Origin of the sequence: Mesorhizobium sp. M0563 (assembly GCF_040321065.1) — a bacterium.
Classification (GTDB): Bacteria; Pseudomonadota; Alphaproteobacteria; order Rhizobiales; family Rhizobiaceae; genus Mesorhizobium.
The window spans coordinates 57,672-168,080 of record NZ_JAMYQV010000013.1; the positions used below are offsets into that span (position 1 = coordinate 57,672).

A 110,409-nucleotide genomic window follows, 5' to 3' on the forward strand; every position below is an offset into this window, starting at 1 on the left:
GTAGCATGGATGCATCCCGCATCGGGAAAGGAAGGATTTCGTATCGCCGAAATCCTTCCTTGAGACTGCAAGACCTTGCTGCGTGTCAGACCGCGATCTTGCCACCACCTTGCCTGGTGATGGCAACGACCGCCGGCCGCACCGGCATGTCCGGCTTGAAGTCGGGCCAGCGGGTCGACAAATCCTCATAGTAGGACGGACGGCCGAAAGCCTCCCAGTCCTCGCCACCGTCGCCTGGATGCTGGACGGCAACGAAAGCGGTCTGGTCGTCCGGCGCAAACAGGGGACCACACATTTCGGCGCCGATCGGCACGCGGAAGAACAGTTTTGAGGTCGCCCGCGCCGGCCCTTCCGTATCGACCGCCCACAGACCGTCGGTGCGGCCAGTGGCCTTCGGACCCTGACCGTCGGTGGCGACCCAGAGGCGGCCGGTCGAATCAACCGCGCAATTGTCCGGCATGCCGAACCAGCCATTGGCCGTGGTTGCGGTCGAGAAGGTGGCGCCGACTGCCGCAACCGAGGGATCACCGCATTTCAAGAGCACCTCCCACTTGCCCTTGGTGGCGGCAAAATCGCCACCGTCCTCGACGATCTCGATGATGTGGCCAAAGGCATTTTCGGCACGCGGGTTGGCGGCGTCGACCTGATCGGCCTTGCGCTTCGAATTGTTGGTCAGCATGACATAGACCTTGCCGTTGGCGGCATTGGGCTGGATGTCTTCAGGGCGGTCCATCTTGGTGGCGCCGAGCAGGTCGGCGGCGCGGCGCGTCTCGATCAGCACGTCGGCCTGGCTGGCAAAGCCGTTCTCCGCCGTCAGCGGCCCTTGGCCGAAGACGATCGGCAGCCATTCGACCGAACCGTCGTCGGCAAACTTGGCGACATGCAAGGTGCCGTCGTCGAGCAAATCCATATTGGCGGCGCGGTCGTCCGGATTGAACTTGCCTGTGGTGACGAACTTATAGACATAGTCGAAGCGCTCGTCGTCGCCGAGGTAGAAGACGACACGGCCATCCTTGGCGACGATCGATTCGGCGCCCTCATGCTTGAAGCGGCCCATTGCGGTGCGCTTCTTCGGCACCGAAGTCGGATCCTGGACGTCGACCTCGACGATCCAGCCAAAGCGGTTCGGCTCGTTCGGCTCTTTGCCGATGTCGAAACGGTCGTAATGCGCTGCCCATTCATAAGCACCTTCGGGAATGCCGAGCCGCTTGTAATTGGCCGCTTCCTTGTGGCCTTGCGGCAGCTCGCCCGAGAAATAGCCGTGGATGTTCTCCTCGGCCATGACATAGGTGCCCCACGGCGTGACGCCGCCGGCACAATTGTTGACGGTGCCGACAACTTTCGTGCCGGTCGGGTCGGCGCTGGTCTTGACGCGGTCGTGGCCGGCGACGGGGCCGGACAGCGCGATCTCGGTGTTGGAGGTGATGCGGCGGTTGAGCTTGCCGTCGCGAACGACCTGCCATTTGCCGGCTTCCTTGCGGATCTCGACAATGGTGCCGCCATGCGCGGCCATCTCGACGTCGACTTGTTCCTTGCTGAGAGGCGCCTGCTTGGCTTTGCCATCGACGATGGTGACGAGGCCCGGAAACATCAGGTGCGGATTGGTGTATTCGTGGTTGACCACCAGCAGGCCGTGCTCGGCCGAGCCGTCGATCGGGATATAACCGACATAGTCATTGTTGTAGCCGAATTGTCTGGCCTGGGCTTCCGCCGACTGTTTTGTCGGATCGAATTCCGGCGAATCGGCGAACAGCGGATCGCCCCAGCGCAGCAGCACGTCGGCGTCATAACCGGGTGCAACGTGATGCTTGTCGTCGATGCCGGCCTCGAGCTCGTCGAAAGCGAAGGCGGAGCCTTCGGCGGCGCGGGCGTTGTCGGCGGTGATCAGCGCCAGCGGGCTGACGGTAGCGGCTATGGCCGAGACGGCAAGCGAGCCCTTGAGGAAGCCGCGGCGCGAGAACCGCGCGGCGATGATCTCACCCATGGTGCGGTTGTCGCTGGGATTGGCTCCTGGCCCATCGTTTTCCTCGAGCAGGCTGGTGCGGAAATGGGCGTCAGGGGTGCGATGTTCGGTCATAGGGGCCTGCCTCTGGCTGGATAGATTGCTGGAGCGTGTTGCCTGGCCAATCCGGTATCGCCGGCAGGTCACAGTTTGATGACATGCCGGCTAATTGCCATCTGCGATTTCGTGCCCAACATCAGCCCCGCTTGACCGCGACCGGCGCTTCGGAAACAAGAGCTGCGGCAGGCGCGCAAGGACCGCATCGGGAGGAGCAAAAAGTGAGTTTCTGGGGACTTGGGCAGCTCTGCATTTCGACAGTGATCTTCCTGCTTGCGGCGACGGCGGCGAAGCAATGGGGACTGGCGCCGAGCTTTGGCAAGATCGTGCTGACGTTGGCGCTCTATTCGCTCGGCAATCTGATCATGCTGAGGCTGATCCGTGAATTCGGCATGTCGGTGTCGTTCAGCCTGTCAGCGGTGATCCAGCTGGTGTCGGTGAATGTGGTGGCGCTGGTCTTCTTCGGCGAGCGCGTCAATGCCTTGCAGGCGACCGGCATCGTGCTTGCCATCGCAGCTGTGGCGCTGATCACGCTCGGACCCTATCTGCAAAGGCTGTAACTGCGATCGGGCCGATGAAGAAGACCGCAAGCAGACTGCGCAACTGGCTGGAGTTCCCGGTTCTGCTGGCCGGGCTGATCATTGCCGGCGGGCTGTGGGGGTTCGAGGAGCTAATGGAGATGGCGCGGGCCACTACGCCGCATGCCTTCGATACCGAAATCCTGCTTGCCTTCCGCAAGGCCGGCCAACCCGACAATCCGATCGGACCGGCGTGGCTGGAAGGAGCGATGCGCGACATCACCAGCCTCGGCAGCGCCAGCGTGTTGATGCTGATCACGGCAGCAATGATCGTCTATCTGCTCCTCATCCGCAGGCCAGGCGCGGCGCTTCTCATGTTCATCGCGGTAGCGGGCGGCCAGGTCCTGTCAAGCGTGCTCAAGTTCGATATAGATCGGCCGCGCCCCGATCTGGTCTCGCATCTCGCCGACGTGGCATCACTTTCGTTTCCGAGCGGCCACGCCATGCTGTCGGCGGTGACATATTTGACGCTGGGCAGCATGGCGGCGCGGTTTTTGCCCGGGCGGACAACGAAGATCTATGTGCTCGGTCTGGCGGTGCTGACGACGGTGGTGGTCGGCATCAGCCGCATCTATCTCGGCGTCCACTGGCCCTCCGACGTATTGGCCGGCTGGTGCGCCGGCTTTGCCTGGGCGATGCTGTGCTGGCTTGCGGCCCGGTTCCTGCAGCGATGGCTCGGGCGGGCCGGCGGCACCTGACTCATGTCAGTCGATTTGCGGTCAAATCAGCCTGTTGATCAGGCCATGACCGCAGCCTGCCAGCAGGAAAACCATCGACAGCAAGGCTGTCGAGGTCGCCAACGCATTGAATATCTTCACCTGCTCATCCTTTTTGAGTCGTTGCCTGTGAAATCGGGATCGCAATGGATGTCCCGCCAAACGATGCCGAAATTGTAGCATGCTAGCGCATCGGCTGGCAAAGAGTGCTGCATGTTTCACATATGCAAGATGATGCTTGAACCATCATAATGAAGGTATTACACGTGATATCGCAGACTCAGACGGGGGTTATGGCCGATGATCACTGCCGCGCAGATGCGTGCCGCGAGGGCGCTGGCCGGCATCGATCAGAAGACGCTCGCCGAGCGCGCCGGGGTTTCGCTTCCAACCATTCAGCGCATGGAAGCGAGCGACGGCGTGGTCCGGGGCGTGGTCGATACGCTGATGAAGGTCATCCAGGCCCTTGAAGAGGCCGGGGTCGAGCTGATCGGCGACAACCAGGCGAGCGAGCGTGGCGGCAGGGGCGTTCGCCTCAAGCCTGTCACGCCGCAGAACCCGCAAGGCTGACGGTACTGCCGCATCGCCGAAAATCGAAATCGATTTTCGGATAGTCCAATGCGCGGTTCAAAAGTGTTGGAGCGTACCTGTGCGTCGATTTGGACGCACGCCGCTCCAAGTCGCGACGGCGACCGCCGACAGTCCTGCCGACGATCCCGCCGCCTCCTTGGTTTCATGGGGAAGGCACTCGATGGATCAGACCCGGCGGGCAGTGCATCAACCGGCACGGCCGACATTTTCCGAACTGTTCACGCCGAAGCTGGTGACGGTGCTGCGCGAGGGCTATACGCTCGCGCACTTCAAGGCGGATGCCATCGCCGGGCTGACTGTCGCCATCGTGGCGCTGCCGCTGTCGATGGCAATTGCCATTGCTTCAGGCGTGACGCCGGAGCGCGGGCTCTACACCTCGATCATTGGCGGCTTCCTGGTCTCGGCGCTTGGCGGCAGCCGTTTCCAGATCGGCGGCCCGGCCGGCGCCTTCATTGTGCTGGTGGCTGCGACGGTGGCGCGAGTTGGCGTCGACGGCTTGCTGCTGGCGACGATGATGGCCGGCCTGTTCCTGCTTGCCATCGGCTATCTCGGGCTTGGCACCTACATCAAGTTCATCCCGTATCCGGTGACCGTCGGCTTCACCGCCGGCATCGCCGTCATCATCTTCTCCGGCCAGATCGTCGAACTCTTCGGGCTGAAGCTCGCCGGCAAGGAACCGGGGCCGCTGGTGCCCAAGCTGATGGCCATCGGCGAGGCGGCCGGAACGATCAACCTCGCCGCAACCGCGGTGGCGGCACTGACCATCATCACCATTGCGCTGTTGAAGCGGTTTCGGCCGAAGTGGCCGGCCATGCTGATTGCCATCGGGCTGGCATCACTCGTCGTGGCATTGCTCGCCATGCCGGCCGAAACGATCGGCACGCGCTTCGGCGGCATCCCGCGCAGCCTGCAATGGCCGGCCTTCCCGCCGCTCAGCCTCGACAGGATAATCGACGTGCTGCCGGACGCCATCGCCTTTGCGCTGCTCGGGGCGATCGAATCGCTGCTGTCGGCCGTCGTCGCTGACGGCATGACCGGAAGGCGGCATCGCTCCAATTGCGAGTTGGTGGCGCAGGGCTTCGCCAATATCGCCTCCGCCTTGTTCGGCGGTATCTGCACCACCGGCACCATTGCCCGCACCGCGACCAATGTACGGGCCGGCGCGCATGGACCGGTCTCAGGCATGATGCACTCGGCCATCCTGCTTGCCCTGATGCTGGTGGCGGCACCGCTGGCCAGCTATATCCCGCTTGCAGCACTTGCCGGCGTGCTGGCGGTGGTGTGCTGGAACATGTTCGAGAAACAGGCCTTCGCCACCTTGCTGCGCGCCTCGCGCGGCGATGCGCTGGTACTGATGGCGACGTTCCTGATCGTCATCTTCCGCGACCTGACTGAAGGCATCGTCGTCGGTTTTGCGCTGGGCTCAATCCTGTTCATCGACCGCATGGCCAAGAGCATCGCGGTGGAGGCGGACCATCAATCCTTGGTGCAGGAAGACGTCGCCGACCGCGCCAGCGCTTATGATTCCAGCGAGGCGAGCGATGCCGATACTGTCGTCTACCGGATATCGGGCGCCTTCTTCTTCGGCGCCGCCTCGACCGTCGGCACGGTGCTGGACCGCATCGCCGACCAGCGCAGGAACTTCATCCTCGATTGTTCGGCGGTGCCGTTCTTCGATTCGACGGCGGCCAATGTCATCGAGGGCGCGGCCCACAAGGCCAGCCGCGCCGGCGTTCGCTTCATTATATTAGGCGCTTCACCGCAGATACGCCGCATGCTGATCAACCACGGCGTCAAGCGGCCGCTGGTGACTTATGCCGCCTCGATCACGGATGCGCGGGCGCAGCTGAAGAAAGCCGCGCCCGCCGCCTGAGCCGATGGCTGGCTTAGTCGAGGCCTAATGCCGCGATCTCGCCGTCGTTCATCAGCGGCACGAAGATTGTCGACTTGCCGTCGGTGCCGATGTCGGCGCTGCCCGGCTTGAACGTCGCAACCGCTTGCGGCGTGCCGCCGGCTTTGTAGCTGTAGAGCGTGCCGGTCATATACGCGGTGGCGTAAACGCTGCCGCCGATGGCGACGACGCCATCGAGGTTAGCGAACTTTTCTGCGCCGGGCAGTGACGCAATTGCCTTGGTGGCGAGATCGACCGAGAGCAGGCCGCCCGGCTCCGCGGTGCTGAAATCGGGCTTGATGCCCTTGCCCCAGGAAGCGACGATCAGCCGGCCGCCATCGGCGAAGATGCCATTCGGCGAAGCAAGCGCCGCATCCCTGACGAACAGTTCGGGCCGGTCGCCGTCGATGCGATAGATCGTATCGGCAAGCATATCTGTGACGTAGACCTTGCCGGACGCGTCGGCGGTCACGTCGTTGAGGAAGACCGCGTTCGGCAAGTCGATCGTCGATGTTAGCTTGCCGCTTGCGAGATCGACGACGCGCACATGGGTGAGGTCGGCGACGTAGAGTTTGCCGTCGGCAATCGCCATGCCCTTGGGCGCGTCCATGCCGTCGGTCCAATGTTGCGTAACCATCTTGCCGTCCACAGACAGGACCGACAGGTATCCATTGCCGTCGGCGTCGCCGGGATTGCCAACGATATTGGAGATGATGATGCGTTTGCCGGCGGCATCGAACAGCGCCGATTCCGGTTGCTCAAGCCCGGTAGCGCGCCAGAGTTCGGCCGCCTGAACTGCCGGCGCGGCGGCGATGCCGACCAGAGCGAGAAGTATCGAGGTGAAGAGGCTCTTCATGGCTAGTCTCCTGTAATGGAATGGGGGAGAGCTAGGCTTTTCGATACTTTTCGGGAAGATGTATCGGGACTAGTACCGAAGGCTGATACCAAATCGCGTAAAAGAGGTGCATCCCATGAACGGCCCGATCTTCGAAGCGCTGAAGCGGACGCTTAAGGCCAAGGGCGTGACCTACCGTGTCCTTGCCGAGCGGATGGGCGTTTCCGAGCCGACGGTGAAGCGCATCTTCCATGAGCGCAACTGCAAGCTCGACCGGCTGATCGAGATCTGCGATGCCGCCGGCGTGGAGTTGGAGAACGTGCTCGGCTCGATGAACAGGGGACCGGGACCTGCCAACCGGATCGCGCCGGAGATCGAGCGCAGGCTCGCCGGGCGGCCGGCACTGCTGTTCGTATTCGTCATGCTTTCCGAGAAATTCACGCCAGAAGGCATCATGCGCTCACAAGGGTTGAGCGAGGCTTCGATGTTCCTCTATCTGCGCGACCTCGAGGAACTCGGCCTAGTCGCGCTTGGTGGCGGCCTGTCGGCAAGGCTGCTGGTCGAGGCGCCGATCCAGTGGAATTTCGACGGGCCATTGCGGCCGCTGTTCGAGATGACCAACAAGAATTTCATCGGCTGGGCCATCACCCATCTTGAGCGCGAGGCGACATTCGTCAGCTTCTCCAGGCGGATGCGGCCGGAAACGGCGGAAATGGTCAGGCGCGAGGCGGAGGAATTGGCGGAGCGCGCCAAATTGCTTGCTCATCACGACCAGCACACGACGCCCGAAGACGGGCTGGTCGGCTACAAATGGACGTTTGCGTTCGGCGCAACGCCGTTCCCGGTGATCATGCCGATCGGGCCACATCCGCGCGACGCAGGCGCGCGGACGGACAATCGAGTTGCGGCCGCCGCAAACGGACGACGTCTGCCGGCCTAGGTCAAATCACGGAACGACTGAGGTCGGATTCTTGGGTTTAGGCTGCTGTCCTCCACAGACGCCTTGTAAGCCGCGAACACTAGGCAAGCGGCGCCTATAAATTGGGTGACCGTGTGCCGATGTGCATGGACATCGGCTTGCGTAGGGTGAGCCTGTGATTATCCAGGCTGCTTTGCAGTCCGGGGCCGGCGTCAGGAGGTGCGCACGGGACACCGGCCAGTAATTTATGCATCGCTTCGCAGGTTACGGGAGCACGTCGCGAAGCCGTCGCATTCGTTGACCGCAATGCAAACCTGAACGCTCTTTCGTGGCGTTGTTTCTTCATCACGGCGGTGTCTCCCAAATTGATGGCGCTGCCGATCAAGGAGGTCGTGACCATGAGCGCGCTCTTAAGGGCATGCTTGCCTTGCGTCCTAAGCGTGATCCTGGCGGCGACACTTGCCGCGTCCGCGGACGAGCCGGAGCTTAGAGGACCCAATGCCGATCCAGGCTCAGGATTGCCGCCGTTGGTCCTGCCTTATATCGAATTGCTCAGCGCACCCGGTGTAGTAGCATCAGCGACGCTTGCCGCGCCCGCGGGCGACTCGGAGCTTATGGGACCCGATCCCGCCCGGCCCGGCATCCAATTGCCCGGCGCACCTGGTGCTCTTGCTCCCATGAAGATGTCTGACCGCTCGCAGCCGGCCGCGCTAATGGCAATAGCGGTATGGCTTTCGTCTGAACTCGGCCTTCCGTCGATCGAAGAGCCCCCGGCGGTAAGCTTCGTACCTGCGCGCAGGATGGCAGGTTTGCGGTTTCGCGACGTGGCGGCGGATCGCTGGAACAGCAGCCCCAATTTTGCCAGTCCGGACAATGTTGGCAAGCAGCCCACTGTTATTGCTATCTACGATGACGAAGCACGGACTATCTTCTTGCCGGAGGGCTGGACAGGCGGCACCCCGGCGGAGCTGTCGGTACTTGTGCATGAGTTGGTCCATCACGTCCAAACCGTGGCCGGGCTGAAGTTTGCATGCGCGGAAGAACGCGAGAAGGCGGCCTTTGAGGCGCAAGAGCGGTGGCTTGCCTTGTTCGGCAGCGACCTTCTGAAGGAATTTGAGCTCGATCCTTTCACGCTGTTGGTTCGCACGAACTGCCTGTATTGATGCTGAAGCCGCTTCGGGGGCAGCCAGTCTGACTGAGCTTCTTACCCCAGAGTATCGGCCGCAAAACCGGTTCTCGGAGGCCCCATGCTCAAACCACAAGATCGAGCGGCTATCCGGCGGTCTTCGTCTCCGGAGCGGCCGCGACCGCCTTGTCATCCCAGACCATCTGCCGGTAGTCGAAGCCGTATTCCAGCGTCGGCTTGACGATGCGGAAATAGGGCGACAGGTCGAAGTCGCGCGGCGTGTAGAGCGAGTGATGGCGGATGTGCAGGATTTCCTTGCGCGAATAGCTCGACTGGGCCGAGGCACGGCCGGGCGCGCGGGTAATCTCGGGTAGGATCGGGTAGCGGATCTGGCCGTAAGCCTCGGCGATCAGCGACGAGCAGATGGCGCGCGTCGGGTCGCCGGAACCGAAAGCCAGCATGCGGCGGCGCCAGCGCACCGGCACCGGCGGCGTCGGCAAGAAGTAGCGCAGCATGTCGAATATGTTCTTGAGATCGTATCTGAGACCCAGCCTGCCGATCATGAAGGCGACGACCGCTTCGCGATCGTCGGGAGCCAGGCCGCTCGCCCGGCAGATGCGGGTGTTGTAGCTGCGGTAGCGCGACAGCGGCACGGCGATGCAGCCATCGCCGAGCGTGACCTCGATCAGGCGCCGCCGTTCCGACCCGTCCTCGGGCTCCGGCAATGCATCGCCGACATAAAAGGCGGCATGCGACCAGGTCGACTGGGTGAGGTATTTGATCGCCGCCGAGATCTTCTGGTTGCCTTCGATGAGCAGGATGTCGCCGGGCTCGAGCGTGCGGCGTAGCGTTTCGGCGTCCGACGGCGTGTAAGGCTCGTAGCCGGACGATTCCTCCTGCAGCCGGCCGGCAAGCCAGCGGCCAAGTCGGTCCAGAAGCGTGTCGCCGGGCTCGGTCATGCCAGACGGCGATTACCACAGGGCGACAAATTAGACCATGATCAGCCCACGCCAGGCGCGCCGGCGTCTTCGTGCGGTACCGCTATGAGATCCTCGCGCACCTTACGGGCGAGCTTCCTCGTCGAGCGCTTCGGACTGTCGCCGAAAAGCTCGGCCGCCTCGGCGAGGCAGGTTTTTTTCAGGCCCTTTTCCGAGCGCTTCAGCAGCTTGCCAAGCAACCGCGTCTCCTCAGCGGGGCCAAGCGGCTGGTCCTCGGCATCGAGAAGCGCGCGCATGACGAGCACATCGTGCAGTTCGCCGAGCCGCTCGCCCAGTTCGTCGACGGCCTTGCGCCGCGTCTTGATCGGCGTCGGCCACAGCCTGCCGAGCAGCGACAGATGCATGCCATGCGTCTTGGCCGCCTTGCGCAGATCGTGAAAATCATCGGCCGCGCCGCGCGAAGCGGCCTTGTCCAGCGCTTTCCTGGCGCGGCGCAAAGTGATGCGCGCGCCTTCGGCGAGCACGTCGGCAGCCTGCTCCGGCTGGTCGGGCAAAGCGAGCTTGTCGATGCGGACGACACCTTCCTCGCAAGCGGCAACCGCCGCGCCTATCGCAGCGTCGAGGCCCGCTCCGACATGCAGCTCATGCTGGCGCGCGACGAGCCTGTCGCGGACGGCACCGAGACCGCCGCCGGCACTTTGCTCGGGAAAGCTTGCCGCCAGCCGGTCGACTGTTTCGACCAGCGCAGTCGCCTCACGCGGACCGGCAAGCAGGGCCGCCACCTGGCGGTAGCACTGATTCTCGGTCACGCAGAATGTTTCGTCCCCGGAACGAACTAGGCGAAGTAAAGCGCGGACGTTTTTCAACCGCTTGCGGCACTTGTGCAGCGCCTGTTCGGGCCTGTCATGCGCCGCGTCCAGATGAACGAGCGCCCTGCCGATCTCCTCGGCGAGGATGCGCCTGACCTCGCCGGTCAGCGACATGCGCGGATCGATACGAAAGCTCATGCGACGATCTCCGGAATCCCCCCAAGGGCGAGCGACGCGTTGTAAAATCTCGGCTCGCCGGTGACTTCGCGGCCGAGCCAATCTGGCAGCATTTCGTCCGGTACATCCTCCTGCGTCTCGAGCTCGGCGATCACCAACCCCGCAAGCGTCCCGCCGAAGACATCGACTTCGTAGAGATAGCCGCGGTGTCTAACATGGTGGCGTGTCTTCTCGATGACACGTCCGATGGCAAAGGCCTGCATCTCTTGCGCCTCCGCCAAAGGCACCGGATATTCGAATTCATCGCGCTCGCGGGCCTGGCTGCCGAACTTGAGCGTCAGCTTGGCAGCGGCATCATTGCTGATGCGCACACGCACCGTGCGGGTAGGCTCGGCGACAAGATAGAATTGACGGATATGAATGTCCGCCTTGACCATTCCCCGCCATTCCTCACCTGAGACCAGGAATTTACGCTCGATTTCCTTGCCCATGGCGAGGCACTAAAGCGCGCACGGCCAGAGTTGGCAAGCCGCTTGACCGCAGTTGACTTTAATCATTCGATTGATTAACGTATAGACCATGATCAAATCGCCCAGTGCCAGCGGCGTTCCTCATGAAGCGCCCAAGACTGCCGCGGATATGACGCGGACGGCCCTCGTGCGCGCGGCGCTGAAGCTGTTCGGACGCCAGGGTTTCGACGGCACGTCGACGCGCCAGATCGCGGCTGAGGCCAAGGCCAATATCGGCTCGATCGCCTATCATTTCGGCGGCAAGGAAGGGCTCCGCAACGCGGCGGCCGACTACATCGTAGACACCATCCAGACCATTGCGGGCCAGGCGATCGGCAATCTGCAAGCGCCGCCCGCGGCATTGGCGGACACCGAGGCCGCGCGGGCACATTTAGCCGTCGCACTGGAGCGGATGGTCGCCTTCATCGCGGCAAGGCCGGAAGCCGGCGAGATTGTACAGTTCGTCCTGCGTGAGCTGTCGCATCCAACCGCCGCGCTCGACCGTATCTATGACGGCGTGTTCGAACCGGCGCATCACCGGCTCTGCCTGATCTGGGAACAGTCGACGGGCGAGCCGGCCGAGAGCGAGCGCACTAAACTCACCGTATTCACGCTGATTGGCCAGGTCGTCTATTTCCGCATCGGCCGCGAGGCGGTTATGCGCCGGATGGGCTGGCGCGAGATCGGCGATGACGAGGCCGGCAAGATCGCGGCAACAGTAACCGACAATCTCAGCGCGATTTTAGCTCGGCGCGATTTGGCTGTCCGGAAGGATCGTGGATCATGAGCCTGCTCTGTTCTTTGCCGCTTGCCGCCCAGCTTTTCAGCGCCTGCGCGCCGGCAGCACCGCTCGCCGTCGGCTACGTCGAGGGCGATTATGTGCTGCTGGCGCCGATCGAGGTGGCCCAGGTCGAGACGATTGCGGTCAAGCGCGGCGACCGCGTAGCGCCCGGCACGCCGGTGGTGACGCTGGAAAACGCCGACGCCAAGATCGCCATCGCGCAGGCCGAGGCGGCCCTCGCGCAGGCCCAGGCGCAACTTGCCGACCTGCAGGTCGGCAAGCGGCCGGAAGAGATTGCAGTGCTCAGGGCGCAGGTCGACATGGCCAAAGCGCAGGCCGCCGACGCCAAACGCAGATACAGCCGCGCCAGCGATCTGTTCAAACGCGGCACCGGCACGCAGGCCGATTATGATACGGCTTCCGCGGCGCTGGAGACGGCCAACGCGCAGGTCGGCCAGGCGGAAGCCAATCTCGCTGTCGGCGGCCTGCCGGCACGGCCGGAGACGATCAAGGCCGCCGACAATCAGGTCAGGCAGGCGCAATCGGCGCTGGAGCAAGCGCAATGGCGACTGTCGAAGCGTGTGCTCACGGCGCCCTCGCCCGGCAGGGTCAACGATGTCATCCGCTATCCCGGCGATACAGCCGGGCCGACCGCGCCGGTCATCTCCATACTGCCGGACGGCGCAGTGAAGCTCAGCGTCTATGTGCCGGAAAGCGCGTTCTCCTCGGTCGAGGTCGGCACGCTGCTCAACGTCCATTGCGATGGTTGCGGATCGGGCGTGAAGGCACGCGTCAGCTATGTGTCGCCGGATCCGGAATTCACGCCGCCGGTGATCTACTCGCTCGAGACCCGGCAAAAGCTGGTCTATCTGGTCGAAGCGCGGCCGGAAGGCGACGCCAGCGCATTGCAGCCCGGGCAGATCGTCGACGTCGATCTGGCGGACATCGGAAAATGAACGTCATCGACGTGCACGGCCTGGTCAAACGCTTCGGCGACAAGACTGTCGTCGACCATGTGACGATGACCGTGGCCGAGGGCGAGATCGTCGGCTTCCTCGGGCCGAACGGCTCGGGCAAAACGACGACCATCCGCATCATGTGCGGCTTGCTGACGCCCGATGAGGGTGAAGGCACGGTTCTGGGCTTCAACATCCGCACCGACAGCCTGCGGATCAAGCGCGAAGTCGGCTACATGACGCAGAGATTCTCGTTCTACGAAGACCTCACCATCGGCGAGAATCTCGAATTCGTGGCACGGCTCTACCGGCTGAAGCCGCTCGACGAACATGTGGCCAAGACGCTTGAGGAGCTCGGCCTGACATCACGCAGAAACCAACTGGCCGGCACCTTGTCCGGCGGCTGGAAGCAGCGGCTGGCGCTGGCCGCCTGCATCATGCACAAGCCGAAACTGCTGCTGCTCGACGAACCGACGGCTGGCGTCGACCCGAAGGCGCGGCGCGAATTCTGGGACGAGATCCACCGGCTGGCGAGCGGCGGGCTGACCGTGCTGGTCTCCACCCATTACATGGACGAGGCCGAGCGCTGCCACCGCATCAGCTACATCTCCTATGGCAAGATGCTGGCCACCGGCACGGTTGAGGACGTGGTGAGGAATGCCGGGCTGACCACCTTCGTCCTGCAAGGGCCGCGGCTCGATCAGGTCGCTGCCGCACTTCATGGCCGCCCAGGCGTCGACCAGGTGGCGCCGTTCGGCGCGACGCTGCATGTAGTCGGCTCCGACAGGACGGCGCTTCAAGCAGCGCTCGCCGACGTCGAGAAAGACCACAAGGGCGTCAGGGTCTCGCCCGGCGAGACCAGCCTGGAGGATGTGTTCATCCAGTTCATGTCCGGTTCGAAGGACAATATGGGATGAAGAACGGGATAAACAGCGTCTTTTCCTTCGCCAGGCTCGGTGCGCTGCTGATCAAGGAGTTCATCCAGATGCGGCGCGACCGCATCACCTTCGCCATGATGCTGGGCGTGCCGCTGATGCAGCTGGTGCTGTTCGGCTATGCCATCAACAACGATCCGAAGAGCCTGCCGGCAGCGCTGGTGGCGATGAGCAGCGATCCTTACACGCGAGCCATGGTTTCGGCGCTGCAGACCACCGGCTATTACCGCTTCGACCATGTCGCGCAAAGTGCCGCCGAAGCCGAATTCCTGATGGCGCGCGGCGACGTTGCCTTCGTCGTCACCATTCCCGCCGATTTCGCCCGACGGGTCGAGCGTGGCGACAGCCCGCAGATCCTGATCGAGGCGGATGCGACCGACCCGGCCGTCGCCAGCGGCGCCATCTCGACGCTCGGCACCGTTGCCAACCAGGCGCTGCTCAGGGCGCGCGGCATGCAGGAGACAGCGGCCGAAGCTGCCCGGGGCCAGCTCCAGGTCGTAGTGCACCGGCGCTACAATCCGGAAGCCGTATCGCAATACAACATCGTGCCCGGCCTGCTCGGCGTCATCCTGCAGATGACGATGGTAATGATGACCTCGATCGCGCTGACGCGTGAGACCGAGCGCGGCACGATGGAGAACCTTCTGGCGATGCCGTCCAGCCCGCTCGAGATCATGCTGGGTAAGGTGCTGCCGTATCTGGCGGTCGGCGCCGTGCAGGTGCTGGTGGTGCTGGCGGCATCGAAGCTTCTGTTCGCCATCCCCTTCACCGGATCGATGTCGCTGCTGTTGACGGCCGTCCTGATCTTCGTGCTGGCGCTGGTGCTGCTCGGCTATACGATCTCGACGATTGCCCGCACGCAGATGCAGGCACTGCAGCTCACCTTCTTCTTCTTCCTGCCGTCGATCATGCTGTCCGGTTTCATGTTCCCCTATCGCGGCATGCCGGACTGGGCGCAGATTTTCGGCGAGGTGCTGCCGCTGACGCATTTCCTGCGCATCATCCGCGCGGTGATGCTGAAGGGCGCCGAGCTGCCGGCGGTGGCAACGGAGATCGGCTGGCTGGTGGTGTTCGTGGCGCTGTTCGCCGGCGTGGCGCTGGTGCGGTTCCGCCGGACGTTGGATTAGGGTCGAACTCGATCCGCTTGTGCAAATGACCGAGATTCACACCGGCTTGGCCTGACCCGGGACCGGCGCCAATTCAGGCGCATTGAGCCCTTCGAAGGGATCGCGCCAGGCGTCGATTTCTTCAAGCTGCCGATACCAGCGACCGACAGAAGGATAATCATCGAGCGGCAATCGGGCGACGTCATTGAAGGGCAGAAACGTCGCCATTCGAAAGTCGGCATAGGAAACCGAACTTCCGACCAGCCAATCTCGCTCGGAAAGCTCGGCATCAAGTATTGCGGCGGCGGTGCTGAAGTCGCTCAGGCCCTCGTCAACCCGCGCCTGATCGATCGGGCCGAGCCCATAGCGCTGTTTGGTCCCGCGTTCGAAATGCACGACGTCGCAGGCTCTTGCGAAGTTCTCTTTGCCCCAACTCAGCCATCGGATCATCTCGGGCTCGTCGTCGCCGGTGCGCCAGAAATGCGAATGCGTGTCGCGTGAAAACCGGCAGGCTATGGCGTCGGCCTCCCAGAGGCTTTTTCCCAAGCCCACAAGGATAGGCAATGAAAGATTTGGATTGAGCGGCCGAAAGCGCTCGGCCTGCCCCGGAGCGAAGGGAGAGGCGAATTCGAACTCGACCTTGGCTTTGAGATACCGTGCCACCGCGACCGCGAGGCGAGGATTGGGATTGCGGCTGAAGAACAGTTTCATTGATCTCAGTCTTTGAAGGGTACCGGTTCGACCGGGCGCAACGGACGCTCAAGCACCTCGAATCGGCACATGACCTGGAACTGGTTGCTATCCTAGCCGGCAGCAATGATCTCGGCATAGGTGCTGAGATCGACATTGCCACCGGAGAGCACCACGGCAATGCATTTCCCGGCAAGGTCGATCTCGCCTGACGACAGCGCGGCCAAGCCGACGCAACCGCCAGGTTCGACGACCAGCTTCAGGCAAGCCATGGCATCGCGCATCGCCTGTGCCACCGCCTTGTCGGAAACGGTGATGGCGCCGGCGAGATTCTTGCGGTTGATCTCGAAAGTGATCGCGCCCGGCTCGGCGACGAGAAGGGCATCGCAGATCGAGGTGTGGCCGGGCGCGTTCGACACCCTGGCGCCTTTGATCAGCGAGCGGCGTGTGTCATCGAAATGCTCGGGTTCCACGGCCCAGACGGCGGTGCCCGGTGAGGCGTCCTTGACCGCGATCGAAATGCCGCTGCTCAAGCCGCCACCGCCGCAGGGAACGACTACCGCATCCAGGCTGACGCCAAGCGCGCTTGCTTGGCGCATCAATTCGAGGCCGATCGTGCCCTGGCCGGCGATGATGGCCGGATCGTCGTAGGGCGGCACCAGGACCATGCCCCTTTCCACGTAAGAACGGACGACGGCAGTGCGATCGTCGCGGACCCGGTCGAAGGTGATCACTTCCGCGCCCATCTTCCTGACATTGCCGACTTTCATCGCCGGCGCATCGGTGGGCATGGCGATGACGGCCTTGACGCCGAACATCGCCGCTGCGGCGGCAACGCCTTGCGCGTGATTACCCGACGAGAAGGCGACGACGCCGCCAGCGCGTTCTTCCGCCGAGAGCGAGGAGAGCTTGTTGTATGCACCGCGGAACTTGAAGGAGCCGGTGCGCTGCAACGTCTCGGGCTTGAACAGGATCCTGGCGCCGAAGCGCTTGTTCAGCTCCGGCGATTCGATCAGCGGCGTTTCGACGATCAGGCCGGACAATCGCGCTGCTGCGCTGCGGATATCGGCGATGCCGGGAGGGGTGGTCATGGCGAGGTCCTGCAAGAAATGAGACCGCCTATGGTGCACGGAAAGGGAGGCCGCGCACCAATGAAAAAATGTGACGGTTACAATTCGTCTTGCAGGCAGGAGAGGAGCGTGCCTGCCACCTGCCGCCTCCTCGTCTCTCCGCCATGCGGTCGTCGCTTCAATCGACAAATCGTTGCCGATTGACCGGCTTGGCCGCCGCTCCTCACCCCAACAGCGTCTTTTGCCGTTTGGGACCGCCCATCTTACGCCAGGTGTTGAAGCGGTGGGTGGCGGCGGCGAAGGAGATCTTCATCTGCTGGGCGACCGAATAGCGCGACTTGCCCTCGTCGAACAGGCGATAGCAGCACTCGACACCCTCCTCAGTCAACTTGCCATCGGGAGCCTTGTTGTGCGGATTGGCGGGATCGAATTTTTCGACCTGCTGCTCGACCAGGCCTTTCAGGCGCTGCAGATCCGCCTCGATGTTGGCGATCAGGTCGAGGACTGGTTTGGGATCAAACGGCTGCTGTTTTTCCGGCATCTGCGGGTTCCTTTCTCTTGGTTCAGATTCGGTTATATAAGTGAACGTTCACCGATAGCAAACGACGACCTGCTCGAGGTTTCGAAATCTGTAGCTTTTGAGCATGAGTGGAGCACGCACGATTGACCGGCGACGTGCAAGGTCATAGTTTAGAACTGTTCTAAACTAGGGTGAATTTCTCATGCTTTCCCGCGTTTTCGGCCTCGGCCGCCGTTCCTTTGAATCGCTCTCGGAACAGGAGATCCTGGCGCTCGCCATCTCCTCCGAGGAGGATGACGGGCGCATCTATCGCGCCTATGCCGACGGGCTGGCGGAAAGCTTTCCGCAATCGGCCAAAGTGTTCGAAGAGATGGCGGAGGAAGAGGACGGCCATCGCGATTCACTGATCGAGCTTTACCGCAAGCGTTTCGGCGAGCGGATACCGCTGATCCGGCGCGAACATGTGAAGGGTTATTACGAGCGCAAACCGGACTGGCTGGTGAGGCCGCTCGGCGTCGATCATGTGCGCAGCCAAGCCGAGGCCATGGAGCGGCAGGCCTACCTGTTCTATGTCGAGGCGGCCAAGCGCACAGGCGATGCGTCGACGCGAAAGCTGCTCGACGATCTGGCGATCGCAGAACAGGGCCACGAGACACTGGCGCAGCGGCTCGAACAAAAGCATGTGCCGGGCGCGGTCAAGGACGAAGAGGCGGCGGCCGAGCAGCGCCAGTTCATCCTGACCTACGTACAACCGGGGCTGGCGGGGCTGATGGATGGGTCGGTGTCAACACTGGCGCCGATCTTTGCCGCCGCCTTTGCCACGCACGACACATTCCAGACCTTTCTGGTCGGGCTTGCTGCCTCGATCGGCGCCGGCATCTCGATGGGTTTCACCGAAGTGGCCTCCGACGACGGTAAGTTGTCGGGCCGCGGCTCGCCGGCAAAACGCGGTCTGACCGTCGGCGTCATGACAACGCTGGGCGGGCTCGGCCATGCGCTGCCCTATCTCATCCCGCTTTTCTGGACGGCGACCATTGTCGCCGCCGTGGTGGTTTTCTTCGAGCTGTGGGCGATCGCCTTCGTGCAGAACCGCTATATGCAGACGCCATTCTGGCGCGCCGCCTTCCAGGTGGTGCTGGGTGGCGCGCTGGTGTTTGCGGCAGGGGTGCTGATCGGGAATGCATAGCAGCCCCTATCCGTTCACCACCCGGCTGTCTGCTGGCGCCTCGGCGCGTTCGGTCAGGCCGTAGTCGCGCACGACGTGGGCGATGCGCAAACGATAGTCGGCAAAGATACCGCCGCGCCCGGCTTTCTGGGCCTGCCGATGTTCCTGCGTGTTGCGCCAGGCCTTCACCGCTTCCTCGTCGCGCCAGAAGGACAGCGACAGGATGCGGTTCGGATCGGCAAGGCTCTGGAAGCGCTCGATCGACAGGAAACCGTCGATGCCGTCGAGCAGCGGCCGCAGGTCGGCGGCGATGCCGAGGTAGGCTTCGCGCTTGCCCGCCGCCGGCTCGACCTCGAAGATGACGGCGATCATGGCTTCACCAAAGGACCATGCGGCGCGGAGGCCAGCTTGAGGAAGATGCGATCCTCCTTCAGGATGAATTTTTCCCGCCGGGCGAACTCGTAATTCGCCTTGCCGGCGGGATCGGCGGCGAGCCGGGCGCGGTAGACTTCGTAGGCCGCAAGACTGTCGATGTTGTAGGCGGCATAAGCCGTGGTGGCCGAGCCTTCGTGCGGCGCGAAATAGCTGATCAGATCGGCGCCGCAGCGCGGGATCGCCTGCCCCCAATTGCGGGCATATTCCTCGAACGCCGCCTTGCCGAACGGATCAATCTCGTAGCGGATGAAGCAGGTAATGGTCATTTTCGCCTCCTTGGCGGGTGGATGTTTCTTGCGACCACAGTTCGAGCCGGGTCGAAACGTTCCGAAGATCGATATGCTAGGCAATCCCTCGCTGATCATGCCTGCCAGAAGGATTTCGCGTATTCGCGACGGACGTCTTCGGGTGTCATGCCAAGGTCACGCAGCAGATGATCGTCGATTTCGGCGAGATCGAGGCGCTGCGAATGACGGTCGTACCACCGCTTCAGGAGCCACAGCCGCAAGCGGCGCAAGACAATTAACGGGAACGGCCGGCGAGCAGGCGCGGCGCTGAGAATGGTCCTTGCAGGCATCGTCGTCTCCTTGATTTGCATCGAGATTAATGCTTGTCTGACGAGGATGCTTCGATGAGGAACGAACTATGCGCGAAGGCCCTGACATAGCCCGCATTGCCAGCCTGGTCGGCGATCCGGCGCGGGCAAACATGCTGTCCGCACTGATGGGCGGCACAGCACTGACGGCGAGCGAACTGGCACTCGAAGCCGGCGTGTCGCTTCCGACAGCGAGCTCCCATCTATCGAAGCTGATGGAAGGCGGGCTGCTGACGCTGGCGAGCCAGGGACGGCACCGCTATTACGGCCTCGCCGGCCCGCAGGTGGCAGGAATGATCGAAGCCATCACCGGCGTCGCTGCTGCTGTCGGGCCGCAGAGGGTGCGACCCGGCCCTCGCGACGCGGCCATGCGCGTGGCGCGGGTCTGCTACGACCACCTCGCCGGCGAGCAGGCGGTGGCGATGCTGGACCGTCTTGTCGCTCGACAAGTGCTCCTGCGCGACGACAAGGAGATCCAGCTTGGGCCGTCGGCCGCCTCGCATTTCGCCGCGATCGGCATCGACATCCATACCAAGCGCGGCGACCGGTGTGCCGGGCGTGCCTCGACTGGAGCGTGCGGCGTTCGCACCTTGCCGGCACGCTGGGCGCCGCCATTCTCGACAAGATCCTCGCCGAGAAATGGGCGCGGCGCGAGAAGGACAGCCGTGCGGTGATCTTTTCACCGGCAGGCAAGCAGGCCTTCGAGAACACGTTTCTCGCCTGACAGATCGCTTCGACGCGCTAGTACGCATTCGTCGTTTCACGGAAACGCCGAACCGCTCTGTCTTTTTGTTTTGACGCAATTCCGGACGGAAAACCTTTTCATACTTTTCCTGGAATTGCTTTAAAGCGCGTCGCGTTCGACCGGCCTCATGCGATGCGCTTTAGGTCCTTGTTTTGATGCATGTCGTTATCGCAAAACCGCTGCACACTTTTGCGCGACATGCACTAGTCGCGCTTGAGCAGCTTGGCCTGCTTGAAAAAATCCGCCCAGGGCTCGGCTTGCCCGAGCCGCTTCAGCGTCGTCTTGTCGCCGATCGGAAAGGCGTTGGGCGGCAATCCGGCCTCGATCTCCGCCCAGGTCACCGGCATCGATACCGTGGCGCCCTTTTTGGCGCGCGACGAATAGGGGGCGACGGTGGTGGCGCCGCGGCCGTTGCGCAGATAATCGACGAAAATCCTGCCCGTGCGTGCCTTCTTCGACAGCGTCGCCGTGTAGCGGTCGGGTGCGGCCTGTTCGAGCGCTCGGGCGAACTCATGGGCGAAGCCCTTGACCTCGTCCCAATCCGCCGACGGCTTCAGCGGCACGACGACGTGGTAGCCCTTGCCGCCCGAGGTCTTGACGAAATTCGGCAGGGACAGTTCGTCGAGCCGGCCGCGGATGTCGAGTGCCGCCGCGCGCACCGCCTTCACGTCGACGCCCTCGTCGGGATCGAGATCGAAGATGATCTGGTCGGGCTTTTCCAGCTCGTCGGTGGTCGAGCCCCAAATATGGATCTCGACGACGCCCAGTTGCACCAGTGCCACGAGACCGTCGAAATCGCGGATGAACAATATCTCCTCGCCGTCGGTCGGATCCTTCATCACGGCGATCTTGTCGTGCATGCCGGCCGAGGCATGCTTCTGGAAGAAGCGTTGGCCGCCGACGCCGTCCGGCGCCCGCACGAGGCTGAGCGGCCGATTGATGACGAACTGCTTCATGCGCGGCCAGACCAGCGCGTAGTGATCGACCAGATCCTGCTTCGATACGTTCTCCTCGGGCCACAGAAGCTTGTCAGGGCGGGACAGCGTAACCGAGGTTTTCGCCGCGCCTGCGGTTTTGGTGGGCTTTGGCTTCGGCTCTGCCGTGGCTGAGCGTGCTTTCGGTTTCTCCTGCACGACTTCCTCCGCCGGCTTGTCCTCGCGCAATCCCTGGAAGGACGCGTGGCGTATTATACGGTCCGACGTCCAACTGCGAAACTCCACTTCGCCGACAAGTTCGGGCTTGACCCAGACCAGCCCCTTGCCCCTTGGCACCGCGCTGTCGAAGGGCGAGGTTGTCGTCTTCAGCGCATCAAGCCTTTTCTTCAGCTCGTTGGTGCTTTTGGCCGTGAAGCCGGTGCCGACGCGGCCGGCATAGCGCAGCTTGCCGCCCTCGTGATAGCCGACCAGCAGCGAGCGCAGGCCACGCCCGGTCTTGTCCGACGGCATGTAGCCGCCGATGACGAATTCCTGGCGCGCCGTGCATTTCGACTTCACCCACGAGGGAACACGCCCGCTGCGGTAGGGCGCATCGGCACGCTTGGAGACGACGCCTTCGAGGCCCAGGCGGCAAGCATGCTCCAGCATGATCTTGCCGGGCTCGGCAAAGTGGTCGCTGAAGCGCACGGCCTGCTCTTCGGTCTGTCCGGCGAGCAGGCTGCGCAGCCTTTCCTTGCGCTCGACCAGCGGCTCGGAACGGATGTCTTGACCATTGAGCTGCAACAGGTCGAAGACATAGTAGATGAAACGGTCCGTACGGCCCGCCGACAGATCTTGCTGAAGCAGCGAAAAGGACGACACGCCATTATCCGCCAGCACGACGATTTCGCCGTCGATGACGGCATCGGTACATTTCAGGCCGCCAAGTGCCGCGATAATTGAGCCACCAAATTTGTGGGTCCAGTCGAGGCCGGTGCGTGTCAAAAGCCGCACCTCGGTACCGGCAAGCTGCGCCTGCATGCGATAGCCGTCGAACTTCACCTCATGCAGCCAGTCCTTACCGGGCGGGGCGTCCCGCTCCAGCGTGGCGAGCGCCGGCTCGACGAATTCGAGCCGCCTTGCCGCGACAGCCTTCGCTTTGCCGGCGGCCGGCCTGTCGGACTGCCAGACGCTTGGCTTCTTGCCGTCGGCGGTCTTGCCTTCGCCGACCTCCTCGATGGTCAGGCCGGATTTCACCGATTGCGGCGCCTCCTGCAAAATGTCCTCACCGGGACGCGCGGCGGCATCGTCGGACTTGATCAGCAGCCAGTTGTCGCGTTTTTCGCCGGGCCGCGGCTTCAGCCGCACCAGATGCCAGGCGCCATGCAATTTGTGGCCATGCAGTTCGAAATTGATATGGCCTTTCTTCATCCCTTTGGCAGGGTCGCCTTCGGGGACCCACGTGCCTTCGTCCCAGACAATGACCGAGCCGCCGCCATATTGGCCCTTGGGGATGGTGCCTTCGAACGGCGCATAGTCGATCGGGTGGTCCTCGACATGCACGGCGAGCCGCTTCTCATGCGGGTCGAGGCTCGGGCCTCGCGTCACCGCCCAGCTCCACAGCACGCCGCCATGCTCAAGGCGAAGGTCATAGTGAAGCCTGGTGGCGGCATGCTTGTGGACGACGAAGATGCCACCCGGCACGGCTTTCTTGCCGCGCGCGAGCTTACCGGCCGGTTCGGCGGTCTTCTTGAAATCGCGCTTGGCGTGATATTGCTCGAGGCCGGCCATGGTCTGATCCTAAGCCGATTTGCGCCGGGCGGCTTTGGACTTGGCGCCTTTTGCCGGGCGTCTGGCCTTTGCCGGCGGGCTGGCCTCCGACGAAAGGCTCTTCTTCAGTGCATCGAAGAGATTGACGACGTTGGAGGGTCGCGGTTCTGCCTTGGTCTTCGGTGCCTTCTTGCCGGCCTTCTTGGCGCGGACCAACTCGATCAGCGCGTTTTCGTATTTGTCCTCGAATTCGGAAGGATCGAACTTCGCCTGTTTCTCATCGACAATGTGTTCGGCCAGCCTGATCATCTCGGCGTCGGTCGTCACCGGCTTAATGTCGCCGAACACCATCTCCGGCCTGCGCACCGTATCGCCATAGCGCAGCGTCGTCAGCAGCAGGCCCTTGCCCAGCGGCTCGATGACCACCGGACGCTCGCGGCGGTAGAGCACGATGCGGGCAAGGCCCGCCGTCTTCTTGGCGGCCATGGCGTCGCGGATGACGGCAAAAGCCTCTTCCGAGACATCGTCCGCAGGCGTCACATAATAGGGCGTGTCGAGATAGATCTGCTGGATCGAAGATTTTTCGATGAACCCGTCGAGGCTCATCGTATGCGAGGATTCGATCTGGACGGCTTCGATCTCCTCCTCCTCGATTTGGACGAAGTCGCCGTCGCCGATCTCGTAGCCCTTGATCTCGTCGCCTTCATCGAGCGGCTTGCCGCTTGCCGAATCGACATAGACGCGCCTGACAGTGTTGCCAGTCTTGCGGTTGAGCACGCGGAACGAAACTTTTTCGGCCTGGGTGACGCCATTGGTCACTTCGACCGCGCAGGTGACCAGCGAAAGCTTGAGATACCCTCTCCAGGCGGGGCGCGGCGCCATGACAAACTCCCTGCGCGACAACGTTCAACCGAGAACGGGCAAAGTCCGTTCCGGTTCCGGCGGCGCAAAAGGCAAGTCCGGGCTTTCGGCCCAGCCTTGCCTGAACTCCATTCTCGATCGCGGCCCTACTCGGCGGCTTGCAGGTTGATCTTGCTTTCCGCCATCTCGGTAAGCTTGCGGTCGGTTGCCTGTTCCTCCTTGAGGTTGTTGGCCAACACATTGGCGCAGTCGCTGCGGCCCAGTTGCTTGGCCCAGGCAATCAAGGTGCCGTAACGGGTCATCTCATAATGCTCGACCGCCTGGGCGGACGCGATCAGTGCAGCGTCGAGGACCTCCTTGTCGGCGATGTCGCCGCTGACCTCATCGGCCTCTTCGAGAATGCCATCGATGGCCGGGCAGTCGACTTCCTTGGCCTTCACGCCGTGCAGCTCGAACACCTGCTCGACACGCTGAATATGACCCTTGGTCTGGGCGAGATGCTTCTCAAAGCCGGCTTTCAACTGCGGATCACTCGCCTTGTCGATCATCTTCGGCAGCGATTTCTCGATCTGTTTCTCGGCGTAATAAATGTCGCGCAGCGTGTGCACGAAGAGATCGTCGAGTGTTTTGATGTCCTTCGAAAAGAAGCCCATGGCCTTTGCCTTTCCATTGCTCTTGCTGTTTCGGATTTTTGGCTGCGGCTCCAGCCGGAAGCTGCAGCCCGCGCAGCCGGTTCGTCCCGGCACTGGGAAATCAACGTGCGGCTGACGGGCGGGTTCCTGGTTTTTCGACCACGTGCACGGAAATTTCGCCGTGGCAGCAAAAGTGAAACAAACGCGCGCCTCGGCGACATTCAGGCGAAACATATGTGATGCAAAAGTCACACTGGGCGAAATGCCGACGGACAGCACGGAAACACCGCGAATCAGCCGCATTGCAGCCATGAACAAAGGCATTTTCGACCAGAGATTAACATCGCGTTCACCGACTATTCACGCCTGGACGCTATGATCCCCGCAATTCGGAAGGGACATCCGAAACGGGACAGGGACCGAGTAAAATGAGCTTCTGGAATCAAATCGCCGGCTATGCCGCCGCCATTCGCGAATTCGTCGCGCCGACCTATCGGCCCGAGCGCTATTACATGCGCGGCCCAGGCCCCGCCTGCGCGCGCCGTGGCAACACGCTTGGGATCAGCGTGCACTGATGATGACCAGGGAAAGCCGTCACGACAGCCGTATCTGCCGGCCCGACGCCGACAACCGGTCAACGACCTATCGCGCCGAGCGCCCTGCGCTGACCGACAGACGTCGGGCGACAACGCCAAGCCTCTAACATTCCGGGCTTGATCCAGCCGCCGGCAGGCCTAGTGTCGCCTGATACCAGCTGCCGGGCGCCACGTGATCGTCAAGCCGAACCATTCTCCTGAGCCGCCAGAATTCGAATCAAGTCGCCCGTTGATCGTGTTCGACGGCGTCTGCGTGTTGTGCTCGGGTTTTGTGCGGACGGTGGTAAAGCTCGACCGCAAGGGCCACTTCCATTTCCTAACGGCGCAATCGCCGCTCGGCGAGATGCTGTTCAAGAAATACGGGCTGCAGACGGATCGCTACGAGACCAATCTCGTCATCATCGATGGCGCGGCTTTCACACGCCTGGACAGCTTCGTTGCCGTCATGGCCGAACTCGCCTGGCCATGGCGAGCGGCGCGGATCCTGCTGTTGTTGCCGCGCCCGCTTCGCGACTGGCTCTACGATCGCATCGCAAAGAACCGCTACGCCCTGTTCGGCAAGAAGGACAATTGTGAAATCCCTTCCGCCGAGGTGAGGGCAAGATTGATCGGCTAGGCTCATCGCCGTGGCCGGGAGCGGCGCGGGGCATTTTGGGGGAACTGCGGATGAAGGTTCTTGTCGTCGGCGGTTATGGCACCTTTGGCGGTCGCACCGTCGAGCTTTTGGAGGGCGAGCCCCATCTGATCCTGTTCGTCGCCGGGCGCTCGCTCGCCAAGGCTGACGCGTATTGCAAGAAGCGCGCTCCGACGGCAGCGCAACTGCTGCCGGCACTGTTCGACCGTGACGGCGATCTCGCCGTGCAACTCGCTGCATTTGAGCCTGATATTGTGGTCGACGCGAGCGGTCCGTTCCAGGCCTATGGCGAGGGACGCTATGGCCTGATCGAGGCATGCATCGCCCGGCGCGTCAACTATCTCGATCTTGCCGACGGCTCGGATTTCGTCGCCGGTGTCTCTGCGTTCGACGAGGCGGCGCGAAACGCCGGCGTCTTCGTGCTATCCGGAGTCTCGAGCTTTCCGGTGCTGACGGCGGCGGTTGTGCGCCGCCTGTCTTCGGACCTGACGCGGGTCGACGGAATTCGCGGCCGCATCGCGCCGTCGCCCTTCGCCGGTGTCGGCGGAAACGTCATTCGCGCTATCGCCGGTTACACCGGTCAGCCGGTGCGCCTTGTTCGTAATGGCCGTCCCGAACAAGGCTGTCCGTTTACCGAGCAGCTGCGCTATACTATCGCGCCGCCGGGCCAGCTGCCGCTTCGAAACACGCTGTTCTCGTTGGTCGACGTTCCGGACCTGCGTGCTCTGGCCGAGCTTTGGCCGGAGGCGAGGACCATCTGGATGGGAGCCGGGCCGGTACCCGAGGTGCTGCACCGCGCCCTGATCGGCCTCGCCTGGCTGGTGCGCGCCGGGTTGATCGGTTCGCTTTCGCCGCTGGCGCCGCTGATGCATCAGGCGACGAACCGGCTGCGCTGGGGCGAGCATCGCGGCGGCATGTTCGTCGAGGTGGAGGGATCGGACCGCGCGGGCGCCACCGGCAAGCGCTCGTGGCATCTCTTGGCCGAGGGCAACGATGGGCCGCTGATCCCGTCGATGGCGGTTGAAGCGCTGGTCCGCAAAGTGCTGGCCGGACATCAGCCCGCGCCGGGCGCACGGGCGGCGGTACGCGATTTAGAGCTCCGGGACTATGAGGCCCTGTTCGCCGGGCGGACGATCTACACCGGCTTCAGGAACGGGGCCGCGGACGAGGACAAGCCGCTCTATACCGAGCTGCTCGGTGCCGCCTGGCAAGGCCTTCCCGAGGCAATTCGGTCAATGCATGACCGTACGATCACGGCCGCAGGCCGCGCTAGCGTAGAACGCGGGCACAATGTTCTTGGCCGGCTAATGGCCTGGATGGTCGGCTTCCCCGGAGCAAGCGAGGACATCCCGGTTCATGTCCGCTTCGACACCGACAAGGACGGCGAGACCTGGACGCGGACATTCGGCAAGCACAGTTTTTCGAGCCTACAGTTCGCAGGCCGGGGTCGATCGCAGCGCCTGCTGTGCGAACGCTTCGGCCCGCTGACCTTCGCGATGGCACTGGTTGCCGAGGACGGCCGGCTGGCACTGGTCTTGCGCCGCTGGAGCTTTTTTGGCTTGCCGCTGCCGATCTGGCTCGGTCCACGCTCGACTTCCTACGAAACGGTGGAGGATGGCCGCTTCCGCTTCCATGTCGATATCTCGCATCCGCTTGCCGGCATGATCGCCCGCTACCGTGGCTGGCTAGAGCCTTCCGACCCGCACGGCTCCAGCGAGATCGTGTCGCCTGCCACCTTGCCAAATTCGCGGCAGTCCTGAGCCGTGCACAGCGTCCAGCCTTGACCCGTGGCGCCCGAGGCGGCGAGCACCAGGCGCCGCTGTGGCCCGACCCGGGGCGCATAGACCCACCAGCCGTCGCGCAGCGCCGAGCCTTGCGGCGGCTCCATGCCGGCGCCCGAGCCCTTGATTCGTGCCTCGACGAGTTGCAGGCCGGACGGCAGCACCTTCCAGTCTTCCTGCCACTGGGTCTTCTCCACAGAATGCGTCCAGGAGAGCGTGAAGGCGGCGACCGCGAGCGTCATCGTCTTGCCGGCCGCGACGATGCAGAGGCTCATGCCGAATTGGCCAGTGACGCCTGCCGCGCGCGCCAGCAGTGCCACCCGATCCAGGCAAGAGACAGCGCCCAGCCCGCCTCGTCGGTGAGCGGCAGCGCCGCAACCAGCAGCACGCCAGCGGCGAAGGCGACGAGGCGTTCCCACCAGGCCATGCGCCGGGCGAGAAAGCCGACGGCAGCGGCGCCCCACAGGACGATGCCCATGCAGGCTTTGATGACGATGTAGGCGACCTCGACGGGATAGCCGAACTGGGCGGCGATCGGGCCGGAGTCCTGCAGCATCAGCGCCGGGGTATAGACCGCCATGAACGGCACCACGAAGCCAGCAATGGCAAGCTTGGTGGCCTGGATGCCGATCTTGAGGCCGCTTTCCTTGGCCATGGGTGCGGCGGCGAAGGCGGCCAGCGCCACGGGCGGGGTGAGATCAGCCATGATGCCGAAATAGAAGACGAACATATGGCTGACCACCAGCGGCACGCCGAGCGACAGAAGCGCCGGCCCGGCTAGCGACGAGGTGATGATGTAATTGGGAATGGTCGGGATGCCCATGCCGAGCACCAGGCAGGTGAGCATGGTCAAAAGCAGCGACAGGAACAGATTGTTCTCGCCGATCGAGATGATCCAGCCGATGAAGGTCGAGGCGATGCCGGTGAGCGTCAGCGTGCCGATGACGATGCCGACGATGGCGCAGGCAATGCCGACCGGCAGCGCGTTCTTTGCTCCCTCGGCAAGGGAATCGACGCATATGCGCAGTGTCTCGCGCCCGCCCTTGAAGGTGAGGCAGGCGACGACCAGCACGGCGATGACCAGGCCGAGGATGTTGACGCCGAACTTCATGAAGGAAGCGGCGGCAAGCCCGAGCGCCAGCCAGAAGACGACGCGGAAGGCGAGCGGCCCGATCGATGCCGCCAGCGGCGTGCCGAGGATAAGCACAATGGTCAACGCCAGGCCCATGGTGCCGGCGAAGACCGGTGTGTAGCCGGCAAACAGCAGATAGATCAGTGCTGCGAGCGGCAGTACCAGCGGCCAGTGTTGTCTCACCGCATCCCACGGATTGGGCAGGTCGGCCTTGGCCATGCCGTGCAGGCCGGCCTTGCCGGCCTCCAAATGCACCTGCCAGAAACAGGCGCCAAAATAGAGCAGCGCCGGAATGATCGCCGCCTTGACCACCGCGGCATAGGGAATGTTCAGCGTCTCGGCCATGATGAAGGCAACCGCACCCATCACCGGAGGCATGATCTGGCCGCCCATCGACGAGGTCGCCTCGACGGCTCCGGCGAAGGCCGAGCGGAAGCCAAAGCGCTTCATCAGCGGGATGGTGAACTGGCCGCTGGCCACCACATTGGCGACGCCGGAGCCGGAAATGGTGCCCATCAGCGCCGAGGACAGCACGCAGACCTGCGCCGGGCCGCCGCGCCATGAGCCGACCAGGCCAAGTGCAAAATCGTTGAACAGCGCGATCATGCCGGCGCGTTCGAGAAAGGCGGCGAAGACGACGAAGATGAAGATGTAGGCGGCCGAGACATAGATCGGCGTGCCGTAGATGCCTTCGGTGCCATAGGCGAAGGTGTCGACGAGCTGGGCGAAATCATAGCCGCGATGGATGAAAGGCGGTGGCAGATGATTGCCGGCAAATGCGTAGGCGAGAAAGATGAACGCAATAACGGCAAGCGGCAGTCCCATCAACCGCCGCGCCGCCTCGAAGACCAGCACGACCAGCACCGCGCCGACGATCAAATCAGGCGTGGTGAGGAAGCCAGAGCGGCGGATGAGGTCGGCATAGAATACCCAGTTGTACAGACCGGTGGCGAAGCCGAGCACGCCGAGAGTCCAGAAGACTGCTTTCGCCGGGACGCTTTTGGCACGCAGATTGGCGATCAGGGCAAAGCCGAGCAGCAGCAGGAAGCCGACATGCATGGCGCGGACGACCTGGCTCGGCAGGCTGCCGTAGGCGGCGATGTAGATCTGGAAGATGGAGAAGGCGACGGCGATAAAAAAAGCCGCCTTGCCGGCGATGCCTTCGCCGAAGCCGGGTGGCAGGCCTTCGACAGGGATTTCGGCTGTGGTGGAAAGAACGGTCGGGGTTTCGGTCATTGGCGGGGTTCCTGGGGGGCGTCCCTCTCCCTTGAGGGGAGGGTGGACAGCCGCCGAAGGCGGATGGACGGGTGGGGTAACCTCAACTGCCTCGACCTTTGCCTGAACGATGGAGCGCGTCGCCGAGGACCCCTCCCGGCCCTGCGGGCCACCCTCCCCTCAAGGGGGAGGGATGGCGCCTTACTTCACCAATCCCTTTTCCTTGTAATACCTCTCGGCGCCTGGATGCAGCGGCACCGGCATGCCGTCGAGCGCCTTGGCCGGGTCGATCGCCTTGGCGGCGGCATGGGCAGCGGTGAGCTGGTCGAGATGCTCGAACAGCAGCTTGGTCATCTGGTAGGCGGTCTCGTCGGAGACATCGGCGCTGGTGATCAGGAAATTACCGACGGCGGCGGTCGCGACATCATCGGTCTGGCCCTCATAGGTGCCTTTCGGGATGACCACGGAAAGATAGGGCGAGCCGATCTTGGCGACGTCCTCCGCCGGCACGGCAACGATGTTGACCGGGACCGAGGTGGCGAGGTCGCGGATCGAGGCAACGCCCAGGCCAGCCGATTGCAGCGTGGCGTCGAGCTGGCGGTTCTTGATCAGCTCCACCGATTCGGCGAAGGGCAGATATTCGATCCGCCCGAGGTCTTCGTATTTCAGCCCGGCAGCGGCGAAGATCGTGCGGGCGTTGAGCTCGGTGCCCGAGGCCGGCGCGCCGACCGACAGGCTCTTGCCCTTGAGGTCGGCGAGCGTCTTGATGCCGGACTCCTTGCTGGCGACGATCTGGATGTAGTTGGGATAGATGGCGGCAATGCCGCGCAGCTTGTCGAGCTTGCCTGGGAAGCCGGCTTCGGTATTGCCCTCGGCGGCCAGCTTGACGGAATCGCCGAGCGCAAAGGCGATCTCGCCCTTGCCCTGTTGCAGCAGGTTGAGGTTTTCGACCGACGCTTTCGTCGCCTGCACCTGGGTACGCGCGCCTTCGATGCCCTTGCCATAGATCTCCGACAGCGCTACGCCGAGCGGATAGTAGACGCCCGACGTGCCGCCGGTCAGCACGTTGATGAATTCCTGTGCCTTGACCGATACCGCGCCAAGGCCAAGCGACAGCGCCAGCGCGCCGGCTGCAACAAATTTCGTCCTGAAATTGAGCATGCGATTTCCTCCCTGAAAATGCGCCGCCGTGCCCTCCTCTGCGGCACGAAGCGAAGCGAGTTTAGACAGCGGGCGGGAAATGCCAACCCGCAATAGCAGCGATTAGACGAACGGCTAGGCGATGCCGTAACACATCGGCGCTTGCGCGAGATCGCATCGCGGCCGAAAGATTTTTCCAGCGCCTGTCGAAATCGGGCAGGGCCGCGCGACATACGTCCGGCTCGCAACGATGCGGCCTTCGAGAAACGGGAGAAGACCATGCGATATATGCTTTTGATCTACGGAAACGAAGCGGGGATGGCGGCCGCGCCGGCAGATGCGGTGACACAGATGTCGAGCGCCTATGTCGCCTACACCGAAGCGCTGAAGAAATCGGGCGCCTGGCTCGCCGGCGACCGGCTGAAGCCGACGCAATCCGCTACCTCGGTGCGGATGGCCAATGGCAAGACCAACGTGCTTGACGGCCCCTATGCCGACACCAAGGAGCAGCTTGCCGGTTTCTATATGATCGAAGCGGAGGACGTCGACGCGGCTATTGCCTGGGCCGCGCGCTGCCCGGGCGCCAGCACCGGCACGGTAGAGGTGCGGCCGATCTGGGAACTCACCATGTGATGCCTGAACTGCCCGACACCGCACGGGCGGCGGCGGAAGCGGCCGCCCGGCAAAGCTACGGCAAGCTGGTCGCCTATCTCGCCGCACGCACGCGCGACGTGGCCGCTGCCGAGGACGCCTTGGCCGATGCCTTTGCAGCGGCGCTCGAGCGTTGGCCACAGGCGGGCGTGCCCAACAAGCCGGAAGCCTGGCTGCTGGCGGTGGCGCGCCGGCGCCGCGTCGACGCGCTCAGACGGCGGCTGACAAGCGAGGCGGGCCGCGACCACCTCAGGCTGATCGCGGAGGAGATGGAGGCACGCATGGCCGACGAAGACCTGCCGGACGAGCGGCTCAGGCTGATGTTTGCTTGCGCTCATCCGGCGATCGAGGCCGGTATCCGCGCGCCGATGATCCTGCAGACGGTTCTGGGCTTCGACGCAGCGACCATCGCCTCGGCCTTTCTTGTCTCGCCGGCCACGATGAGCCAGCGCCTGGTGCGCGCCAAGGCCCGCATCCGCGAGACCGGCATTCCATTCCGCGTGCCGGAGCGGGCCGAACTCGGCGAGCGGCTGGGCACCGTTCTGGAAGCGATCTACGCGGCGTTTGCCGAAGGCTGGTCCGACCCCGCCGGCACCGAAGCGCAGCGGCGCAATCTCGCGACCGAAGGCATCTGGCTCGGCCGGCTGGTCGCCTCGCTGATGCCGGATGAGCCGGAAGCACTCGGCCTGCTGGCGCTGATGCTGTTCGCCGAAGCGCGGCGCGCAGCGCGGCGCAATGCGGCAGGCGACTATGTGCCGCTAGCGCAGCAGGATCTTGCACTGTGGGACGATACAATGATCGACGAAGCGGAGATGCTGCTCGGGCGCGCCGCTGCCAAGGGCGTGGTCGGCCGCTACCAGCTCGAGGCCGCCGTGCAGTCAGCCCATGCGACAAGGCGGCTGACCGGCGGCACCGACTGGGTCGCGATCAAGGAGCTCTACGACGCGCTGTCGGTGATTGCCGGCTCGCCAGTGGTGTCGATCAACCGTGCGGTGGCGATTGCCGAGGCCGAAGGTGCTTCGGCAGGATTGGGCGCCCTTGATCAACTCAGCGGCGACAAGCGGCTGTATGACTATCAACCTTACTGGGCCGCCCGAGCGGGCCTGCTGGCAAGACTCGGCAGAGTTCCGCAAGCGAGCGAGGCCTATGACCGGGCTATCGGCCTCGAACGCCATCCGGCCGTGCGCCGGTTCCTGCAGGAACGACGGGCAGGTCTCGACCGCGCGGAAAGACACTGAGACAAGGCGGAGTGCTTAGGCCGGCCACATGTCGTGGGAAGCATTCAGTCTCTTTATCACCCGATGTTCCCGCAAATTGGCCCACAGGCGTTCGATGTTCGGCCAAGCGGTTGGAATCTTCGCGACCTCGGGATGCCAAGCCACCAACATGACGAGATAGATGTCGGCCAGCGAGAGCCGGTCGCCGACCAGCCAGTCGCGGCCTTCGAGGGCGGCATCGAGAATGGCGAAGCCGCGATCCATTTCCGAGACCGCCGCCTGTTTGACGGCTTCCACGCCGCCGGGATCTGTCGTGTAGCGATGAGCGTAGAAGAACCGCAGGTCAGCCGAATAGATGACGGAGGACATGAAAAACATCCAGCGCAGGAAGTCGGCACGGTCAGGTGTGTTCGCTGCCGGCGCTAGAGCTGCTTCCGGATAGCGTTCGGCGAGCAGGATGCAGATTGCCGCCGACTCGGTCATCGAATGCCCGTCCGGCAAGACCAGGACCGGGACCTGGTTCAAGGGATTGATGTCGAGGAAGGCCTGGTTGGGTCGGCCTTTTGGAACATCGATCTGGTCGAAAGGCACTCCCGCTAAAGCAAGCGCCGCCTCGACGACAAAGCCGCCGGTATTGGCACGCGTATAGAGCTTGTACATGAAGTCCATCCACCTGCCGGTGCAGCGACGATTTGATATGGAAGTGACTCGCCGCTCAAGCGAACGACGCTCGCCACAGGTGGTTTTTCAGCAGTCCACGCCGAAGCGTCGAAACAGAACTTTTTATGCCGGAGGGGCAGCGCGAAGGATCGCTACGAACCGGCCAAAAACTCCTGTCCAGACTCTAAGCGCCCAATCCCTCGAACAGGATCGTCGAGAGATAGCGCTCGGCGAAGGAGGGGATGACGACGACGAGGTTCTTGCCCTTGTTCTCCGGCCGCGAGCCGACGACGATCGCCGCCTGCAGGGCGGCACCCGACGAGATGCCGACCGGTACACCTTCGAGACGGGCGACGAGCCGTGCATTGGCGACCGAATCCTCGTTCGAGACCTTGACGATCTCGTCGTAAATCGTCGTGTCGAGGATTTTTGGTGCGAAGCCGGCGCCAATGCCCTGGATCTTGTGCGGGCCGGGTTGGCCGCCGGACAGTACCGGCGAGGCCTCCGGCTCGACGGCGACGACATGCACCGAGGGCTTGCGCTTCTTCAGCACCTGGCCGACGCCGGTGATGGTGCCGCCGGTTCCAATGCCGGCAACGAAGATATCGACTTCGCCATGGGTGTCGTTCCAGATTTCCTCGGCTGTGGTGCGGCGATGGATTTCCGGATTGGCCGGGTTCTCGAATTGTTGCGGAATGACGGCATCGGGCAGCGTCGCGGCCAGCTCGTCGGCCTTGGCGATGGCGCCCTTCATGCCTTTCGGCCCTTCGGTCAGCACCAGCTCGGCGCCGAGCAGCGCCAGCATTTTGCGGCGCTCGACCGACATGGTTTCCGGCATCGTCAGGATCAGCTTGTAGCCTTTGGCGGCGGCGGCAAAGGCGAGCGCGATGCCGGTATTGCCCGAGGTCGGCTCGATAAGCGTGGTCTTGCCGGGCGTAATCCTCCCAGAAGCCTCCAGTGCCTCGATCATCGACACGCCGATGCGGTCCTTGACCGAGGCGATCGGGTTGAAGAATTCGAGCTTGGCCAGCAGATTGGCGACGACACCCTTCTCCCTGGCGAATTTGTCGAGCCGCACCAACGGCGTGTCGCCGATCGTCTCGGTGATCGAATTGTAGATGCGGCCGCGGCCGGGCACGTGTGTGGGGGTGGCGGGCTTGTTCATTGATTTTCCTCCCAGAGGTCAAGCGGCAAGAGTCGGGCGGGCATAAGATAGAGCCATCCGCCGCGCAAGATAGGCTGTCGATCGAAAATATCCGAGTGAAGTTCGTGCCGAATGCCCTCGCCTTGGAAAGGCGTGACAATTCCTGGCCGGCTTGGCGAAAGAGGTCTATTGGCGGGCGGCGATAGCTGCCGCCGCCCCGATCATGAAACCGGCGGCGGTGCGGTTGAGTGCCCTCAGCGCCCGCGGCGACTTCAGGAACCAGCGCGCTTTGGCCGCGAGCGCCAGATAAGGCACCAGCACCACAAGCAGGACGACGATCGTGAGCGCGACTAGGATGCCGTAATCGGCCAGCGTGATCGTCTTCAGATCGACGATGGTCGGGGTGATGGCTAGATAGAAGATCATCGTCTTCGGATTGCCGAGCGTGACGGCGAGACCGGCTACAAAGCTGGATGCCAAGCCGCCCTTGCCTTTCTTCGCCTCCACCGTCTCGGGCGTGATGCCGTTCGTCCAGAAACGCCAGCCAAGAAAAGCGAGGTAGGCGACGCCCAGCCATTTGATGACCAGAAAGATCATGCCAAAGGTCTGTGCGACGAAAGCGAGGCCGAGCACCACGGCCGTGAGATACGTCAGGTCGCCGAGCATCAGCCCGAAGGACATGGCCAGCGACGAGCGGAAGCCGGAACCCAGCGCACGCGCAACGAGTGCGGTGACGCCGGGGCCGGGGATGGCTGCGGCGATGCCGAGGGCAGCACTATAGGCGAGGAACCCGGTGAGCGTCATGATTCGCTCTTGTCGCACAATGTGGAAGTTGGGTGAATTCCCTCGGCCCGGATTCGATTGCGCCAGCGCAGCAGGCGACACCGCCGTTCAAGAGCGGCCGTCTTCGTAGGTAACGCGCCAGATGGTGCCGTTGCCGTCCTCGGTGACGATCAGCGAGCCGTCCTTGGCCATCGCGACACCGACCGGGCGGCCCCAGACGGCGTCGTTCGAGATAACGAAGCCGGTCATGAAGTCCTCATATTCGCCGGTCGGCTTGCCATCCCTGAATTTGAGCCTCACCACCTTGTAGCCGGTCCTGGCGCCACGATTCCACGAACCATGCATGGTGACGAAGGCGTCACCCTGATAATCCGCCGGGAAGTTGTTGCCGTCGTAGAAGGCTATATTCATCGGCGCCGAATGCGCCTGCATCAGTACGTCCGGGACAGTGGCCTTGCCGGCTAGGTCGGGCCGCTCGCCCTGATGGCGCGGATCCTCGTGATTGCCGATGTAGTACCAAGGCCAACCATAGAATCCGCCGTCCTTGACTACAGTTGCAAATTCGAACGGCACATTGTCGCCGAGTTCGTCGCGCTCATTGACGACGCACCACAATGCGCCGGTGGCGGGCTGCACGGTCATGCCCGTACAGTTGCGCAGGCCGGTGGCGACAGTTCGGGGATTTTTCCCATCCGGATCGAAGGCGAGCACATCGGCACGGCCGTCCTCGGAGCCCCAGGCCGCCCCGAGCGGCTTTGATTTGGCCCAGGCGTCGAGGCCGCTATCCGGCTCCTTGCCTATGTCCTCGGCGACGTTCGAGGCGGAGCCAACCGACAGATAAAGCGTCTTGCCGTCCGGCGAGAAGGCGATGTCGCGGGTCGTGTGACCGCCCGACGGGATTTTGGCGACAATGGTTTCTGGTTTACCGGATGCCTTCAGGTCACCGTCGCGATAAGGAAAGCGGACGATGCTGTCGCTGTTTGCGACATAGACCCATTGCGGCTTGTCTCCTGGCGGATAGAAGGCGATGCCGTAGGGATAACTGAGCCGCTTGGCGAAGATCGCTTTCTCGATGGGCTTGGCGCTGCCCTCGGCGAGACGATAGACACGTATCTGGTCGGCATGGCTGTTGGCAACGAACAGGTCGCCATTCGGAGCGACGCGCACGACGCGCGGATTGACGATGCCGGATGCGATCAGTTCGGCCGAAAAGCCCGGCGGCAAATCTGGCTTGGCGCTTTCGGGCAGTTCCGCCACGCCGGCGCCGTTCGACGCGGATTGGGCGGGATCGGCTGGCGGCATGTCTTGCGGCCCGATCAGGCGGCGGGTGCCAGGCCTGTCGGCGTGCCAATCGCCAAAAGCGGCTTCGCCTTTGAGCACCTTCTGATCCGCCTGCTGGGCGGCTGCCGGTGTCGCAACAAGGAGAGCAGCGGCAATGGCCGCAAAGCCGCCAGATCGGATCATCAACGTCCTCCGGGATTCGCCTCGAAAAGGGCAAACGGGATGAGGCATTGGTCGTTCCAAGCGGCCGTCCAGCACACGAGGATTTGAAGCCGAACCCCGATTCACTTGCCGGCGGCGTAGAAATCGTCGTCGAGGCGCTTTTCCAGCGCGACCAGATCGGCCGGCAGCGGCAAGCCCATGGCCCGCATCTCTTGCAGCTTCTCGCGCAACTGCTCTTGCACCTCGTGCTGATCCTCTGGCTGGTTGATCATTTCTTCGAGCAGCAGGCTGATCTGGGCCTTGAACGATTCCAGCGCCATTCTTTTTCTCCTTGCGGCAGGCCGCGGCGGCTCCTAGCGCAGCATGCGCGAAATCAGCTGCGCGGTATAGTCGACCATCGGTACTATGCGCGCATAATTCAGCCGCGTCGGCCCGATGACGCCGAGCGCACCGACGACGCGGGCGTCCTTGTCGCGATAGGGTGCCACCACCAGTGATGAGCCCGACAGAGAAAACAGCTTGTTTTCCGAACCGATGAAGATGCGCACGCCCGGGCCCTCCTCGGCGAGGTCGAGGAGCTGGATCAGTCCGTCCTGGGTTTCGAGATCCTCGAAGAGATGCCGCAGCAATTCGATGTCGGCCTGGGCAGTGACGTTTTCCAGGAGATTGGCGCGGCCGCGCACGATAAGCCGCCCAGGCACCCCGCTTTCGGCGCCTGCCCAGACCGCCAGGCCCTTCTCGACCAGATCCTGTGAAAGCGTATCGAGGGCTGCCCTGGTCTCTTCCTTGATGCGGGCGATCTCGACCCGCGCTTCGGCCAGGGTGCGGCCGCGAATATGGGCGTTGAGGAAATTGGAGGCTTCGTGCAATTGCGAGACGGTGATGCCGGCGGGCAGATCGACGACGCGATTTTCGACGTCGCCGTTCTGCGAGACCAGCACGGCCAACGCCTTGGTCGGCTCGAGCTGGATGAATTCGATGTGCTTCAGCGCCACCTCGTTCTTGGCGGCGAGCACGAGGCCGGCGCCGCGCGACATGCCGGACAGCATCTGGCTGGCCTCGGTCAGCATATGCTCCAGCGTCGCGCCCGAGCCGGAGGCGCGCACCTGCGCCTCGATGGTGCGGCGCTCCTCGTCGGAGAGGTCACCGAGTTCCATGAACGCATCGACGAAGAAGCGCAGGCCAGCCTGGGTCGGCAGACGGCCGGCCGAAATATGCGGCGCATAGATCAGGCCGAGATGCTCGAGGTCGCTCATCACGTTGCGGATGGTGGCCGGCGATAGCGACGACGGCAGGATGCGCGACAGGCTGCGCGAGCCGACCGGCTCGCCATCCCTCAGATAAGAATCGACGATGCGCCGGAAGATGTCGCGCGAACGCATGTCGAGCGATTGAAGCGCGGGCGATTGCAGCGCGTGCGACGGGAGCACGTGCGATTGCGAACCGGGATCGACTGCCTTGGTCATTTCGAGCCAAAAACCTCCGGCCCGAAGATATAGACTTCCGCGACGTCGGCGCAACCGGTCCATTTTCCTTTGCGCCTCACGCCCCGTGCGGCTACAAGCCGGCCAAGATCCCGAAGAAAGAAAGAAAGAAGCCTGAATGCGCCCTTCCAAACGCCAGTTCGACGAAATGCGCCCCATCTCCTTCGAGCGCGGCGTCTCCAAGCATGCGGAAGGCTCGTGCCTGGTGAAGTTCGGCGACACGCATGTGTTGTGCACGGCCAGCCTGGAGGAAAAGGTGCCGGGTTGGATGCGCAACTCCGGTAAGGGCTGGGTGACGGCGGAATACGGCATGCTGCCGCGTTCGACCGGCGAGCGCATGCGCCGCGAGGCTTCGGCCGGCAAACAAGGCGGCCGCACGCTGGAGATCCAGCGGCTGATCGGCCGCTCCCTGCGCGCCGTGGTCGATCTGCAGGCGCTCGGCGAGCAGCAGATCACCGTCGACTGTGATGTGATCCAGGCCGATGGCGGCACGCGCACCGCTTCGATCACCGGCGGCTGGGTGGCGCTTTACGATTGCCTGCGCTGGATGGAAGCCCGCCAAATGGCGAGCCTGGGCAAGGTGCTGAAGGATCACGTTGCGGCGATCTCCTGCGGCATCCATGATGGTCAGCCGGTCATCGACCTTGACTATATCGAGGATTCCTCGGCCGGAACCGACGCCAATTTCGTCATGACCGGCAAGGGCGGCATCGTCGAGATCCAGGGCACGGCCGAGGGCGAACCGTTCTCGGAAGAGCAGTTCGCGGCCTTGATGGGGCTGGCCAAGAAAGGCATTCAGCGCCTGGTCAGCCTGCAGCAGATGGCGGTGGACTGATCTTCAGGTTATGACGATGAGGGTGACGATCCTGTGACTCCTTCCGCAATCCTGGAATCAGCACTCTACGTGACGGATCTCGCTGCCGCGGAACGGTTCTATTCGGGCGTCCTCGGGCTCGATCCGCTCGGCAAGGTCGAGGGCAGGCATCTCTTCTTCCGCTGCGGCGACGGCGTGCTGCTTATCTTCAATGCCGAGGCGACGAAAGTGCCGCCGCCGGCCGACGCCAGGCTGCCAGTGCCGCCGCATGGCGCGGTCGGCGAGGGCCATCTCTGTTTCGCCGCAAGCGCCGACGAGATCGTGCGCTGGAAAGCGCACCTGGAAGCAAAGAGCATCGCCATCGAAAGCGAGTTCGAGTGGCCGCAAGGCGGCCGCTCGATCTATATTCGCGACCCCTCGGGCAATTCGATCGAATTCGCCGAGCCAAGAATTTGGGGCATCTGATGCATTCGCCAACTGTTCATTCGCTTGATGGGCATAAGATCGTCGTCGCAAGCCACAATGCCGGCAAATTGCGCGAATTCGCCGATCTGATGGCGCCGTTCGGCATAGAAGCGAAGTCGGCCAAGGAGTACGGCCTGCCGGAACCGGACGAGACCGGCACCACTTTCGAGGAGAACGCGCTCATAAAAGCCTTGGCCGCTGCCAAGGCCACTGGATTGCCGGCGCTGTCGGACGATTCCGGCCTATGTGTCGATGCGCTCGACGGCGCACCCGGCGTCTACACTGCCAACTGGGCCGAGACGCCGGACGGCCCCCGCGACTTCGGCATGGCCATGCAGCGCACGGAAGTGGCCTTGCAGGAAGTTGGCGCGATCGCGCCTGCTCAGCGCAAGGGCCGCTTTGTCGCGGTCATCTGCCTGGCCTTTCCCGACGGCCAAGCTGAATATTTTCGCGGCGAGGTCGAGGGTACGCTGGTATGGCCGCCGCGCGGCGAACTCGGCTTCGGCTACGACCCGGTGTTCTTGCCCAATGGGTTCGAAAAGACCTTCGGCGAGATGAGCGCGGAGGAAAAACATGGCTGGAAGCCCGGCCAGCCGACAGCATTGTCGCACCGCGCCCGCGCCTTCCAGAAATTCGCGCAAGCCCGATTGGCCGCCGCATGACCATGCTGCTCGACCGCAGCCCGGGTTTTGGCGTCTACATCCACTGGCCGTTCTGCGCGGCCAAGTGCCCCTATTGCGACTTCAACAGCCATGTCCGCCACCAGCCGGTCGACCAGGAGCGTTTTGCGCGCGCCTTCGAGGCCGAGCTGGCGACCATGCGCGGCCGCACCGGGCCGCGCGAGGTGACAAGCATCTTTCTCGGTGGCGGTACGCCGTCGCTGATGAAGCCGCAGACCGTGGCGGCGGTGCTGGATGCCGTGGCGAAGAACTGGACGGTACCAGATGGCATCGAGGTGACGCTGGAGGCCAATCCTTCCTCGGTCGAGGCCGAGCGCTTTCGCGGCTATCGCGCGGCGGGCGTCAACCGGGTGTCGCTTGGCGTGCAGGCGCTGAACGACAAGGATCTGCGCTTTCTCGGCCGTTTGCACAATGTCGATGAGGCCCTGCATGCGATCGGCCTGGCGCGCGAGATTTTCCCACGGTTGTCGTTCGACCTGATCTACGCGCGGCCGGACCAGACGCCTGAAGCGTGGCAGACGGAACTCGAGCAGGCGATCGGCCACGCCGCCGACCATCTGTCGCTGTACCAGCTGACCATAGAGGAAGGCACGCCGTTCCATGCACTGCATGCGGCAAGGAAATTCATCATTCCAGACAATGATGTTGCCGCCGATCTCTATGCGTTGACGCAGGAGATCACCGCCGCGCACGGACTGCCGGCCTACGAGATTTCCAACCACGCTAGGCCCGGCGCCGAAAGCCGGCACAATCTCACCTACTGGCGCTATGGCGAATATGTCGGCGTCGGTCCCGGCGCGCATGGCCGTTTCGTCGAGAGCGGGCGGCGCGTGGTGACAATCGCCGAGAAAATGCCGGAGACCTGGGCCAATCTGGTCGAGGCCAAGGGCCATGGCGTCACCGGCGGCGAGATCCTGACGCGATCGGAAGAAGCCGACGAGTTCCTGCTGATGGGGCTGAGGCTGGCGGAAGGCATCGACCTTTCCCGCTACGAGGCGTTTTCAGGGCGCGGCCTGTCGACGGCACGGCTGTCGGTGCTGCAGGACGAAGGCTTGGTGGCGCCGATCGGCAATGCCCGCCTGCGCGCCACGCCGGCCGGCATGATCGTGCTCGATGCGGTCGTGGCGGATTTGGCCAGATAGTACCGGTGAAGAACGTTCTCTTCGTCTGCAGCCAGAATCGCTTGCGCAGCCCGACGGCGGAGCAGGTGTTTTCCGGTCGCAGGGACATCGAGGTCGCTTCAGCCGGCACCAATCACGATGCCGACACTCCGTTGACGCACGAACTCATCGCCTGGGCCGATATCATCTTCGTGATGGAAAAGGCGCACCGCGGCAAACTGCAGCGGAAATTCAGGGCCAGTCTAAGGAAGGCTCGCGTGATCTGCCTCGATATTCCCGACGACTATGAATTCATGGACCAGGAACTGGTCCGGTTGCTGGCGGTGAAGGTGTCGCGATATCTCTGAAGGCTGCGCTACCCGCGCCTTCGTCATGCTCGGGCTTGACCCGAGGATCCATGCCGCTACCCTTGTCGAAGAATGCTGCGGTAGAATTCTGAACTGTCGAAACGCTTGAATGTTACGGCATGGATCCTGGGGTCTGCGCCGCGTCGCTGCGCTCCTTGCTCCGCCCCAGGATGACGAAAAGGGGATCAAGCGTCGTGCTTGAAACGACGCTTGCCGCGGTCCTTCTCGGCATGCGCTTCTCCGGAGCGGGTCTGCTTGATCTCGCTCTTGTCGCGCGGGGCACGGTGCTGGTCGCCTGTGGGATGTGATGCTGCGCCATCGCGGGCGCTTTTTGTTTCGAGACGGGTGATGAAAATATCGAAGCGATTGGGCATCGTCCGGTCAGTGCTCCGTCGTGCTGTCGGTTTCGGTTACGCGCTTGCTCTCTGCCAATGGCTGGCGCGCGAGCGGTTTCCTGGCCTCGCCATCCGCGTTGCCACGCAGGCTCTTGTCGCCTGGCGCGGCGAAGCGCTTGCGGCCGGCATAATAGGGTTCGAAAACGTCCTGTATCGTCAGGCTGTCCATCCTGCTCCTCCCGAGATCAGGGTTAAAATTCGCCGGCAACGGTTTCGTTCCCTACTATGGCAAAGGCATGGCGGCCGGTTCACGTCGGGACCCCGTTTGGAACCGGGCGTTTGCAACTCAGGCTTTTGCAACCAGGCATGAGCCGTGCCAAACAGGGTCGAACGGAGTTGTGCAGGTGACCGGCGAATTGGCCAAACGCAGTTATGTGGTCGGGCAGACCGAGATCGCCACCCGGCCGCTCGAGCCGGCGCTCTATCTGGTGGCTACGCCGATCGGCAATCTCGCCGACATCACGCTGCGCGCGCTGGAAACGCTCGCCGCCGCAGATATCGTCGCCTGCGAGGACACGCGTGTTTCGCGCGTCCTGCTCGACCGCTACGGCATCCGCCGCCGCACCACCGCCTATCACGAGCACAATGCCGCCGAGGCCGGGCCGAAGCTGGTCGCGGCACTGCTGGCCGGGCAGAGCGTAGCGCTGATCTCTGATGCCGGCACGCCGCTCATCTCCGATCCCGGCTACCGGCTGGTTGGCGAGGCGCTGGAACGCGGCATTCGTGTCGTGCCGATCCCCGGACCGTCGGCGCCACTTGCCGCTCTGACGGCATCCGGCCTGCCTTCGGACGCCTTTCTGTTTGCCGGCTTCCTGCCGGTGAAGACCGGCCAGCGGCTGACGCGGCTGGAAGCGCTGAAGGCGGTGCCGGCAACGTTGATCTTCTTCGAATCGCCGCGCCGGCTGGCCGAGACGCTCAGTGCCATGGTCGAGGTGCTGGGCGGCGCCCGCAAGGCGGCGATCGGCCGCGAGCTGACCAAGACTTTCGAGGAGATGCGGACCGGCACCCTGCAGTCACTCGCCGGCCATTACGCGGCAGCCGATACGCCTAAGGGCGAAATCGTCATCTGCGTCGGCCCGGCCGATGCGGTCGCTGATGAGCCTGAAGACATCGACCGGCTGCTGCTTTCGCTGGCCGCCGAGATGCCGGCCTCCAAGGCGGCGGCGGAAGCCGCCAAGATGACGGGTGGCCAAAAACAGACGCTCTACCGACGGCTGCTCGACCTCAGGAATGCCGGAAGAGACGGGGCCGGCGGAGACGGCGATGGCTGAACGGCCGAGCGCCAGCCGGCAAAAGGCCTACCGGCGCGGCCATCACGGTGAATGGCTGGCGGCGGCGGCGCTGATGCTGAAGGGCTACCGGATTCTTGCCCGCCGCCACCGTACCAGGTTTGGCGAGATCGACCTGATCGCGCGGCGTGGCGATTTGGTGCTGATCGTCGAGGTCAAGGCACGCCGTACGCTGATCGAGGCGATGGAGGCCGTCGGCCGCGAATCGGAGCGCCGCATCGAAGGCGCGGCCGATTTCTGGCTGTCGCGCCAATCCGACTACGGAAAATTATCGGTGCGCTTCGACATGGTGGCGGTATTGCCGTGGCGCTGGCCGGTGCATGTCGAGAACGTTTTTTACGGGGGGAACTAGGTCATTCCCGAGGTGGGGTCGGTTTTGCCGCGATCTCCGGTTCAGATTCGATTGCCTGTCGTCTCGTCGATGGGAACAAGCAAGTAGCGCCATTTGCTGCCTGGATCATGTGCCGACGCTCATCTGGATTCGCTCAATCGATCGGTTTGTCGACCTGGTCGCCGCCCAGCACTGACTGGAACAAAAGCGTTCCTGCGTTGTTCTCCAACCGTCCTGATGTTCGACGGGCTGGTTCAAATGCCGATCAGGGCAGTCCTCGTGGCAGCATGCGAGGACAAGGGATGGCGAGGCAAATGGATCCCGACGATCTCAACCAGGAACGGATCGTCACCGTGTTCGGCGGAACTGGCTTTCTCGGGCGCAGGATCGTGACGCGGCTCCTGGAAAGGGGTTTCACGGTGCGCGCCGCATCTCGCCATCCGGCTCGCGTGGCCCTGGTCTTTTCCTCGATTACAAGGATGCCCGAAGCAGTCGAGGCGGATATATTGGATGCGTCCTCGATCGGGTCGGCCATTACCGGATCACAGGCGGTCGTGAATGCTGTCAGTCTTTACGTCGAGCAGGGCGTCCAGACCTTTGAACGCGTCCATGTGAAAGCCGCGGCGGATCTCGCTGCCGTGTCGCGCAAGGTCGAGATCGATCAGTTCGTCCAGATTTCAGGGATCGGCTCCGATCCTCAATCGGATTCGAATTATATAAGGGCACGTGGGCGCGGAGAAGTTGCCGTGGGAAACGCATTTCCCGGCGCTTTCATTGTGCGTCCCGCCGTCATGACAGGACCTGACGACGCTTTCCTCACGACCATTGTGAGGCTGATACGCCTCCTGCCGGTCTATCCGCTGTTCGGCGATGGTGGCACACGGCTTCAGCCGGTCTATGTGGCCGACGTCGCGGAAGCAGTGAGCCGGCTGATCGACGGGCGAAGCCACAAGGGTTCATCCATATTCGAATTCGGGGGCCCGCGTATCTATACCTATAAGGAATTGCTTCGGGAGATCGCCCGACAGCTCGATACGCACGTAAAGCTGATGCCGGTGCCGTTTGCTGTATGGAACGCCTTGGCTGGCGTCGCGGAACTCCTCCCGGCTGCCCCCATAACGCGCAACCAGATCGATCTTATGCGTCAGGATAATGTGGCAGCAATCGACGCGCCGGGCCTGAAGGAACTCGACATCGAGCCGCGGGATATCGACGAGGTGATCCGCGTGATCGAACAGCGCCGTGGCGTAGGCTCGCGCTCGTCTCCGCCTTAGGACGGCCCTCTGATCCTGGCGGGAACCTATCGCCGCGCGACAGGTTGGTCGAGCTTGAAGCCAATGAAAGAAGGAAAAGAACCATGGCCAGATGCGATCAATGCGGGAATGACTACGACAAGGCTTTCAAAGTGACGATGGCCGAGGAGACCTACACATTCGACAGCTTCGAATGCGCGGTCCAGAAACTTGCTCCGACGTGTCCGCATTGCGGATGCCGGATCATCGGACATGGCGTCGAACAGGATGACATCATCTACTGCTGCGCACATTGCGCCGCTGAGGAAGGTGCGAGCGCGCTGACCGATCGCGCGCCTTGATGCACCTCCTTTGGCGTCTCCAGGGCGACCATTCCGAATGACTGCGCCGGCTCACACCCATATGGCCAGTGCTGTCAGCCCGACGACGCCAGCCGAGGTCAAGACGCGCCGAGGTCAAGGCCGCCGCACCTGGACAAGTCGCTCCACAATGCCGGCCGCCTCCTCTGGAATAGCCGGTATGGTGCCCGATTTCCGTGTCGACCCGAAATCGAGGCCGGCGAAAAAGAGGCCAGGAATAGCGCCGACCCCGTCCTCGTGGATGGGCTGGCCGGCTGCATCGAGGGCGCCAGGAAGCCGAACCCATGAGAAATCGCCGGTGAAGCCCGTGCACCAGATCACTGATGTGATACCGCTTGCCGTCCAGTCGATGGAGCGGATCGGCGGATCAGGCAAGCGCGGTTCAATCGTCTCGCCTGGATCGTCCTCGGCCAGGGGCACATCAAGGCCGGCGCGCTCGATATACTCGTCAACCAGGCGCTTGGCATTCGCCGAAACCTCGTCGGCAAATCGCATATGGTCGTCGAGCTCGTCGCCGAAGACGAGGTTGCCATTCTCCATGCCGTTGAAGCGGCCGAGCAGCACCACGCCCTGTGCACTCAGCGATTGCAGGCTGATCGTATGGGTCGCGCCGACCAGCGCGCGGGCCTGCAGCTTGCCGGAGGGGAGGACGAGTTCCTTGCGCGGAACGTCGAGAAAACCGGACAGCGTCAGCCATTTAAGTATGTTGCCCCCGCGGTAGCGCCGCACCCAACGGCCGTTGCGACTGGTCGCCAAAAAGACCGCACGTCCGGCCAACGCCAGATCCTCGGCGATCTGGCCGCCCGACTGGCCGCTGCCGACCACCAGCACCGCGCCATTCTCGAACTCGGCCGGGTTGCGATAAGCCGAAGAATCGACTTGGCGTACTGCCGCCGGCAAGTCCGCCGACCCTGGTGGCCGGACCTGTCGGTTCTGGTCGCCGGTGGCGATCACCACATTGCGCGCCAGAAGCACGCCACGAGCCGCCGTAGTGACGCGAAAGATCCCGTCGTCTCTCGTCAGCTCTTGAACCGGAGTTTGGGTGCTTACCGGCAGGCGGTGCCGCTCGGCATAGCCTTCGAGATACGCGACAAATTCGTGGTGGGTTATCGCGCCCCAGGGCTCGGGCCCCTCGTAGGAATCACCGGGTAAGATGGAGCGAATGGTCGGCGAATTCAGTCGAAACGAGTTCCATCGCTGCGTTCGCCACGTTTCGCCGATCCGGCCTCGATCGAGCACAAGGTGGTCACAGCCCTGCCGTTTCAAGAAATAGCTGACGCCGAGCCCCGCCGGCCCGGCGCCAACAACGAGGGCGTCAAGAACTTCGCTCATGCATTCCCCCTGCCAACCATACGTCCACAAGATCGTATGGCTCGGCTTGGGGCAAGAATAGAGTTCCGGCTGGAATTGCGCTATCCGCGCCGCTCACCCCCAGATTGCCAGCCCCGTCAGGCCGACGATGCCCACGACCAGCCGCCACCAGCCGAACAGCGCATAGCCGTGGCGCGAAACGTAGTCGAGCAGGAAGCGCACGACGATCAATGCCGTGACGAAGGCGGCAACGAAGCCGACGGCGATGATGGGCAGGTCGGCACTGCTCAGCACATTGCGGTTCTTGAACAGGTCGAAGGCGAAGGCACCGACCATGGTCGGTATGGCAAGGAAGAAGGAGAATTCTGCCGCCGCCCGTTTGTCAACCCCGAGCAGCAGCGCGCCGACGATGGTCGAACCCGAGCGCGATGTGCCGGGGATCAGCGACAAGCACTGGAACAGCCCGATCTGCAGATAGAGCCTGGTCGGGAACCGTTCGACATCGTGGTAATATGGCTTCGGCTTCATGCGATCGACCAGCAGCAGGATGACGCCGCCGATGATGAGCATGATGCAGATCAGCCGCGGCGATTCGAACAGCACCGTCTTGATGAAATCATGCGCCAGCGCGCCGACGACGGCCGCCGGCAGGAACGCGATGAGAATGCCAAGGACGAAATGCCGCGTCAGCCGATCGTATGGCAGTTCGAGCAGCATCTTCCAGAGCCGGCGGAAATAGACGCTGAGGATCGCCAATATGGCGCCGAGCTGGATCAGGATCTCGAAGGCCTTGCCGGTCGAATGAAAGCCGAGGAAATGGCCGGCGAGCAGGATATGACCGGTCGAAGACACCGGAATAAACTCGGTCAGGCCCTCGAGCATGCCGAGCAGCAGCGCTTCGACGACGGTCTGGCTTTCCATGGCAACCTCGGCGTTGGAGGGAGGGCTTGAGAAAACGGCTTGCTTGTCACGGCGCGGAACTCCCCCTATAGGTCGCAGCACCCTGACAGCCCCTGAATCGGGCGGCCAAGACTTACCGGCGCAGCCGGCGATTTGCCAGTGCGCTCTATTATCGCGGGACCATGCTGACGCTTTTCCACCATCCGATGTTCGCCAGCTGCCGCTTCGTCCGCCTCGCCTTTGGCGAGTATGGCGAGGAACTGGCACTGATCGAAGAGAAGCCGTGGACGCGGCGCAAGGAGTTCCTGGCGCTGAACCCGGCCGGCACGCTGCCGATCCTGCTCGCCGAAGGCGACGTGCCGATCGTCGGCGCAGTGGTCATTGCCGAATATCTCGACGAGACGCGCGGCGTACTCAAGCGCGACAAGCGGCTATTCGCCGAGGATCCGATGGAGCGCGCCGAAATCCGCCGGCTGACCGACTGGTACCTCAACAAGGCGGAAAGCGAGGTTACCCGGCACCTGGTGCGCGAGCGCGTTCTGAAGCCGGTCATGCCGGAAACGGCGGGCGGCGGCTCGCCCGATTCGGCGGCGATCCGCGCCGCCCGCGCCAATATCCGCCAGCACATGAAATACACCAACTGGCTGGCCGGCACCCGTCATTGGCTGGCCGGCAACAAGGTCACCTATGCCGATCTCGCGGCGGCGGCGGCACTGTCGGTGCTCGACTATCTCGGCGAGATCGACTGGCGCGAACACAGCGCTGCGCGCGAATGGTATACTAGGGTGAAATCACGGCCTTCGTTCCGGCCGCTTCTGTCCGACCGGGTGCGCGGCCTGTCGCCGGTGTCACATTATGCGGACCTCGATTTCTGACGCGGCAAAGCTGCGCGCGCTGATCGACCGCGAGGCGCGGAACGCCGGCTTTGACGCCGTCGCCGTCACGACGCCCGATGCGATCCCGCAGGCGCCGGCCCGGCTAGCCGAATTCGTTGCCGACGGCTTTCACGGATCGATGGACTGGATTGCCGAAACGCTCGAGCGGCGAGGCAAACCGACGGCGCTTTGGCCGGAGGTCCGCTCGATCATCGTGCTGGCGATGAATTACGGCCCCGACCACGACCCACGCGACATCCTGGCAAAACGCGATCGCGGCGCGATCTCCGCCTATGCGCAGAACCGCGATTATCATGACGTCATGAAAGGCCGGCTGAAGGCGATCGCCGGCAAGCTTGTGGCGCGCGCCGGCGGCGACGTCAAAGTGTTTGTCGACACCGCGCCGGTGATGGAAAAGCCGCTGGCCGAGGCGGCCGGCCTCGGTTGGCAAGGCAAGCACACCAACCTGGTCAGCCGCGCCCATGGTTCCTGGCTGTTCCTCGGCACCATCTTCACGACGGCCGAGCTGGTGCCGGACGCGCCTGAGGACGATCATTGCGGCTCCTGCCGCGCCTGTCTCGACGCCTGCCCGACGGACGCCTTTCCGGCGCCTTACCGGCTCGATGCGCGGCGCTGCATTTCATACCTCACCATCGAGAACAAAGGACCGATCCCACATGAGTTCCGGGAAAAGATCGGCAATCGCATCTATGGCTGCGACGACTGCCTGGCCGCCTGTCCGTGGAACAAGTTCGCCCAAGCTGCCTCCGAGGCTAAGCTTGCCGCCCGCGCGGACTTGCGCGAACCGCCGCTCGCCGAGCTGCTTTGCCTGAACGACGCTGCCTTCCGCGCGCTTTTTTCGGGCTCGCCGGTCAAGCGCATCGGCCGCGACCGTTTTATCCGCAACGTGCTGATCGCGGCCGGCAATTCCCAGGACTTGTCGCTGGCCGGCGCCGTCCGCGCGCTGCTCGACGATGCCTCGCCGCTGGTTCGCGGCGCCGCGGTATGGGCGCTGTCGCGGCTAGTGCCGGGTCAGGAATTTGCCGAACGTGCCGCAGCCGCTTTGCAAGTAGAAGGTGACGAGGCGGTAAGAGGCGAATGGCTTCTGGCCCTGCCAAAGCCGATCGAGGCCCATCCATGACAAAAAAGCAGATTTTCATCTTCGGCGCCGGTTATTCGGGCAGGGCCTTCGCCGGCGCCAACAGGGATGCCGACACAACGATCTTCGGTACAACACGGTCGCTGGAAAAATTCGCGGCGCTGCGGCAAGCCGGTATCGTGCCGCTGCGTTTCGATGGCACGCTGACTTCCGAAATCGGCGATGCGCTTGGGAAGACAACCCATCTCGTCCTCTCGGTCGCGCCGGACGAGGCCGGCGACCCGGTGCTGGGCGCGGCACGCGAGGTGATCGTGGCCAACATGCCGGAGCTCGAATGGATCGCCTATCTCTCCACCGTCGGCGTCTATGGCGACCATGGCGGCAACTGGGTGGACGAGGCCGCCGAATGCCGGCCGTTGTCGAAGCGGTCGGTGATGCGTGTCGCAGCCGAGCAGGATTGGCTGCAACTGGGCCACGACATCCATCGGCCGGTGGCGATCCTGCGGCTTTCCGGCATTTATGGGCCGGGCCGCAACGCCCTGGTCAATCTCGAAAACGGCACCGCCCGGCGACTGGTCAAGCCGGGCCAGGTGTTCAACCGCATCCATTGCGACGATATTGCCGGCGCTCTCTGGCATCTAGCCGAAGGCGATCGCGGCGGCATCGTCAACGTCACCGACGACCTGCCGGCGCCGCCGCAGGACGTCGTCGCCTATGCCGCCAGGTTGATGGGCATCGAGCCGCCGCCCGAAATTCCGTTCGAGACCGCCCAACTTTCGCCCATGGCGCGGTCCTTCTATGGCGAGAACAAGCGTGTCGCCAACGCGGCGATCAAGGCGGCCGGCTATGGCTTTCGCTTTCCCGACTACCGCTCGGCTCTCGACGCCATGTGGGCGAGCGGCGACTGGCGCGACGGCGAGGCGCGCAGTCCGATGAAACGGTCGTGATCGATACGTTGCGCGGGGCGTGGTATGATGCGGTTCAAATCGCGGAGGGGTCCAGCTTGGGGAAGACGTTAAAGCGAGCCTTGCCGGGAAAAACACTGCTGCTGACGGCAGCACTGGCCGTCGCCGGCCTAACGCTTGCCGCGCAAACGGCGAGCGCCGAGCAACGGGCAAAAGAGCTGTTCGGCGCCAAAAAGCTGCCGGCACTCGCAGCAGCGCAATCGATCGGCTTTTATTCCAAAGGCTGTTTTTCCGGCGGCGTCGCGCTGCCCATGGACGGCCGGCACTGGGAGGTGATGCGACCGTCGCGCAACCGCCGTTGGGGCCATCCGGCGATGATCGCGATGATCGAGAAACTATCGCGCGATGCCGCGGCCGACGGCTGGCCGGGCCTGTTGATCGGCGACATCTCGCAACCGCGCGGCGGGCCGATGCTGAGCGGCCATGCCTCGCACCAGATCGGCCTCGACGCCGACATCTGGCTAACGCCGATGCCCGACCGCAAGCTTTCGACCGAAGAGCGCGAAAACATCAGCGCTACCTTGATGGTCGATGAAAAGACCCATCTGGTAAAGGATGGCCTGTGGACGCCGATGCACACGCGGCTGTTGAGGCGCGCCGCGAGCTATCCCGAAGTCGAGCGCATCCTGGTCAATCCAGGGATCAAGAAGAAGCTCTGCGACACGGTCAAAGGCGACCGCAGCTGGTTGCGCAAGGTCAGGCCGTTCTGGGGCCACGATTACCACTTCCACATTCGTATCGGCTGCCAGCCTGGGTCACCCGACTGCAAGGCGCAGGAAGCGACGGCGCCAGGCGATGGCTGCGACCAGGCGCTGGCCTGGTGGTTCACCGAGGAGCCGTGGCGCCCCAACAAGAATCCGGACAAGCCAAAGGCACGCGACGTGATGACGATGGCGAACCTGCCCAGGCAATGCCAGTTCGTGCTCGACGCGCCGGCTCCGGCCTCGGCGGAAGCAGTCACCTATTATGGCGACGGCGTGCCGATCGCGGCCGTACCCGCTCCCGCGGCAGAGCCTTCGCCGCCGCCGACGGTCGCAGCCGGCGCGGCAGCGCTTCCGGCCTCGGCGAACGCCTTTGTGGCGACCCCCGAGATCCGCATTCCGCTGCCGCGGCCACGACCGGGGCACTGATGGGCAGCGTGTTCGCTGTCTGCATCCGTGCATCTCCACTTCGAAAACCGATTTCCCTTTTTGCGGTCATGCGCTAGTCAACGAGAGAACGGCGATACGCGTCGGGAACGGACGAGAGCATGCCAGGCGTAAGCGACGACGACACTCTGTTGCGGTTTCCGATTCTGATCGGCGACATAGGCGGCACCAATGCGCGCTTCTCGATCGTGCTTGACGCGAATTCCGAAGCCGGCGAGCCGACGATCGTCCAGACCGCCAACTTCAATACGATCGACGAGGCGATCCAGTCGGCCGTGCTCGACCGCTCGTCGGTCCGGCCGAATTCAGCTGTGCTGGCGGTAGCCGGTCCTGTCGAAAGCGACGAGATCCCGCTTACCAATTGCCCATGGATCGTCAAGCCGAGACAGATGTTCGCCAGTCTCGGTCTCAGCGACGTCGTGGTGCTCAACGACTTCGAGGCGCAGGCGCTGGCCGTCGTCGCGCTCGGCGAAGAGCATATGGAAAAGATCGGCGGTGACGCGCCGGAACCGAATTCCGGGCGGGTAGTGCTCGGCCCGGGAACCGGGCTCGGCGTCGCCGGGCTGGTCTATGCGCTGCATCACTGGATACCGGTGCCCGGCGAGGGCGGCCATATGGATATCGGCCCGCGCTCGCCGCGCGATTTCCAGGTGTTTCCGCATATCGAGAAGCTCGAGGGCCGCATCTCCGGCGAACAGATCCTGTCCGGGCGCGGCCTGGTCAATGCCTACCGGGCGGTGGCCAAGGCGGACGGCAAGCCGTCGCCCTTTACCACGCCCGCCGAGATCACCGCCGCGGCGCTGGCAAAGAACGATCCGGTGGCCGAAGAGGCGCTGTCGATCTTCGTCACCTGCCTGGGACGCACCGCCGGTGACCTCGCTCTGGTGTTCATGAGCCGCGGCGGCGTGTTTCTCACCGGCGGCATCGCGCAAAAAATCCTGCCGGCGCTGCGGACCGGCAATTTCCGCGCCGCCTTCGAGGACAAGGCGCCGCACAGTGCCCTGATGCGCAGCATGCCGGTCTATGTCATCACCCATCCGCTGGCGGCGCTTTTAGGGCTGGCCGCCTATGCCAGAAATCCGTCGCTGTTCGGCGTGCAGACGGCGGGGCGGCGCTGGCGGGTCTAGGACACAAGCTGCGCCGCGACGAAGTTTCGCCGTCCCCGGCCATAGGCAAGCCGCCATTGGGGCGTTAAGAGGTTGCCGAATTGCAGCCCGGCCGAACCGAAACCACAAAGCGCTCCAACTTGACACTTCCAGCACCAACCAAAGGGAAAGTCCGTCCCAGCGAGATCGTGGCGGTGATCCGCCGCATCATCGCCGAGAACAGCCGCGACTATCGCTGGTACTATGCTCTTGCCGTGCTGTGCCTGGTGACGATCGCGGCGACGACCGCCTTCACAGCCTGGATCATGAAGGATGTCATCGATCAGATCTTCTACCAACAGCGCGGCGATCTTATCGCGCTGATCAGCGTGTCGATCCTGGCCGCCTTCATGCTGCGCGGGCTGGCCAGCTACGGCCAGGCAGTGACGCTGGCCAAAATCGGCAACAATCTGGTGGCGCGTTATCAGCGCCGCATCTTCGACCATCTGATGAAGCTCGGCGTCAGCTTCTTCAACGACACCCGCTCGGGCCGGCTCGCCGCGCAGATCAACGAGAACGTCAACGGCATCCGCGATCTCCTGTCGATGACGCTGACATCGCTGGCGCGCGATGCCGTGTCGCTTGTCGCGCTGGTCGGCGTCATGATCTGGCAGGACCCGATGCTCTCGGCGATGTCGCTGCTGATCGGCCCGCCTTTGATCTACAGTGTCACCTATCTGATGCGCCGGGTGCGTCGCATCACCCGTGAATCGGTGCAGATCAACTCGCGGCTGATCGGCGCGATGCAGGAAGCGACGCAAGGCATCGCTATCGTCAAGGCCTTCACTCTGGAAGACGAGCTGTCGCGCCGCATCGGCGGCCTCGTCGCGGGCGCCGAGCAGCGGGCAAACAAGATCGCCCGCGTCTCGGAACGGCTGACGCCGATCTCCGAAATGCTGGCCGGCTTCGCCGTCGCCGGCGTCATCGCCTATTCCGGCTACCGGGCGACTGTCGGCGGCCAACCGCCGGGCGCGGTGTTTGCCTTCATCACCGCCCTGCTGCTTGCCTATGACCCCGCCAGGCGGCTGGCGCGTATGCAGGTCGGCATGGAAAAGTCGCTGGTCAATGCGCGCATGATCTACGAGCTTCTCGACCTCGAGCCGCAGCAGGGTGACGTGCCGGGAGCCGCCGAGGCGAAATTCACCTCTGGCGAAGTGCGCTTCAACAATGTGTCCTTCCGCTATGTCGAAGAGGCGCCGGTCCTGCAGGATCTGAGCTTTGTCGCCGCTGCCGGCAAGGTGACTGCCATCGTCGGAGCTTCGGGCGCCGGCAAGACGACGCTGGTTGCGCTGCTGCAGCGCTTCTACGACGTCGAATCGGGCAGCATCGATATCGATGGCCAGGACATTTCAAAGGTCACCAAGCATTCGCTGCGCGGCTCGATCGCCTATGTTTCGCAGCAGCCTTATCTGTTCGAAGGCACCATCCGCGACAACATCCGCTACGGCAGGCTGAGCGCCACCGACGCCGAGATTGAACGCGCTGCCCAACAGGCCGCGGCCGACGATTTCATTCGCCAGCAGCCGCAAGGCTACGACACGCCCGTCGGCGAGAACGGCGTGACGCTGTCGGGCGGCCAGCGCCAGCGCGTATCGATTGCCCGCGCCATCGTTCGGCAGGCGCCGATCCTGCTGCTCGACGAAGCCACCTCGGCGCTCGACAACGAGGCCGAGGCCCGCGTCCAGGAAGCGCTGACCCATGTCATGGAAGGGCGCACCACCATTGTCATCGCGCACCGGCTGTCGACGGTGGTCAATGCCGACCATATCATCGTGCTGGAGCAGGGCCGGCTGGTCGAACAGGGCACGCACGCCTCGCTGATGGCCGACCCGCACAGCGTCTATGCGCGGTTTCACCGGGTGCAAGGCAGGAAAGGGCTGGGGCTTGTCGATGACGGCAAGCCAATCCAGAGTGCGGCGCAAAATGCCCGCGCGAAAAAGGTGGTCGGGAGACATTCATGAGTGACATGCCGACCGCGAGTGAAATGGGCCTGGTGGTGGTCGGCGCTGCCGGCCGCATGGGCCAGGCGCTGATCCGCGCCATCCACACCATACCGGGCGCGCGTGTCGCCGGCGCCATCGCGCCGGCCGGATCGCCCCATATCGGCAAGGATGCCGGCGAGCTGGCCGGCGTCGGCCGGCTCGGCGTGGCGATCGGGGACGATCCGCTGCCGGTCTTCGCCAAGGCCGACGGCGTACTCGATTTCACCACCCCGGAAGCGACCGTCGAATTCGCCGGCTACGCGGCGCAGGCGCGCATCGCCCACATCATCGGCACCACCGGCTGTTCGGCCGAAGACAACGCCAGGATCGCGGCCGCCGCGCGGCACGCGACGATCGTCAAGTCAGGCAATATGAGCCTCGGCGTCAATCTGCTGGCGGTGCTGGTGGAGCAGGCGGCGCGCGCGCTCGATGCCGACGATTTCGACATCGAGATCCTGGAAATGCATCACCGGCACAAGGTCGACGCGCCGTCGGGAACGGCGCTGCTGCTCGGCGAAGCCGCCGCTAATGGGCGCGGCATCGACCTTGACGGGAACAGCGTGCGGTCGCGCGACGGTCATACCGGCGTGCGCAAGGCAGGCTCGATCGGTTTCGCCAGCTTGCGCGGCGGCTCGGTCGTCGGCGACCACAGTGTGGTGCTGGCCGGTACCGGCGAGCGCATCACGCTCGCCCACCATGCCGAGGACCGGGCGATCTTTGCCCGCGGCGCAGTCAAGGCAGCCCTGTGGGCGCGCGGCCGCAAGCCGGGCCTCTATTCGATGCGGGACGTGCTCGGCCTGACCAGTTGATCCATAAAAATTTGAAGGAGCAAATATGTCGAGAACTCTCGTGCTCGTGCGCCACGGCCAGAGCGAGTGGAACCTGAAGAACCTTTTTACCGGCTGGCGCGACGTCGACCTGACCGAACTAGGCCATACCGAAGCCAAGGCGGCCGGCGCCAAGCTCAGGGCGCGCGGCATGAAATTCGACATCGCCTTCACGTCGTCGCTGATCCGGGCGCAGAAGACCTGTCAGCACATTCTAGACGCTGTCGGCCAGAGCGGGCTCGAGACCATCCGCGACCAGGCGCTGAACGAGCGCGACTATGGCGATCTCTCCGGCCTCAACAAGGATGATGCGCGCAAGAAATGGGGCGAGGAGCAGGTGCATGTCTGGCGCCGCTCCTATGACGTGCCGCCGCCCGGCGGGGAAAGCCTGAAGGATACCGGCGCGCGCGTCTGGCCCTATTACCTGCACGATCTGCAGCCGCATGTGCTGCGCGGCGGCACCGTGCTGGTGGCGGCGCACGGCAATTCGCTGCGCGCGCTGATCATGGCGCTGGACGGCAAGTCGGGCGAGGAGATCGTCAAGCTCGAGCTCGGCACCGGTGTGCCGATCATCTATACGCTCAACGCCGATTCCACGGTAGCGTCGAAGGAAGTGCTGGAGCATTGAGCCGGAGAAGGAACGCGGCTTTCAAAAAAGCGCGTTGACACTCATCCTTTGCCCGCTTAATGAGCGCGCACCAGCCCAGATGGCGGAATTGGTAGACGCGCACGGTTCAGGTCCGTGTTCCGCAAGGAGTGGAGGTTCGAGTCCTCTTCTGGGCACCAAATTCCCGTTTCGAACTTTTGATAAGGTTCAGGAACCCCAAGAAAAAGCCCCGGTTTTGCCGGGCCTTTTTCTTGGCCGGATGTCCTCTGTCGCCCATGGTACCCCATAAGTATCCAATAATTATCCGTCCGGGTTAGGCAGCGATCTGTCGTTGCGGCAGCGCACCAGCGGAAGGATTTCGCCGGAGATCACTCTGGTGATCTTTTGCTGCTTGGCGTTGGTTACGACGTTCATGCACGCGCATCCGTAGCCGTGGCCGGAACCAGGCACATTGGTCTCGACGAATTGCCGCTCATCAAAGGCCGGCACATTGTCGATGCCTTTGGGATCCGGTCGCCCCTGCATCTGCATCCACCAATCCCCGTCACTGTCGGTCAGGACGAGGTTGCCGGGTGTCGGGCTGGAGTACCAGCCACAACGGCGCTCGGCGTAGGCGGCGGCAGGCAAGGACATGATGGCCAGGCAGAAACAGGTAGCGAATAATGGGCGCATGAGAACCTTTACCTCCTTAAGTAAAGCAGGTCATGCCGCCGATAATCTGCGTTGACGCAGGTAACGACGCGGCATGATTTTGTAGGCCTTATGGCCTCAACTTCGTGTCCACATTTTCTTCGATCAATCCGCAATGAAGCGTCACAGGCTTCCTTTGGACATCGCTTAGTGGACCGTCGATGAAATCGCAGCTGAGCAGATTGTCCGGACTGCTCTTGCGTGCGGATGCAACGTTGACGTTGACCTCGGGAGGGCCGGCGAGCCAGTCGAGACGCTTCGTGTCGACCTTTGTGCCGCTGATGTGGGCGTGGCCCGCTGTGCCCGCTATCTCGACCTCTTCGTCCTGCGGCGTGAGATCGATCTGGCCGACTTCGTTGGCGTGCTTCTCGGCGCTCCGCTTCGGGTCACCGTAATAGGAAGCGAGGACAACGATCCCTTCCTTTTTAGCCGCGAGCCTGGCGGCTGCCTTTTTGGACAGCGTGACGTTGACGTCGAAGCCGAGGTCGCCATGGGCTGTTGCCGACGCAACACATGCCAACAGCGCAGATGCTGCAATCGTCACTGCGGGCAGTGATCTATAGCGTTTCACAATCCACCTCCTTTAAGGCCCCTCACGCAATGCCGATACCCCCGCATCCTTTCGTGTCTGGCGCCGGCATCGCGCTCGCCGCCGGCTTCACCGTGAAACAACATTCAGACCAACGCGCGACAGTTGAGGATCTGCTGGAGGCAGATTCAAACGCTTCAATCTGTCGGCGGTTTCCTGCTCTATGTGCATCCCCCAATCGGAGAAGAACTGGGTCAGGTCCTGATTTGCGACCGTACTGGCACGCAGGATGAAGGTTCGTACCTTGACCGCATCTTGCTTATTGGCATCGTCCAGTGGATGCTCGCGGTAATATCGGTGAAGCTTCGGATAGAAGTCCTCGCCGAGACCCCGGCGCAATTGATCGAACATGACCAGCCGCACCCAAAGCTCATCGTCGTCATCCGCGCTGGCACGTATTTGTTTTTCATTGTCGAAATCGCGCGTCTTCCGCGCCAGATATCGCGCCGCCAGATCCAGCGGCGTCTTGCCGGTAGAGTCATCGCGCTCTTTCAAGCGGGACGGATGGCCAAAATGTGCCTGGGCATTGAGGGAATAGATATTGACCGTAGTTTCTACGATCTCGCCCCAGGTCCAATCCTCCTGCTGGTACATATGGCCGGTTTCATGCCAGATCGACCACGCTTGCCGCAGCTTATTCACGTCCAGCAAATCACCCATGTTGCTGCCGGGGACACCCATAAAATAGTTGCCTGCGTACATGTATATGCCGTCGTCGAAGACCTTCGCCGGTGTCACCGTGTCCTGCTGATAGTGCATGCGCAAACGGGATGCCCGATGAAGTTTGGGGGAACCGTCGAGACCGGATAGTGCATCGTACCAGCCTAGAATTTGCTCGAGGGTGTCGAGAATTTCCGCAGGGTCGCCCTGAGGCGCCCTCATATAGACTTTGCGGGTCGCGGTAATGGCAACACGCTCGCTTATCATCTCGACGAATGGCGCACCGGGCATGTCGGTGAGCATTTTACGCCAGTCTTCGAAGCTTGTTTTTCCCTTGACGTAGAGGGGGATCGAACTGCCGCCGCGCACGATTGCCACGTCGATCGGAGGCAGAGCCGCACTGAAGCCGCTGTAGGCGTAGCGGAAATGGATCAGCCCGTCGCGCTTCGCCGTGAAGTCGGTGCGCCCTTCCTTGGCAATGACCAATTGCGGGTCATCCTGGGGTCTTTCGTCATAGAAGCTGTTCATCGGGCCGATCATGATCATCAAGCCGTCGGGGGAAGGCGGCAGGCCTTCGGCCGTAACCGATACTGCCTCTCCCTTTCTCACGAACACACCGCTTGGCTGATCGTCCATCAGCTTCGTGCGTCTCAGCCTATTGGCCTCGGGTGTGGCTGCAGGCATCGGAGCGAGGCGATAGCGCTTGTTCAGATTGTCGAATTCCGACACCGCTGCCGACGCCGCTGCCGGTCGGTCTCCATTGCCGGCCGGATAAAGCAACCACTGGGCGTTATCGTCCAGGCTGGCGTCATAGACGATGATCTGAGCGTCGTCCGCACGTTCATCGGCCCTGACGTTGAGCGTCGTGCCGCTGTCATCCAGCTCGATGCCATAGCTGTTCAGATGCGGCTTGAAGCGCCATGCCTGCCCCTCAGCGGACTGCTCGTCCTTGAGGACGACACTCGTATTCCCGTTTTCGTCTTCGTCGCCCCCAGCAAGATACGTTCCGTATCGTCGAGACCGGATCTGATAGGTTGCGCCGTTCGTTTCCCCGGTCGCCCTGGTGATGGTCCACAGCTGCGCGGGACCATCCTTGGGTTTGCGAGCGGACTGACCAAGCACGATCTCGCCATGCCTGCCTTCAAAGGCGGTGAGCGCTTTGTAGGAATGCTTCGCGACGATGTAATAGTCCCCTTCGGGGATCTCAGCGGCACTTGCGACCGTAACAACTGCCGCCAGCAACAGCCCAGCTATCAAGTGCACTGCAGATACGATGAAGGTCTTCATCCCGGCACCGAGGTGTCAATTCGCGGCCGGAACGGGACAACTCATCGGATCGCCCTGCTTGCCGCATTTCAGGTAACCCTCGAAGGCTTTGACCCGGGATTGCGCCAGGCTGTCCATGCACTGCGCGGTGAGCATCGGCATTACGCTTCCTCCGGCCGCTCCTGAAGTCTGGAAACTGCACTCGGCGTCGCGAAATTTGTCCCAATCCCGTTGAGCTTGGACAAGAAGCTTCCTGGTATCCGCATCGTCCTTCAGGCGGGCTTCGATCTGCTTGTAAAGCTCATTGAGCTTCTTGTCGGATTTCTTGAACGCCGCATCGGCGCACGCATTCAGCGAGGCCTGATCCTTGGCGGCGGCGTAGCACTTGTCCTGGGCAAAGGTGAACGTCGGCATGGCCAGAACCATGGCAGCAGTCAGAATTGCGGTTTTCATCGATTTCCCTTTCCTATTATCTGGTTTTCATTGGATCCGCTTTGCCACCTTCGGCGACCGTGACGCTGCCGACCTTTCCCGAACCGGTTAGCCTGCCGCCTTCCTTGACCGTGACTTTGCCGGAGACTTCCCCGTCAACGGCAAGGAGTCCCGAGACGGAAACGTCGCCGGTCAAGGACCCGGTCACGCGCAACTGCGCCCCTGACGCGACTTCCGTCACGCCTGAATAGGTGTTCTTGCCGCTCAGCGTCAGCTTGCCGCCGGCGACAACGAGGCCGCCGCTCATGCCGCCGGCGTCATCAAAGTCCGCTATGGTTCCATCAAATTGCCCGTTGGCTTCTGTCAGGATCAGTCTGCCCGCACCCAGATAGACCTCGCCTTTTCCGTTCAGGTTGCGAATGGCCGTATCGTTCAGGGAGTGCGCCACTCCCCAGGACTTCAGGTGGTTTCCTTTCTGGTCGAGGTTGAGCACACCGTCGACCGTGACGCGCGAGGAATGCTCGACGCTGCCCGGCCCGGCCAGAGTAAGGTACCCATCGGCCGCGACATGGGTTGTGCCGGTGTAGGTATTGCCCCCGGTCATGCGCACGTCCGCGTCCTTCTCGATCGTGAAGTCGCCGGTGCCGGAGACGATGCCGGCCAGTCCGAGCCATCCTTTGCTTCCAGCATCGCTGGTCGCGCGATTCAGCTGAACTTGATCCTTGGCAGCCGCGTCAGTCGTAAAGTTGCCAGCGCTGACAAAATAGGGTGAATATGCGGTCGTCTTGTTTTCCAGATCATACATTACGGAATTGGACTGAAAGAAGGGTAAGCCGATAGTAATTCCATTGCCGTCAACCTCATCACTTTGGCGATCGATAACGACATCGCTGTATTCCTTGTTGTTAAAGCTATCGTCAAATCCAAAAAACTTTAAGTCCATTATATCAGAACTATATTCCTTGAGTTGAAATCCTCTCGATCGAAGCTTATTTAAAACACCCTCTGAGGTTATGGAGACAAAAGTCGCCGTTCCTGTATCCAACAACACGGGCCCATTGAAATCAACCGAACGTTTCTTTCCCATATAGTCAAAAGAAATTGTATAACGGTAAGAGCCTTCGTTCACATTGGATGCGTTCGCGCCTGTTTGCGGGAATCTCTTCTGGTAATGTTCGTAAAGCTGAGAACCCAGTTCGCCCCAAGGCATCAGGGCCGTAAACTGGGATCTCAAACTGGGGGACAAATTCAGCGCCAGGCAGGGACCGCAACCCGGTGTGGTCTTCTTTTTTCCAAGATTTGCATTGGCAGAGACCACATAGCCGCTTTGGGTTTGACTGCCGGGGGCAGTGGTCTGATCTCCCGCAAAGATAAAATCGGCGGCTCCAAAGACGCCGTAAAACGTCGTCGAATCACCGGGTTCGCCGTTCTGCATGCTCTTGCGCGCATTAAGATCCGCATAGACCGGCGTATCGCCGTGGTGGCCCACGGGCTTTTGCGTCAATTTCACATCCTCGAGGTCGCCGAAACCCTTTGTGTAGACGTAATCCACCACCCGACCAGCGGCGAAGTCGCCATCGAGGGTTACGACAGGCTTTGAGCGATCATCCGGATCGTAATAGGACAGGCTGTCGAAACGGACCTGTTGTACCCAATCTCCATAGGTGCCGTCTCCATACGGGTACATTTCAGGCTTGCTGCCGGGCACCGGCTTTATGCCGGGGACACTCGAATCGATCTCCGCGTTGAACTCATCCGACCCGGTGTCGAATTCGTACAAACGAGGCTTGGCACCATTGATGCCCACCACGATCCCGAGTTTGTGATAGATGACTTCATCACTGTCGAGTCCGTATTCCCTGACATGTTGCAATGGAATGGATATCGGGCCGGTAGCCTGGGCAAGGCCGGTCCGGCCGTTCTCATCGGCCACAGGGGATACGGCAGGTGATGTGTTCGCTGCCGGAACGCGGCAGCTCGGATCGCCTTCCTGGCACTTCAGGTAACCCTCGAAGTCCTTGACCCGGGATTGCGTCAGGCTGTCCATGCACTGCGCGATGAGCATTGGCGTCATGCTTCCTTCGACCGATCCTGCGGTCTGGAAACTGCACTCCGCGTCGCGAAATTTGACCCAACCCCGCTGTGCTTGAACAAGAAGCGTCTTGGTATCCGCATCGTCGTTCAGGCGGGCTTCGATCTGCTTGTAAAGCTCGTTCAGCTTCTTGTCGGATTCCTTGAATGCAGCGTCGGCGCATTCGTTCGTGGTGGCCTGGTTCTTGGCGGCGTCATAGCACTTGTCCTGGGCAAATACGGACGCTGGCGTGGCCAAGATCATGGCAGAGGTCAGGATCGAGGTTTTCATCGACTGTGCTCTGTTTAGAACCGCAGGCCCGGACGACCGCTAGTTGGAATCGTCATCGTCCGATCCATTACTGTCGTCGCTACTGTCATCCGACGCATCGCCATCCGTGCTGTCATCGTCGGTGTCAGTGCTGTTTTGGTCATCGTCACCGCTCGCTGAGTCTTCATCGTCGTTCTGATCGCCAGAATTGTCCTGGTCATCGGAACTATTGTTGTCGGTATTGTCATCCGAGCTATCGTCGTCGGTGTTGTCGTCATCACTATCGTCCGACTGCTGTTCATCGTCATTCTGATCGCTTGAATCGTCCTGATCATTGGAACTGTCATCGGTGCTCTCGTCCGAGGTATCGCCATCGGTGTCTGCGCTGCTATCGTTGGAATCGTCGTCAGCATCGGCAGAAGTCGCGTTAGCGTCTGGACTGGCGTCGCCGGGCAGGGAGTCGTCTTCGCGATAGCTTGTGTCTTCGAGGCTTGTCTCCATCTCGTCGTCGTACTGATCGACGATCTGCGTCCACTCCTCATGGTTATCGACGCTCGTCCATTGCGAGATATTGTTGACCGAGATGTTGGTATTGAAGTTGTTGACGGTGATGTTGGTATTGACCTCGACGACATCTGCGACTTCTGTTCCGCGGTTCACGCCAAACAGAAAACTGGTAGCGCTCACGGCAAGAGCGGCCCATACGAGTCGGTCGACATCGGTCGGCGTCGAAATCGGTTGATGCCGCACTGTGGCAAGCACGTCACCCGGCCGGATGCCTTGCCGCGCGGCAACGCCATGGGGTGCAACGGCCAAGACATACACCCCGCGAAGCTTGGGCGGGATCTGGTAGCGGTGCCGAGAGGCGTGGTTGATGGGTATCAAAACCGCGTTAAGAGCCCGGGAAACATAGGGTTTCGGCAGATCATATTTGCTGGCATACGCAACATTGATCGTGTGCGGGACGGCTACACTCACAACAGCCGTCATTTTCACTGAAGTTGCCAATGCACGGGCGAACTGCATTATCAGTCTGGACTTTCGAACAGTTTGCATTTTGCACATCCTGCAGCTGATCATTGGAACCGATCTCAGAGGCCCGGCGTCCCGGAGCGCTCACCAATCATTCTCCCCCTGCACCAACGGTCAGCGGCAATTTCCAGCGATCATCACCGTCATTCCGTAACTTCCTCGGCAAAACACTTTGCCAGATCTTGCGGCGCTCCGAGCTTCTTCGCCCAGGATACCAGTTCAGGTTTTTCCGACGGGTCGGCATAGCCGCCCCACACGTCGCGAAATTGCTTTTTTCCGTCGACCGTCTGGAAGAACATCACGCCGTCGTCGCTCACCGGCGTGGAGACGTAGGCGGCGCTCCAGTTGCCGTTCTCCATGATCGTGATGAACTTCACCCGAGCAGGCTTGACCTTGTTGTCCAACGCCGAGGCAACGAGGGGGGCATATTCCTGCTTGCGCGCCTTCGTCACATCGACCTTTACGCCGTCGCAGGCACCATTCGCGGCGAAAGCGAAGGTCAGCGTCATTCCCAACCCCATGAGACCGATCATCACGATTTTGGCACATCGCAGGATAAGACCGTTGGATTCAAACATGAGGGCATCCTCTTCGTTCGTATTGGAGGGTCCACTAATCGGAATCGTCGTCGTCCGATGAGTTGTCATCGTCCGGTGTATCGACCTCGCAGCCGATGCCGCGGCAGCCTTGGTAGTTGCCTTGCGTATCGAAGTTCGGATTGCCTTCCTTGTCGTACTGCGGCCTGTCGTCGATGCTTTGATCCCCGTCATCAGGATCGTCGACTTTACATCCGAGCCCATGGCAGCCGATGTAACGGCCCCTGGTATCGAAGTTGGGATTGCCGTTCCTGTCGAACTGCGGCCGGTCGTCTATCTTCCGGCTCCCTTTATGGGACCGATCAACCAGGCAGCCCTTTCCGCGACAACCATCGTAGTCGTCGGTGGTACAACCGGAGATCGCCATCAAAGCAGTGGCCAAGGCCGCATAGATTACGAATTTCATGATTCATTCCTCCGACTGGCTGGCGGCTCGGATCGTCCGCATCGGAAGGCTATCGCAGGCGGCGATCCCCGCTTTTGTCGCGAAGTCTGGCGCCAATCGGAGGAGGGCAAAGCTTCGCCGGCCATCGAACGAGAGCCCGGCTGTGGACGATGCATTCGACGAGTTAGCCGACGGTTGCGGTAATCTCTTACGTGGGAGGGAACGCTCCCGGCGGGGGCCGCCGCATTAGAGAATGTCAATATTCCTCTCCATGCTTAGTGCCCCGTCCGCCCAAGCATGTTTCAACGATCCGCTGACGCGGCTGTGCATCCAAGAAATTGCATCCGAGTCAGACTGTGACAAGGACAAATCCAATATCGCAGGATTGAATTTGGCAGATGCTTAATATTTCGGAATCAGCACCGGTTATCTTAGCAGATACTGAAACATGATCTCCAGAAAGATTACGGAATGTTCCGTTAGCTTTGTTATCGTTAACCAGAGTTATTACAAGTAATATTCCATATCGTTGTGACTTTTGCGCCAGCTCTGCAAAAAAGCGCGACGATACCGCTTCTTATATGATCGCCCTAATCGCGATCTATTGTAGTATTTTTTTGAACCAGCCCAACCCGTTGCGAGGGCCGAAAGAAACGCCGCCCCTTTGCCGACTTTTCGTACTGGCCGTCGGGCCAGGCGACGGCAAACATCCTCAAGGTCAGCCTGACGATGCGCCTTGGCTGCGGACATGACGATGTTTCGTGGCGCCAGCCGCGATGAGCGGTTTAGAAAGCCGGACGAACCACGCCTTGTCTCACCCCAGCCCGATCCGCTTGGCACCTTGCCGGAACAGCGCCTCGGCGTCCGGCTCGAAGCGGAAGGTGCCGATGAAATCATCGGCGCAATAGTTCGGCAGCGTCTTGCGCAACGCGGCGGCGAAACCTTGAGCCTCGTCCAGCCGTCCCGCCAGCGCAAGGCAATGCGCGGCGATTGCCAGGATGATGGCATGGGCGTTGGGACGCGCGGCTGCTTTCAGCGCCCATTCGGCGGCTTCGTCAAACTGGCCGAGCCGGACATGCGACATCGCCCTGGCGCCCAGCATGCCGAACAGCAGCGGATCGAAGGGGCTCAGATGCCTGGAATGGTCGGACGAGCCGATCGCGGCCTTCGGGTCGCCGGACTGCGAGTGGACGAAAGACAGGGCATAGTGACCAAGCGCGAAATTAGGGCTGAGGTCGACGGCGCGTTCCAGCTCAATGAGGGAGCCGTCCTGCTCGCCGCGCAGCCACAGCGCCCGCCCCATGGCCCAATGCGCGGCCGGATTGTGATCGTCGACGAGAAGGCTCTGGCCGGCTGCCTCGAAGGCCATGGCGCTCTCCTGGTCACGGTCGCCCCAGCGCTGGAATGCGTTTTGCCAATGGGTGAAGGAGAGCCCGGCATAGGCGCGGGCGAAGGTAGGATCGAGCTTCAAGGCCATGTCGAAGAATTGCCGGGCCTGCTCGTTTTCCGCGCGGGTGAAGCGGTACATGTGCCACAGGCCGCGGTGATAGGCCTCCCAGGCATTCAGCGAATTGGGCGCCTTCAGCATGGCGCGGTTACGCTCGACCGTTTCGATCTCGGCCGAGATCGACGAGACGATGCTGTTGCCGATATCATCGAGCACGGCAAAGATGTCGTCCGGCTTGCGCTCGAACGTCTCGGCCCAGACTATCCTGGCGGTGCGCACTTCGACCAGCTCGACAGCAACGGTGACGCGGCCCGCCTGGCAGCGCACCGTGCCCGTGGCGACATAGTCGACGTTGAGCCGCCGCCCGGCATCTTCGGGCGCGATGTTTTTCTCCGCCAAGGCAAACACCGAGCCGCGCGCGATGACGAAGAAATCCCTGAGCTTGGCCAGGCGGGTGATGATGTCGTGGGTCAGGCCGTCGGCAATCCCTCCGCGAGGGCCACCAGGAACGCCGCCGATGCCGGCCTGTTCAATAAACGGCATCACCGCAAGCGAAGCCTTGCGCGACGTTGCGGCGTTGGGATCGGCAAGCATGATAGGAGGTACCGAGAGCGGAACGGCCGGCTGCACCCATGATGACGCGCCGTGCTGACAGCGGATTGCCCGCCATGCGTCGCGAACGGGTCCGAAATCCAGATCTTCGGACTGGAAGTGCCGTGCGGCGGCCGCAATATGCTCCTCGGCCGCGCCGAACTGGCCGCGCTGGGCGAGCCTCGTCAGCAAGGCCAGATGCACACGGCCGTCGAACGGAGCGAGCTCCAGCCATTTTTCGAGGTGCGCGGACACGTCATCGGAATCGCTGGGGAGACGCTCGACAAGCTGTTGCAGCACCGCCGCGTGGCATGAGCTGAAGCGGCGGCGCTGAGCGGTCAACCAGCTGTTGAAATGCGGGCTGCGGTCGATCTCCAGCCCGTCGAGGAAATCGCCGGGGAACAGCCGGGAAAGCGCCAGCAGGCGTTCGAGCTCGAGCGTCTCTATTCCCTTCGTCGCGGCGGAGGCAATCTCCACGGCATCCACGGATACACCGTTCAGGTCGACCGCAACCGTGTCACCTTGCGTCTCAATCCGGGGCCAATCGGGTTCATCGAGCATGCCTCTAAGCTTGCTGAGACACCAGCGAAGCTCGCCGCGCGGGTCGTTCGGCACATCCCACAAAAGCTCGCAGAGGCGGCTGCGCCCGACAGGATGCGGCGCCAGCGCCAGATAGGCGAACAGCGCGCGCAGCTTGCGCGACTTCGGAAGCGCGATGATGGTACCATTGCGTGCGATCGTCAGCGGGCCGAGCAGGCGCACGGAAAGGCCGGTCACCTCGCCGTCGAGGCTCGATCGGGTGGATTCCACGTGCGTTTCCACGCCTGCTCCCACGCTGGCCAGTCGGCCTTTGTTTTATCACCAAACGCGACACGGTGCATCCGGCGGCGAATTTCCGCGCCGGATGCCGCCATGGCCACATTGCCGGGAGGCAAATGTAGCGCGGCAAGGTCTCGAAACCTCGCCACCCAAGCCACCGGTCTGTAACCGGCCCGTGACGACAAGAGACAACGAGGAAGCGAGGAGATCGACATGTTGCATCAACAGAAAATCAGAACCACGGCCGGGCGCGGCCGCCTGTTCGACAGCATTCTCGACACGGTCGGCGATACGCCGGTGATCCGCATCAACAATCTCGGGCCGGATCATGCGACGATCTATGTGAAGGCCGAGTTCTTCAATCCCGCCGCCTCGGTGAAGGACCGGCTGGCGCTCAACATCATCGAGGAAGGCGAGCGCAGCGGCGCCCTGAAGCCGGGCCAGACCGTAGTCGAGGCGACCAGCGGCAACACCGGAATCGGCCTTGCCATGGTCTGCGCCCAGAAGGGTTATCCGCTGGTGGTGACGATGGCCGACAGTTTTTCCATCGAACGCCGCAAGCTGATGCGCATGCTGGGCGCCAAGGTGGTGCTGACGCCGCGCGCCCAGAAGGGTTTCGGCATGTACAAGAAGGCGGTGGAGCTCGCCGAAGCCAATGGCTGGTTCCTGGCCCGCCAGTTCGAAACCAAGGCCAACGCCGCCATTCACGAGGCGACGACGGCGCGCGAGATCATCAACGATTTCGCCGGCTCGCGGCTCGACTGCTTCGTCACCGGCTATGGCACGGGCGGCACCGTCGTCGGCGTCGGGCGCGTGCTGCGGCAGGAGCGTCCGGAGACCCGGATCGTGCTCGCCGAACCGGCCAACGCGCAGCTGATCGGCAGCGGCAAGCCGCAGCAGCGCGGCGCCGGTGGCGCGCCTGCCGCCAGCCATCCGGCCTTCGAGCCGCATCCGATCCAGGGCTGGACGCCCGACTTCATTCCGGACGTGCTGCAGGAGGCGATCGACGCAAGCCTCTATGACGAGGTGGTGCCGATTGCCGGGCCCGAGGGCATGAAATGGGCCAAGGCGCTGGCGCAGAAGGAAGGGATTTTCACCGGCATCTCCGGCGGAGCGACCTTCGCGGTGGCGCGGCAGATCGCGGAAAAGGCGGCGCCCGGCTCGGTGATCCTGTGCATGCTGCCCGATACTGGCGAACGCTACATGACGACACCGCTGTTCGACGGCATCGAAGCCGAGATGGACGCCGGGGAGACTGCGCTTTCGCAGTCGACGCCCGGCTGCCAGTTTCCGGCGTGACGGCGGCACATCGGGAGCGGCCTGCATGGACACGAAGCCTGGATTGGCCGTCACGGCCACCGAGGAAACGCTTGACCCCTCGAACTGGGCCGACGTGCAGGTCTTGTCACATCGGATCGTCGACGATGCCGTCGCTTACCTGCGCGATGTCAGAGAGCGTCCGGTGTGGCAGGAGATGCCGGTTGATGTGAGGACTTTCTTCACGGCGCCGCTGCCGCGTTCGCCGGCTCCGCTGGCCGAAATCTACGGCGACGTCACAGGGAAGCTGATGCCCTATCCGATGGGCAACATCCATCCGCGCTTCTGGTCCTGGTATATGGGCTCTAGCAATTTCACCGGCGCGCTCGGCGATTTCCTGGCGGCGATCCAGGGCTCCAATCTCGGCGGCGGCAACCATGCCGCCGCGTTGATGGACAACCAGGTCGTCGACTGGTGCAAGGACATGATGGGCTTTCCGCAATCGGCCAGCGGCACGCTGGTGAGCGGCGGCTCGATGGCCAACATCATCGGGCTGACCGTGGCGCGCAACGCCAAGGCCGGCATCGACATACGCGAGCACGGTGTTGCCGGCATCGACAGGCCGCTGCGTTTCTATGGCTCCGACCAGCTTCACTCCTGCCATCGCAAGGCGATGGAGGCGCTCGGCCTCGGTAACCGGGCACTGCGTCGCATCCCAAGCGATGTGGGGCTGCGCATCGACATCGCTGCATTGCGGGCGGCGATTGTCGAGGACCGTAACGCGGGCTTCAAGCCGACCTGCGTGATCGGCACGGCCGGCACCGTGAACACCGGCGCGATCGACGATCTGCAAGCGCTGGCAGACCTGGCGTCACAAGAGGATCTGTGGTTCCATGTCGACGGGTGCATCGGCGCCCTGCTTGCGATTGCGCCGGACAATTCGCATCGCGTTGCCGGCATCGAACGCGCCGATTCAATCGCGCTCGATCCGCACAAATGGCTGCACGCGCCGTTCGAGGTCGGCTGCGCGCTGATCAGGGATGCCTCCGCGCATCGCGGCACGTTCGCGGTGACGCCGGAATATCTGGAATCGACCCCGCGCGGACTCGCCTCCGGCCAATGGCTGCACGATTTCGGCTTGCAGACGTCACGCGGTTTCCGCGCCCTGAAGGTGTGGATGGCGCTGAGAGAGCACGGCATCGAAAAGTTCGGCCGGCTGATCGATCAGAACATTGCGCAGGGACATCATCTCAGCGCGCTGATCGAGGCGGAACCGGCTCTCGAACTGGTGGCACCGGTGAACATTAACATCGTTTGTTTTCGCCAGCGCGGCGACGGGCAGACGGGAGAGAGGCAGAAGGCGCTCAACACCGAGATCATGCTGAGGCTGCAGGAAGAAGGCATCGCCGCCATTTCCGACACGACAGTGCATGGCCAGCATTGCCTCAGGGTGGCGATCAACAACCACCGCACCCGTCGCGACGATCTTGACCTGCTGATCCGGGAAACGGTGCGGCTCGGGCAGGAGATTTCAGCGACGGGCGCGACGGGCTAACGCCGGCCTTTCTTTCGAGCGGCGAGACTAGGCATCGAGCCAGACCTTCTCGAAATGCTGCTCGAGCGACTGGTGCTGCTCGCAGCCATGGACGCCCTTGCGGTAGGTGCGGTAAACCGAGCGCCAGTAGGGCTGGATGATAACGCCGGAATCGCGCAGATTCTGTTCGATCTTGGCCATGAGCTCCTTGCGGGCGCCGGGATCAGGCATCGCTAGGGCCTTGTCGAGCAGAGTGTCGAACTCCGGATTGGCATAGGCGCTCTCGTTCCACGCGGCGCCAGACTTATAAGCGAGCGCCAGCACCTGGACGCCGAGCGGCCGGCCGAGCCATTCCGTGCAGGAGAAGGGATATTTGCTCCAATCGTTCCAGAACGTCGCGGCCGGCAGCACAGTGCGCTTGATCTTCAGCCCGGCCTCGCGCATCTGCGCGGCGATGGCGTCGCCGGTGCTCTTCTGCCAGTCGACGTCGACCGAGATGAGTTCATATTCGTGGTCGGCCTTGCCGGCCTCGGCGAGCAGGGCCTTGGCTTGATCGGTGTTGCGGACGGCCGGGCCGATATCGGCATATTCGGGATGCATCGGCCCGACGTGATGGTTCTCGGCAGGCTTACCGCGATTGTCCATGCCGATCTTCAGCACGGCGGCGTTGTCGACCGCGAGCTGGGCGGCGCGGCGCACCTTGATGTCGTCATAGGGCGGATTGCCGATGTTGAAACGCGCGACGATGGTCGAGCCGGTGGCGATTTCCGAATTGCTCAGGCCCATGGAGTCGGTCTGCGCAACCGTGTCGGAGGCGGTTTCATGGTCGGTGTCGATCTCGCCCGATTCGAAGGCCGACAGCATGGCGTTGGGATCGGAGCCGTAGTCGACCCATTTGATGCCGTCGAGGTAGAAGTCGCCCTTCCACCATGGCTTGTCCTTACGGCGGACTTCGGCGCCGACCTCGGCGTCCCATGCGACGAGTTCGCAAGGCCCGGTAGTGATCGCCAATGCCTTCAGCGGATCGCCGTCGCCTTCATAGCTGCGGTGCATGATCAGCGCCGGATAGTCGGCCATGCCGGCGATCAGCGAAATGTCGGGCTTGGGCAGATTGAGCCGGACGATGAAATCGTCGACGCGCTCGATGCCGCCGTCGACGGCCTTCTTGGTATCGGCGTTGACCAGTGCGCCCATGCGCGCGGCGACCGAATTGCCGGCGACGGACGCATCGCACCAGCGCGTCAGATTGTGGATCACGTCGTCGGCGTTGAAGGTGTCGCCGTTCGACCAGGTGATGCCCTTGCGGACATGCAGCGTCAGCACGCGGGCGTCGTCGCTGGTTTCCCAGCTCTCGAGCAGCCATGGCTCGAAGGTGAAGTCGCGCTTCCAGCGCACCAGATATTCGTTGCACTGGCGGGCGACGTTGGACATCTCGACGCCGTCGAAAGTGCGCGGATCCTTCCAGCCCTTGACGTTCATGGCGACACGCAAGATGCCGCCGCGCTTCGGTTCCTCGGCCCTGGCCGGTGACGGCGCAAGCCCGCCCAGCGCCAGCGCGCCGGCAGCGCTGACGCCGAGCGCAGCCATGGTGGCGAGATATTCGCGCCGGTTCATCTGGCCTTTCTTGAAGCCATCGGCGACGGGCTCCGCCTGCGGATGCAATTTCCGGTCGGTCAGCATGAACTTCATCGTAAATCCTCCCTGTCGGGCCGGCGCATCGCGGATGCGGGCTCCTTACGTGGCGTGATGATAGGGCTGGCCTGACCGAAGCAGTGTTCGGGTTTCCGCAGTTGTTGTGCGCTGTTCCGCGACAGTGGAGATTGGACGGTCCGCGTCACTCAGGCCAATCACCTCCGCCCAGCGCGGCTATTGCCGCGATTATGCGCTCAAACGCCTGGCCGGCGCGCGGTGCGGTTTTGCGGGCGCGCAGGAAGCTGTGCACCAGCCGCGGCTCTTCGCGCCACCATGCCTGGCCGCCGGCGGCAAGGATGCGATCGCGATAGGCCTTGCCGTCAGCCGACAGCGGGTCGCATTCGGCAGTGATGACGACGGTCGGCGGCAGGCCAGAGAAGTCCGTATCGGCGAGCGGCGAAAATGTTGGGTCGTCCGGCGACTGCCCCTTCCCTGCCCGGATATGCCGATAGAATTCGACGTCGCGCAATGTCAGCAGTGGCGCCTCTGCGTGCTCGACATAGGAGCCGGCGCGCGCTTTGCCGTCCAGCTCGGGGCCGTCTAGCTCGTCACCGCCGAGCTCGGGATAAATCAGCACCTGGCCGATCGCATGGCGAGGATGGCGGCGCGTCGCATGCGCGACGGCGGCGGCAAGATTGCCGCCGGCACTCTCACCGCAGAGTACGAGCGGCATGCCGGTCGTCGCCGCAGCCCATTCGAATACGGCCAGCGCATCCTCGAAGGCCGCCGGATGCAGATGCTCGGGCGCCAGCCGGTAGTCTGCGGACAGAACGGGAAAGCCAGTGCCGGCGCAAATCTCGGCGCAGATGTCGTCATGGCTGTCGAGCCCGCCAAGGACGAAGCCGCCGCCGTGATAATAGACGACCATCGCTTGTGGCGCCGTGCCCGCCATCTGGTAACGCCGGACCGGGATCGCATGGTCAATGGCAGGAACCGCGCTGTCGCTGGCCTTGACACCGGACGGATAGGGCTCGCGGAACGCCCGGCACATGGCGTCATAGACCGCCCGCTGCCTGTCGATCGGCATGTAGACGATCTCGGGCGGATACGACTCATTGACCCGGTCGATATAGGCCCACAGCTCCGGATCGAGCAGCGTTTGGTATTTTCCGCGCTCTGTCGTTTCTGGTCGATCGGCCTCGGTGATCATCGCGGCGCGGTCCCGCTCAGAGCTCGGCGTAGAGGCGGGCGGCGTTTTCGTAGCTGAAGCGCAATGGCACCGAGCCCTCGACCTGCCAGGCTTCGACCGTCTCGCCGGCCAGCAGCCGACAGGCGCCGTCGGTGGTGGTGACGGCGCCGCCATAGAGCCGGTTGGCGAGATTGAGAATGGCCGTCTGATGCATCGCCGTGCTGCCGCTGCCGCAGGCATCCTTGACCAGCAGCACGCGAAACCCGAGCGCCACCGCGTCCTTTACGGTGGCATCGATGCAGGCCTCGGTCCAGACGCCGGCAACGACCAGCCACTCGACGCCATCGGCCTTCAGCCGCTCGGCGGCAGGCCCCGCGCGGAAGGCGCTGGCATCGGTCTTGACCAGCATCGTCTCGCCTGTCGCCGGGCCCACTTCCGGACAGATCGCCGTCAGTGGATCGTCCTTGTCGGAAAACGCCGACTTGCCGTTGGCCTCGACCGGGTGGAACGGCCGTGCCGTGGCGAGATCGACGATATAGGCCCAGTGGTACAGGGGCACATTGTTGGCCCGAGCCGCCTGCTGCAGCCGCTGGACGTTGGCGAGAATGTCGCCATAGCCTTCGACCAGATAGCGCTTGTCCCGCCGATGCTCCTCCTGGAGATCGATGAACACCGCCGCCGCCTTGCCGTGCTTGATCGAGATCGGGCTTTTCATGCAAAACTGCCTGTCAGCACTCAAACGTGCCTGTCAAGGAAATCGTCCTCATAGGGAAAGCGCGACAGGAGTTCGGTGCCGGTCTCGGTGATCAGGATCTCGTCCTCCAGCTTGACGCCCTCGCGGCCGCCCTTTTCGCCGATATAGCTTTCGACGCTGACCACCATGCCGGGCACGATGACACCGTCGCGGCCATAGGTCTCGTAATCCATGGCATGCGCGATGAACGGCGTCTCGCCATGCATGCCGACGCCGTGCATGACCGAGGTATAGCGCTGGTCGACGAAGCGGTCCGGGATCTTCCAGGCCTTTTCGGCAATCTCGCGAAACGCCATGCCCGGCTTGACGACCCCGATGTTGTGCTGAACCTGATCGTGCGCCATGCGGTAGAGCGATCTCTGATAATCGGTCGGCTTGCCCGGGCCGCAGCGGAAGGTGCGCGAAAAGTCCGAATAATAGCCGTAGCAGCCGATCGTGTCGGTATCGAGCGCCAGAAGTTCGCCCGGCCTGATCTTGCGGCCGCTCGCCTCATTGAACCATGGGTTGGTGCGCTGGCCCGAGGTCAGCAAACGGGTTTCGATGAATTCGCCGCCCTGGCGGATCACCTCGCCATACATGATGGCGAACAACTCGTTTTCGGATACGCCGGGCTTGATCGCCTCGCGCACCGCATAGACCGCAGCCTCGGCGCCAGCCATCGACACCTGCAGGCATTTTACTTCTTCTGGCGTCTTGACCGCGCGCACCGCCAAAATCTCGCCCTGGCAATCCCGGACGTCGCAGCCGCGCTTTTCCAACGCCAGTGCCTGCAGATGGCTGCAGCGGTCGAGCCCGAGCTTCATCGAGCCGCCGCCATGCGCCTTGAGCAATTCGGCGATCTCATCGGCGAACGGGCCGGCTGTTTCGTCGTCACGGCCCGACACCGAAGACCAGACCAGCTTCGACGGCCGCGCCTCGTCGATCGTGTCGAGCACCATCGAGACATGGTAGCTCTGCGGATATTCGAACAGCACGATCGGCCCTTCGGTCGGGATGAAGAAGTAGCGCGTCGAGTTGCGCAGGAAATAGCCGAACATGTTGCGCGAGCCGGTGGCGTAGCGCTGGTTGTAGGGGTCGAACAGCACGACGCCGCCATAGCCGGCCTCGCGCATCCACGCGCGCAGCTTGGCCAGTCGCCCCTTGCGCAGCGCGTCGGCATCGATGAAGGACGGCTCGGTATCCGACAACCACATGCCGCCGGCCGGATCGGCCGCAGCCGGATGCCGCATGCGGTCCTTGAAGTCAACGTCCTCGGTGCTGTCGGGGTCGAAAACGACGATGCTCATGGGTGCCTCCTGGAAGCGAGACCATGGAGCAAAGGACGTGCGGGCGTTGTGCGGAAAACCGCAAATGTTGTGCTGGATGCCGTAGACAGGCTGGCGGGACAGCACCCCCCCTCTGGCCTGCCGGCCATCTCCCCCGCAAGGGGGGAGATTGGATGTCGCGTCAGCCTTCGCCTATGACCAACGCAGCAGGATATGCGGCGGGACCAAAGCTGCTGATCTCCCCCCTTGCGGGGGAGATGGCCGGCAGGCCAGAGAGGGGTGGGCGGGAACTCGGCGTGGAGTGACTAATGCACCCTAATGCCGCCGCAACACCTTCGGCGCGTGGCCGTGCTCTTCCCGGAACGCCCGCGCAAAGCTCGACATCGACGCAAAGCCGCAGGCCAGCGCCACGTCACGCACCATCAGCGTCGAATGTGCCAGGAGATCAGCGGCGCGCTTCAGCCGCAGGCGGCGATAATAACCGTTGGGCGAGATGCTGAGTTCGGAGCGGAAATTGCGTTCGAGCTTATCGGAGGAGACACCCAGCCGCTCCGCCAGCTCCGCCATGCCGAGCCGCTCCTCCACCGCGTCCTCCATGATGGCGATGGCCGACAGTACCAGTTCGTTCTGCACGCCGGTGCGCAAGCGCAGCGGCATCAGCTTGCGGTCGACGCTGGAGCGCAGCGGGCTGTGCACGAACCATTCGGCGACGCCGGCCGCCAGCTCGGCGCCATAATCGTTGGTGATGATCTCCAGCATCATGTCGAGGCTGCCGACGCCACCGGCCGAAGTGAAGCGCTTGCGGTCGATGACATAGAGATCGCGCCTCAGCTCGATATCCGGAAACGCTTCGGTGAAGGCTGCCTGGCTGGTCCAGTGCAAGGTGCAGGCATGGCCGTCGAGCAGGCCCGCGCGGGCGAGGAAGAACGCCGCATCCGCCACCGCACCGATATGGGCGCCGCCGCGCAGGCTCTTGCGGATCCAGCTCACGGCATCGTGCGCGACGAGATGATCGGCATCGCCGCCCGAGCAGACGACGATGCGATCGACCTTCGGCGCGTCATGGGCGGCAAAGCCGGGCTGGATGACGACGCCGTTCGAGGCCTCGACCAGGCCTTCGGCGGCGCCGACGATGATCCAGCGATAGCAGTCCCGCTTGGCCAGCACGTTCGCCGCGCGCAACGGCTCGATGACGGAGCTGAACGCCATCATCGGAAAACCGGGGAAGACCAGGATGGCGAAGGTCAGCGGAGTGTCGCTTACCGTCGGTTGGTTGCGGTGTCGGTTGTTCATAGGGAGACTACCATTTCGCCAGATGGCGCCAAGGTCAACGGAGCAGCGTGTAGGCTCCGATCTTTGGTGATCCTTCACGCCCCCCTCTGTCCTGCCGGACATCTCCCCCACAAGGGGGGAGATCGGCAGCTTCGCCGTCCGTCCGTGTTTCAGCGATGGAGATTGGCGAAAGCGCAAGATGACGGCCAATCTCCCCCCTCGTGGGGGAGATGCCCGGTAGGGCAGAGGGGGGCGCTGTCCCGCCGTCGTTTCGGCATCGTGCACTCAACTCGCCAGCGCCTGATCCAGATCCGCGATCAGATCATCGCCATCCTCGATCCCGGCCGACAAGCGCACCAGCGAATCGGATATCCCGATCTCGGCGCGTTTTTTCGCAGGGATCGAGCCGTGCGTCATCAGTGCGGGGTGCTCGATCAGGCTTTCGACGCCGCCGAGGCTTTCGGCCAGCGTGAACAGTTGCGTGTGTTCGAGGAAACGCTTGGTGCCAGCAAGGTCGCGGTCGAGCTCGATAGTGATCATGCCGCCGAAGGCGTGCATCTGCCGCCTGGCGATGGCGTGCTGCGGGTGGCTGGGCAGGCCGGGATAGATGACGCGGCGTATGTCGGGGCGGCTTTCCAGCCAGTGCGCGATCTTCTGGCCGTTCGACGAATGACGCTCCATCCTCAGCGCGAGCGTCTTCAGGCCGCGCAGCGCCAGGAAACTGTCGAATGGCCCGGAAATGGCGCCGATGGCGTTCTGCAGGAACTTCAGCCGATCGGCGAGATCCTTGTTGTCGCCGACCACGGCGACGCCGCCGACCATGTCGGAATGGCCGTTGAGGTATTTCGTCGTCGAGTGAACAACGATATCGATGCCGAGCTCCAGCGGCCGCTGCAGATAGGGGCTGCAGAAAGTGTTGTCGGCGACCGACAGCACGCCTTTGCGCCTGGCCAATGCCGCGACGCCTTCGAGGTCGACGACACGCAGCAGTGGATTGGTCGGCGTCTCGACCCAGAGCAGCTTGGTTTCCGGGCGGATCGCCGCTTCGACCGCGGCAAGATCGGTGAAGTCGACAAAGTCGACCTGCAGATTGGCCGAGCGCTTGCGCACCCGCTCGAGCAGCCGAAACGTGCCGCCATATATGTCGTCGGTGGCGACGATATGGGCACCGGAATCGAGCAGTTCGAAAATAGTGGCGATCGCCGCCAGCCCCGAAGCGAAGGCGAAGGCGGCTGTGCCGCTTTCGAGGTCGGCCACAGCACGCTCGAAGGCAAAGCGGGTCGGGTTCTGGCTGCGGGCATATTCAAAACCCTTGTGCACGCCCGGGCTCTGCTGGCCGTAGGTCGAGGTGGCATAGATCGGTACCATCACCGCACCCGTCGTCGGGTCGTGGCTCTGGCCGCCATGGATGGTGCGCGTCGAGAAGGCGAGGCGGTTTTTGCCCGATATTGTGGCTTTGACGGTCATCGGGCGCGCCTCAGATGGTTGATCAGGTCGATGCGGGTTATCAGGCCAATAAATTCGTCGGCGTCGAAGACGATGGCAACCTCGTTGCGGTCGAACACCGGCAGCAGCGCATCCAGCGTCTGGCTGGCCTGAAGCGTGTGCAGATTAGAGGTCATGGCCGTACTGACCGGGGCCTTGAAGCGGTCCCAGCGGCTGTCATAGGGCCCTTCGACCTTGGCGAGGATATCGCTTTCGTCGATGATGCCGACGAGCTTGCCCTCGTCTAGCACCGGCAGCTGCGAGACATCCGAGCGGCGCATCCGGCCATAGGCGTTGAGCAGGCTTTCGTCGGGGCCGACGGACACGACATCGCCGGTGCGGAGCGTGCGCATGACCAGGTCGCGCAGATCGCCATGCTGCTCCTGCTCGGCCAAGCCCTGCTCGACCAGCCAGAAATCGTCGAAGACTTTCGACAGGTACTTGTTGCCGCTGTCGCAGACGAAGGTAACGACGCGCTTCGGCACGGTCTGCTCGCGGCAATAGCGGAGTGCTGCCGAAAGCAGCGTGCCCGACGACGAGCCGGCGAGAATGCCTTCCTTCGAAAGCAGGTCGCGTACCGCAAGCATGCTCTGCTTGTCGGGGATGGAGTAGGCCTTCCTGACCAGCGACAGATCGGCATTGGGGGGCACGAAATCCTCGCCGATGCCTTCAACGGTCCAGCTTCCGGCCTCTACCATCTTGCCGGTTTTGATCAACGGTGCCAGCACCGAGCCGACCGGATCGGCCAAAATCATCTCGGTCTTCGGCGAGACTTTCGCGAAATAGCGGCCAAGCCCGGTCAGCGTGCCGCCGGAGCCGACGCCGACGACAACCGCATCGACGTCGCCTTCGAGCTGTTGGAAGATTTCCGGCCCAGTCGTGGTTTCGTGCGCGTGCGGATTTGCCGGGTTGGCGAACTGGTTGGCATAAAAGGCGCCGGGCAGCTCGGCGGCGATCTTTTCGGCCATGTCCTGGTAATATTCGGCATGTCCCTTGCCGACGTCGGAACGCGTCATGCGCACTTCGGCGCCGAGCGCCCGCAGATGCTGGATCTTTTCGCGCGACATCTTGTCAGGCACGACCAGGATGATGCGGTAGCCCTTGGGGATGCCGACCTGGGCGAGACCAAGACCGGTATTGCCGGCAGTCGCCTCCACGATCGTCCCGCCGCGTTTCAGTTTGCCCTGTTTTTCGGCGGCGGCAATCATCGACAGCGCGATGCGGTCCTTGATCGAGCCGCCGGGATTCTGGCTTTCGAGCTTGATGAACAGCCGGCACTTGCCGATGTCGAATTTGGTCAGCTCGACGACCGGCGTCTGCCCGATCAGGTCGAGAACCGAGGCATAGGGCGGGCGCAAGCGGGACGATGCGTCGTCCGGTGCCACGATCTTGTGCTTGCTCATGTCAGATGCTCCGTTGCCAGAATGAGCAACCGCCCTGGAAGACGGCAACCTACCGTCTTTTCCAGCCGTTTGCAGTTGTAAAGAAGATAGATCGTGCCAATCCGGCCGCCAGCAGGGGAATGGAATTTCGCGAAAGCTTCGCCAGCCTCGAGGCTGGGCAAAAGATTTGCAGAACCTGCTTAGGGTTCAGGCGATCGCGGCCTGGGCTTCGATCTCGATCAGAAAATCCGGATTGCCGAGGCCGGCGACGCGCAGCACTTTGATGATCGGCGGCACGCCGCGGTTTGCCCGGAAGGCCATCCAGGCGCCGAAGGCCGGCCCTATGTCCAGGTCGCCGGCGATATAGACCGAGAGGCTGACGAGGTCTTCAGGCTTTGCCCCACCGGCTTCGAGCACCTTTGCCAGGTTGGAGAGCGCCTAAGCGGTCTGCGCAGCGAGATCGTCCCTGGCGACGATCCGGCCTTGCGCGTCGACCCCATTCTGGCCGCCGACCAGCACGATGCGCGCGGATGCCGGCAGCGACACGCCTTGCGAATAGGCCGAGTTGCTGTGCATGCCCTCGGGGTTCAGCCTTTCGATGGTCACTGCGCTTTTCCTCCTCAGCGAAAACTATACCGCGGCCGCCTGGCCGTCCGTAGGGTCGCACGGCACAGAACGGCAATCGTGCGCCCGTTTCAACGCACCATCTCGTTCGTTGCCGCCGCTGATTCCGCCATGCTACCCGGCGCTGGTCGAACAGCAATGCAAGGAATGGCCGATGAAGATTCTTGCCTATGACAATTTCAAGCCCGGCGTCACGCTCGACGACCTGCGGCCTTATTTGCGCGACGAAGTGTCGAACGTCTGGCGGCTCTGGAAGGCGGGGATCGTGCGCGAGAATTATGCGCGCGGCGATATTGGCGGCGTCATCATCGTGTTCGAGCTCGACAGCGTCGCGGAAGCGCGGCGCTACACCGAGGACTTCCCGCTGTCCAAGGCCGGGCTGCTGGAATGGCACTTCATCGCCTTCGACGCGCCATTGCCGCTGGAATTCCTGTTCGACCCGACCGTCGACATCGCCAAGCCGTGGGACCGGACGGCGGCATGATCCGGTCGCGCGACGGGATCGAAATCCCGGCCAGCCTGGCTGAGTGGTGCGATCCGCGCCGCACGGCGCTGGTGGTCTACGACATGCAGGTCGGCATCTGCCGCCAGGTGGCCGGCGCCGCCACCATCGTCGAGCGCACCGGCACGGTGCTGGAAGCGGCGCGCGTGGCCGGAATGCGGGTGGCGTTCACGCGCCATCTGTCGCTGCCGCGCAAATGGATGGGCGCGACGCAGCTGCGCACCGCCATGGCCTGGCAGCGGCGCGACAGCCCCGACACAGTTGAGCCGTGGTTCCCGCGCGACGCCGAAGCGACGCGGATCGTGCCCGAGCTGGAACCCCGCGATGACGAGGCGGTGTTCGACAAGCTCACGATGTCGGCCTTCGATTCAACCGCGCTCGGCTTTGCCTTGCGCGATTGCGGCGTGCGCACGATAGCGCTCGCAGGCATCGCCATGGAGATCGGCATCGAGCCAACCGTTCGCCAGGCGACCGACAATGGCTTTGTCGCCGTGGTCATCGAGGATGCCTGTGGCTTCGGCAACCGCGAGGCGCGCGACCGCTCGATGGCGACGCTACGCTTCGTCGGCGAAGCCCTCGTCACCGATGTCGCAAGCTTCTGCAGCGCACTTGCCGGTGCGGGTTGAGGGTGGTCGGCTTGCCGGCGCGACCCACCGTTTCACGGAAACGCCGAACCGCTCTATGCCTTTGTTTTCAAGCAATTGCGGACGGAAAACCGCGCAGCACTATGCCCGGAATGGATCTAAGTGGTGGCTGCGCTATCGGTGCGAAAACGCACGCCCTCGGCGCGGCCATGCACGCTTCCCCAGTCGTAGAGCGCCTGAAGCGCGGCGGCGAGATCTTCACCGCGCCCGGTCAAGGCGTAGCGCCCCTTGCCGTCGGGCGACATCTCGAGCGTGACGAAGCCGATCTCGACAAGCTCGGCCAGGCGCTGCGTCAGCATCTTGTCCGAGAGCGAGGGGATCAGCCGGCGCAGGTCCGAATAGCGCATCGGCTGTTCCTTGACGTGCGCCAGGATCACCGTCTTCCATTTGCCGCCGAGCGCGTCGAGCGCGAACTCGACCGGGCAGCCGTAGAGTCTTCCGCGTTGGGTCATGCGCCATGGTAGGCAAGGCATGGTGACGACGGAAGCAGAATTTGCCCGGTGTGGAGATCGTCATCGCCAACCCTGCTGTCTCGACCACCACGGGCTGGCCGGTCGGCTTCTGGCGGAGCTAGCTCCCGCACCCCTGGTTCGCCTTCACCGCGAGGTTATGCGGTCGAGATCTTTTCACCCAACGGCGGCGGTCTTGCATCCGAAATTGCGTCAAGACAAAGGGCGCCTTATCCGAGCAATCGCTTGCTTAGCCGCGCACACTGCACGCGAATATCGGGAATGGCGTCGATCTCGAAGAAGGTGCCGCGCGTCAGCGGCCCGACCGCCAAAATCTTGGCCGATACTGTGCCATCGCCGGCGATGACCTCGCAGTCCGCGGTCACATCGAGGCCGAGCCGCAGCGGATCCGGCCGTGCCAGCCCACGGTCGACCAGCGACCGCACCACGCTGTTCGAGGTGGTCGAGATATCCCTGGCGATGCCGGTGCAATCATAGATGCGGGCGACATCGAACCTTTCGAGGCGCTGCGTGTGGCGGGGCTGGACCTCTACGGTGTAGCCTGCGGCGATGTCGACGATGCGGCCGGCGACAAGCCGGATGCGGCCGGCCTGCACCGCCTCCGTAACGCGGGCGTAGACTTGCGGCGCCATGCGATGGCGGTGGATGTCCCACCACGCCTTGGTGTGCTCGACAAAGCGGCGCTTGGCCGAGGACGGCCAGTTCTGCCAGATCTTCTGGTTGAAGGGCCTCAGACCGTCGACGACGTCGCGCCAGTCGATGCCGGCCTTCTGGTTTTCCCGGATCAGGTCGCGGAACCAGCCGACGAAATAGGAAAGCTGGGTGCCGAGCGGGATATCGGCAACGTCGAGCTTGATGGGATTGCCCTTGCGATGCGGCGAAGGCAGCAGGCCGCGCCGCGACACCGCGACGATGGCGCCGCGATGACCGCGCTGCTCGAGCGACAGAAAGGCATCGACCATGCTCAACCCCGTGCCCAGCACCAGGACTCGGGCTTCGGGGTCGAGCGCGCTGTCGGCCTCGGATCCCATCCTGATCGCGTGGCCCTGCCCCGCCCCCGGCTCCTCGTCATGGCCGGTCGCCAGCACGGCAAGATGCGCAACCACGCTGGTGCCGTTGGCCAGCGCCACCTCGACGCCGGACGCGGTCGGCGAGATCGACAGGCTCTCCTCGCGGATCAGGCGCAGCCGGCCCGTCTGCTGCTCACGCGCCTCGAGCTCGTCGAGCAGCTCCTTGAGATAGCGGGCGTAGACGCTGCGCGGCGCATAGACCGGTGCCTGTTCCGGCGTTGCCAGGCCGCGTTCAAGTAGCCAGCGCGAGAAATTGCCGGGATCGTCGGCATAGGCGCTCATGCCCAACGCGCTGACATTCAGCACATGGGCTGAGAGCAGCGTTGAATAGGCCATGCCTTGCCCAAAATGCGGACGTTTTTCGACCAGGCTGACGCGGAGATCGGGATTGGGCGACTTCAGCAGATGCGCGGCAAGCACGACGCCGCTGGCGCCGCCACCGACAATGATGATCGAAGTTGGAATGATCGAATTTGCGCGTCCGGTCATGCGCGCACCAATTGTCTTGGGAGCCATTGGTTCCGGAATTCTCGGGTCAGGCTTTGTTGATTCAGGCCTGGATTTTCAACGGCACCGAAAGGTCTTCGTCGCCGGCGATGTCGCGCATCTCGGCGAGGCTGCGCTGGTCCAGCACCTCCGCGATGGCCTGCCGGACCTCCAGCATCAGATGTCGGACTTGGCATGTCGCCTCGTTGCAATCTTCGCAGCGCTGATACTGGGTGCGGCTGGCGCAAGGAATGGGGGCAAGTGGCCCGTCGAGCACGCGCACGACGTGCCCGACCTTGATCTCGTCCGCTGGGCGCGCCAGGCGATAACCACCCTCCTTGCCCTTGCGGCTCTGGACGAAACCGGCATTGCGCAATTCGCCAAGGATGGCATCGAGGAACTTTTTCGGAATATTGTTTGCGCGGGCGATGTCGTTGACGAAGGCGAGCTGTCCAACCGGCAGGCGCGCCAGATGAACGAGCGCCTTGAGGCCGTACTTACCTTTTTTCGTGAGCATAACCCGAACGTTTCTCTGTCATGCGATGACCCAAGGCCATCGGTTGCGAAACGCCTGGCGTGCCTCCCCGCCGCGTCCAAGCTGTCACTTCAGATAAATTCTAGTGACATGATATACAAGCCAAGAAACGTTGATTTTGTTTCGTTTTCAAGCCGCAATGGCCATTTTGGCCGGGGCTTGTGCCCCTACGAGCACAGGAGCCGCCGCCAATGGGACACCGGCAAACTGGCCGGCGACAGGAATGTCCCGACCGGCCGATAGCAGCTTCTGTCCCTGAATTTGAAGGCCAAAGCATGCCGCGCGCGGCAACAAGGAGGGTGGCGTCGCTCATCGTCCTCTCCAATCCTTCAATGTCCATAAGAATACTAGACTTAACCCCGAGCACAGGAAATTCACTTTCAATTGTTCGGCCGTTCGCAGCATGGATTTGCCGGTGACCGGGCCAAAACGGAAAATTCTTGTTTGCGGCTGATGGCGCAATCACCGGTCGCTCCAACGGACAGCGAAGCCAGAGGCGAGGTGGAGCCAAGAAGGCAATTGAGGTGCTGCGCCATTGTTCAAAGCAGCGACGCAGCGGAGACCCCGAGGATCGATGCCGCTATACTGACCAACGAATGCAGATCCAATAGTGCGCGCCATTCCGTCTCTGTTTCGGCTGACCTGACCGTCAACAGACCTTAGGCCGAGGCCCGCTGCAGCCGCCATATCCGCCTTCGCGCCGGGCCACTGATGGCTTTTTTCTAACAAGACGGCAATGGTTGGAAGGATTTAACTCTACAAGCCTTATAGACTTAGCTGACTATGAGGGAGCGATCCGATTTTTCTCTTTTCAAGGAGCCTTTCATGTCCACCATTTCGCGCCGCGTCGTTCTCCTGTCCTCGGCGGCTCTGGCTGGTGCCGGCTTTCTCGGCCCAGCCCATGCGAAGGACCTCAAGATCACTATCGGCTACCAGACGGTCGTCGAACCCTCGAAGGTGCCGCAGGCCGACGGCGCCTATGAGAGCGCGACCAAGGCGGCAATCGACTGGCGGAAATTTGATTCCGGCGCCGACGTGATCGCCGCCGTCGCTTCCGGTTCGGTCGACATCGGTTATGTCGGCTCGAGCCCGCTGGCGGCGGCGGCGAGCCGCGAGCTTCCCATCCAGACCATCTTCATTGTCGGGCTGATCGGCGAATCCGAGGCCCTTGTCGCCCGCAACGGCGCCGGCATCGAGAAGGTCGCCGACCTTGCCGGCAAGAAGGTGGCGGTACCCTTCGTCTCGACGACGCATTACAGCCTGCTTGCGGCGCTGAAGCATGAGGGTGTCGAGCCGAAGTCGGTCGATATTCTCAATCTGCGGCCACCGGAGATCGCGGCGGCATGGGCGCGCGGCGACATCGACGCCGCCTATGTCTGGGATCCGGCACTCGGCCAGATCAAGACGTCGGGCAAGGTCGTGCTGGATTCCTCGCAGGTCGCCGCCTGGGGCGCGCCGACTTTCGACGCCTGGATCGTGCGCACCGACTTCGCCGAAAGGAACCCGGAGGCGGTGCGCGACTTCGTCAAAATGACGGGCGCTGCCTATGCCGAATTCCTGGCCAAGCCGGATCAATGGTCGGTGTCCTCGCCGCAAGCGGCCAAGATCGCCAGGATCACCGGGGCCAAGCTCGAAGACGTGCCGCAACTGCTGAGGGGCTATGTCTTCCCGACGCTCGAGGAGCAGGCCTCGGACAAGTTCCTCGGTGGCGGCACGGTCAAGGCAGTCGAGGCGACGTCGGCCTTCCTCAAGGAGCAGGGCAAGATCGACGCCGTGCTGCCGGATTATTCGAAATACGTGTCGTCGAAATATGTCGGCGAGGCGCTTGCCTCGAATTAGCGACCGCTCAATGCGCGCGTCCTCCCTTCCCTGACGCGCGCGTTGCCTGCAGATTCAGAATATCGGCGACGCCACATGACGCATCTCCTGCTCGACAAAGTCTCGATTCATTATGAAGGCCAGCCGGCGCCGGCCGTCGAACGCGTGTCGATTGACGTCGCCAAGGATGACTTCGTTGTCCTGGTCGGCCGCTCCGGCTGCGGTAAGACCTCGCTGCTCAATGTCGCTGCGGGCCTGGTCGAGCCTGTGCGCGGCAGCGCCACGGTAGGCGGCAGGCCGATCACGGCGCCAGGCTCGGACCGCGCCGTCGTGTTCCAGAACGACGCGCTGTTTCCGTGGCTGACCGCGCGGGAAAATGTCGCCTTTGCGCTCAGGCTGCGCGGCGTCGGGCCAAGTGAACGGGCGCGGCGCGCCGATGCGCTGCTGGCGCTGGTGAAGCTCGACGGTGCCGGCGACAAGCGCATCTGGGAGCTTTCCGGGGGCATGCGCCAGCGCGTCGGCCTGGCCCGGGCGCTGGCGGCCGAGCCGCAATTCCTGCTGCTCGACGAGCCGCTGGGCGCGCTCGATGCGCTGACACGGGAACGCATGCAGACAACGCTGCTCGATCTGTGGACGGCAAGCAATGTCGGCGTGCTGATGGTGACGCACGGCATCGAGGAAGCGCTGGTGCTCGCAACCCGCATCATTGTGCTGGCTCCCGACCCTGGGCGGGTGGTGCGGAGTTTCGAAACCGGCTTCAGCCGGCGCTATGCAGCCGGCGAGGCCATTCGCAGCATCAAGGCCGATCCCGCCTTCGCCGCGGCGCGCGGCGAGCTGACCGATGCGATCTTCGAAGGAGAGGCAGCATGACCGTTACCTCCTATACCGAGCGGCCGCAGCGCTCCAAGGCCGACGACGGAGCCGACGCGCTGTCCGTGCCATGGTCGCGGTCGCGGCCGAGACGCAGCCGCGTTTCGGCCCGCATGGTCAGCGCGATCACTGTTCTGGTGGTGCTGGCGGCGTGGGCACTGTCGGCCCGCCTGCAATTGGTGTCGCCGGTTTTCCTGCCGTCGCCCGTGGCAGTCTGGAACAAATTTGTCGTCGTCGCCCGTGACGGCTTTGTCGACGCGACGCTGCTCCAGCATATCGCCGCCAGTCTGTGGCGGGTATTTGCAGCGCTGATCGCGGCCGTTTTCGTCGGCGTTCCCATCGGGCTGGCTATCGGCATCAGCATCATAGGGCGCGGCATCTTCGATCCGCTGCTCGAATTGCTGCGGCCGATCCCGCCGCTGGCCTATCTGCCACTAATCATTATCTGGTTCGGCATTGGCGAGCCGTCCAAGATCCTGGTGATTGCCATCGCCATGCTGGCGCCGGTCGCGCTGTCGACGGCATCGGGTGTTCGCGGCGTCTCGCAGGAACGCATCAATGCGGCACGCGCGCTTGGCGCGACCCGCACGCAGCTTGTCCGGCACGTGATCCTACCCAGCGCACTGCCCTCGATCCTGACCGGCCTGCGCATCGCGCTTGGCGCCGGCTGGTCGACGCTGGTTGCCGCCGAGCTGGTGGCGGCGACGCGCGGGCTCGGCTTCATGATCCAGTCCGCCGCCCAGTTCCTCGTCACCGACGTGGTGGTGATGGGCATACTGGTGATCGCGGCCATTGCCTTCGTGCTCGAATTCATCATCCGCAGGATCGAGCGGGTGCTCGTCCCGTGGGCGGGGCGGGAGTGACCGGATCGGAGACGTGACGATGCCCCATTCCACCGCTGTGCTGCTTGCGCGTTTCGGCCATTGGCTCCGCCTGATCAAGGCCGGAGACAAACAGCCGCCTGAGGACGAACGCAAAGCGCCGACGCCGGTGCATCTGGACGCGGAGCGCAACCGCTTACCGCCGCGCGACGAAAGTTTCTACTGGGGCTGGCAATACTGGTCGCGGTGACCGGCCGCCACAGGTCCGCTGTGCGCTGCTCTGGCGGGAGCCTGAGGATCGACGCCTGCTCAAACGCGCGAACGGTTCGCCCAGGCCAGGCCGGCCAAGCCAACCAGCGCGGTGACGATGCCGACATAGAGCCATTGCGACTGGCCGGTCATGAAGCTGCCGCCGATAAGGCCGATGCCTTGCAATGACCACAGCACGCCGATGGCGAGCACAATCAACGCCAGCAGATTTTTGATCAATCTCATTGCTAAAACTCCTTTCCAAGTCGATCATCGGCCGCGCTCCTGCCGGAATGGAACAGCGAAAGAAGCGGCCCGGTCAGGCCAACTTCTACTTAGATGCAAATCTCTGATCTTGTGCAAGACGTGCTGAGGTCGATGCGAAGATCATCAAAGAAGCTGTGCCTTGCTGCGGAAACTCTCTGACAAATTGTTTCGCACCGACTCCAAACGTGTAACATTGTCATGGAACCGACAGATCATTGCCGCATTTGCTGCCTCATTCGCCTCTAACCGCTGCGGGTCTGTCAACGGAGCCAGTCCCCAACACATGAACAAAAGCAACCAGACCGCGCTTGCCGCGGCCATGATCGCGGCTGGCCTGATGGTCGGCGCATCCACTGCCAGCGCCGCCGCTCAGTGCGGCCGTGCCTCCTGGTACTCACTGCATTCCAGAACCGCTTCCGGCGAACGCATGAACCCGTCGGCGCTGACCGCAGCGCATCGCAGCCTGCCGTTCGGCACCAAGCTGAAGGTGACCAACCGCAACAATGGCCGCAGCGTCGTCGTGCGGATCAACGATCGCGGCCCGTTTATCAGGGGCCGCGTGCTCGATCTGTCGAAGGGCGCCGCCAGCCAGCTCGGCTTCATCAGCTCGGGCCATACCGCCGTCTGCATGGCACGCGTCTAACAGTCAGAGCGCCAGGCCGGACACCTCCTCCGACGATCGCACCGATAGGCGTACCCTTGGCTACGCCTTCGCAGGTGCACATTGAGCCGGCTGTTGCCGTTGAAGGCGGATTCCCAACATCTTGGACGAAAGAATGAGCATAAATCACGCAAGTTGACGTATTGCATCGCAGCAAATTGTTGCTAACCTCCCGCAAGACAAGGCTCGGCGCTGCTCGTCGGCCCTTCGATCGCAGTCGGCAGCGGGGTTCTCGATGTTCTACCAGCTTTACGAACTGAACCATGCCGCCTTGCAGCCGGCCCGCCTCTATGCCGATGCGGTGCGCCTGTTCTACTCCAATCCGCTCAATCCGGTTTCACACACGTCCTGGGGCCGCTCGGTCGCGGCAACGGCCGAATTGTTCGAACGCACGACACGCCGCTACGGCAAGCCGCAATTCGGCCTGACCAAGACCGTGGTCGACTGGAAAACCGTCGAGGTCAGCGAACGCACCGTCTGGTCGCGGCCGTTCTGCAATCTGGTCCGTTTCGAGCGGGCTGTCCCGGCCGGGCGCCGGCCGGATCCGAAGCTGTTAATCGTCGCACCGATGTCGGGCCACTATGCGACGCTGTTGCGCGGCACGGCCGAGGCGATGCTGCCCTATGCGGACGTGCATATCACCGACTGGGTCGACGCCCGGATGGTGCCGCTTGCCGACGGCAGCTTCGACCTCGACGACTATGTCGACTACATTGTCGACATGCTGCATGCGCTGGGACCCGACACCCACGTGATGGCGGTGTGCCAGCCGTCGGTGCCGGTGCTGGCGGCGGTGGCGCTGATGGAAGCCAAGGGCGATCCTTTCGTGCCCTCGACGATGACGCTGATGGGCGGCCCGATCGACACGCGCCGCAACCCGACGGCGGTCAATTTGCTGGCCCAGGAAAAGGGCATCGACTGGTTCCGCGACAACGTCATCATGCGCGCGCCCTGGCCGGTGCCGGGCTTCGGCCGCGAGGTCTATCCCGGTTTCCTGCAGCTTTCGGGTTTCATGAGCATGAACCTGGATCGCCACATCATCGCCCACAAAGACTTCTTCATGCACCTGGTGAAGCATGACGGCGACAATGCCGAGAAGCACCGCGAATTCTATGACGAATACCTGGCGGTGATGGATCTGACGGCGGAATTCTACCTGCAGACCGTCGATACCGTCTTCGTCCGCCAGGCCTTGCCCAAGGGCGAAATGACGCATCGCGGTGTGGCGGTCGACCCTTCGGCGATCCGCAATGTCGCCCTGTTCACCGTCGAGGGCGAGAACGACGACATCTCCGGCCTTGGCCAGACCAAGGCGGCGCACGACCTCTGCATCAACATTCCGGCCGACAGGCACGCCCATTACATGCAGCCGGCGGTCGGCCATTACGGTGTGTTCAACGGCTCGCGCTTCCGCTCCGAAATCGTGCCGCGCATCGTCGATTTCATTACCAGCTACGGCCGCCAGAACCGTGTTGCGGTGAAGCCCAAGCTGGTCAGGACCGGCAAGAAATAGGCGACCAGCGATGATGCCCGTCAATCCGCATCAGGTCGGTCAATGCCAAAATCATCGGTTGGCGGGGCCGTGCGGCCGGTCGACCTGTTGCACAATAGTCGCGTTGGCGCCACGCAGGTAACCATGCCGCAAAAATCAATCCATCCTCATAATTGACACCGACTGTAAATACCCCTTAACGTTTCGTTAACAACAAGGGACAAGCGGGGACAATGATTTCCTCACCAATGGCGAGAACGCTACGCCTGTGCGCGCTGGCTGGACTTACTGTGGCGGCAGGTTGGGCCAGTTCGGCCTCGGCAGCCAGCCCGATGATAACAGGTGGTCCGACGTCGCAGCCGATCGGCCATTATGATTTCTGCAAGACCTACCCGTCGGAATGCTCGATCCGCCCGAAGGATCTGTCGCCCGCCAGCATGACCGGCTCGCTGTGGCGCAAGCTGCTCAGCGTCACGGTAAAGGTCAACGCCGCCGTCAAGCCTGAGAGCGACTTCGACATCTACGGCAAGGACGAGGTCTGGGCCTATCCCGACAAGGGTGTCGGCGACTGCGAGGACTATGTCCTGGAAAAGCGCCGTGAGCTGAACCGGCTGGGCGTCTCGTTTGCCGATCTGCTGATGACCGTCGTGCGCAAGCCGGATGGCGAAGGCCACGCCGTGCTGACGGTGCGCACCGACAAGGGCGACTACATCCTCGACAATCTGACCGACCAGGTCCGTTCCTGGGACCAGACCGGCTATCGTTTCCTCAAGCGGCAGGCGATCGACAATACCGGCCGTTGGGTCTCGATCCGCGGCGGCCAGCAGGTTCTGGTCGGCTCGGTCCAGTAACAAAGCAACTCATTTCGGCCGGTTCAGCGCGGCGCGGAGCGACGCAATGATGCGGCGAAGCTCGGCTTCGTCGAGCTTTTCGATGTTGTCGGCCAGGAGATTGGCAAGCTCGGTCGCCGCCGGGCTAAGGCCGGACGTGTCGAGCCTGACGCGCGGATGCGAGGTTTCGGCCAACCGCGCCAGTTCCTCGGCGTCGTCCCAAATGATGTTGAAATAGCCGATGATCTTCTGGATCAGCGTCCAGCTCGGCGCACCGCGGCGGCCGTGTTCGAGCGCCGAGAGATAGGCTGCGCTGACGCCGATCGCCTTGGCCATGTCCTTCTGGGTGACGCCGCGCTCGTTTCGCAGCACGCGAAGCTTTTCGCCGAACGGGGTCACGAGCACATCCTCATTGGCGCATCCTCATGGGCGCATCCTCAAGAGCGCGCCCGCCGCAGACGGACGTAAAGCGCGCCCGAGCCGCCATGATTGCGGGCGGCATGGTCGTGGCTGGAGACAAGGGGCCGGAAGGCGGGCGTCGACAGCCATGACGGCACGGCGCGTCGCAAGACGCCGTCGCCGCCCGACGAAGAGCCCTTGCCGGTGATTACCAGGACATAGCGGATGCCGCCGGCATGCGCCCGGTGCAGGAAGGAAAACAGCAGCGAATAGGCTTCGTCCTGGGTCAGGCCATGCAGGTCGACGCGGCCCTCGATCGGCAGCCGGCCCTTCGACAGCTTGTCCAGCGTCGGTTCGTCGAGTGCGTGGGAAACATGCTGCGCCTTCGGTTTCGCGACCGCGGCAGCATTGCCCGCGACCTGTGCCGGCGGCGGCACCTGCCTGGTTTCGTCGATCTCCGGCCCAAGCTTGGGAATATCGACGGCGATCTTGCCCTTCAGCGGCTTTGCCGTGCGCGCCACCAGGTTCCACAGGACCCGGTCGTCCTCGCTCAGCCTGTCGATGCGCCGGGTCATCGGTCTGCTCCTGAAACCAGCGGCCGGGGGATCAGCGCATAAAAATCGGCGGCGTTGCGGATAACGCCGGCGATCTCGCCGGCCGCATCGCCCGACCCAGCGAACAGATCGCCGCGGGCCGGCCCGATGATCGCTGAGCCGGTGTCCTGTGCGATCATCAGCCGCCGGAACGGTTTTTCGTCGAAGACGGTCAGCGACGGCGCATCGATATGGAAGGGCATGCCGAACGTGTGCAGCAGCCGGTCGACGGCGATCGAGCGGCAGGGTGTCAGCGGCACCTTGGCGGCAGCGACCGGGCCGAGCTCCGGGTCGTCGACGCCCATCTCGCGGAAGAAGATGTAGGAGCGGTTGCGCCAAAGGATCTCGTCGACGCGCTCCGGACGCGCCTTGAGCCAGGCACGGATCGACTGCATCGTCACTTTTTCCAGCGGGATCTCGCCTTCGTCGCTCAGGATCTTGCCCGGTCCGGTAAAGCGCTGGCCGGATTTGGCGGCATAGGTGACGCGGCAAAGCTCCCCGTCGGTCATGTTGAGCCGCGCCGCGCCCTGCACGTGGATGAAGAAGGCATCGACCTTGTCGGCGAGCCAGGCGATTTCCAGGCCTTGTCCAGCGAGCGCGCCGCGTTCGATCTTGCCGCGGTCGAAATATTCGACCGGGTCGTTCGGCGCCGCACGAGCGAAGGCAAGATAAGGATCCATGCCGGAAGGACGATTGCCATCGTCGATGTCGACAAGGTCGGCCGGGCGGGTTAGCAACGGCACCGAAAATCGTCGCGTGCGCACCGGCGAGGCGTCGACCTCCGGCTCGTAGAAGCCGGTGACGAGGCCTGGGCCGCCGTTTTCCGCCCCTATATGGGCCGGCACAAAGTAGCGCTCGAAGAAGCTTCGGGCCTCCAACCGATTCGCCGGCGAAACGGTGCGCGCTGCGGCATAGGCTTCGGCAAAGGCGCCGAAATCGACGCCGAGCGCGCCGGAGCGGTAGGGTTTCGTCAGGACATGAAAGGCCGAGCGGCGAAAGGCGTCAAAGGCAGGGAGTTGGTCGTCCTCGTCCCAGCCCGGCAATTCGCCAAAGGACTTTTCGCTGAAGACTCGAGAAAGCGACACGACAGCCCCCGCCGCCGTCCAGTTCAGTCTTCTTCTTCGGTGGCGACGAGCTTCCAGTTCGGATCGCGCGAGCGCGCGTCACGAGCGAAGGTCCAGACGTCCTTGACCTCGGCGACGGTCTCGGGATCGCCGTCAATGACGGCGCCGGCCTTGTCGCGGGTCGCTGAAATCAGTTCGCTGACAATGCGCAGCGTGATGTGCGCCTCGCTGCCCTTCATCTCGGCCGAAACGATGTCGGCCTTGTCGATGCCGACGAAGGAGGACTGGATTTTTTCGGCTTTTGCCTCGCGGTCGCCGATGGCCGCGACAAAGCCGTCATAGACCTCGCGCGACAAAAGGTTCTTCAAGGTTTTGCGGTCGCCATCGGCGTAGGCCATGACGATCATCTCATAGGCCATCTTGGCGCCGTCGACGAAGGTCTTCGGGTCGAAGGTCGGATCATTGTCCTTGATCGCCCGCAGGCCCCGGTTGAGATCTGTGTCGGGCTTGGCAAAGGCGTCGATCGCCGTATAGGCATCGGCCGCCGGCTCTCCCGCCAGCCGCTTGCGCGGCAGCGAAACCACGTTCTCGGGTTTCTGGGCGGCATCCTTGTCGTTCTTGCGCCCTGCCGTATATGGATCGAAGGGCGGGCGTTCGTTGCCCGTGCGTCGGCCAAGCACGTTGCGCAGCTGGAAGAAGATCACCACCGCCGCAATCAGAAAGAAAATTGTGCCGAAGTCGAAGAAGCCCATATCTTGCGCCAATCAATCCCTGCTTTGGCCGGACCAGCGGCCAAGCAAGGGCCGCGATCACATAGCGTTCAGTATCCAAAGCATATAGAACGCATGGCGCAATCATTCAAATCAAAGGCAGCCATACCTATCTAACAGCTCTGGTGCCAGCGGCGATTGCTCGCCGGCCGGCAAAACATCGAAACGATCGGTCAAGATTTGCGTATCTCGCTGCTTCCCCTGTTTGTTCTTGCGCTTCCGCTGCTGGAGATAGCCGGTTTCGTCATTGTCGGCCGCCAGATCGGCGCGCTGGCGACGGTCGGGCTGGTGCTGGCCTCGAGCGTCGCCGGCGCCTTGCTCCTTCGACACCAGGGTTTTGGCGTCATGGCCAGGGTCCGTGCCGAAATGGATGCCGGCCACGATCCGAGCCGCCAGCTTGCGCACGGCGCCATGATCGTTCTGGCCGCGATCCTTTTGATCATCCCCGGCTTCATCTCGGATATTTTCGGCATTCTACTGTTCCTGCCACCGGTGCGCGATCTTGCCTGGCGGATGCTGAAAGGCCGCATCGTGCTGGCCACCGATTTCGGCGTTGGTTTGCGGGCAAGGCAACGCGGCAAGACCATCGATCTCGACGACGGCGACTATTCGCGCGCCGACGACCATGCGCGCGGGCCTGACTCTCCCTGGCGCCGCCTCAAGGACGAGTAGCCGCAAGGCAACCGGCGTCTTTTGCAAACTTGTCTTGTCGTGCCGGCCATGATAGCGAACGCCCGAATTTCAATCCGGTCAGCAACGCTGCCCAGGCAAAAGGATCACAGCTTATGGCCAGCAACGACGACGCCCCGACCGGCGCAGCCAACGGTAATGGAAATGCGGAGCAGCCTTCGCTCAACGTGCTTGCGCAATATGTGAAGGACCTGTCCTTCGAAAGCCCCGGCGCGCCAAACTCGCTGCGCGGCCGCGACAAGGCCCCCGGCATCGCCATCAACGTCAACGTCAACGCCAACCCGCTTTCGGACAAGCAGTTCGACGTCAATTTGACGCTGAATGCCAAGGCATCGTTCGACCAGGAAGTGCTGTTCAATGTCGAACTGGTCTATGGCGGCGTCTTCTCCATCAGCGGCTTCCCGCAGGAGCACATGCTGCCGATACTGTTCATCGAATGCCCGCGGCTGCTGTTCCCGTTCGCCAGGCAGATCATTGCCGAGGCAACGCGCAATGGCGGCTTCCCGCCGCTGATGCTCGACCCGATCGATTTCGCGCAGATGTTCCAGCAGAAGCTGGCCGAGGACCAGGCCGCCGCCAAGGTCAAGGTGAGCTGAAGGCGTTTGTGTCTCGATAGCGTTTGAGAAACCCGGCCTTGCGCCGGGTTTTTTTATGAGCCGCTGGCGGGACAGTGCCCCCTCTGGCCTTCCGGCCATCTCCCCCTTAAGTGGGGAGATCGGAACTTCACGTCAGCCTTCGCCAATCCTTCATCGTCGCAGGAATGAGCGAGGCGCTGGGACTGCCAATCTTTCCCACTGAGGGGGAGATGCCAAGTGGTGGCTAAAAGGGCAGGACAGAGGGGGCGACGGATCACTCCGCTCAAAATCACTATGCCGCGGAACTCGCTTCCCGGCCGATGCGCAGCCAAAGCGCCTTTTCGCCGAGGCTGCCAACCATGCCCGCGTGTGCTGCGCGCTCGGCATCGGTCAGGCGCGAGGGCAAGGCGATGGGCCTGACGCCGATCGAAATGTCGATATCGTCGACATTCTGTCGTCCGCCCGCCGGCGTCATGATGCTGTCGAGGATGAGGCTGGCCTGCTTGCCGCCGATAAGCTCGATATAGACCTCGGCCAGCAATTCAGAATCGAGCAACGCGCCATGCTTGGTGCGACGGCCATTGTCGATGCCATAGCGGCGGCAGAGCGCGTCGAGCGAATTGGGACCCATTGGATGCTTGCGGCGCGCCAGCGCCAGCGTGTCGACGATCCGTCCCGGATCGATGGCCGGATGACCAAGCCGGCCGAATTCGAGGTTGAGGAAGCCGATGTCGAAGCCGGCATTATGGGCGACCAGCTTGGCGCCGTCGATGAAGGCCAGGAACTCCTCGGCGATCTCCATGAAAGTCGGCTTGCCCTGAAGATCGGCGGCGCTGATGCCGTGCACGGCCTGCGCCTCGTGATGAATCGGGCGGCCTTGTGGGTTGATGTATTTGTGGAAGGTGCGGCCGGTCGGAAAGCGGTTGACCAGCTCGATGCCGCCAAGCTCGATGACGCGGTCCTCGCGCGTGTCGAGGCCGGTGGTTTCCGTATCGAAGATGATCTCACGCATCGAATCAGTCCATTGGTTCCGCGTCATTCTAGCCGAATCACACCCGGAACAAAATGGCAACAAGTAATGTGGGCTGCAAGCCTCTTAACCCGGACTGGCTGCTTTATCCCCGACTAGTTCGGCGACGATCGCATTGACAGCCGCGCGGGCGGCGTCAAAGCCCTGGCCGGTGTCGACGACGAAGTCGGCGCGCCGGCGCTTTTCGGCGTCGGGAACCTGCCTGGCCAGGATCGACGCAAACTTTTCCTCGCTCATGCCCGGGCGCGCCAGCACGCGGGCGCGCTGGATCTCGGCCGACGCGGTGACGACCACAACCTTGTCGACGCGATCGCGGCCGCCGGTCTCGAACAGCAGCGGTATATCGAGCACGGCAAGTGGCGCGCCGGCGGCACGATTTTGCGCCAGAAAGGCATCGGCGTCGGCACGGACCAGCGGATGGATGATCGCTTCCAGCCGTTTCAGCGCGGCGGCATCGCCGAGCACCCGTTCGGCCAACTTTGTGCGATCGACCGCACCGGATCGGGTGGTCCCGGGAAAGACCGCCTCGACCATGGGGGCGGCCTTGCCGGCATAGAGGCGATGCACCGCCTCGTCGGAATCATGGACCGGCACGCCGGCCTCGGCAAACATCTTTGCCGTGGTCGACTTGCCCATGCCGATCGATCCGGTGAGGCCGAGCACGATCATGGCTTCGCGCCGATATCGGCAATGATCATTTGCCGCAGTTCGGCGGTGACCTGCGGCCTGGTGCCGAACCAGCGCTCGAAGCCGGGCACCGCCTGGTGCAGCAGCATGCCGAGCCCATCGACGGTCTTGAGGCCGCGCGCGCTGGCTGCGGCGAGCAACGGCGTTTCCAGCGGAACATAAACGATGTCGGTGACGATGGCGCGGTCGGGCAGTCTGCCCGGATCGGCGGACAGGCCTTCATTGCCATGCATGCCGAGCGCTGACGTGTTGACCAGCAGGCCGGCATCTTCGAGCAACTCGCCGGTCGCCGCCATGCCATGGGCGGAGACGCCGGCACCGAAGCGGTCGCGCAGCTCCTGCGCCCTCGCAAGCGTCCGGTTTACGATGCGGATATCGTTGACGCCGCGTTGCTTCAGCGCATGGATGACCGCGCGAGCGGCACCGCCGGCACCGAGCACAACGGCCGGGCCGTCGGCCGCCCAACCCGATGCATACTCGTCCAGATTGGCGGCAAAGCCATGGGCATCGGTATTGCCGCCCCACAATTCGCCATCCTCAAACCACAGTGTGTTGACCGCACCGATTTGTTCGGCCGCGTCGTCGCGGCGCGCCGCCAATGCGAAGGCGGCCTCCTTGTGCGGGATGGTGACGTTGCCGCCGCTATAGCCTTGTGCCTGCAGCGTTTGCAGGAATTCGGCAAACGCTTCTGGCGCAACGTCAATGGCCTCGTAGACGCCGTCGATGCCGTATTTCGCCAGCCAGTAGCCGTGGATCTTCGGTGACCTGGAATGGCCGATCGGGTGGCCGGTGACGAAGGCTTTTTTCGAGGCCTCAGCCATCGATCGCCCCGAGATCACGCAGCTTGGCCAGCACCGGCAAAAGCGGCAGGCCAACAATGGTGAAGTAGTCGCCCTCGATCTTTTCGAACAGCTGGATGCCCTCGCCTTCGATCTGGTAGGCACCAACGCTGGACAACGCCTTGGCGCCGACGCGCGCCAGATGGCGGCCGATGAAGGCCGGATCGAGCTTGCGCATGGTCAGGCTGGCGATGCCGACATGCCGCCACAGAACCTGGCCGTCACGGGCCAGCACGACGGCACTGTTGAGCTGATGCGTCTTGCCCGACAACGCCAGCAGATGACGGCGCGCGCCTTCCATGTCGGCCGGCTTGTGGAACAGTTCGTCGCCGAGCGACAGCGTCTGGTCGCAGCCGAGCACCAGGGCGCCGGGCTTGCGCTCACTGACTTCGGTGGCCTTGGCCTCGGCAAGCACCAGGGCGACGTCCTCCGGCGACACGCCACTATTTTGCAGCGGCGCCTCCAGCGCACGTTCGTCGACAGAAGCCGGAACCGCTTCGACCACAACGCCGGCATTGACAAGCAGCGCCTTGCGGAACGGGCTGCCCGAGGCAAGGATGATTTTTTCGGCCATTTTTTTCGCCCGTTTTCTGGCGCTCACTAGGGTGTGTCGAGATTCAGGTCAGGCCGCGCCGAGAGTGGTGGCTTCCGAGAACCGGAGCGGAGTGTACTTAAAGTACGTGAGCACCGGAAGCGCAGGAAGCCGCCGTTTGTAGGCCGGCATCACCTGAATATCACGCCCTAGCGCGTCTTGCCGCGCAGGGCAACGATAGCCGCCGCCGTCTCCTCGATCGAACGGCGGCTGACATCGATCATCGGCCAGCCATGCCGTGTGCAGATCTGGCGGGCGTAGGCGAGTTCTTCGGCGATCGCGGCGCGGTCGACGTAATCGGTCGGCTCGTAGGCGCTGTTGCCGAGAACGCGGTTCTGCCGGACCTGGGAGATGCGCTCGGCAGTGGCGATCAGGCCGACGATCAGTGGCCTCCTGGCGTAGACCAGGCTTTCCGGCACCGGCACGCCGAGCACGATCGGGATGTTGGCGGTCTTGATGCCGCGATTGGCGAGATAGATGCTGGTCGGCGTCTTCGAGGTGCGTGAGATGCCGACAAGCACGATGTCGGCATCATCCATATTGGCCGGCAGCTGGCCGTCATCATGCTCCATGGTGAAATTGAGCGCGTCGATGCGGCGAAAATATTCGGCGTCCAGCACATGCTGGGCGCCGACGCGGCGGCCGGCCGGCGTGCCGAGATAGGACTGGAACACCGTCAGCACCGGCTCCAGTACCGAGACGCAAGGCAGGCCCATCGCCGCGCAGCGTTCATCGATGCCACGGGCAAGCTTCTGGTCGACGACGGTGTAGAGGATGATGCCCGGCTCCTCCTCGATGTCCTCGAACACTTTCGTCACCTGTTTTTCGGTGCGGATGAGCGGGTAGATGTGTTCGATGGCGCGCGCATCCTTGTATTGCGCGGAAGCGGCGCGGCCGGCGGCCAGCAGCGTTTCGCCGGTGGCGTCGGAAATCAGGTGAAGGTGAAAGAAGCTCTGCGGTTTGTTCACAGGATACATTCCAGGCTGTGGGCCGATGTGGATAAGCCGGGCGGAAAACTCGGCCACCGCCAAGCGACTGTATCAGATGCCGGTTTGTCCACAATTCGATGTGCTGTCGGCTTCTTCGGGCGGTTGGGGACAAGTCCGGGGACGGAGCTTTTTGCCTTCGCTTCATCCACAAGGGCAAGTTCCTTGGCCTGGCGGCAACGCATTGACTCCAGGCGGAAATTCCCGGCTTTCCACAAAGTCCTGCAATCCCGTTGGAGAAGCGCGCGACAATATGCTGGCTGGTCTTTTCCAGGGCAAAGCGGGACAGGAGACAACCACCACAACCAACAGACTCTTAGAATCATAAGATTCCTAAAAATAGAATATTTAATTATAGGGAAGCCTGGAAAGGCGAGCGCTCAATGCCTCAAGACCGGATCGTGCTGGACGTGTTGAGAGGCAAGGCAGCGTTTCCGCCGCCGCTCTGGATTATGCGCCAAGCCGGCCGCTATCTGCCGGAATACCGGGAGACGAGGAGACGGGCCGGATCGTTCCTCGATCTTTGCTACGACCCGGATCTCGCCGTCGAAGTGACGCTGCAGCCGATCGAACGCTTCGGCTTCGACGCATCGATCCTGTTTTCCGATATCCTTGTCGTGCCGCATGCGCTCGGCCGCGACGTGCGCTTCGAGGAAGGACGCGGCCCGCTGTTGACGCCGATCTCGGCTGCGGAGATCGAGGCTCTCGACGGCGAAACGTTTCACGTGAATCTCGAGCCGGTCTACGAGACGGTGCGGCGATTGCGCGCCAGACTGCCTGATGAAACGACGCTGATCGGCTTCTGCGGTGCGCCCTGGACGGTGGCGACCTACATGATTGCCGGCCACGGTACGCCCGACCAGGCGCCGGCCAGGCTGTTCGCCTATCGCGAGCCGGCGGCCTTTCTTCGGCTCCTGAAAGTGCTCGCCGATCATTCGGCTGCCTATCTGATCCGGCAGATCGAAGCCGGCGCCGACGTGGTGCAGATCTTTGATTCGTGGTCCGGCGTGCTCGACGAAGCGTCTTTCGAGTTGTTCTGCGTCCGGCCGGTGGCCGAGATTGTCCGGCAGGTGAAGGCTGTCCATCCCGACGTTCCGATCATCGGCTTTCCCAAAGGCGCCGGAGATCACTACCGGAGCTATCGCCAGACGACCGGCGTGACCGGGCTGGGCCTCGACTGGACCGTGCCATTGTCGACTGCGAAGGAATTGCAGCGTGACGGCGCCGTGCAAGGCAATCTCGATCCGCTGCGGCTGGTGGCCGGCGGCAAGGCGCTTGCCGACGGCGTGGGGGCGATCCTGAAGGTGTTAGGGGACCGGCCGCTGATCTTCAACCTCGGCCACGGCATCACGCCGGAGACGCCGCTCGCGCATGTCGAGCAGATGGTCAAACTGGTGCGGAGCGCGTCGTGACGATGATGGGCGCAGACAATGCGAACAGCACGAACAGCGGTAGCGGGGCGACGCGCCGCGCGGCAATCGCGATCGCCATTTTCCTCGTGCTGGCCGGGCTGCTGTTTCTCTTCGGGCCCGATGATTTCTATCCCTGGGCAAAGGCGATCCATGTGATTGCCGTCATCTCCTGGATGGCGGGCATGCTCTATCTGCCGCGCTTGCTGGTCTATCATGCCGATGCCGAAAAAGGCTCCGTCCAGTCGGAGACCTTCAAGGTAATGGAGCGCCGCCTGCTGCGCGGCATCATCAATCCGGCGATGGTGATTACCTGGGCGTTCGGCCTGTGGCTCGCCTGGAAAGGCTTTGGTTTTCAAGGCGGCTGGCTGCATGCCAAGATCGCTGCGGTGGTGGGTCTGTCGGCCGTGCATGGCTATTTCGCCGGCGCCGTCCGGAAATTTGCCGAAGACCGCAATGAAAAACCGGCAAGGCACTGGCGGATCGTCAATGAGATCCCCACATTGCTGATGGTCGTCATCGTCGTCCTGGTTATCGTGAAACCATTCTGACGTATTCGGTGCCCGCAAAAGGCGGCTTGCTCTTTCACCCGACCGACGATAAAAGACGGGTCTTCCTTCCCGTCATGCGCCGCCCGTCATCGCTTTCGGCCGCGCCCGGCATTTGTCGCATCCCGCCGATATTTTTCCCAAAGCTCATTCAGAGTCCGTCCATGCAAGAAATGAAACTCACCGAGTTCAAGAACAAGAAACCACCAGAGTTGATCGCCTATGCGGAATCGCTCGAGGTCGAGAACGCCAGCGTCATGCGCAAGCAGGAGCTGATGTTCGCGATCCTGAAGAAGCTGGCGGCACAGGATATCGAGATCATCGGCGACGGCGTCGTCGAAGTGCTGCAGGACGGCTTTGGCTTTCTGCGCTCGGCCAACGCAAATTATCTGCCAGGTCCCGACGACATCTATATTTCACCCTCGCAGATCCGGCGGTTTTCGCTGAAGACCGGCGATACGGTTGAAGGCCCTATCCGCAGCCCGAAAGAGGGCGAGCGCTATTTCGCGCTGCTCAAGGTCAACACAATCAATTTCGACGATCCGGAAAAAATCCGCCACAAGATCCACTTTGACAACCTGACGCCGCTCTATCCGACCAAGCGGCTGAAGATGGAGATCGACAATCCGACCACCAAGGACATCTCGCCGCGCGTGATCGACCTGGTCGCGCCGATCGGCAAGGGGCAGCGTGCGTTGATCAATGCGCAGCCGCGCACCGGCAAGACGGTTCTCATGCAGAACATCGCCCACTCGATCACCGCCAACCATCCGGAATGCTATCTGATCGTGCTTCTGATCGACGAGCGGCCGGAGGAGGTTACCGACATGCAGCGCTCGGTGAAGGGCGAGGTGATCTCGTCGACCTTCGACGAGCCGGCGGTACGCCATGTCCAGGTTGCCGAGATGGTGATCGAAAAGGCCAAGCGCCTGGTCGAGCACGGTCGCGACGTGGTGATCCTGCTGGATTCGATCACGCGTCTCGGTCGCGCCTACAACACCGTCGTGCCGTCATCCGGCAAGGTGCTGACCGGCGGTGTCGACGCGAACGCGCTGCAGCGGCCGAAGCGCTTCTTCGGCGCCGCCCGCAACATCGAGGAAGGCGGCTCGCTGACCATCATCGCCACCGCGCTGATCGACACCGGCAGCCGCATGGACGAAGTCATCTTCGAAGAGTTCAAGGGCACCGGCAACTGCGAAATCCAGCTCGACCGCAAGGTGGCCGACAAGCGCATCTATCCGGCCATGGACATATTGAAGTCCGGCACCCGCAAGGAAGACCTGCTGGTTTCCAAGCAGGATCTGCAGAAGATCTTCGTGCTGCGCCGCATCCTGGCGCCGATGGGAACTACCGATGCCATCGAGTTCCTGATCGACAAGCTCAAGCAGACCAAGACGAATGCGGACTTCTTCGATTCGATGAATACGTAGGGTTGGGGGCTGGCCGTTGCCTTCGTCATCCTCGGGCTTGGCCCGAGGATCCATGCCGTGAGCTCTACCGGAGAAAGCAGCGGAGCAGAATTTGCGCCGTTGCAGCGCGCGAAAGTCACGGCATGGATCCTATGGTCTGCGCTGCGTCGCTTCACTCCTTGCTTCGCCATAGGATTACGAATCCTATCTTCGGCGCAATAACCCTTCCAGCTCTTCAGCTTCCGTTGCCACCGGCAGGCAGACCTGCCCCGTGCACAGCCAGGCGCCGGGCTCGGCCGTTGGCGGCAGGACGCCGCCCGGCAAGGCCGGCAGATTTGTCGCCGAGCCAACAGGCACGACGATGTCCACCCGACGTGGGTCCGGATTTCGATTCGCAACCGGAACAAGCCTTGGATTCTCGGGTTTATCCACGATCACCAGTTTCAGCGGTTCGAGCGCCAGGGCACAGGCATTGACGATTCCTGCCTGGCCATAGGGCTGGTGCTCCGCCCGCCCGGCCGCATGCTCGGCGACTGTCCAGGCTTTTTCCCAGAGTTCGAGATCGCGGGTCAGCGACGACAATCGGACCATGGCTTCGATGATCTGCCCAGTGGCGGAAGGAATGGCCTCGTCGACATCGCCGCGGATGCGGATCGGCACATCCGTGCTGTTCGATGCGGTCAGATAGTAGCCGGTCTTGTCGCTGTCCCGGTGCCAGAGATCGAGTTGCTCAATGAAGTTCCCGGCGCGATCGATATAGTCGGGATTGCCGGTCGCCTCGAACAGCGAGACCGCCGCATTGGTCATGGCGGCATAGTCGCTCGAAAGAGCCGGGAACAGCCTCTTTGCGCCGAGCATCGAATGCGGCAGGCGGCCGTCACGTCCGGCGCCCGCAATGGCGGCAAAGCCCGCTGCCGCCGCTTCGATCCAGTCGGATCGGCCAAGCGATCGCCCGGCCTCGGCAAGGGCTGCGATCATCAAGCCGTTCCAGTCGGTCAGGGCCTTGCCGTCACGCCCTGGCCGGATGCGCTGTGCCCTCGCCGCGAGCAATTTTTCTTTCAGCGGGACGAGCTGTTGGCGGTCGATCACACTTTGCGTCTGCTGGGCTTCTGTCTGGCGGATGATCGGCTTGCCCTCCCAGCCGTGCGGGTCGGCAAGTGTGAAGTAGTTGAAAAACAATGCTGATTCGTCATCAAGGGCAAGCTCGACCTCATCCTTGCTCCAGGTATAGAACAGCCCTTCTTCCCCTTCGCTGTCGGCATCGAGACTGGCAGCGAAGGCACCGCCCTCGACCCGCATTTCGCGCAACAGCCAGGCAATCGTCTCTTCGATTCGCAACCGGAACAATTCCTTGCCGGTTGACGCATAGGCCCAATTGCACAGCCGGACGAGTTGGGCATTGTCGTAGAGCATCTTTTCGAAATGCGGCACCAGCCATTCGGCGTCGGTCGAGTAGCGACTGAGGCCACCGCCGACATGGTCGTAGATGCCGCCGGCCAGCATCTTTTCGAGGCTGAGGAGAACGGCGTCACGATGGGCTGCGGTGCTGTCGCGCAGCCAGGACAGCCAGAGGCTCTGCATGAACGGCGCGTTGGGGAATTTGGGTGCGCCGCGCAGGCCGCCCAGCTCGCGGTCGATCATGCCATCAATGCCGTTGGCGAGCTTCGCTAGCGTGTCGCTGTCGAGTACGGCCTTGGCACGGCTGCCCGCCAGCCGCGCCTCGACATGCGTAGTCAAACCGTCGGCGCTTTGGTTAACGCTTTCTTTCTTCTCCCGCCAAGCCTTGTCGACCGCCTCCAGCACCTGGACGAAGCCCGGGCGCCCGTAGCGGGCTTCGCGAGGGAAGTAGGTGCCGCCCCAGAACGGCTTGCCGTCCGGCGTCAGGAACATGGTCAGCGGCCATCCGCCCTGCTCGCCCATCGAGGACAGCGCCGCCATGTAGATCTGGTCGATGTCGGGGCGCTCCTCGCGGTCGACCTTGATATTGACGAAGAGACGGTTCATGACGGCGGCGACGCCGTCGTTCTCGAAGCTCTCATGCGCCATGACGTGGCACCAGTGGCAGGCAGCGTAGCCGACTGACAGCAGGATCGGACGCTGCAGCGCCTGTGCTTCGGCCAGAGCGGTAGGCGACCATGGCCGCCAGTGCACCGGATTGCCGCTGTGCTGCTGCAGATAGGGACTGGCCTCTTCGGCAAGCAGGTTTTGTGCAGGCAATGTCACGGCGCAACTCGATGGTGGATTGAACAGGCATAGCTAGGGCGCTTCGGCAGGGCGGGCAAATGATTTCAAAAGACTCCATCGTGGCACTGTCGAGCGGGCGCCTGCCGGCCGGCATTGCGGTGATCCGAATTTCGGGGCCGCAGAGTCGATTCGTAGTCGAAACGATTGCCGGATCGGCCGTGCCGAACCGCGTTGCTAGCTATCGCAAGTTACGGGCGCCGGACGGATCGGTGCTGGACAGCGGCCTGGTCGTCTTCTTTGCCGGTCCCGACAGTTTTACCGGCGAGGACGTTGCCGAGTTCCATGTGCATGGCGGACGCGCCGTCGTGGCGAAGATGCTGGAAACGATCACCTCCTTCGACGGCGTCAGGCATGCCGAGCCGGGTGAATTCACCCGCCGCGCCTTTGTCAACGGCAAGCTCGATCTGGTCGAAACCGAGGCGCTGGCCGATCTCATCAATGCCGACACCGAGGCGCAGCGGCGCTTTGCCGTGCACAATGCCGAAGGCGTGCAGAGCGAACTCTATCTGGGCTGGCGCCGACGGCTGATCCACGCCCGCGCGATGATCGAGGCCGAGATCGATTTTGCCGACGAGGACGACGTGCCGGGTTCGGTCGCCGACACAGTCTGGTCCGACGTGCGGGCCATGATCGCCGAGATCGAGCGCCATGTCGCCGGCTTCCGCGCTGCCGAAATCATTCGCGACGGGTTCGAAGTCGTCATCCTCGGTGCGCCGAATGCCGGCAAATCCAGCCTGTTCAACGCTCTGGCGCGGCGCGAGGCGGCGATCGTCACCGATGAGCCGGGCACGACCCGCGACCTGCTCGAGGTGGTGCTGGACCTCGAAGGGGTGTGGGTCCGGGTAACCGACACCGCCGGTCTGCGCGAGGCGCCCGGCAAGATCGAGGCGATCGGCATCGAGAAGGCCAGGACCAAGGCGCACAGTGCGGACCTGCTGTTGCTGCTTGAGGATATGGCGGAGCCAATGGCGATCGGTGTGCTGCCGCGCGCGATTCCGGCGCTGAGGGTCGGAACGAAGGTTGATCTGCTGAGGGGCAAATCACCCTCGCCCAGGGCGCACTATGATATCGCTATCTCGACGCGGGACGGCACGGGAGTGGCCGAATTGCTGGACGAGATCGGGCGGCACGCCGCAGCGCAGATCGGCCAGGCCGGCGATATCCTGCCATCGCGGCTGCGGCACGTCGAGCTGCTCAATGAGACGAAACGCTTCCTGCTTGCGGCAGTGGCAAGTAGTGATCGCGGACAGGAATTGCGGGCCGAGGAACTGCGCCTGGCGGCGGATCGGCTCGGACGGATCGTCGGCGCGGTCGATGTCGAGGATATGCTTGACGTGATCTTTTCGCAATTCTGTATCGGCAAGTGACTCACGTGAAACATTGGGAAGAATACGCCCCAGTGATTCACGTGAAACGCTGGGCGGTCAGTGGAGGGCATTGTTTCACGTGAAACGATTCGCTGTGCAAATGTCGCAGGTGCTGCAGGTTGAGGGGTTAGGTGCGGCTCTCGCCTTCTCCCCGTGTGGGAGAAGGTGGCCAAGCGAAGCTCGGTCGGATGAGGGGTGTTCCAGCTTGGCACCGACGGTGCTCCGTCCAGCACCCCTCAACCGTCTTGGCGCCGCGCGCCAATCCACCTTCTCCCACAACAAACAAGGGGAGAAGGAAGACAGGGCAGCGCCGGGCGTTCTCTATCTGCAATGGTCAGCGCAGTTATGCGCCTGAAGCCTCTCTGTTCTTGACAGCTCGTCCGGGCGGGCACATGTGTCGGCAGATTTGAATCGGAAGATACAGATGACCAATCGCTATGATGTGGTTGTGGTGGGTGGCGGCCATGCTGGGTGCGAGGCGGCCAGTGCTGCCGCGCGTGCCGGCGCCAGAACCGCGCTGGTGACGCTGCGCTTCGACACGATCGGTGTGATGTCCTGCAACCCGGCGATTGGCGGCCTCGGCAAAGGCCATCTGGTTCGCGAGATCGATGCCATGGACGGGCTGATGGGGCGCGTCGCCGATGCGGCCGGCATCCAGTTCCGTCTGCTCAACCGTCGTAAGGGGCCAGCGGTCCGCGGTCCGCGGACGCAAGCCGACAGGAAGCTCTATCGGCTCGCCATGCAGGCGGCAATCCGCCAGCAGGCCGGCCTCGATGTCATTGAAGGCGAGGTGCTGGACTTCGACATCAATGACGGAGAAATCGACGATGGGCGCATCGCGGCGGTGCTGCTGGCGGATGGAAGCAGGCTCGCCTGTGGTGCCGTGGTGCTGACGACCGGCACTTTTTTGCGCGGGCTGATCCATATTGGCGAGAAGAAGATCGTCGCCGGCCGCATGAACGAGCAAGCGAGCATCGGCCTGTCGGCGACGATGAGCCGCGCCGGCTTCAGGCTCGGGCGGCTGAAGACCGGCACGCCGCCGCGGCTGGACGGCAGGACGATCGATTGGGCGTCGCTTGAGAGCCAGGCGGCGGATGAAGATCCCGTGCCGTTCTCGCTGCTCACCGACCGCATCGAAAACCCGCAGATCCATTGCGGGATTACGCGCACGACCAATGTCACGCATGAGCTGATTCGCGCCAATCTTGGCCGCTCGGCTATGTATTCGGGGTCAATCGAAGGCGTCGGGCCGCGTTATTGCCCGTCCATCGAAGACAAGATCGTCAAGTTCGGTGACCGCGAAGGCCACCAGATTTTTCTGGAGCCAGAAGGGCTCGACGACGACACGGTGTACCCGAACGGCATCTCGACCTCGCTGCCCGAGGACGTACAGCTCGACATCCTGAAAACCATTCCGGGGCTGGAGCGGGCAACGATGCTGCAGCCCGGCTATGCCATCGAATATGACCATGTCGACCCACGCGAACTCAAGCCGACGCTGGAAACCAAGCGGATCGCCGGGCTTTACCTCGCCGGCCAGATCAACGGAACCACCGGCTACGAGGAGGCTGGCGCGCAAGGGCTGCTTGCCGGCTTGAATGCAGCGCGCAAGGCGTCGGCGAGCGATGAAATCGTGCTAAGCCGCACCGAAGCCTATATCGGCGTGATGGTCGACGACTTGACCAGCCGCGGCATCGCCGAGCCCTACCGCATGTTCACCTCGCGGGCCGAGTTCCGGCTGTCGCTGCGTGCGGACAATGCCGATGAGCGGCTGACGCCGCTGGCGATGAGACTGGGGATCGCCTCGCCGGAGCGAACGCAACGGTTCAACACTGTCGTGCAAGACCTTGAGAAGGCGCGGCAGCTCGCCCTCGGCACCACGATGACCCCCAATGAGGCGGCGCGCCATGGGCTCGAGATCAACCGGGACGGCGTGCGCCGCTCGGTCTATGAGTTGCTGGCCTATCCCGGCGTCGATATCGCCTGGCTGGGGCGCATCGAACCTGCTTTTGGCGCTATCGACGCCAAAACGGCCGAACGTCTTGAAACGGAAGCCAAATATTCCGTCTATCTCGACCGCCAGCAGGCCGACGTCTCGCAGATCAGGCATGAGGAGAGCCGGCTTATTCCCGAGTCGCTCGACTTTGCTTCTGTTCCCGGCCTGTCCAATGAGTTGAAGCAGAAGATGCTGGCACGCCAGCCGCGTTCCATCGCTGACGCGCAGCGTATGGAAGGCATGACGCCGGCGGCGCTGGCGATTATCGTCGCGCATGTCCGCACCGCCGAGGCGGCCGCGCGAAAGCAGGTCGCGTGAGCGCTGCGTCCTGGGCGAACCTGCAACAGGCAGCAGGCCCGGTTTCACGTGAAACATTCGGTCGTCTGGTCGAGTTTGAGGCCGCCTTCCAGAAATGGAATCGCCGGATCAATCTAGCCGCGCAATCGACGCAGGACGATGTCTGGCGCCGCCACATCCTCGACAGCGCGCAGCTGGCGCGAATCAAACCGGACGCGAAGCGCTGGGTCGATCTCGGCTCCGGCGGCGGTTTTCCCGGGCTTGTGCTGGCCTTTCTGCTGGTCGAGCGTGAAGGGGCCAGCATCGACCTGGTTGAAAGCAACCGGAAAAAAGCATCGTTCCTGCAAGCGGTCGTCGGACAGTTCAGCCTGCCTGCCAAGGTCATCGCGCGGCGCATAGACGACAGCTATCCTCTTGTTCCTGCACCACAAATCGTCACGGCCAGGGCGCTTGCGTCGTTGCCGACCTTGCTCGACTTGGCGGCGCCGTGGCTGACGAAGGGCGCGCGCGGCCTGTTTCACAAAGGCCGGGATTACCGCGCCGAAGTGGCAGAAAGCGCTCAACGATGGTCTTTCGATCTGGTAGAACATACCAGTGTAACCGACGCGCAGGGCGTCGTTCTCGAAATATCCGACTTGCGACAGCACCCTGGCTAGTGACTGGCGACCCCGAATGAATTTCTGGCATAGACCCATGATGAAGAACGGCCCCCGAATCATCACCGTCGCCAACCAGAAGGGTGGCGTCGGCAAGACGACGACGGCCATCAATCTGGGCACCGCGCTGGCCGCCATAGGCGAACAGGTGCTGATCGTCGATCTCGATCCGCAGGGCAACGCCAGCACCGGGCTTGGCATTGACCGGCGCGACCGCACCGTCTCCTCCTATGATGTGCTGACCGGCGAACTCGACCTGGAAGCGGCGGCGATTCCGACGGCGGTGCCCGGCCTGTCGATCGTGCCGTCGACACTCGACCTGCTCGGCATCGAGATGGAAATCGCCTCGGCGCCGGATCGGGTGCTGCGGCTGCGCAATGCGCTGCGGGCTTCGGCCGAGCGTTCGGCCAATTTCGGCTATGTGCTGATCGACTGCCCGCCCTCGCTCAATCTGCTGACGCTGAACTCGATGGCCGCGGCCGATTCGGTGCTGGTGCCGCTACAGTGCGAGTTTTTCGCGCTGGAGGGCCTGAGCCAGCTTTTGGAAACGGTCGAGCAGGTGCGCCGTTCGATCAACCCCGATCTGACGATCCAGGGCATCGTGCTGACGATGTTCGACGGGCGCAACAATCTCGCCAACCAGGTGGTGCAGGATGTGCGGGCGCATATGGGCGATAAGGTCTATGAAACCGTCATCCCGCGCAATGTCCGCGTTTCCGAGGCGCCGTCCTATGGCAAACCGGCGATTCTCTACGACCTCAAATGCTCGGGCAGCCAGGCCTATCTGCAGCTTGCTTCGGAAGTGATCCGCCGCGAGCGCAAATTGCGTGCCGCCTAACAGTAGCCAACAAGCGATTCGATACCGAAACGATCTGGACGGACGATGAACGAAGACCCTTCGAGAAAGAGACTGGGCCGGGGATTGGCGGCCCTGATCGGCGAAATCGATCGCCCGGCGGCACCGGAAAAGCCGGGGCTGGCGGCCGACGGCAAGGTGCCGATCGAGTTCCTCAGCCCTAACCCGAAAAACCCGCGGCGGCATTTTGGCGACGCCGACCTGACCGACCTCGCCCAGTCGATCCGCGAACACGGCGTGGTGCAGCCGGTGGTGGCGCGGCCGTCGAAAACCCAAACGGGCCGCTACGAGATTATCGCCGGCGAGCGTCGTTGGCGTGCGGCGCAACGCGCCGGGCTGACCGAAATCCCGATCATTGTGCGCGATGTCAACGATCGCACGGCGCTCGAACTGGCGATCATCGAAAACGTCCAGCGCACCGACCTCAACCCGGTCGAGGAAGCGCTGGGCTACCAGCAGCTGATCGACGACCACGGCTATACCCAGGCCGATCTCGGCCAGGTGATCGGCAAGAGCCGCAGCCATGTCGCCAACACGCTGAGGCTGCTCAAGCTGCCCGACGTCATTCGCGACATGCTGGTCGATGGGGCGCTGTCGGCCGGCCACGCCCGTACCTTGGTGACGGCCGACGACCCGGCCGGGCTCGCCAAGCGGATCATCGATGAGGGGCTTTCGGTGCGCCAGGCCGAGGCGCTGGCGCAGATGCCGGTCGGCGCGCCGGCGGCAAAACGCCAACCCGCCGCACCGCCGCAAAAGGATGCCGATACACTGGCGCTGGAGCGGCAGATGACCAGCACGATCGGCATGATCGTCACGATCGAGCACAACCAGCGCGGCGGCGTGATCAGCGTCGCCTACCGGACGCTGGAGCAACTCGATGAGCTTTGCCGCAGGCTGAAGCGGGAGTAGGTGGGTTGCCAAAATGCCATGACCTTTAGCCGGCAAATAAATTTTGGTCCTAAGATTGGCAGTTCCGTCTTCTAATAGGAGAACAACCGCGCCGGTGATTGGCGAAATCGCTCGAAGCGGTTAATCTCCCTCCTTGAGTGGGAGATGGCCGGCAGGCCAGAAGGGGTCGTCTCAAATCAAGCGCCCACGTCGTCTGTCGCGGAAGGCGCTGGCGTTCCACGCGCTGTGACCCCCTCTGTCGCCTCGGCGACATCTCCCCCTCAAGGGCAGGGGAATCGCATATGGCGATTTTGGGGTTGAGTTTAGGCTGAGAAAGGATTCTTTGGAGAGGCAGGTGAGCGAAGGAGCGACTGCCATTTCCTGCCTTGAGAGCTACTTTGGCGCGGTGCCTGATCCACGCGCGCCCAACGCCACGCACCG

General features: G+C 63.0%; 113 protein-coding genes, 1 tRNA gene and 1 pseudogene. 56 read left to right on the forward strand and 59 right to left on the reverse strand.

What is annotated here, in order from left to right:
• Positions 1–85: 85 nt before the first annotated feature.
• Positions 86–2,077: a PhoX family protein gene (locus tag NKI50_RS17675; RefSeq protein ID WP_352481384.1), complete on the reverse strand. Its 1,992-nt coding sequence runs from the start codon at positions 2,075–2,077 to the stop codon at positions 86–88.
• 203 nt (positions 2,078–2,280) lie between these two features.
• Here NKI50_RS17675 and NKI50_RS17680 point away from each other — a divergent pair, with 203 nt between their 5' ends.
• The 4 genes from NKI50_RS17680 (at position 2,281) to NKI50_RS17695 (ending at position 5,817) form a co-directional block, all read left to right on the forward strand.
• On the forward strand, positions 2,281–2,619 hold the full coding sequence (locus NKI50_RS17680; RefSeq protein WP_023718878.1) for a hypothetical protein: 339 nt from the start codon (positions 2,281–2,283) through the stop codon (positions 2,617–2,619).
• 14 nt (positions 2,620–2,633) lie between these two features.
• Positions 2,634–3,335, forward strand: a complete 702-nt coding sequence (locus NKI50_RS17685) for a phosphatase PAP2 family protein (protein ID WP_352481383.1) — start codon at positions 2,634–2,636, stop codon at positions 3,333–3,335.
• Between the two features lie 318 nt (positions 3,336–3,653).
• Positions 3,654–3,923 carry a helix-turn-helix domain-containing protein gene (locus NKI50_RS17690; RefSeq protein WP_023718875.1) on the forward strand — a complete coding sequence of 90 codons (270 nt, stop codon included), beginning with the start codon at positions 3,654–3,656 and terminating at the stop codon, positions 3,921–3,923.
• Positions 3,924–4,104: 181 nt separating this feature from the next.
• Complete coding sequence (locus tag NKI50_RS17695) at positions 4,105–5,817, forward strand: SulP family inorganic anion transporter (protein ID WP_352495449.1); 1,713 nt, start codon at positions 4,105–4,107, stop codon at positions 5,815–5,817.
• Between the two features lie 13 nt (positions 5,818–5,830).
• Here the strand turns inward: NKI50_RS17695 and NKI50_RS17700 are convergent, their stop codons facing one another.
• Positions 5,831–6,691 (reverse strand): SMP-30/gluconolactonase/LRE family protein, encoded by an 861-nt coding sequence (locus NKI50_RS17700; protein ID WP_023718873.1) that lies wholly within the window; start codon positions 6,689–6,691, stop codon positions 5,831–5,833.
• Between the two features lie 115 nt (positions 6,692–6,806).
• Between NKI50_RS17700 and NKI50_RS17705 the strand changes: the two genes are divergently transcribed.
• Positions 6,807–7,610: a helix-turn-helix domain-containing protein gene (locus NKI50_RS17705; protein ID WP_023718872.1), complete on the forward strand. Its 804-nt coding sequence runs from the start codon at positions 6,807–6,809 to the stop codon at positions 7,608–7,610.
• 347 nt (positions 7,611–7,957) lie between these two features.
• A complete protein-coding gene (locus tag NKI50_RS17710; protein ID WP_156948065.1) occupies positions 7,958–8,752 on the forward strand; it encodes a DUF6647 family protein in 795 nt (264 codons plus the stop codon).
• A gap of 109 nt (positions 8,753–8,861) precedes the next feature.
• On the opposite strand, the gene NKI50_RS17715 is transcribed toward NKI50_RS17710, so the two are convergent.
• Genes NKI50_RS17715 through NKI50_RS17725 form a run of 3 tightly spaced genes read right to left on the reverse strand, consistent with a single transcriptional unit; the run spans position 8,862 to position 11,130 of the window.
• A complete protein-coding gene (locus NKI50_RS17715) occupies positions 8,862–9,674 on the reverse strand; it encodes a C40 family peptidase (protein ID WP_023718869.1) in 813 nt (270 codons plus the stop codon).
• Between the two features lie 41 nt (positions 9,675–9,715).
• Positions 9,716–10,660, reverse strand: a complete 945-nt coding sequence (locus NKI50_RS17720) for a CHAD domain-containing protein (protein ID WP_352717217.1) — start codon at positions 10,658–10,660, stop codon at positions 9,716–9,718.
• The gene (locus NKI50_RS17725; protein ID WP_023718867.1) at positions 10,657–11,130 is read right to left on the reverse strand and encodes a CYTH domain-containing protein; all 474 of its coding nucleotides are present in this window, start codon (positions 11,128–11,130) and stop codon (positions 10,657–10,659) included. The genes NKI50_RS17720 and NKI50_RS17725 overlap by 4 nt, the downstream gene beginning before the upstream one ends.
• A gap of 88 nt (positions 11,131–11,218) precedes the next feature.
• Between NKI50_RS17725 and NKI50_RS17730 the strand changes: the two genes are divergently transcribed.
• From NKI50_RS17730 to NKI50_RS17745, 4 genes are read left to right on the forward strand one after another with little or no spacing between them, the layout of a single operon-like run.
• Positions 11,219–11,935, forward strand: a complete 717-nt coding sequence (locus NKI50_RS17730; protein ID WP_502900372.1) for a CerR family C-terminal domain-containing protein — start codon at positions 11,219–11,221, stop codon at positions 11,933–11,935.
• Positions 11,932–12,885 carry an HlyD family secretion protein gene (locus tag NKI50_RS17735; RefSeq protein ID WP_023718865.1) on the forward strand — a complete coding sequence of 318 codons (954 nt, stop codon included), beginning with the start codon at positions 11,932–11,934 and terminating at the stop codon, positions 12,883–12,885. The genes NKI50_RS17730 and NKI50_RS17735 overlap by 4 nt, the downstream gene beginning before the upstream one ends.
• Positions 12,882–13,802: an ABC transporter ATP-binding protein gene (locus NKI50_RS17740; protein WP_023718864.1), complete on the forward strand. Its 921-nt coding sequence runs from the start codon at positions 12,882–12,884 to the stop codon at positions 13,800–13,802. The genes NKI50_RS17735 and NKI50_RS17740 overlap by 4 nt, the downstream gene beginning before the upstream one ends.
• Positions 13,803–13,810: 8 nt before the next feature.
• Complete coding sequence (locus tag NKI50_RS17745; protein ID WP_023718863.1) at positions 13,811–14,947, forward strand: ABC transporter permease; 1,137 nt, start codon at positions 13,811–13,813, stop codon at positions 14,945–14,947.
• Positions 14,948–14,983: 36 nt separating this feature from the next.
• On the opposite strand, the gene NKI50_RS17750 is transcribed toward NKI50_RS17745, so the two are convergent.
• From NKI50_RS17750 to NKI50_RS17760, 3 genes are all read right to left on the reverse strand, one after another.
• The gene (locus tag NKI50_RS17750) at positions 14,984–15,637 is read right to left on the reverse strand and encodes a glutathione S-transferase family protein (RefSeq protein WP_352640365.1); all 654 of its coding nucleotides are present in this window, start codon (positions 15,635–15,637) and stop codon (positions 14,984–14,986) included.
• 92 nt (positions 15,638–15,729) lie between these two features.
• The gene (locus NKI50_RS17755) at positions 15,730–16,707 is read right to left on the reverse strand and encodes a threonine/serine dehydratase family protein (RefSeq protein ID WP_352495447.1); all 978 of its coding nucleotides are present in this window, start codon (positions 16,705–16,707) and stop codon (positions 15,730–15,732) included.
• A gap of 202 nt (positions 16,708–16,909) precedes the next feature.
• Entirely contained in the window at positions 16,910–17,227 is a 318-nt protein-coding gene (locus tag NKI50_RS17760; RefSeq protein WP_023718860.1) for a hypothetical protein, read from the reverse strand.
• 181 nt (positions 17,228–17,408) lie between these two features.
• Between NKI50_RS17760 and mbfA the strand changes: the two genes are divergently transcribed.
• Positions 17,409–18,392, forward strand: coding sequence for an iron exporter MbfA (mbfA, locus tag NKI50_RS17765; RefSeq protein ID WP_023718859.1), 984 nt, complete (start codon positions 17,409–17,411; stop codon positions 18,390–18,392).
• Positions 18,393–18,398: 6 nt separating this feature from the next.
• On the opposite strand, the gene NKI50_RS17770 is transcribed toward mbfA, so the two are convergent.
• The 3 genes from NKI50_RS17770 to NKI50_RS17780 form a co-directional block, all read right to left on the reverse strand.
• Positions 18,399–18,743, reverse strand: coding sequence for an antibiotic biosynthesis monooxygenase family protein (locus NKI50_RS17770; protein ID WP_023718858.1), 345 nt, complete (start codon positions 18,741–18,743; stop codon positions 18,399–18,401).
• Positions 18,740–19,072, reverse strand: coding sequence for an NIPSNAP family protein (locus NKI50_RS17775; protein ID WP_352640366.1), 333 nt, complete (start codon positions 19,070–19,072; stop codon positions 18,740–18,742). The genes NKI50_RS17770 and NKI50_RS17775 overlap by 4 nt, the downstream gene beginning before the upstream one ends.
• A gap of 95 nt (positions 19,073–19,167) precedes the next feature.
• The gene (locus NKI50_RS17780; RefSeq protein ID WP_352640367.1) at positions 19,168–19,383 is read right to left on the reverse strand and encodes a DUF1127 domain-containing protein; all 216 of its coding nucleotides are present in this window, start codon (positions 19,381–19,383) and stop codon (positions 19,168–19,170) included.
• A 68-nt stretch (positions 19,384–19,451) separates the two neighbouring features.
• Between NKI50_RS17780 and NKI50_RS17785 the strand changes: the two are divergent.
• A pseudogene (locus NKI50_RS17785) lies at positions 19,452–20,125 on the forward strand (ArsR/SmtB family transcription factor).
• 224 nt (positions 20,126–20,349) lie between these two features.
• Here NKI50_RS17785 and ligD read toward each other — a convergent pair.
• From ligD to NKI50_RS17800, 3 genes are all read right to left on the reverse strand, one after another.
• The gene (gene ligD, locus NKI50_RS17790; RefSeq protein WP_352640369.1) at positions 20,350–22,851 is read right to left on the reverse strand and encodes a DNA ligase D; all 2,502 of its coding nucleotides are present in this window, start codon (positions 22,849–22,851) and stop codon (positions 20,350–20,352) included.
• A 9-nt stretch (positions 22,852–22,860) separates the two neighbouring features.
• Positions 22,861–23,712: a non-homologous end joining protein Ku gene (ku, locus tag NKI50_RS17795; RefSeq protein WP_023718853.1), complete on the reverse strand. Its 852-nt coding sequence runs from the start codon at positions 23,710–23,712 to the stop codon at positions 22,861–22,863.
• 125 nt (positions 23,713–23,837) lie between these two features.
• Positions 23,838–24,344, reverse strand: a complete 507-nt coding sequence (locus tag NKI50_RS17800) for a YciE/YciF ferroxidase family protein (RefSeq protein WP_023718852.1) — start codon at positions 24,342–24,344, stop codon at positions 23,838–23,840.
• A gap of 407 nt (positions 24,345–24,751) precedes the next feature.
• On the opposite strand from NKI50_RS17800, the gene NKI50_RS17805 reads away from it, so the two are divergent.
• From NKI50_RS17805 to NKI50_RS17815, 3 genes are all read left to right on the forward strand, one after another.
• Complete coding sequence (locus NKI50_RS17805) at positions 24,752–24,898, forward strand: hypothetical protein (protein WP_023718851.1); 147 nt, start codon at positions 24,752–24,754, stop codon at positions 24,896–24,898.
• Positions 24,899–25,154: 256 nt separating this feature from the next.
• A complete protein-coding gene (locus NKI50_RS17810; protein ID WP_502897221.1) occupies positions 25,155–25,535 on the forward strand; it encodes a thiol-disulfide oxidoreductase DCC family protein in 381 nt (126 codons plus the stop codon).
• 50 nt (positions 25,536–25,585) lie between these two features.
• Positions 25,586–27,313 carry a saccharopine dehydrogenase family protein gene (locus tag NKI50_RS17815; RefSeq protein ID WP_352640371.1) on the forward strand — a complete coding sequence of 576 codons (1,728 nt, stop codon included), beginning with the start codon at positions 25,586–25,588 and terminating at the stop codon, positions 27,311–27,313.
• On the opposite strand, the gene NKI50_RS17820 is transcribed toward NKI50_RS17815, so the two are convergent.
• The 3 genes from NKI50_RS17820 to NKI50_RS17830 form a co-directional block, all read right to left on the reverse strand.
• Positions 27,226–27,609 carry a DUF1850 domain-containing protein gene (locus tag NKI50_RS17820; RefSeq protein ID WP_352592309.1) on the reverse strand — a complete coding sequence of 128 codons (384 nt, stop codon included), beginning with the start codon at positions 27,607–27,609 and terminating at the stop codon, positions 27,226–27,228. The two genes, NKI50_RS17815 and NKI50_RS17820, sit on opposite strands and share 88 nt — an antisense overlap.
• Positions 27,606–29,702 carry a TRAP transporter permease gene (locus NKI50_RS17825; RefSeq protein ID WP_352640372.1) on the reverse strand — a complete coding sequence of 699 codons (2,097 nt, stop codon included), beginning with the start codon at positions 29,700–29,702 and terminating at the stop codon, positions 27,606–27,608. Before NKI50_RS17825 ends, NKI50_RS17820 begins: the two co-directional genes overlap by 4 nt.
• A 180-nt stretch (positions 29,703–29,882) precedes the next feature.
• A complete protein-coding gene (locus tag NKI50_RS17830; RefSeq protein WP_352481372.1) occupies positions 29,883–30,842 on the reverse strand; it encodes a TAXI family TRAP transporter solute-binding subunit in 960 nt (319 codons plus the stop codon).
• 258 nt (positions 30,843–31,100) lie between these two features.
• Between NKI50_RS17830 and NKI50_RS17835 the strand changes: the two genes are divergently transcribed.
• Together NKI50_RS17835 and NKI50_RS17840 are read left to right on the forward strand one after the other, a co-directional pair.
• Complete coding sequence (locus NKI50_RS17835; protein WP_023718846.1) at positions 31,101–31,454, forward strand: YciI family protein; 354 nt, start codon at positions 31,101–31,103, stop codon at positions 31,452–31,454.
• Positions 31,454–32,710, forward strand: a complete 1,257-nt coding sequence (locus NKI50_RS17840; RefSeq protein WP_352640373.1) for an RNA polymerase sigma factor — start codon at positions 31,454–31,456, stop codon at positions 32,708–32,710. The genes NKI50_RS17835 and NKI50_RS17840 overlap by 1 nt, the downstream gene beginning before the upstream one ends.
• A gap of 15 nt (positions 32,711–32,725) precedes the next feature.
• Here the strand turns inward: NKI50_RS17840 and NKI50_RS17845 are convergent, their stop codons facing one another.
• The 6 genes from NKI50_RS17845 to hrcA form a co-directional block, all read right to left on the reverse strand.
• A complete protein-coding gene (locus NKI50_RS17845) occupies positions 32,726–33,349 on the reverse strand; it encodes a glutathione S-transferase family protein (protein WP_023718845.1) in 624 nt (207 codons plus the stop codon).
• A gap of 184 nt (positions 33,350–33,533) precedes the next feature.
• Positions 33,534–34,514 carry a cysteine synthase A gene (cysK, locus tag NKI50_RS17850; protein ID WP_023718844.1) on the reverse strand — a complete coding sequence of 327 codons (981 nt, stop codon included), beginning with the start codon at positions 34,512–34,514 and terminating at the stop codon, positions 33,534–33,536.
• Between the two features lie 165 nt (positions 34,515–34,679).
• Positions 34,680–35,297, reverse strand: coding sequence for a LysE family translocator (locus NKI50_RS17855; RefSeq protein WP_352640374.1), 618 nt, complete (start codon positions 35,295–35,297; stop codon positions 34,680–34,682).
• Between the two features lie 87 nt (positions 35,298–35,384).
• Complete coding sequence (locus tag NKI50_RS17860) at positions 35,385–36,740, reverse strand: PQQ-dependent sugar dehydrogenase (RefSeq protein WP_352640375.1); 1,356 nt, start codon at positions 36,738–36,740, stop codon at positions 35,385–35,387.
• A 101-nt stretch (positions 36,741–36,841) separates the two neighbouring features.
• The gene (locus NKI50_RS17865) at positions 36,842–37,039 is read right to left on the reverse strand and encodes a hypothetical protein (RefSeq protein WP_023718841.1); all 198 of its coding nucleotides are present in this window, start codon (positions 37,037–37,039) and stop codon (positions 36,842–36,844) included.
• Positions 37,040–37,072: 33 nt separating this feature from the next.
• The gene (gene hrcA, locus NKI50_RS17870) at positions 37,073–38,185 is read right to left on the reverse strand and encodes a heat-inducible transcriptional repressor HrcA (protein ID WP_352481369.1); all 1,113 of its coding nucleotides are present in this window, start codon (positions 38,183–38,185) and stop codon (positions 37,073–37,075) included.
• A gap of 136 nt (positions 38,186–38,321) precedes the next feature.
• Between hrcA and rph the strand changes: the two genes are divergently transcribed.
• From rph to NKI50_RS17895, 5 genes are read left to right on the forward strand one after another with little or no spacing between them, the layout of a single operon-like run.
• Positions 38,322–39,038: a ribonuclease PH gene (gene rph / locus NKI50_RS17875; RefSeq protein WP_023718839.1), complete on the forward strand. Its 717-nt coding sequence runs from the start codon at positions 38,322–38,324 to the stop codon at positions 39,036–39,038.
• 33 nt (positions 39,039–39,071) lie between these two features.
• Complete coding sequence (locus NKI50_RS17880) at positions 39,072–39,482, forward strand: VOC family protein (RefSeq protein WP_023718838.1); 411 nt, start codon at positions 39,072–39,074, stop codon at positions 39,480–39,482.
• Complete coding sequence (gene rdgB / locus NKI50_RS17885; protein WP_352592289.1) at positions 39,482–40,144, forward strand: RdgB/HAM1 family non-canonical purine NTP pyrophosphatase; 663 nt, start codon at positions 39,482–39,484, stop codon at positions 40,142–40,144. The genes NKI50_RS17880 and rdgB overlap by 1 nt, the downstream gene beginning before the upstream one ends.
• Positions 40,141–41,304: a radical SAM family heme chaperone HemW gene (gene hemW, locus NKI50_RS17890; RefSeq protein WP_023718836.1), complete on the forward strand. Its 1,164-nt coding sequence runs from the start codon at positions 40,141–40,143 to the stop codon at positions 41,302–41,304. Before rdgB ends, hemW begins: the two co-directional genes overlap by 4 nt.
• A gap of 5 nt (positions 41,305–41,309) precedes the next feature.
• On the forward strand, positions 41,310–41,630 hold the full coding sequence (locus tag NKI50_RS17895) for a low molecular weight protein tyrosine phosphatase family protein (RefSeq protein WP_352640376.1): 321 nt from the start codon (positions 41,310–41,312) through the stop codon (positions 41,628–41,630).
• Between the two features lie 185 nt (positions 41,631–41,815).
• Here NKI50_RS17895 and NKI50_RS17900 read toward each other — a convergent pair whose 3' ends face one another.
• Together NKI50_RS17900 and NKI50_RS17905 are read right to left on the reverse strand one after the other, a co-directional pair.
• Positions 41,816–42,004 (reverse strand): hypothetical protein, encoded by a 189-nt coding sequence (locus NKI50_RS17900; RefSeq protein WP_352640377.1) that lies wholly within the window; start codon positions 42,002–42,004, stop codon positions 41,816–41,818.
• A 7-nt stretch (positions 42,005–42,011) separates the two neighbouring features.
• Positions 42,012–42,194, reverse strand: coding sequence for a hypothetical protein (locus tag NKI50_RS17905; protein WP_352640378.1), 183 nt, complete (start codon positions 42,192–42,194; stop codon positions 42,012–42,014).
• A gap of 175 nt (positions 42,195–42,369) precedes the next feature.
• Between NKI50_RS17905 and rsmI the strand changes: the two genes are divergently transcribed.
• From rsmI to NKI50_RS17930, 4 genes are all read left to right on the forward strand, one after another.
• Positions 42,370–43,296 (forward strand): 16S rRNA (cytidine(1402)-2'-O)-methyltransferase, encoded by a 927-nt coding sequence (gene rsmI / locus NKI50_RS17910; RefSeq protein ID WP_352640379.1) that lies wholly within the window; start codon positions 42,370–42,372, stop codon positions 43,294–43,296.
• Positions 43,289–43,666 carry a YraN family protein gene (locus NKI50_RS17915; protein ID WP_352640380.1) on the forward strand — a complete coding sequence of 126 codons (378 nt, stop codon included), beginning with the start codon at positions 43,289–43,291 and terminating at the stop codon, positions 43,664–43,666. Before rsmI ends, NKI50_RS17915 begins: the two co-directional genes overlap by 8 nt.
• Before the next feature lie 293 nt (positions 43,667–43,959).
• On the forward strand, positions 43,960–44,919 hold the full coding sequence (locus tag NKI50_RS17925) for a complex I NDUFA9 subunit family protein (RefSeq protein ID WP_352640381.1): 960 nt from the start codon (positions 43,960–43,962) through the stop codon (positions 44,917–44,919).
• Between the two features lie 44 nt (positions 44,920–44,963).
• Positions 44,964–45,239 (forward strand): metallothionein, encoded by a 276-nt coding sequence (locus NKI50_RS17930; protein WP_352495436.1) that lies wholly within the window; start codon positions 44,964–44,966, stop codon positions 45,237–45,239.
• Positions 45,240–45,353: 114 nt separating this feature from the next.
• Here NKI50_RS17930 and NKI50_RS17935 read toward each other — a convergent pair whose 3' ends face one another.
• Positions 45,354–46,589 carry a flavin-containing monooxygenase gene (locus NKI50_RS17935; protein ID WP_352717225.1) on the reverse strand — a complete coding sequence of 412 codons (1,236 nt, stop codon included), beginning with the start codon at positions 46,587–46,589 and terminating at the stop codon, positions 45,354–45,356.
• A 93-nt stretch (positions 46,590–46,682) separates the two neighbouring features.
• Positions 46,683–47,489, reverse strand: a complete 807-nt coding sequence (locus tag NKI50_RS17940; RefSeq protein ID WP_352640383.1) for an undecaprenyl-diphosphate phosphatase — start codon at positions 47,487–47,489, stop codon at positions 46,683–46,685.
• A 161-nt stretch (positions 47,490–47,650) separates the two neighbouring features.
• On the opposite strand from NKI50_RS17940, the gene NKI50_RS17945 reads away from it, so the two are divergent.
• The 9 genes from NKI50_RS17945 to NKI50_RS17985 all read left to right on the forward strand — a co-directional run bounded on the left by NKI50_RS17945 (position 47,651) and on the right by NKI50_RS17985 (position 56,295).
• A complete protein-coding gene (locus NKI50_RS17945) occupies positions 47,651–48,343 on the forward strand; it encodes a glutathione S-transferase family protein (RefSeq protein WP_023678968.1) in 693 nt (230 codons plus the stop codon).
• Positions 48,324–49,484: a tRNA epoxyqueuosine(34) reductase QueG gene (queG, locus tag NKI50_RS17950; protein WP_352717228.1), complete on the forward strand. Its 1,161-nt coding sequence runs from the start codon at positions 48,324–48,326 to the stop codon at positions 49,482–49,484. Before NKI50_RS17945 ends, queG begins: the two co-directional genes overlap by 20 nt.
• The gene (locus NKI50_RS17955) at positions 49,481–50,389 is read left to right on the forward strand and encodes an SDR family oxidoreductase (RefSeq protein ID WP_352717230.1); all 909 of its coding nucleotides are present in this window, start codon (positions 49,481–49,483) and stop codon (positions 50,387–50,389) included. Before queG ends, NKI50_RS17955 begins: the two co-directional genes overlap by 4 nt.
• A 56-nt stretch (positions 50,390–50,445) precedes the next feature.
• Positions 50,446–51,537 carry a penicillin-insensitive murein endopeptidase gene (gene mepA, locus NKI50_RS17960; protein ID WP_031193975.1) on the forward strand — a complete coding sequence of 364 codons (1,092 nt, stop codon included), beginning with the start codon at positions 50,446–50,448 and terminating at the stop codon, positions 51,535–51,537.
• Positions 51,538–51,656: 119 nt separating this feature from the next.
• Positions 51,657–52,682 carry a glucokinase gene (locus NKI50_RS17965; protein WP_023718823.1) on the forward strand — a complete coding sequence of 342 codons (1,026 nt, stop codon included), beginning with the start codon at positions 51,657–51,659 and terminating at the stop codon, positions 52,680–52,682.
• Positions 52,683–52,801: 119 nt separating this feature from the next.
• Positions 52,802–54,661, forward strand: coding sequence for an ABC transporter ATP-binding protein (locus NKI50_RS17970; RefSeq protein WP_352640385.1), 1,860 nt, complete (start codon positions 52,802–52,804; stop codon positions 54,659–54,661).
• Between the two features lie 5 nt (positions 54,662–54,666).
• Positions 54,667–55,491, forward strand: coding sequence for a 4-hydroxy-tetrahydrodipicolinate reductase (gene dapB / locus NKI50_RS17975; RefSeq protein WP_036244690.1), 825 nt, complete (start codon positions 54,667–54,669; stop codon positions 55,489–55,491).
• 25 nt (positions 55,492–55,516) lie between these two features.
• Complete coding sequence (locus NKI50_RS17980) at positions 55,517–56,137, forward strand: 2,3-bisphosphoglycerate-dependent phosphoglycerate mutase (RefSeq protein ID WP_023718820.1); 621 nt, start codon at positions 55,517–55,519, stop codon at positions 56,135–56,137.
• A gap of 73 nt (positions 56,138–56,210) precedes the next feature.
• Positions 56,211–56,295, forward strand: a tRNA-Leu gene (locus tag NKI50_RS17985).
• A 121-nt stretch (positions 56,296–56,416) separates the two neighbouring features.
• On the opposite strand, the gene NKI50_RS17990 is transcribed toward NKI50_RS17985, so the two are convergent.
• From NKI50_RS17990 to NKI50_RS18030, 9 genes are all read right to left on the reverse strand, one after another.
• Entirely contained in the window at positions 56,417–56,788 is a 372-nt protein-coding gene (locus NKI50_RS17990) for a DUF4087 domain-containing protein (RefSeq protein WP_352640386.1), read from the reverse strand.
• 88 nt (positions 56,789–56,876) lie between these two features.
• On the reverse strand, positions 56,877–57,350 hold the full coding sequence (locus NKI50_RS17995; RefSeq protein ID WP_352717234.1) for a hypothetical protein: 474 nt from the start codon (positions 57,348–57,350) through the stop codon (positions 56,877–56,879).
• A 114-nt stretch (positions 57,351–57,464) separates the two neighbouring features.
• The gene (locus NKI50_RS18000) at positions 57,465–59,342 is read right to left on the reverse strand and encodes a M60 family metallopeptidase (RefSeq protein ID WP_352717236.1); all 1,878 of its coding nucleotides are present in this window, start codon (positions 59,340–59,342) and stop codon (positions 57,465–57,467) included.
• A gap of 15 nt (positions 59,343–59,357) precedes the next feature.
• Positions 59,358–59,774 (reverse strand): lysozyme inhibitor LprI family protein, encoded by a 417-nt coding sequence (locus tag NKI50_RS18005; protein ID WP_352717238.1) that lies wholly within the window; start codon positions 59,772–59,774, stop codon positions 59,358–59,360.
• 16 nt (positions 59,775–59,790) lie between these two features.
• Positions 59,791–62,115, reverse strand: a complete 2,325-nt coding sequence (locus NKI50_RS18010) for a lysozyme inhibitor LprI family protein (protein WP_352717240.1) — start codon at positions 62,113–62,115, stop codon at positions 59,791–59,793.
• Positions 62,116–62,154: 39 nt separating this feature from the next.
• Positions 62,155–63,150 carry a PDZ domain-containing protein gene (locus NKI50_RS18015; protein WP_352640391.1) on the reverse strand — a complete coding sequence of 332 codons (996 nt, stop codon included), beginning with the start codon at positions 63,148–63,150 and terminating at the stop codon, positions 62,155–62,157.
• 119 nt (positions 63,151–63,269) lie between these two features.
• Positions 63,270–63,704 (reverse strand): hypothetical protein, encoded by a 435-nt coding sequence (locus NKI50_RS18020; protein WP_352640392.1) that lies wholly within the window; start codon positions 63,702–63,704, stop codon positions 63,270–63,272.
• Between the two features lie 34 nt (positions 63,705–63,738).
• The gene (locus NKI50_RS18025; RefSeq protein WP_352717243.1) at positions 63,739–64,128 is read right to left on the reverse strand and encodes a hypothetical protein; all 390 of its coding nucleotides are present in this window, start codon (positions 64,126–64,128) and stop codon (positions 63,739–63,741) included.
• Positions 64,129–64,921: 793 nt separating this feature from the next.
• Positions 64,922–66,955, reverse strand: coding sequence for a transcriptional regulator (locus NKI50_RS18030; protein WP_352640394.1), 2,034 nt, complete (start codon positions 66,953–66,955; stop codon positions 64,922–64,924).
• A gap of 222 nt (positions 66,956–67,177) precedes the next feature.
• Here NKI50_RS18030 and NKI50_RS18035 point away from each other — a divergent pair, with 222 nt between their 5' ends.
• Positions 67,178–68,263: a PLP-dependent cysteine synthase family protein gene (locus NKI50_RS18035; protein ID WP_352640395.1), complete on the forward strand. Its 1,086-nt coding sequence runs from the start codon at positions 67,178–67,180 to the stop codon at positions 68,261–68,263.
• Positions 68,264–68,288: 25 nt separating this feature from the next.
• Complete coding sequence (locus NKI50_RS18040) at positions 68,289–69,776, forward strand: pyridoxal phosphate-dependent decarboxylase family protein (protein WP_352717245.1); 1,488 nt, start codon at positions 68,289–68,291, stop codon at positions 69,774–69,776.
• A gap of 27 nt (positions 69,777–69,803) precedes the next feature.
• Here NKI50_RS18040 and NKI50_RS18045 read toward each other — a convergent pair whose 3' ends face one another.
• From NKI50_RS18045 to NKI50_RS18085, 9 genes are all read right to left on the reverse strand, one after another.
• On the reverse strand, positions 69,804–71,444 hold the full coding sequence (locus NKI50_RS18045) for an ABC transporter substrate-binding protein (protein WP_023718789.1): 1,641 nt from the start codon (positions 71,442–71,444) through the stop codon (positions 69,804–69,806).
• A 145-nt stretch (positions 71,445–71,589) separates the two neighbouring features.
• Entirely contained in the window at positions 71,590–72,597 is a 1,008-nt protein-coding gene (locus NKI50_RS18050) for an alpha/beta hydrolase (RefSeq protein WP_352640397.1), read from the reverse strand.
• Positions 72,598–72,613: 16 nt separating this feature from the next.
• On the reverse strand, positions 72,614–73,291 hold the full coding sequence (locus tag NKI50_RS18055) for an isochorismatase family protein (RefSeq protein WP_352640398.1): 678 nt from the start codon (positions 73,289–73,291) through the stop codon (positions 72,614–72,616).
• A gap of 20 nt (positions 73,292–73,311) precedes the next feature.
• The gene (locus NKI50_RS18060) at positions 73,312–74,616 is read right to left on the reverse strand and encodes a M24 family metallopeptidase (protein WP_352640399.1); all 1,305 of its coding nucleotides are present in this window, start codon (positions 74,614–74,616) and stop codon (positions 73,312–73,314) included.
• 294 nt (positions 74,617–74,910) lie between these two features.
• Positions 74,911–75,888, reverse strand: a complete 978-nt coding sequence (locus tag NKI50_RS18065; protein ID WP_352642987.1) for a GlxA family transcriptional regulator — start codon at positions 75,886–75,888, stop codon at positions 74,911–74,913.
• Between the two features lie 264 nt (positions 75,889–76,152).
• Positions 76,153–77,334 carry a cystathionine gamma-synthase gene (locus tag NKI50_RS18070; protein ID WP_352642989.1) on the reverse strand — a complete coding sequence of 394 codons (1,182 nt, stop codon included), beginning with the start codon at positions 77,332–77,334 and terminating at the stop codon, positions 76,153–76,155.
• The gene (locus NKI50_RS18075) at positions 77,331–78,755 is read right to left on the reverse strand and encodes a pyridoxal-phosphate dependent enzyme (protein WP_352642991.1); all 1,425 of its coding nucleotides are present in this window, start codon (positions 78,753–78,755) and stop codon (positions 77,331–77,333) included. Before NKI50_RS18075 ends, NKI50_RS18070 begins: the two co-directional genes overlap by 4 nt.
• Positions 78,756–78,941: 186 nt before the next feature.
• Positions 78,942–79,160, reverse strand: a complete 219-nt coding sequence (locus tag NKI50_RS18080) for a RidA family protein (RefSeq protein WP_352643013.1) — start codon at positions 79,158–79,160, stop codon at positions 78,942–78,944.
• A gap of 12 nt (positions 79,161–79,172) precedes the next feature.
• The gene (locus NKI50_RS18085) at positions 79,173–79,340 is read right to left on the reverse strand and encodes a hypothetical protein (protein WP_352642993.1); all 168 of its coding nucleotides are present in this window, start codon (positions 79,338–79,340) and stop codon (positions 79,173–79,175) included.
• Between the two features lie 172 nt (positions 79,341–79,512).
• On the opposite strand from NKI50_RS18085, the gene NKI50_RS18090 reads away from it, so the two are divergent.
• Both NKI50_RS18090 and NKI50_RS18095 read left to right on the forward strand, forming a co-directional pair.
• Entirely contained in the window at positions 79,513–79,842 is a 330-nt protein-coding gene (locus tag NKI50_RS18090; protein WP_023718782.1) for a hypothetical protein, read from the forward strand.
• Positions 79,839–80,486, forward strand: coding sequence for a cysteine hydrolase family protein (locus NKI50_RS18095; RefSeq protein ID WP_352592228.1), 648 nt, complete (start codon positions 79,839–79,841; stop codon positions 80,484–80,486). Before NKI50_RS18090 ends, NKI50_RS18095 begins: the two co-directional genes overlap by 4 nt.
• A 116-nt stretch (positions 80,487–80,602) precedes the next feature.
• Here the strand turns inward: NKI50_RS18095 and NKI50_RS18100 are convergent, their stop codons facing one another.
• The 3 genes from NKI50_RS18100 to NKI50_RS18110 form a co-directional block, all read right to left on the reverse strand.
• Positions 80,603–80,956 (reverse strand): winged helix-turn-helix transcriptional regulator, encoded by a 354-nt coding sequence (locus NKI50_RS18100; RefSeq protein WP_352592226.1) that lies wholly within the window; start codon positions 80,954–80,956, stop codon positions 80,603–80,605.
• A gap of 227 nt (positions 80,957–81,183) precedes the next feature.
• Complete coding sequence (locus tag NKI50_RS18105) at positions 81,184–82,533, reverse strand: FAD/NAD(P)-binding protein (RefSeq protein WP_352592223.1); 1,350 nt, start codon at positions 82,531–82,533, stop codon at positions 81,184–81,186.
• A 61-nt stretch (positions 82,534–82,594) separates the two neighbouring features.
• On the reverse strand, positions 82,595–83,047 hold the full coding sequence (locus NKI50_RS18110) for an RrF2 family transcriptional regulator (protein ID WP_352592220.1): 453 nt from the start codon (positions 83,045–83,047) through the stop codon (positions 82,595–82,597).
• An 843-nt stretch (positions 83,048–83,890) separates the two neighbouring features.
• Between NKI50_RS18110 and tauA the strand changes: the two genes are divergently transcribed.
• The 4 genes from tauA to NKI50_RS18130 all read left to right on the forward strand — a co-directional run bounded on the left by tauA (position 83,891) and on the right by NKI50_RS18130 (position 86,824).
• Positions 83,891–84,904, forward strand: coding sequence for a taurine ABC transporter substrate-binding protein (gene tauA, locus NKI50_RS18115; RefSeq protein ID WP_352495419.1), 1,014 nt, complete (start codon positions 83,891–83,893; stop codon positions 84,902–84,904).
• A gap of 75 nt (positions 84,905–84,979) precedes the next feature.
• Entirely contained in the window at positions 84,980–85,753 is a 774-nt protein-coding gene (locus NKI50_RS18120) for a taurine ABC transporter ATP-binding protein (RefSeq protein WP_352481338.1), read from the forward strand.
• Positions 85,750–86,616, forward strand: coding sequence for an ABC transporter permease subunit (locus NKI50_RS18125; protein WP_352481337.1), 867 nt, complete (start codon positions 85,750–85,752; stop codon positions 86,614–86,616). Before NKI50_RS18120 ends, NKI50_RS18125 begins: the two co-directional genes overlap by 4 nt.
• 19 nt (positions 86,617–86,635) lie before the next feature.
• On the forward strand, positions 86,636–86,824 hold the full coding sequence (locus NKI50_RS18130; RefSeq protein WP_023718773.1) for a hypothetical protein: 189 nt from the start codon (positions 86,636–86,638) through the stop codon (positions 86,822–86,824).
• 59 nt (positions 86,825–86,883) lie between these two features.
• Here the strand turns inward: NKI50_RS18130 and NKI50_RS18135 are convergent, their stop codons facing one another.
• Positions 86,884–87,069 carry a hypothetical protein gene (locus tag NKI50_RS18135; protein ID WP_023718772.1) on the reverse strand — a complete coding sequence of 62 codons (186 nt, stop codon included), beginning with the start codon at positions 87,067–87,069 and terminating at the stop codon, positions 86,884–86,886.
• Between the two features lie 304 nt (positions 87,070–87,373).
• Between NKI50_RS18135 and NKI50_RS18140 the strand changes: the two genes are divergently transcribed.
• The 3 genes from NKI50_RS18140 to NKI50_RS18150 all read left to right on the forward strand — a co-directional run bounded on the left by NKI50_RS18140 (position 87,374) and on the right by NKI50_RS18150 (position 90,094).
• Positions 87,374–87,733: a septal ring lytic transglycosylase RlpA family protein gene (locus NKI50_RS18140; protein ID WP_352481336.1), complete on the forward strand. Its 360-nt coding sequence runs from the start codon at positions 87,374–87,376 to the stop codon at positions 87,731–87,733.
• 253 nt (positions 87,734–87,986) lie between these two features.
• Positions 87,987–89,264, forward strand: coding sequence for a polyhydroxyalkanoate depolymerase (locus NKI50_RS18145; protein ID WP_352481335.1), 1,278 nt, complete (start codon positions 87,987–87,989; stop codon positions 89,262–89,264).
• A 212-nt stretch (positions 89,265–89,476) separates the two neighbouring features.
• A complete protein-coding gene (locus tag NKI50_RS18150) occupies positions 89,477–90,094 on the forward strand; it encodes a transglutaminase-like cysteine peptidase (protein WP_023718769.1) in 618 nt (205 codons plus the stop codon).
• A gap of 9 nt (positions 90,095–90,103) precedes the next feature.
• Here the strand turns inward: NKI50_RS18150 and NKI50_RS18155 are convergent, their stop codons facing one another.
• Genes NKI50_RS18155 through NKI50_RS18170 form a run of 4 tightly spaced genes read right to left on the reverse strand, consistent with a single transcriptional unit; the run spans position 90,104 to position 92,881 of the window.
• Positions 90,104–90,472, reverse strand: a complete 369-nt coding sequence (locus NKI50_RS18155) for a helix-turn-helix domain-containing protein (RefSeq protein WP_352481334.1) — start codon at positions 90,470–90,472, stop codon at positions 90,104–90,106.
• A gap of 38 nt (positions 90,473–90,510) precedes the next feature.
• Complete coding sequence (locus NKI50_RS18160; RefSeq protein WP_352481333.1) at positions 90,511–91,047, reverse strand: Smr/MutS family protein; 537 nt, start codon at positions 91,045–91,047, stop codon at positions 90,511–90,513.
• Complete coding sequence (gene mltA, locus NKI50_RS18165) at positions 91,044–92,150, reverse strand: murein transglycosylase A (RefSeq protein WP_352717251.1); 1,107 nt, start codon at positions 92,148–92,150, stop codon at positions 91,044–91,046. Before mltA ends, NKI50_RS18160 begins: the two co-directional genes overlap by 4 nt.
• A 23-nt stretch (positions 92,151–92,173) precedes the next feature.
• On the reverse strand, positions 92,174–92,881 hold the full coding sequence (locus tag NKI50_RS18170) for a Tim44/TimA family putative adaptor protein (RefSeq protein WP_023718765.1): 708 nt from the start codon (positions 92,879–92,881) through the stop codon (positions 92,174–92,176).
• Positions 92,882–93,079: 198 nt separating this feature from the next.
• Between NKI50_RS18170 and NKI50_RS18175 the strand changes: the two genes are divergently transcribed.
• Together NKI50_RS18175 and secB are read left to right on the forward strand one after the other, a co-directional pair.
• A complete protein-coding gene (locus tag NKI50_RS18175) occupies positions 93,080–93,571 on the forward strand; it encodes an FxsA family protein (RefSeq protein WP_023718764.1) in 492 nt (163 codons plus the stop codon).
• Between the two features lie 113 nt (positions 93,572–93,684).
• Positions 93,685–94,185 (forward strand): protein-export chaperone SecB, encoded by a 501-nt coding sequence (secB, locus tag NKI50_RS18180; protein WP_023718763.1) that lies wholly within the window; start codon positions 93,685–93,687, stop codon positions 94,183–94,185.
• A 271-nt stretch (positions 94,186–94,456) separates the two neighbouring features.
• On the opposite strand, the gene dnaQ is transcribed toward secB, so the two are convergent.
• The 5 genes from dnaQ to NKI50_RS18205 all read right to left on the reverse strand — a co-directional run bounded on the left by dnaQ (position 94,457) and on the right by NKI50_RS18205 (position 98,280).
• A complete protein-coding gene (gene dnaQ, locus NKI50_RS18185; RefSeq protein WP_023718762.1) occupies positions 94,457–95,176 on the reverse strand; it encodes a DNA polymerase III subunit epsilon in 720 nt (239 codons plus the stop codon).
• Between the two features lie 84 nt (positions 95,177–95,260).
• A complete protein-coding gene (gene coaE, locus NKI50_RS18190) occupies positions 95,261–95,863 on the reverse strand; it encodes a dephospho-CoA kinase (protein WP_352592217.1) in 603 nt (200 codons plus the stop codon).
• Positions 95,860–96,702 (reverse strand): shikimate dehydrogenase, encoded by an 843-nt coding sequence (locus NKI50_RS18195; RefSeq protein WP_352481330.1) that lies wholly within the window; start codon positions 96,700–96,702, stop codon positions 95,860–95,862. Before NKI50_RS18195 ends, coaE begins: the two co-directional genes overlap by 4 nt.
• Entirely contained in the window at positions 96,695–97,294 is a 600-nt protein-coding gene (locus NKI50_RS18200; RefSeq protein WP_352592214.1) for a Maf-like protein, read from the reverse strand. Before NKI50_RS18200 ends, NKI50_RS18195 begins: the two co-directional genes overlap by 8 nt.
• 167 nt (positions 97,295–97,461) lie before the next feature.
• Positions 97,462–98,280 carry a pyruvate, water dikinase regulatory protein gene (locus NKI50_RS18205; protein WP_023718758.1) on the reverse strand — a complete coding sequence of 273 codons (819 nt, stop codon included), beginning with the start codon at positions 98,278–98,280 and terminating at the stop codon, positions 97,462–97,464.
• Between the two features lie 401 nt (positions 98,281–98,681).
• Here NKI50_RS18205 and hemE point away from each other — a divergent pair, with 401 nt between their 5' ends.
• The 3 genes from hemE to rho all read left to right on the forward strand — a co-directional run bounded on the left by hemE (position 98,682) and on the right by rho (position 101,685).
• Positions 98,682–99,710, forward strand: coding sequence for a uroporphyrinogen decarboxylase (gene hemE, locus NKI50_RS18210; protein ID WP_352481328.1), 1,029 nt, complete (start codon positions 98,682–98,684; stop codon positions 99,708–99,710).
• A 5-nt stretch (positions 99,711–99,715) separates the two neighbouring features.
• Complete coding sequence (hemJ, locus tag NKI50_RS18215; protein WP_084642637.1) at positions 99,716–100,258, forward strand: protoporphyrinogen oxidase HemJ; 543 nt, start codon at positions 99,716–99,718, stop codon at positions 100,256–100,258.
• A 161-nt stretch (positions 100,259–100,419) separates the two neighbouring features.
• Positions 100,420–101,685 carry a transcription termination factor Rho gene (rho, locus tag NKI50_RS18220; RefSeq protein ID WP_023718755.1) on the forward strand — a complete coding sequence of 422 codons (1,266 nt, stop codon included), beginning with the start codon at positions 100,420–100,422 and terminating at the stop codon, positions 101,683–101,685.
• Positions 101,686–101,868: 183 nt separating this feature from the next.
• Here rho and NKI50_RS18225 read toward each other — a convergent pair whose 3' ends face one another.
• On the reverse strand, positions 101,869–103,887 hold the full coding sequence (locus NKI50_RS18225; RefSeq protein WP_352717254.1) for a thioredoxin domain-containing protein: 2,019 nt from the start codon (positions 103,885–103,887) through the stop codon (positions 101,869–101,871).
• Positions 103,888–103,946: 59 nt separating this feature from the next.
• Here NKI50_RS18225 and mnmE point away from each other — a divergent pair, with 59 nt between their 5' ends.
• The 5 genes from mnmE to NKI50_RS18250 all read left to right on the forward strand — a co-directional run bounded on the left by mnmE (position 103,947) and on the right by NKI50_RS18250 (position 109,989).
• Positions 103,947–105,275, forward strand: a complete 1,329-nt coding sequence (mnmE, locus tag NKI50_RS18230) for a tRNA uridine-5-carboxymethylaminomethyl(34) synthesis GTPase MnmE (protein WP_352643005.1) — start codon at positions 103,947–103,949, stop codon at positions 105,273–105,275.
• 424 nt (positions 105,276–105,699) lie between these two features.
• The gene (mnmG, locus tag NKI50_RS18235) at positions 105,700–107,589 is read left to right on the forward strand and encodes a tRNA uridine-5-carboxymethylaminomethyl(34) synthesis enzyme MnmG (RefSeq protein WP_352717256.1); all 1,890 of its coding nucleotides are present in this window, start codon (positions 105,700–105,702) and stop codon (positions 107,587–107,589) included.
• Positions 107,586–108,224, forward strand: coding sequence for a 16S rRNA (guanine(527)-N(7))-methyltransferase RsmG (gene rsmG / locus NKI50_RS18240; protein ID WP_352717258.1), 639 nt, complete (start codon positions 107,586–107,588; stop codon positions 108,222–108,224). Before mnmG ends, rsmG begins: the two co-directional genes overlap by 4 nt.
• 37 nt (positions 108,225–108,261) lie before the next feature.
• The gene (locus NKI50_RS18245) at positions 108,262–109,062 is read left to right on the forward strand and encodes a ParA family protein (RefSeq protein ID WP_352717260.1); all 801 of its coding nucleotides are present in this window, start codon (positions 108,262–108,264) and stop codon (positions 109,060–109,062) included.
• A 45-nt stretch (positions 109,063–109,107) separates the two neighbouring features.
• Positions 109,108–109,989, forward strand: a complete 882-nt coding sequence (locus tag NKI50_RS18250) for a ParB/RepB/Spo0J family partition protein (RefSeq protein ID WP_023718749.1) — start codon at positions 109,108–109,110, stop codon at positions 109,987–109,989.
• Positions 109,990–110,409: the final 420 nt, after the last annotated feature.

Coding starts and splice junctions, on each gene's coding strand:
- NKI50_RS17675 (WP_352481384.1), bottom strand. CDS start 2,077: ATGACCGAACATCGCACCCCTGACGCCCATTTCCGCACCAGCCTGCTC.
- NKI50_RS17685 (WP_352481383.1), top strand. CDS start 2,634: ATGAAGAAGACCGCAAGCAGACTGCGCAACTGGCTGGAGTTCCCGGTT.
- NKI50_RS17690 (WP_023718875.1), top strand. CDS start 3,654: ATGATCACTGCCGCGCAGATGCGTGCCGCGAGGGCGCTGGCCGGCATC.
- NKI50_RS17695 (WP_352495449.1), top strand. CDS start 4,105: ATGGATCAGACCCGGCGGGCAGTGCATCAACCGGCACGGCCGACATTT.
- NKI50_RS17700 (WP_023718873.1), bottom strand. CDS start 6,691: ATGAAGAGCCTCTTCACCTCGATACTTCTCGCTCTGGTCGGCATCGCC.
- NKI50_RS17705 (WP_023718872.1), top strand. CDS start 6,807: ATGAACGGCCCGATCTTCGAAGCGCTGAAGCGGACGCTTAAGGCCAAG.
- NKI50_RS17710 (WP_156948065.1), top strand. CDS start 7,958: ATGGCGCTGCCGATCAAGGAGGTCGTGACCATGAGCGCGCTCTTAAGG.
- NKI50_RS17715 (WP_023718869.1), bottom strand. CDS start 9,674: ATGACCGAGCCCGGCGACACGCTTCTGGACCGACTTGGCCGCTGGCTT.
- NKI50_RS17720 (WP_352717217.1), bottom strand. CDS start 10,660: ATGAGCTTTCGTATCGATCCGCGCATGTCGCTGACCGGCGAGGTCAGG.
- NKI50_RS17725 (WP_023718867.1), bottom strand. CDS start 11,130: ATGGGCAAGGAAATCGAGCGTAAATTCCTGGTCTCAGGTGAGGAATGG.
- NKI50_RS17730 (WP_502900372.1), top strand. CDS start 11,219: ATGATCAAATCGCCCAGTGCCAGCGGCGTTCCTCATGAAGCGCCCAAG.
- NKI50_RS17735 (WP_023718865.1), top strand. CDS start 11,932: ATGAGCCTGCTCTGTTCTTTGCCGCTTGCCGCCCAGCTTTTCAGCGCC.
- NKI50_RS17740 (WP_023718864.1), top strand. CDS start 12,882: ATGAACGTCATCGACGTGCACGGCCTGGTCAAACGCTTCGGCGACAAG.
- NKI50_RS17750 (WP_352640365.1), bottom strand. CDS start 15,637: ATGAAACTGTTCTTCAGCCGCAATCCCAATCCTCGCCTCGCGGTCGCG.
- NKI50_RS17755 (WP_352495447.1), bottom strand. CDS start 16,707: ATGACCACCCCTCCCGGCATCGCCGATATCCGCAGCGCAGCAGCGCGA.
- NKI50_RS17760 (WP_023718860.1), bottom strand. CDS start 17,227: ATGCCGGAAAAACAGCAGCCGTTTGATCCCAAACCAGTCCTCGACCTG.
- mbfA (WP_023718859.1), top strand. CDS start 17,409: ATGCTTTCCCGCGTTTTCGGCCTCGGCCGCCGTTCCTTTGAATCGCTC.
- NKI50_RS17770 (WP_023718858.1), bottom strand. CDS start 18,743: ATGATCGCCGTCATCTTCGAGGTCGAGCCGGCGGCGGGCAAGCGCGAA.
- NKI50_RS17775 (WP_352640366.1), bottom strand. CDS start 19,072: ATGACCATTACCTGCTTCATCCGCTACGAGATTGATCCGTTCGGCAAG.
- NKI50_RS17780 (WP_352640367.1), bottom strand. CDS start 19,383: ATGCCTGCAAGGACCATTCTCAGCGCCGCGCCTGCTCGCCGGCCGTTC.
- ligD (WP_352640369.1), bottom strand. CDS start 22,851: ATGGCCGGCCTCGAGCAATATCACGCCAAGCGCGATTTCAAGAAGACC.
- ku (WP_023718853.1), bottom strand. CDS start 23,712: ATGGCGCCGCGCCCCGCCTGGAGAGGGTATCTCAAGCTTTCGCTGGTC.
- NKI50_RS17800 (WP_023718852.1), bottom strand. CDS start 24,344: ATGGGCTTCTTTTCGAAGGACATCAAAACACTCGACGATCTCTTCGTG.
- NKI50_RS17805 (WP_023718851.1), top strand. CDS start 24,752: ATGAGCTTCTGGAATCAAATCGCCGGCTATGCCGCCGCCATTCGCGAA.
- NKI50_RS17815 (WP_352640371.1), top strand. CDS start 25,586: ATGAAGGTTCTTGTCGTCGGCGGTTATGGCACCTTTGGCGGTCGCACC.
- NKI50_RS17820 (WP_352592309.1), bottom strand. CDS start 27,609: ATGAGCCTCTGCATCGTCGCGGCCGGCAAGACGATGACGCTCGCGGTC.
- NKI50_RS17825 (WP_352640372.1), bottom strand. CDS start 29,702: ATGACCGAAACCCCGACCGTTCTTTCCACCACAGCCGAAATCCCTGTC.
- NKI50_RS17830 (WP_352481372.1), bottom strand. CDS start 30,842: ATGCTCAATTTCAGGACGAAATTTGTTGCAGCCGGCGCGCTGGCGCTG.
- NKI50_RS17835 (WP_023718846.1), top strand. CDS start 31,101: ATGCGATATATGCTTTTGATCTACGGAAACGAAGCGGGGATGGCGGCC.
- NKI50_RS17840 (WP_352640373.1), top strand. CDS start 31,454: ATGCCTGAACTGCCCGACACCGCACGGGCGGCGGCGGAAGCGGCCGCC.
- NKI50_RS17845 (WP_023718845.1), bottom strand. CDS start 33,349: ATGTACAAGCTCTATACGCGTGCCAATACCGGCGGCTTTGTCGTCGAG.
- cysK (WP_023718844.1), bottom strand. CDS start 34,514: ATGAACAAGCCCGCCACCCCCACACACGTGCCCGGCCGCGGCCGCATC.
- NKI50_RS17855 (WP_352640374.1), bottom strand. CDS start 35,297: ATGACGCTCACCGGGTTCCTCGCCTATAGTGCTGCCCTCGGCATCGCC.
- NKI50_RS17860 (WP_352640375.1), bottom strand. CDS start 36,740: ATGATCCGATCTGGCGGCTTTGCGGCCATTGCCGCTGCTCTCCTTGTT.
- NKI50_RS17865 (WP_023718841.1), bottom strand. CDS start 37,039: ATGGCGCTGGAATCGTTCAAGGCCCAGATCAGCCTGCTGCTCGAAGAA.
- hrcA (WP_352481369.1), bottom strand. CDS start 38,185: ATGACCAAGGCAGTCGATCCCGGTTCGCAATCGCACGTGCTCCCGTCG.
- rph (WP_023718839.1), top strand. CDS start 38,322: ATGCGCCCTTCCAAACGCCAGTTCGACGAAATGCGCCCCATCTCCTTC.
- rdgB (WP_352592289.1), top strand. CDS start 39,482: ATGCATTCGCCAACTGTTCATTCGCTTGATGGGCATAAGATCGTCGTC.
- hemW (WP_023718836.1), top strand. CDS start 40,141: ATGACCATGCTGCTCGACCGCAGCCCGGGTTTTGGCGTCTACATCCAC.
- NKI50_RS17900 (WP_352640377.1), bottom strand. CDS start 42,004: ATGCCCAATCGCTTCGATATTTTCATCACCCGTCTCGAAACAAAAAGC.
- NKI50_RS17905 (WP_352640378.1), bottom strand. CDS start 42,194: ATGGACAGCCTGACGATACAGGACGTTTTCGAACCCTATTATGCCGGC.
- NKI50_RS17915 (WP_352640380.1), top strand. CDS start 43,289: ATGGCTGAACGGCCGAGCGCCAGCCGGCAAAAGGCCTACCGGCGCGGC.
- NKI50_RS17925 (WP_352640381.1), top strand. CDS start 43,960: ATGGATCCCGACGATCTCAACCAGGAACGGATCGTCACCGTGTTCGGC.
- NKI50_RS17935 (WP_352717225.1), bottom strand. CDS start 46,589: ATGAGCGAAGTTCTTGACGCCCTCGTTGTTGGCGCCGGGCCGGCGGGG.
- NKI50_RS17940 (WP_352640383.1), bottom strand. CDS start 47,489: ATGGAAAGCCAGACCGTCGTCGAAGCGCTGCTGCTCGGCATGCTCGAG.
- NKI50_RS17945 (WP_023678968.1), top strand. CDS start 47,651: ATGCTGACGCTTTTCCACCATCCGATGTTCGCCAGCTGCCGCTTCGTC.
- queG (WP_352717228.1), top strand. CDS start 48,324: ATGCGGACCTCGATTTCTGACGCGGCAAAGCTGCGCGCGCTGATCGAC.
- NKI50_RS17955 (WP_352717230.1), top strand. CDS start 49,481: ATGACAAAAAAGCAGATTTTCATCTTCGGCGCCGGTTATTCGGGCAGG.
- NKI50_RS17965 (WP_023718823.1), top strand. CDS start 51,657: ATGCCAGGCGTAAGCGACGACGACACTCTGTTGCGGTTTCCGATTCTG.
- dapB (WP_036244690.1), top strand. CDS start 54,667: ATGCCGACCGCGAGTGAAATGGGCCTGGTGGTGGTCGGCGCTGCCGGC.
- NKI50_RS17980 (WP_023718820.1), top strand. CDS start 55,517: ATGTCGAGAACTCTCGTGCTCGTGCGCCACGGCCAGAGCGAGTGGAAC.
- NKI50_RS17990 (WP_352640386.1), bottom strand. CDS start 56,788: ATGCGCCCATTATTCGCTACCTGTTTCTGCCTGGCCATCATGTCCTTG.
- NKI50_RS18000 (WP_352717236.1), bottom strand. CDS start 59,342: ATGAAGACCTTCATCGTATCTGCAGTGCACTTGATAGCTGGGCTGTTG.
- NKI50_RS18005 (WP_352717238.1), bottom strand. CDS start 59,774: ATGAAAACCGCAATTCTGACTGCTGCCATGGTTCTGGCCATGCCGACG.
- NKI50_RS18010 (WP_352717240.1), bottom strand. CDS start 62,115: ATGAAAACCTCGATCCTGACCTCTGCCATGATCTTGGCCACGCCAGCG.
- NKI50_RS18015 (WP_352640391.1), bottom strand. CDS start 63,150: ATGCAAACTGTTCGAAAGTCCAGACTGATAATGCAGTTCGCCCGTGCA.
- NKI50_RS18020 (WP_352640392.1), bottom strand. CDS start 63,704: ATGTTTGAATCCAACGGTCTTATCCTGCGATGTGCCAAAATCGTGATG.
- NKI50_RS18025 (WP_352717243.1), bottom strand. CDS start 64,128: ATGAAATTCGTAATCTATGCGGCCTTGGCCACTGCTTTGATGGCGATC.
- NKI50_RS18035 (WP_352640395.1), top strand. CDS start 67,178: ATGTTGCATCAACAGAAAATCAGAACCACGGCCGGGCGCGGCCGCCTG.
- NKI50_RS18040 (WP_352717245.1), top strand. CDS start 68,289: ATGGACACGAAGCCTGGATTGGCCGTCACGGCCACCGAGGAAACGCTT.
- NKI50_RS18045 (WP_023718789.1), bottom strand. CDS start 71,444: ATGAAGTTCATGCTGACCGACCGGAAATTGCATCCGCAGGCGGAGCCC.
- NKI50_RS18050 (WP_352640397.1), bottom strand. CDS start 72,597: ATGATCACCGAGGCCGATCGACCAGAAACGACAGAGCGCGGAAAATAC.
- NKI50_RS18055 (WP_352640398.1), bottom strand. CDS start 73,291: ATGAAAAGCCCGATCTCGATCAAGCACGGCAAGGCGGCGGCGGTGTTC.
- NKI50_RS18060 (WP_352640399.1), bottom strand. CDS start 74,616: ATGAGCATCGTCGTTTTCGACCCCGACAGCACCGAGGACGTTGACTTC.
- NKI50_RS18065 (WP_352642987.1), bottom strand. CDS start 75,888: ATGAACAACCGACACCGCAACCAACCGACGGTAAGCGACACTCCGCTG.
- NKI50_RS18070 (WP_352642989.1), bottom strand. CDS start 77,334: ATGACCGTCAAAGCCACAATATCGGGCAAAAACCGCCTCGCCTTCTCG.
- NKI50_RS18075 (WP_352642991.1), bottom strand. CDS start 78,755: ATGAGCAAGCACAAGATCGTGGCACCGGACGACGCATCGTCCCGCTTG.
- NKI50_RS18090 (WP_023718782.1), top strand. CDS start 79,513: ATGAAGATTCTTGCCTATGACAATTTCAAGCCCGGCGTCACGCTCGAC.
- NKI50_RS18095 (WP_352592228.1), top strand. CDS start 79,839: ATGATCCGGTCGCGCGACGGGATCGAAATCCCGGCCAGCCTGGCTGAG.
- NKI50_RS18100 (WP_352592226.1), bottom strand. CDS start 80,956: ATGACCCAACGCGGAAGACTCTACGGCTGCCCGGTCGAGTTCGCGCTC.
- NKI50_RS18105 (WP_352592223.1), bottom strand. CDS start 82,533: ATGACCGGACGCGCAAATTCGATCATTCCAACTTCGATCATCATTGTC.
- NKI50_RS18110 (WP_352592220.1), bottom strand. CDS start 83,047: ATGCTCACGAAAAAAGGTAAGTACGGCCTCAAGGCGCTCGTTCATCTG.
- tauA (WP_352495419.1), top strand. CDS start 83,891: ATGTCCACCATTTCGCGCCGCGTCGTTCTCCTGTCCTCGGCGGCTCTG.
- NKI50_RS18120 (WP_352481338.1), top strand. CDS start 84,980: ATGACGCATCTCCTGCTCGACAAAGTCTCGATTCATTATGAAGGCCAG.
- NKI50_RS18125 (WP_352481337.1), top strand. CDS start 85,750: ATGACCGTTACCTCCTATACCGAGCGGCCGCAGCGCTCCAAGGCCGAC.
- NKI50_RS18130 (WP_023718773.1), top strand. CDS start 86,636: ATGCCCCATTCCACCGCTGTGCTGCTTGCGCGTTTCGGCCATTGGCTC.
- NKI50_RS18135 (WP_023718772.1), bottom strand. CDS start 87,069: ATGAGATTGATCAAAAATCTGCTGGCGTTGATTGTGCTCGCCATCGGC.
- NKI50_RS18140 (WP_352481336.1), top strand. CDS start 87,374: ATGAACAAAAGCAACCAGACCGCGCTTGCCGCGGCCATGATCGCGGCT.
- NKI50_RS18145 (WP_352481335.1), top strand. CDS start 87,987: ATGTTCTACCAGCTTTACGAACTGAACCATGCCGCCTTGCAGCCGGCC.
- NKI50_RS18150 (WP_023718769.1), top strand. CDS start 89,477: ATGATTTCCTCACCAATGGCGAGAACGCTACGCCTGTGCGCGCTGGCT.
- NKI50_RS18160 (WP_352481333.1), bottom strand. CDS start 91,047: ATGACCCGGCGCATCGACAGGCTGAGCGAGGACGACCGGGTCCTGTGG.
- NKI50_RS18170 (WP_023718765.1), bottom strand. CDS start 92,881: ATGGGCTTCTTCGACTTCGGCACAATTTTCTTTCTGATTGCGGCGGTG.
- secB (WP_023718763.1), top strand. CDS start 93,685: ATGGCCAGCAACGACGACGCCCCGACCGGCGCAGCCAACGGTAATGGA.
- dnaQ (WP_023718762.1), bottom strand. CDS start 95,176: ATGCGTGAGATCATCTTCGATACGGAAACCACCGGCCTCGACACGCGC.
- coaE (WP_352592217.1), bottom strand. CDS start 95,863: ATGATCGTGCTCGGCCTCACCGGATCGATCGGCATGGGCAAGTCGACC.
- NKI50_RS18195 (WP_352481330.1), bottom strand. CDS start 96,702: ATGGCTGAGGCCTCGAAAAAAGCCTTCGTCACCGGCCACCCGATCGGC.
- NKI50_RS18200 (WP_352592214.1), bottom strand. CDS start 97,294: ATGGCCGAAAAAATCATCCTTGCCTCGGGCAGCCCGTTCCGCAAGGCG.
- hemE (WP_352481328.1), top strand. CDS start 98,682: ATGCCTCAAGACCGGATCGTGCTGGACGTGTTGAGAGGCAAGGCAGCG.
- hemJ (WP_084642637.1), top strand. CDS start 99,716: ATGGGCGCAGACAATGCGAACAGCACGAACAGCGGTAGCGGGGCGACG.
- rho (WP_023718755.1), top strand. CDS start 100,420: ATGCAAGAAATGAAACTCACCGAGTTCAAGAACAAGAAACCACCAGAG.
- mnmE (WP_352643005.1), top strand. CDS start 103,947: ATGATTTCAAAAGACTCCATCGTGGCACTGTCGAGCGGGCGCCTGCCG.
- mnmG (WP_352717256.1), top strand. CDS start 105,700: ATGACCAATCGCTATGATGTGGTTGTGGTGGGTGGCGGCCATGCTGGG.
- NKI50_RS18245 (WP_352717260.1), top strand. CDS start 108,262: ATGATGAAGAACGGCCCCCGAATCATCACCGTCGCCAACCAGAAGGGT.
- NKI50_RS18250 (WP_023718749.1), top strand. CDS start 109,108: ATGAACGAAGACCCTTCGAGAAAGAGACTGGGCCGGGGATTGGCGGCC.